Source organism: Pseudomonas nitroreducens TX1, from assembly GCF_000313755.1.
GTDB classification, from domain to species: Bacteria; Pseudomonadota; Gammaproteobacteria; order Pseudomonadales; family Pseudomonadaceae; genus Pseudomonas; species Pseudomonas nitroreducens_A.
Map to the genome: position 1 here is coordinate 57,154 of NZ_AMZB01000135.1, position 114,782 is coordinate 171,935.

Sequence of the window (114,782 nt, forward strand, 5' to 3'; positions counted from 1 at the left end):
CGACTACGCCTGCGAACACGTGGACAACCTGCTGGAATTGGACGTGAACCCACTGCTGGCGGACGCCGAAGGCGCCGTGGCGGTGGATGCGCTGATCCGCATCGCCGAATGACTGTCTGCAGGGCCTGAAGAAAGAACACGAACGCTCCCCTCTCCCGCTTGCGGGAGAGGGGCTGGGGGAGAGGGTGGTGGGCCCGTAACTCGGTGCCACCGACACAGCCCCTCTCCCCCAGCACTCTCCCTGAAGGGAGAGGGAGCAAAAGCGGCGCGCGCCTGAGGCACGGTGCTCGTCCCAACGAGTAGGGCGGATAACCGTTCGCGGTTATCCGCCGAAAAACAAATCGGGAGAACGCGAATGCAGAACAACAAGAACCTCACCGGCGGCCAGGCCCTGGTCCGCCTGCTGGCCAACTACGGCGTCGACACCGTGTTCGGCATTCCCGGTGTACACACCCTGGAGCTTTACCGGGGCCTGCCCGGCAGCGGCATCCGCCACGTGCTGACCCGTCACGAACAGGGCGCCGGCTTCATGGCCGACGGCTACGCGCGCGTCAGCGGCAAGCCGGGCGTGGCCTTCATCATTACCGGCCCCGGCGTGACCAACGCCGCCACCGCCATCGGCCAGGCCTATGCCGATTCCATCCCGATGCTGGTGATTTCCAGCGTCAACCACACCGCCAGCCTGGGCAAGGGCTGGGGCTGCCTGCACGAAACCCAGGACCAGCGCGCCATGACCGCGCCGATCACCGCCTTCTCCGCCGTTGCCCTGACTCCGGAAGACCTGCCCGAGCTGATTGCCCGCGCCTACGCCGTGTTCGACAGCGAGCGCCCGCGCCCGGTGCACATCTCCGTGCCGCTGGACGTGCTCGCCGCGCCCATCGCCCGCGACTGGACCCACGAAGTGGTACGCCGCGCCGGCCGTGGCCAGCCCGCCGCCGATGCGCTGAAGCAGGCTGTGGATAAGCTCAAGGCCGCCCAGCGTCCGATGATCATCGCCGGCGGCGGCGCGCTGCATGCCGCCGACGCCCTGGCCGCGCTGAGCGAGCGCCTGGCCGCGCCGCTGTTCACCAGCGTCGCCGGCAAGGGCCTGCTGGCGCCGGAAGCGCCGCTGTCCGCAGGCGCCACCCTGTGCACCCAGGCCGGTTGGGACATGATCGCCGAGGCCGACGTGGTCCTGGCCATCGGCACCGAAATGGCCGACACCGACTTCTGGCGCGACCGCCTGCCGGTCACTGGCGAGGTGATCCGCGTCGACGTCGACTCGCGCAAGTTCAACGACTTCTACCCGAGCGCCGTGGCGCTGCTGGGCGACTCCAAGGCCACCGCCGAAGCGCTGCTCGCCGCGCTGCCCAGTGCGACCCGCGACGCGGCGAAAGCGCAGTCGCGCATCGCCGAGCTGCGGGCGCAGATCGAAGCCGGCCACGCGCCGCTGCAACTGATCCACAAGTCGATCCTGGAGCGCGTCGCCAAGGCCCTGCCGGACAACGCCTTCATTGCCAGCGACATGACCCAGCTGGCCTACAGCGGCAACTACCTCTACCCGAGCAAGGCCCCGCGTGGCTGGCTGCACCCCACCGGCTACGGCACCCTCGGCTACGGCGTGCCCGCCGGCATCGGCGCCAAGTTCGGCGCGCCGGAGCGTCCGGGCCTGGTGCTGGTGGGCGACGGCGGCTTCCTCTACACCGCCCAGGAACTGGCCACCGCCACCGAGGAGCTGGACAGCCCGCTGGTGGTGCTGCTGTGGAACAACGATGCGCTGGGCCAGATCCGCGACGACATGATCGGCCTGGACATCGAGCCCATTGGCGTGCTGCCGCGCAACCCGGACTTCGCCCTGCTCGGCCGCGCCTACGGCTGCGAGATGCGCCAGCCGCAGAGCCTGGACGAACTGGAGCGCGACCTGCGCGCCGGCTTCGCCCATCCGGGCGTGACCTTGATCGAGCTGAAACACGCCTGCGCCAGCTGAGCCCGTCCAATGCCTGCCTGCGCTTGCTCATGCTGCGTTGAAAGCAGGCTCAAAATGCTCATTTGGCGCGCCAAACTGCGCTTTTTCGCCTGCTTTCGCCTTGCCTGAGCGGCGCTCAGACAGGCCTTGAACAGGCTCAGGAGAATGAGAATGCGATATTCACACTTCACCCAACGCATCGCCGGCGACGGCGCCGCCGCCTGGGACATCCACTACCGCGCCCTGGCGCGCATGGAGCAGGGCGACGACATCCTCCTGCTGTCGGTGGGTGACCCGGACTTCGACACCCCGGTGCCCATCGTGCAGTCGGCCATCGACAGCCTGCTGGCCGGCAACACCCACTACGCCGACGTGCGCGGCAAGCGCTCGCTGCGCGAGGCCATTGCCCGCCGTCACACCCAGCGCAGCGGCCAGGCTGTCACCGCCGACGAGGTCGTGGTGCTGGCCGGTGCCCAGTGCGCGCTCTATGCCGTGGCGCAATGCGTGCTCAATCCGGGCGATGAAGTCATAGTCGCCGAGCCGATGTACGTCACCTACGAAGCGGTGTTCGGCGCCTGCGGCGCCAAGGTCATCCCGGTGTCGGTACGTTCCGAGCACGGCTTCCGCGTGCAGGCCGAGGACGTCGCCGCGCTGATCACCCCGCGCACCCGCGCCCTGGCCATCAACAGCCCGCACAACCCCTCCGGCGCCAGCCTGCCGCGCGCCACCTGGGAGAAGCTGGCCGAGCTGTGCGTGAACAATGACCTGTGGATGATTTCCGACGAGGTCTACAGCGAGCTCCTGTTCGACGGCGAGCACATCAGTCCCGCCAGCCTGCCGGGCATGGCCGAGCGCACCGCGACCCTCAACAGCCTGTCGAAATCCCACGCCATGACCGGCTGGCGCGTGGGCTGGGTGGTGGGCCCGAAGGAACTCTGCGCCCATCTGGAAAACCTCGCCCTGTGCATGCTCTACGGCTCGCCGGACTTCATCCAGGACGCCGCCTGCACCGCGCTGGAAGCGAAGCTGCCGGAACTGGAAGCCATGCGCGAGGCCTACCGCCAGCGCCGCGACCTGGTGATCGACTGCCTGGCGGACTGCGTCGGCGTGCGCGCCCTGCGCCCGGACGGCGGCATGTTCGTGATGGTGGATATTCGCGCCACCGGCCTGTCCGCCCAGGAGTTCTCTGACCTGCTGCTGGACCGCCACGGCGTCTCCGTGCTGGCCGGCGAAGCCTTCGGTCCCAGTGCCGCCGGGCACATTCGCCTGGGCCTGGTGCTCGGCGCCGAGCCGCTGCGCGAAGCCTGCCGCCGCATCGCACTGTGCGCTGCCGAACTGCTCAAGGAAAAACGCTATGCATGACCGTACGCAGCTCTATATCGGCGGCGCCTGGGTGGCGCCGCAGGGGCAGGGCGTGGCCGAGGTGCAGAACCCGGCCACCGAAGAAGCCATCGGCCGCGTGCCGCTGGGTGGCGAAGCCGACGTGAATCGCGCGGTGGATGCTGCGCGCCGTGCCTTCCCGGCCTGGTCGCAAACGCCGTCCCATGTGCGCGCCGGCTACATCCGCGCCCTCGCCGAGCAACTGAAGCACCGCGCCGAAGAAATGGCCGCGCTGATCACCGCCGAGCTGGGCATGCCGGTGCAGTGGTGCCGCATGGTACAGGTGGACGGGCCGATCGAGGGCCTGGAAAGCTACGCCGACATGGCCGCGCACATGGACGAAGTGCGTGAGGTTGGCAACTCGCTGATCGTCAAGGAAGCGGTGGGCGTCTGCGCCTTCATCAACCCCTGGAACTACCCGCTGCACCAGCTGATCGGCAAGCTCGCACCGGCACTTGCCGCGGGTTGCACCGTGGTGGTCAAGCCCAGCCAGGACACCCCGCTGCATGCCTTCCTGCTGGCCGACCTGGTCCACGCCATCGGCCTGCCTGCCGGCGTGTTCAACCTGGTCAGCGGCCCCGGCTCCAAGGTCGGCGAAGCCCTGGCCCGGCATCCGGACGTGGACATGGTGTCCTTCACCGGCTCCACCGGTGCGGGCGTCAAGGTTTCCGAAGCGGCAGCGCCGACGGTCAAGCGTGTGTGCCTGGAGCTGGGCGGCAAGTCGCCGTTCCTGATCACCGCCGATGCCGACCTGGCCGCCGCCGTGCGCCACGGCGTGCAGGACGTGATGATCAACTCCGGGCAGACCTGCACCGCGCTCACCCGCATGCTGCTGCCGGCCCATCGTTATGCCGAAGCCGTCGAGATCGCCCGCGCCGAAACCCTCGCGCTGAAGATGGGCGACCCGCTGGACACCGACAGCTTCCTCGGCCCGATGTGCTCGGCTGGCCAGCGCCGCACCGTGCTCGACTACATCCGCGTTGGCCAGGAAGAGGGCGCACAGCTGGTGTGCGGCGGCGCCGAACGGCCTGCGCATCTGGAGCGCGGCCACTATGTGCAGCCGACCATCTTCGCCAGCGTGAACAACCGCATGCGCATCGCCCGCGAGGAAATCTTCGGCCCGGTGCTGTGCCTGATTCCCTACGCCGACGAAGCCGAGGCCATTTCGATTGCCAACGATTCACCGTTCGGCCTGTCCAGCGCCGTCTGGGCGGGCGACCGCGAAAATGGCCTGCGCCTCGCCCGGCAGATGCGCGCCGGCCAATGTTTCGTCAACGGCGGTGCCTTCAACTACCGGGCGCCGTTCGGCGGCTACAAGCAGTCCGGCAACGGCCGCGAATGGGGCGAGCAGGGCTTGCACGAATTCGTCGAGCTCAAGGCCATTCAGCTCTGAGGCTCTGAGCGGCTGGAAAGCCCCTCTCCCCAGCCCTCTCCCGCAAGCGGGAGAGGGGGCCGTTCGGCGTTTTCGGAGGGCAAAGAGTCAGCCGGCGGGCGCGGAAATCTTCGCCCCGCGGCACAGTTCCCTCTCTCTTCGAGGGCATGCGCGCTTCGGTGCTGCCCGCGGGAGATGGCGCTGAAGGATGAACACGAATACCCCCTCTCCCTTCAGGGAGAGGGCTGGGGAGAGGGTGCCGAGCCAGCACACCGATCCGCCAGGTACCGCCTTTCTGGCCAGGAACTCACATGAACGTACTGATCGTCCACGCCCACAACGAACCGCAATCCTTCAGCACCGCACTGTACCAGCTCGCCGAGGAAACCCTGCGCGGCCAAGGGCACGAAGTGCAGGTCTCCGACCTCTATGCGATGAACTGGAATCCGGTGGCCAGCGCCGCCGACTTCGGCGCGCGCAGCAACCCGGACTATCTCGTCTACGCGCTGGAGCAGCGCGAAGGCGCCAAGAGCCAGACCATTGCCGCCGACATCCAGGCCGAGCTGGACAAGCTGCTCTGGGCAGACCTTGTGATCTTCAACTTCCCGATCTACTGGTTCTCCGCGCCGGCCATCCTCAAGGGCTGGTTCGACCGCGTGCTGGTTTCGGGCATCTGCTACGGCGGCAAGCGCTTCTACGACCAGGGCGGGCTGGCCGGCAAGAAGGCGCTGGTCACCGTGACCCTCGGCGGGCGCGACCACATGTTCGGCGAAGGCGCCATCCACGGCCCGCTGGAAGACATGCTGCGGCCGATCCTGCGCGGCACCCTGGCCTACACCGGCATGAGCGTGCTGCCGCCCTTCGTCGCCTGGCACGTGCCCTACATCAGCAACGACGCGCGCCAGGACTTCCTGCGCCAGTATCAGGAGCGCCTGCAGCACCTGGACGACGACCAGCCGCTGGAATTCGTGCGCCTGGACCAGTTCGACGAGCGCCTCTACCCGCTGCCGCGCTGACGGCTTTTCTGTAGGACCGAGGGGGGCGCCCAGCCCTTGCTCGCGAACAGATTCCCGGCGACTCCGCAGTGAAGCGGATTTGCGAGCCAGCTCGCTCCTGCAAGGGCTGCAAGCGCCGGAGAAACGAAAAAGGGCGGCCATCCGCAGAAGGCCGCCCCAGGAGAAAAAGTCAGTCGCTGCAGCGGATATGCGCGGGGGAGAAGGCCGTCGATGGGTGTATCGGCGGCCGTACGATGAGCCTGGTATGCCCAACGTTGCTGCAGCGACTTGTCCGGCACTATACGTGGTAACAATCGGCAAAAAACGACCCTATACTGCGATTCAGTTTTGCGGCGCGGACAACAATGGTTGTCGTCTCCTACAGGCGCCTACGACAAGATCAACAGGCAGGGGGAAGCATGGACGTACTTCACGCGATGCGGGCATTCGTCCGGGTGGTGGATGCCGGCAGTTTCACCGCTGCCGCCAACGCCCTGGGGCTATCCACAGCCCAGGTCTCGCGCGTGGTCTCCGATCTTGAAGCCCAACTCGAAGCACGTCTGCTGCACCGCACCACAAGACGCCTGGCGCTGACCGAAACCGGCGAGCGCTACCTGCTGCGCTGCCGGGAAATCCTCGCCGATGTCGAAGAAGCCGAAGCCGAGGCCAGCGGGGCGCATCTCAAGCCACGCGGCCGCCTGCGCGTACATTCGCTGACCGGTCTGGGCCAGCAGCACCTGATCCCGCTGATCTCCCGCTACTGCGAGTCCTTCCCCGAGGTCTACATCGAGCTGACCCTGGCCCAGCGCCAGCCGGACATTCTCGAAGAAGGCCAGGACGTGGTGATCACCCGCGACCGCGAGCTGCCCGACTCGGAGTTCGTCGCCCAGACCCTGGGCACCATCTACAGCGTGCTCTGCGCCAGCCCCGAGTACCTCAAGCGGCGCGGCACCCCGACCAGCGTCGCCGACCTGCACCAGCACCAGTGCCTGCGCCTGCAGGACCCGACCTTCCCCGAGGGCTGGGCGTTCGAGGAGGGCAACGAGGAAAGCGTGATCCGCCCGCGCGACACCTTCATGGTCAACGTCGCCGAAGCGCTGACCGGGGCCGCCGCCGCCGGCATGGGCATCTGCCTGTTGCCCAGCTACGTCGCCGCGCCGGCATTGCGCCGCCGTTCGCTGGTACGCGTGCTGCCCGGTCACAGCCTGCATGTGCGGCAGATCTATGCGCTGTACCCGTCGCGGCGCTTCCTCGACGCGAAGATCCGAACCTGGGTCGAGTTCCTCAAGGCGGAGTTGCCCAGGGTCTTCGAGGACGACGAAGCAGCGCTCAACGATCCCGTCAACTGGGCGTAAGGCGAAGGGCTAGCGTGGCGGATCGTCGCAGCTGCTCTATGTCGGCATTCTCGGACGATCGACGTGGATTGTTGCTTTTTAGGCAATGCTTTGTTGGTTAGCTAGCTATTTTTCGATCCACTGTTGCGCCGTAACCTTTCTTCAACCCCGCCCAATCGGGTGTTCAGAAAGGATCACCGTCATGTCCCGTTCGCTTTATGTTGCTGCCCTGCTGTCCGTCTGCTCGCTGTCCTTCACCCAGCTGAGCTTCGCCGAAGAATCGCGCCTGATGACCAACAAGATGGTCAAGGCCAACGAAGCCGTGATTGCCCAGCAGCAGGCCCAGTCCGCCGAGCAGACCGCCAAGGCCGCCGCCGGCAGCAACGCCGATTCCTGATCGGCCGCTTCCCCCGGGAGGCCCGGAGCGTGAGCCGGGCCTCTCAACACCTTGCGCCGCATAAGACATGCGGCGTTTTTTTTTGCCTGCGCTCCTGGCCGCTCGCCGCACTTTTACAAAAGCTGCAACAGTCTTTCCCTGGTAGCTCTGTATCCCTGTCCGTTCGGTCAATATACTTGACCCACCAGTGCCGCTTTCGAGCGGCGCCGTTCCCGGCCTCATTGCCGGCAAGCTTCCCGACGTCGATTCTTGATTGCTCCAGATCGACGTCCGTCTCAAGGCCGCTGCTTTCAGCGGCCTTTTTTTATGTCCGTGGAAAAGCGGTGGTAGGCTGAGGCCATTGCGCGCCGCAGCGCGGATTCGACAAGGATGCCGAGATGACCACTGACAATCCCTTCGCGACACCCCATGCGCCCCTCACTGCTCCCGCTGCCGTTGCGAGTTCGGCTGGCAGGCAGCCCCTGCTGTTCGTCGTCGCCATGACAGTCGCGGCAGCGCTGCTGTTCTTCGGCAGCAATGCCGTGCAGTGGATCGCTGACCTGGGCAGCTATCGCGAGCGTCTGCCGCAGTATCTGCCGACGATGCTGGCGAGCTGGCTGGGCGGGCTGCTCCTGTATGCAGCTGCGGTCCTGCTGCTGGTGCATTACCTGCGCGAGCGCCAGGGCATCCTGCGCTTCCAGCCGCAGGCCGGGTTGCTGGCGGGCTTCGGCGTGGCCTATCTGATCGCCACCCTGGTCGTGAGCACGCTGGTGTCCTACCTGAGCGTGTCGTTCTATCAATGGGCGTTCGAGCAGGACACCCGGACCCTCTGGATGATTCTCTACGGCCAGGCCAACTCGCTGATCAACCTGACACTGGGTTGCCTGCTGCCGTTGTGGCTGGTGCTGCTTGTGGGACGCTCGCGCTCCGAGCGGTTGGCGCCGGGGCAAGGCTTCGCCCTGCCGTCCTGGCAGGTGGCGTTGGGCGTGGCGCTTACCTTCACCGCATTGATCTACAAGCTGCTCGCCGCGCTCAGCTACGGGGCTCTCTACCTTTACAGCGGCGCGGATGGCTGGCAGTCGGTTTTGCTGCTGTCGAGTTGTGCGCTGCCGTTTGCCATCGTCATGGCGGCTGTGCAGACACGCCTTCCGCCGCAGCTGTCGCGCTTTGCCGCCGGCCAGGTGCTGGCGTGCGCGGCGATCCTGCTGGTGATGTGGGCGGTGGCGATCGTGCTGGTTTCGATCCTGGTGGCCTTCGCCGCCTACAGCTCACTGAATTCCAGTAGCCTGCCGCTCTACCTGCTGCCGCCGGCGATCCTGCTGCTGGCGCTGCTCTGGCCGCTGGCGCGCTGGTGCACCGGCTGGTTCTTCGCCGAACAGCTGGTTCAGTCCTCGGCCAGGTAATCCCCGCGGCTCAGCCCATGGCGCTGCATCTTCTCGTTGAGGGTGCGGCGCGGCAGGCCGAGCAGTTCCATCACCGCCTTGATGTCGCCCTTGCACTGCCCCAGCGCCTGGCGGATGCACTGCGCCTCGTAGGCTTCCATGCGTTCGAACAGGCCGTTGCCGGCGGGCTCGATCGGCAGCTCGGCGCGGTCCAGGCCGAGCACGTGGCGCTCGGCGGCGTTGGCCAGTTCGCGCACGTTGCCCGGCCAGTCGTGGGCAAGCAGGCGCGCCAGCTCCGTCGCGGATAGCGGTGCGGCTTCGCGGCCGAACTTCTCGCTGGCCAGCCCGGCGTAGTGCTCGAACAGCAGCGGGATGTCCTCGCGGCGTTCGCGCAGCGGCGGCAGGCGCAGCTCGGCGACGTTCAGGCGGTACACCAGGTCTTCGCGGAAGCGTCCGGCGCGGGCCTCTTCCAGCAGGTCCGGCTTGGTCGCGGCGATCACCCGCAGGTCGACCTTGATGCTCTGGTTCGAACCCAGGCGTTCCAGTTGCTGCTCCTGCAGCACGCGCAGCAGCTTCACTTGCTGGGCCAGCGGCATGCTCTCGATCTCGTCGAGGAACAGGCTGCCGCCGTTGGAATGCTCCAGCTTGCCGATGCGCTTGCCCTGGGCGCCGGTAAAGGCACCGCTTTCATGGCCGAACAGCTCGGTCTCGAACAACTGCTCGGGGATCGCCGCACAGTTCAGCGCGACGAAGGGCTTGCCGGCGCGCGGGCCGAAGTCGTGCAGGCAGCGTGCGACCAGCTCCTTGCCGCTGCCGGTGTCGCCGCGAATCAACACGTTCACCGGTGTGCCGGCCAGCGCCATGATCTGCCGGCGCAAGGTTTCCATCGGCCGCGAGACGCCGAGCAGGCGCGATTCGATCTGGTCCTTGAGCGCCGCCTGTTCGCGCAGCTGGCGATTCTCCTGCACCAGCCGGCGTTTCTCCAGGGCACGGCGCAGGCTGTCGAGCAGGCGTTCGGGGGTGAAGGGTTTCTCGATGAAGTCGTAGGCGCCCTGGCGCATCGCCTGCACCGCCATGGGCACGTCGCCATGGCCGGTGACCATGATCACCGGCAGGTCGCGGTCGATCTGCTGCAGGCGCTCGAGCAGGGCCAGGCCGTCGGTGCCGGGCATGCGCACATCGCTGATGACTACGCCGGGCAGCTCGCGGGAGACGCTTTTCAGGCACTCGTCGGCGCTGCTGCACAGGCGCACCTCGAAGCCGGAGAGTTGCAGCCACTGCTGCACGGCCTCGCGGATGGCGGCTTCGTCGTCGACGAAGAGAATGGTCTCGCTCATGGTCTTCTTTCTTCGCTGGCGGCCGGCAGGCTGAGGCGGAACACCGCGCCGCCGGTGGGCTGGTTGGCGGCGCCGAGGCGCCCGCCGAGTTCGTGGACGATGCCATAGGATACCGCCAGCCCCAGGCCCAGTCCTTCGCCCACGGGCTTGGTGGTGAAGAAGGGGTCGAAGACGCTGGCCAGATGGGCTTCGTCGATGCCCGGGCCGTTGTCGGCCACCTCCAGGCACCAGTGGTCGTCTTCGCGGCGCAGGGTCAGCTCGATGCAGGGCCGGTCGCTGCTGGCCACGGCATCCAGGGCATTGCGGATCAGGTTGACCAGCACCTGTTCCAGGCGGATCGCGTCGCCCAGCACCCAGGCGGGCAGGTCGAGGTGCTGACGGATCTCCACGCCCTCGCTGCGGATGCGCACGGCCAGCAGCTGCAGCGCCTGTTCGATGACGTGCCCCAGTTCGATGCGCTCGCGCAGGCCGCCGGGCGTCTTGCGGGCGAAGGTCTTCAGGTGGCCGGTGAGCGCGGCCATGCGTTCGAGCAGCTCATCCACGCGCACCAGCGCGGCGCGGGCGTCGTCCTGGCGGCCGGCGTCCAGCAGCAGGCGTACGCTGGCCAGCTGCATGCGCTGGGCGGTGAGCGGCTGGTTGATCTCGTGGGCCAGCGCGGCGGACATCTGCCCCAGCGCCGCCAGCTTGGCGGCCTGTACCAGACCGTCCTGGGCGGTGCGCAGGGCGGCGGTGCGCTGCTCGACCAGACGCTCCAGCTCTTGCTGGTTGCGCTGGCGCAGGCGGGCGAGGCGGCGGCGCTGTTGCAGCCAGAGCACGAGGAACACCAGCGCCAGCCAGACGCCGGCGGCGGCCAGCCGCGCGCTGGTGACATCGGACTGCACGCCGTGGGGGTTGCGCAGCAGGTGCAGGGTCCACTCGTCTTCCGGCAGGCCGACCGATTGCCAGAGGTAGTCGCCGCTGATGTCCTGGCCGTCGACGCGGACCATGCGCGCGTGTTCGCCGAGGGTTTCCAGCGTCCGGTGCGGCAGCGCGCTCAGCGGCTGCTTGTGGTACTGGCGGGTGTCGGCCATCTCGGCGCGGGCTACGGCGTCCAGTGGCATCAGTTCACGGTAGCGCCAGCGCGGGTGGTTGGCCAGGAACACCACGCCCTTGCTGTCGCTCACCAGCACTACGTCCGGGGTTTGGCTCCACTGACGCTCCAGGTCGGGGAACTCCAGCTTGACCACGATGGCGCCGAGGAAACGGCCGTCGTCGTCGCGCAGGGCGTTGGACAGGAAGTAGCCGGGAATCCCGCTGGTCACGCCGACCGCGTAGAAGCGTCCGGCGCCCTGGGCAATGGTCTGGCGGAAGTAGGGGCGGAAGCCGTAGTTGTGGCCGACGTAGCTGACCGGCAGGTTCCAGTTGCTGGCGGCCACCGCCAGGCCGGTGTGGTCCAGCAGCTCCAGGGTCGAGGAGCGCGCCGCGCCGTTGATTTCCTGCAGCTTGAGGTTGAGCCGGTGCTGCAGCTCGCCGGTCACCGGGCCACGCATGGCGGCACGCAGCTCCGGGTCCAGTGCCAGCACGGCGGGGAGGCTGCGGAAGCGCTCGATCAGGGTGTGCAGGGAGTTGGCGTAGAGGCCGAGTTGTTCATGGGCCGCTTCCGCTTCCGCGAGCAGGGCACGGTGCCGCGCCTTCTCGCCCGCCCAGAACACCGACAGCACCAGCCCGGCCAGCAGGAGCAGGCAGATCAGCAGCAGGCGCAGGGGGCGGTTAGGCGACATGTTCGACGGGGTTCGACCAATGGTCGGCGACAATAGCACGTCTTCTGGCTGGTCCGGCGCCCCGCCGCCTCGCTAAACTGCCGGCATCCCGATGGAGAGCTCCGATGCAGTTGTCGTCCTGGACCCACGAAGGGTCCGCCGGTTTCACCCTGCGCGGCTGGCGCAGCGAGCCCAGCGGCAAGCCGCTGCTGCACTTCCTGCACGGTAACGGCTTCTGCGGCCGTGCCTACGAGCCGATGCTGAAAATCCTCGCGGAGGATTTCGACCTCTGGCTGTGCGACGTCCAGGGCCATGGTGACAGCGACCACGGTGGGCGCTTCCACGGTTGGAACCGCAACGCGGAGATGGCGGTGGAAGCTTTCCAGGCCGGCAGCAAGATGTTCGGTGACGTGCCGCATTACGCCGGCGGGCACAGTTTTGGTGGCGTGCTCAGCAGCCTGATCCTCGGTCGTCATCCCGCGCTGTTCCGTCGTGCCGTGCTGCTCGATCCGGTGCTCTTCACTCCGGCGATGATCGGCGTGATGGCGCTCTCCGAGGTGCTCGGCCTGCACAAGCGCCGCACCATGGTGCAGAAGGCGCGCTCGCGGCGCAGCCAGTGGCCGGACCGCGAGGCGGCCTACGCCGGCCTGCACGGCCGCGGCATCTTCAAGGGCTGGACCGATGCGGCGCTGTGGGCCTACGTGGAGCACGCGATGAAGCGCACCGAGGCCGGCGTCGAGCTGAAATGCCGGCCCAGCCGCGAGGCAGAAATCTTCAGCTCCTTCCCCAAGCGCCTGTGGCCGTCGCTGAACAAGGTGGTGACGCCGACCCAGGTGCTGTTCGGCGAGCGCACCTATCCCTTCGTGCCCAAGTCCGTGGCGCGCTGGTGTGCTTCGAACATCGTGGTGAGCGGCCAGTGCGTCGACGGCGGCCACTGCTTCATGCAGGAATTCCCCGAGGACAGCGCCGCGCGCGTCTCGCGCTTCCTGCTGGGCCACGAATGAACGATCCGGCCCGCAAGTCCGTCTGGCTGGCGCTGTCGGAGCTGTGGCTGGATACCGAGACGACCGAGACGGACATCAACTACATCGCCCGGACCCTGGCAGTCAGCGACTTTCCCCTGGGCGAACTGGAAGCCATCTATCGCCTGGAGGTGGTCCCGGTGGTCTACCCGAATGCCCTGGCGACAGCGGGAGAGTGGACCGGCTTCGATGCCGACTGGCTGTTCGAGAAATGCCGGCGCAATCAGCAACGCCGTACGTTCTTCCTTTATCGCTGGCGGTGCTGGTTCCTCGGTCGGACTGTCGGCGCACTGATGAATGCGCACCTGCGCCAGGTGCTGGCGCGAGTCGTCGAACTTCGTGAACTGACTGAGGACGAACCGGGCTGATCGCGCTCAGTCGCCGACCTTCTTGCCCTGGTGCGCGCGGCGCCATTCGTCCAGGCGGATCACTTCACCCTTGGGGCGTGGCGGCGTTGGGGTGTCGTCGAATACGGCGTCGACGATCTCTTCCTCCACCGGCGCGGCGGCAGGATGGAAAGTAGCGACCGGCGATACCGGCATGCGCGGCTCGGGCTCCATGCGGAACGGCGCCAGTTCGACGCGGCCCAGGTGCTGGCCGAACATGGCGATGCTGCCGGCGTAGCGTTCCTGCCCGGTGGCGGTGAACTCGAAGGCGTATTCGCGGGCCAGGCGCAGGTTGCCCCGGCCGTCGCGCTGGAAGCGGAAACGCTGCAGGGCCATGGCGTCATCGAGCAGTTCCACGCCCTCGCGCGCGCAGTGCTGCTTGGCCAGGGCCAGGGCGCGCTCGCGGATGCCATGGGCGCGCCACCACCAGGCGGCGCCCGCAATGACCAGCATGAAGATGAAAAGATTGCCCAGGTCCACTTCGGCTTCCTCGGAATCGGCGCACCAGCTTACTCACTCCGCCGTCGGGCGGCGAGAGGCCGGATGTTCACAGCCTGTGAATTGCGCCCCATACTGCCCCATTCTGTAGCAGGACACCGTTATGCGTCGCACTCCCCACGTTCTCGCCATCCAGTCCCACGTCGTCTTCGGCCACGCCGGCAACAGCGCCGCCGAGTTCCCCATGCGACGCGTCGGGGTCAACGTCTGGCCGCTGAACACCGTGCAGTTCTCCAACCATACCCAGTATGGCCACTGGACCGGCCAGGTGCTGCCGCCGGAGCAGATTCCCGCACTGGTGGATGGCATCGCCGCCATCGGCGAGCTGGGCAACTGCGATGCGGTGCTCTCGGGGTACCTGGGCAGTGCCGCGCAGGGCCGTTCGATCCTCGAGGTGGTGCGCCGCATCCGCCAGGTGAACCCGCGTGCCGTGTACCTGTGCGACCCGGTGATGGGCCACCCGGAGAAAGGCTGCATCGTCGCCCCGGAAGTCAGCGAGTTCCTGCTGCATGAGGCCGCCGCCGTGGCCGACTACCTGTGCCCCAACCAGCTGGAGCTGGACAGCTTCTGCGATCGCCAGCCGTCCTCCCTGGAAGACTGCGCCGAGATGGCCCGCGGCCTGTTGGTGCGCGGCCCGAAGGCGGTGCTGGTGAAGCACCTGAACTACCCCGGCAAGCCGGCGGATGCCTTCGAGATGCTGCTGGTGACCCTGGACGAGACCTGGCACCTGCGCCGCCCACTGCTGGCCTTCCCGCGCCAGCCGGTGGGCGTGGGCGACCTGACGTCCGGGGTGTTCCTTGCCCGCCTGCTGCTGGGCGACGACCTGCGCAGTGCCTTCGAATTCTGCGCCGCTGCCGTGCACGAGGTGCTGCTGGAAACCCAGGCCTGCGGCAGCTATGAGCTGGAGCTGGTAAGGGCGCAGGACCGCATTGCCCATCCGCGGGTGAAGTTCGAGGCGGTGAAGCTGGGGTGAGGGGAAGGCCCCGTGTCTGGGGTCAGGCCGACTGCGGCAACTCGTCGTCGCTGCTGGCCCTTTCGGCCCCCTGACGCTCCACCCGCTCGACCATCCCTCGGGCGATTTCCCGCTCGCCCATGATCACCAGGCTGGCGCCGTTCTGCTCCAGGTAATCCACCTCGGCGTCGAAGTGGGCGCGGGCGATGACGTCCAGGTTCGGGTTGATCGCCCGCGCGTGGCTGGAGATCGTCCCGGCCTCGAAGCCGTTGGGGATGGCGATCAGCAGCCAGCGCGCCGAGGTGATGTTGGCCTGGGCCAGGACATCGGGATTGGCGGCATTGCCGACTACCACGCAGAGCCCGTGTTCGCGCAGTTCGGCGGCTTTTTCGCGCTTGTCCTCGATCACCACCAGCGGGACCTTGGCCTTGCGCAGGCGCTCGCTGACCAGCGCGCCGACGCGGCCGTGGCCGATGAGGATCGCGTGATTCTGCTCCAGTACCGGTGGCGGTAGATCCGGAGCTTCCACCTGGACCACGCCCGGATCGGCTTCGGCCTTCTGCTCCTGGCGTGCCTGCAGGCGATCGATGGCGATGAACAGCAGCGGGTTGACCAGGATTGACAGGATCGCGCCAGCCAGCACCAGGTCGCGGCCGGCTTCGGGCAGCAGGTTCAGGGTCACGCCCAGGCCGACCAGGATGAAGGAGAACTCGCCGATCTGCGCCAGGCTCGCGGCGATGGTCAACGCGGTGCTGTTGGGGTGGCCGAACATCCGCACGATGATGTAGGCCGCGACCGACTTGCCGAAGACGATGACCAGGAAGGTCGCCAGCACCGGCAGGGGCTCGTGGATCAGGATGGCCGGGTTGAACAGCATGCCGACGGAGACGAAGAACAGCACGGCGAAGGCGTCGCGCAGCGGCAGCGAGTTTTCCGCCGCCTCGTGGCTGAGCTCGGATTCGTTGAGGATCATCCCGGCGAAGAAGGCACCCAGGGCGAAGGACACGCCGAAGATCACCGCCGAGCCGTAGGCGATGCCCAGCGCGATGGCCAGCACGGCCAGCGTGAAGAGTTCGCGCGAGCCGGTCTTGGCCACGCGCTCCAGCACCCAGGGCACGAAGCGGCGACCGCCCAGGATCATCACCGCGACGAAGGCGGCGACCTTGCCCAGGGTCAGCAGGATCGGCATCAGCAGGCCGCCGTCGCCACCGTCGGAGGTGCCGCCCAGCGAGCCGGCCAGCGCGGGCAGCAGGACCAGGGTGAGGACCATGGCGAGGTCTTCGACGATCAGCCAGCCGATGGCGATGCGCCCGCGCTTGGTGTCGATCAGCTGGCGCTGCTCCAGCGCCCGCAGCAGCACGACGGTACTGGCCACCGACAGCGCGAGGCCGAAGACCAGGCCGCCGCCGAAGTTCCATCCCATCATCCAGGCGAGGCCCAGGCCGAGCAGGGTGGCGACGCCGATCTGCACCACCGCGCCGGGGATGGCGATGGCTTTTACCGACAGCAGGTCTTTCAGCGAGAAGTGCAGGCCGACGCCGAACATCAGCAGGATCACGCCCAGTTCGGCGATTTCCGTGGACAGCGCCTGGTCGGCGACGTAACCGGGGGTGAAGGGGCCGGCCAGTACGCCGGCGAGCAGGTAGCCCACCAGCGGCGAAATACGCAGGCGGTTGGCCAGGGCGCCGAGGACGAAGGCCAGCACAAAGCCGACGGCGAGTGTGGTCAGTAATGGGGTGTGATGCATGGTCTGGGCTCCGGGCACTCAGGGAGCGACCGGACTGCGCATCAGCACCGGGTCGCTCGACGGTGGGTCACGGGGGCAAACCCGCGTATGAAAAGTCTAGGCGTAGTAATGAATTCCTACCTTGCTTTCACGCAAGGGTAACCTGTTGACGCATCGGGAAATTTCCGCGGCACGAAGGATTTCTTTTCAGGAAATGTCGGGAACGTCTGTCATTCGTGGCGAAGCTCGGCGTAGCGCTGTTCCAGCTCCTGACGAATTTGCCGACGCTGCTGGGCCTGGGCAAAACGACGTTTCTCATCCTTGGTCTGTGGGACCAGCTGCGGCACCTCGATCGGTTTACGCTCGTCGTCCAGCGCCACCATGGTGAAGAAGCAGCTGTTGGTGTGGCGCACGGACTTCTCGCGGATGTTCTCGGTGACCACTTTCACGCCGATCTCCATGGAGGTGCGGCCGGTGTAGTTCACCGAGGCGAGGAAGGTGACCAGTTCGCCGACATGGATGGGCTGGCGGAAGATCACCTGGTCCACCGACAGGGTCACCACGTAGTAGCCGGCGTAGCGGCTGGCACAGGCGTAGGCGACCTCGTCGAGGTACTTGAGCAGGGTGCCCCCGTGGACATTGCCGGAGAAGTTGGCCATGTCGGGAGTCATCAGGACGGTCATGCTGAGCTGGTGGTTGCCAGGTTCCATGGAATTCTCTTCGGAATCGTCTGGGGAAAAGGAAAGGGCCTTACTCTGGACAACCTGAGCGCGGCGCGCGACACAGTTTTTTCTATACCGCCGATTGGCGGCCGGCACCAGTAGACCCTTCGCCAGTGGCATTTCCGCCGTTCGATCAACGCCCGTAACGAAAACGGGCGACCCCTGGCCGCCCGCTCGTTAACTGCCGGCTCAGCGGCCGGCGGAAAGACCGAAGTCGATGGCCAGGTCCGCGCCGGTGATGGCTTCGGATTCCGGCTTGCACAGGTACCAGACCAGTTCGGCGACTTCCTCGGGGCGGATGAAGCGCGCCACCTTGCCCTGTGGATAGTCCTTGAGCAGCTCAAGTTTGTAGGCTGCCGGATTGCCCTGGCCATAGCGTTCGGCCTGATAGTCGAGCATCGGTGTGGCGATGTCGGCCGGGGAGATGGCGTTGACCCGCACGCCGGATTCGGCCAGTTCCAGCGCCAGGGTACGGGTGAGCATGGTCAATGCCGCCTTGCTCGCGCAGTAGGCTGCCGAGCCGCGATAGGCCTGGCGCCCGGAATCGCTGGAGATGTTGACGATGCAGCCGTGGTTTTCCTTGAGGTACGGCGTCGCCGCCTGGCACATGTAGAAGGCGGCCTTCAGGTTCACGCCCATGACCAGGTCGAAGTCATCTTCGTTGAAGTCTTCCACCGGGCCTTCGCGCCAGACGCCGGCGGCGTTCACCAGGGCATCGAGGCGGCCGGTGCGGGCGAGGATGTCGGACATCAGGCTGTGGCAGTTGTCGGCGCGTCGCAGGTCGCCGACGGCGGTGGCGTCCAGCGGAACCTGGGCGTTGAGCGCATGCAGGCCGGCTTTGTCCACGTCGGTTGCGGCGATGCGCCAGTGGCTTTGGGCGAAACGTTTGGCGATGGCTTTTCCGAGGCCACCGGCGGCGCCGGTGATCAGTACGACGGGAGTGCTCATTGTCTACGGGTTCTCCCTGCCTGAGAGAGGACGGCGGCCGGCAGGCAGTACCGGCGGCGCCGAAAGGACCACGAGGCGCGTCTGCGCCCCGTGCAATTACAGACCAAGAAAAGACCAGATTCTTCAGTCTGACAGGGTAAATTTTTCGTAAGGCTTTCGCGTGTCGGCGGGTGAGCCGATCGGCGGCCCCGCGGGTTGCTGCCCCTACAAGAGCCGTTTTGCTTCCGCCGATTCGGTCATCCCATCACGCGTGATGCAGGTACCAGCGCCAATCCTGCTCGCCGACCTCGCCCATGAACTGGCGGTATTCCTCCCACTTGATCGCCAGGAACACCTTGAGGAAGTCCTCGCCCAGCGCTTCGCGGGCCCAGGTGGAAGCCTCCAGGGCGCGCAGCGCGGTGAGCCAGTCGGTGGGAAGAAACTCGGTGGCCTGCTCGTAGCCGTTGCCGACGACGGGCGCGCCCGGGTCGATCTGCTCGCGGATACCTTCGTGGATGGCCGCGAGGATCGCCGCCGCCGCGAGATACGGGTTGGCATCGGCGCCGCAGATGCGGTGCTCGATGTGCCGGCTCTTGGCCGGGCCCCCGGGCACGCGGAACGACACGGTGCGGTTGTTCACGCCCCAGCTCTTGGCCAGCGGTGCGTAGCTGTTGGCCTGGAAGCGGCGGAAGGAGTTGGCGTTGGGGCAGAAGATCGCCAGCGAATCCAGCAGGCGCGCCATCATGCCGCCGATGGAGTGGCGCAGCAGCGCCGTGCCATGGATGTCTTCGCTGGCGTAGAGGTTGTTGCCCTGCTCGTCGGCCAGGCTGACGTGCAGGTGCATGCCGGAGCCGGCGCGGTCGCCGAACGGCTTGGCCATGAAGCAGGCCTGCAGCCCGTGCTTGTTCGCCACGCCCTTCACCAGGCGTTTGTAGCGCACGCCTTCGTCGATGGCCTGCATGACGTCGAAGCGGTGTTCCAGGGTCAGTTCGACCTGGCCCGGCGCGTACTCGGAGATCGCCGTGCGCACGGGAAGGCCCTGCACTTCGCAGGCGGCGTAGAGGTCGTCGAGGAACGGCTGCAGTTGTTCCAGCTCGTAGACGCCATAGACCTGCGGCGCTTCCGGGCGGATGCCGTTCATTTGCAGCGCCGGTTGCGGGCGACCGTTGGCGTCGCGTTGCTTGTCCAGCAGGTAGAACTCCAGCTCCACGGCCATCACCGGGTGCAAGCCGTCGGCCTTCAGCCGGTCGACCACACGGGAAAGCGCATGGCGCGGATCGGCTGGCGTGGCGGGCAGGCCCTGGGTCGGGTGCATGCTCACCTGCAGTTGGCCGGTGGGGCTGGTGCGCCAGGGTTGCAGCGTCAGGCTGCCGGGCAGCGGGTAGGTCCAGCAATCGGCGTCGGCCACTTCCCAGACCAACCCGGTGCCTTCGACGTCTTCGCCCTGCACGGTCAGCGCGAGGATCGAGCTGGGCAGCGGACGGCCGTTGTCGTAGATCGCCAGGAGCTCGTCACGGTGCAGCAGCTTGCCGCGGGGGATGCCGTTGGAGTCGATGATGAAGAGTTCGATGCTGCGCACGTCCGGGTGGGCGGCGAGGAAGGCTTCGGCTTCCTTTCGATCGGCGAATTGCATGATGGTCCTCGGTGGCGCGGTGCGCCGGAGTATGTGCTCTTCGTAGGAGCGAGCTTGCTCGCGAACCAGCTCCGCTGCGGACCCGCAGGAGAACGTTCGCGAGCAAGCTCGCTCCTACAGGGTCAGGTGTCGATCAGGCCTCACGCGCGCCAGGAATCGCCAGCAGCTCGCTGATGCCGGCATCCAGCGTCGCGATCAGGCGATCCACGTCGTCGGCGGTGGTGTCCGGGCAGCACAGGGTCATGTTGTGGAACGGCGTGATCAGGATGCCGCGGTTGATCAGGTACAGGTGCAGGGCCATCTGCAGCTCGTCGTGGAAGGCGGCTTCGGCCTCGGCGCCGGTGCGCGGGGAGACGGGGCAGAACTGGAATTCGCTGCGCGCGCCCAGTTCGGTCACCGACCACTTCAGCTCGTGCTTGGCGATCAGCGCGCGGAAGCCGTCGGCCAGGCGCTTGGCCAGCGGCAACATGTGGTCATAGGCTGCCTGGGTCATGACCTGCTCCAGGTTGGCGCGCATGCAGTGCATGGCCAGGGCGTTGGCCGAGAGCGTGGTGCCCATGCCGCTGTGGCCGTGGCCATGGCTGTCTTCCTGGGCATTCTTGCGCGAGGCGGCCATGCGTTCGGCCATCTCCGCACTGCAGCCGAAAATGCCGCACGGCACGCCGCCGGCGATCGGCTTGCCGACCACGAAGAAGTCCGGGTCGAGGTTCCACAGCTGGGTGCAACCGCCGATGTTGGTGGAGATGGTGTGGGTTTCGTCGATGATCAGCAGTGAACCGTACTTGCGTGTCAGTTCGCGGCACTTCTGCATGAAGCCCGGATCGGGCAGGACCATGCCGATGTTGGTCATCGCCGGCTCGCACAGCAGGGCGCAGACGTCGCCCTGGGCCAGCGCGGCTTCCAGCGCCTCGACGTCGTTGAAGGGGATGGAACGGCTGTGCTGGGTCAGGTCGTAGGCCTGGCCGACCAGGCCGGAGCGGTGCACGGTCTCGCCATCGCGGTAGCGCACCATCACGTCGTCGACGGTGCCGTGGTAGCAGCCGTCGAACACCAGCAGGGTCTTGCGCTGGGTCACCGCACGGGCCCAGCGCAGCACATAGCGGTTGGAGTCGGTGGCGGTGGCGGTCACCTGCCAGTAAGGCAGGCCGAAGCGCGCGGCGAGCAGTTCGCCGCAGACCACCGCATCTTCCCCCGGAAGCATGGTGGTCAGGCCCCGCGCACCTTGTTCGGCGAGGGCGCGGGCAATGGGCGCCGGCGAGTGGCCGAACATGCTGCCGGTGTCGCCCAGGCAGAAGTCCACGTAGTCATGGCCGTCCACGTCATGGAAGCGGGCGCCCTGGGCGCGTTCGACGAACAGCGGGCAGGGCGTGGACCAGTCGGCCATCCAGTGCATCGGCACGCCAGCGTACAGCGACTTGCGCGCGCGCTCGGCGAGGGCGACGGACTTGGGATTCTGTTCCAGGAAGCGCTGGCGCTCGCGGGCGGTGAAGAGATCCACGGCCGGTTGGGCGATTCCGCTGGCGGTCATGTTGCACACCTCGTTTGTTATTTCACACATCATCCGTTTGTGATCACAAAAATGTCAATACAGCGGACCAAACGCCTGATAATCTGCCCTGTAACGAATTCTGTGATCACAGATAGGGAGGGTACCGATGACCGATGTCAGGAATGAGTCCATCTGGGCGGGTCAGGTCGCGCTGGTGAGTGGCGCCGGCAGCGAGTCCGGCATCGGCTTCGCCAGCGCCCGCCGGCTGGCGCGCAATGGTGTGAAACTGCTGCTCACCGCCAGCAGCGAGCGCGTCCTGCAGCGGGCGCAGGAGCTGCGTGCCGAAGGCTTCGAAGCCCGCGCACTGGCAGCCGACCTGACCCGCGAGGACGACGTCCGCGCCCTGGCCGAATGGGGGCAGGCGCAATGGGGAAGGGTAGACGTACTGGTGAACAACGCCGGCATGGCCATGCAGGGCAGCCCGGAACCCTTCGCCGATCTGGCGGCAATGGACCTGGCGACCTGGAACCTGTCGCTGGCGCGCAACCTGACCAGCGCCTTCCTGCTCACCCGCGCGTTGCTGCCGGGGATGCTGGAGCGCGGCTATGGGCGCATCGTCAACATCAGTTCCACCACCGGCGTGCGCGGAAGCAATCCGGGCGAATCGGCGTACAGCGCGGCCAAGGCCGGGATGCTCGGCATGAGTATGGGCCTGGCGCTGGAAGTGGCGCGCCGCGGAGTGACGGTGAACAGCGTGGCGCCGGGCTGGATTGCCACCGGTTCCAGCAGCGACGAAGAAATCCAGGCCGGACGGCGCACGCCGCTCGGCCGTTCCGGGCGACCGGAGGAGGTGGCGGCCGCCATCGCCTTCCTGGCCTCGCCCGAAGCCAGCTACATCACCGGCGAAGTGCTGGTGGTGGATGGCGGCAACTGTCTGATCGAGAACAAGGGATAAGCACGATGAAACACGACTGCAGCCTGACCTTCGCCCAACTGCCGGCGCCGCCGGCCGGCCGGGAGTGAATCGCGATGGCCGACAACCTTCAGGAACAGCTGTACCAGAATCTGCGCCAGGCCCTGCTGAGCGGGCGCTTCCAGCCCGGCGAGCGGCTCAAGATCCGCGACCTGGCCGATGAATGGGGCACCAGCCCGATGCCGGTTCGCGCCGCCCTGCAACGGCTGGTGGCAGAGGGGGCGCTCGAAGGCGAGCCACAGCGCTCGCTACGGGTGCCGGTGATGACCCGCGAGCGCTACCTGCAGATCCTGCAGGTGCGGCAATCCCTGGAGGGGCTGGCAGTGGAAGACGCGGCCCGGCATCTGACGCCCGCCGACCTGGCGCTGCTGCGCGATTGCACCGAACGCATGGAAAGCGCGCTGAATGCCCGCGACGTCCACGGCTACCTGGAGGCCAACAGCCTGTTCCACCTGACGCTCTACCGCGCCTGTGGCAATCCCACGCTGCTGCGGATGATCGAGGCGCTGTGGCTGCAGGTCGGGCCCTTCTTCAACCGGCTGTTCACCGAGGCCGACCTGTCGCTGCGCCTGAACGACTTCCACGAAGACACCCTGCAGGCGCTGGAGCGCGGCGATGGCGCGGGCGCGCGCAAAGCCATCGAACAGGACCTGGGCTACTGTGGCCAGTACCTGCTCAACCTGCTGGAGCTGGAAAGCGGGGGAAGGCTCGGGGCGCGCTAGGGCGCCCTTCACGGGGTCTTGATGAAGCGGACGTTGTCCTTCTTGATCAGGATCGTCTCGCCGTTGAGCTGTTCGAATTCGTAGTAGTCATTGTATTTGTCGTAGTCGGAGTGATCCTTCACCAGGATTTCGCTGCCGTCCTGCAGCGTCACCACGGCCTTGTCGGCGCATCCGGCGAGGCCGAGCAGCAACAGGCAGGTGAACAAGGCTTTCAACTTCATAGTTTCTCCACGGGGCATCGTACCCGCCCGGGCAGCAAGGGCTGGAGGTACGCTGGGTTGCCTGTGTGACCATGGAAGTTTCAGGAAATTCCGACACCCCCCTTCAAGTATCGAGCCATACGTCGCGTGCCCAGGTCCATACCGAGTCCCAGGTCTCCTCGGTGAGCTCGCCGTCGGCCCAGAGGATCACCTCGCCGTCCTCTGCGACCGCGTAATAGTCGTCACCGTCGGCGCAGAGCGGAATCAGCTCGCGGGGCAGGCCGCTGGCCCAGGCAACGGCGGCCACTTCCGGCAGGTAGGTGTGGGACTGCGGATCGGCCACGGTGACCGGCTCCAGTCGACCGTAGACGACGTCGCTCACCAGCAGGAGGAACTCGCGGAATTCCGACGGAATGCCGATCAGCAGGGCTTCTTCGATTTCCACCAGCAGTTCTTCGTCTGGTAGTTCCAGCGGTACCGGAACCGGCTCGTTTGCTTCACGCAGTTTCTCGATCACATCTTCCACAGGCGGGGCCTCTCTGAAATTCGACGAATGGCGCGCTTTATACAGTAGTAGCCGGCCATCCGGGCAAGACCACTGCACCGGCGTTGTCCGGACGAGCGGCGGGCCCGCGGGCACGGTTGTGCTGCTGTTCACCGAGGGCTGCAGAAACGAAAAAGCCCGGCAATCGCCGGGCTTTTTCAGTGTTGCGGGCAGGATCAGTTCTGGCGGATGCCCGCCACCAGCCAGGGCTGGTTCTCGCCCTGGGCACGCTCCATGCGCCAGCTTTCACTGAAGGGCTCGCCCTGGTCGAAGCGCGAGGACTTCGACACGCCGCTGAAGGTCAGGGTGGCGATGGTCTTCTCGGCCTGGTCGTCCACGCCCTCGAGCTGCACGTCGAGGTTGTCGATGTAGGTGGACTGGTAGCCGTCGCCCAGGTCAGCACGCTCCTGCTTGAGGAACTGCAGCATCTGCGGGGTGACGAACTCGGCGATCTTGTCCATCTCGTTGGCGTCCCAGTGCTGCTGCAGGGACATGAAATGCTCGCGGGCGGCCGCAACGAAACGGGTCTCGTCGAACCAGCTCGGCGCGTTGATCACCGGGCAGCTGTCCATCACCGGACGGGAAGCACCACCGAAGATCGACGGCGGGGCGGCCGGCATTTCGCGCTGCATCGGCGCGTGTCCACCGGCCATGGCGGGCTGGCCCTGCTGCTGGCGGCGACGGGAGGCGATGAAGCGGAAGGCGATGAAGGCGATCAGCGCGATGATCAGGATGTCGAGGAACTGCATGCCCTGGAAGCCGTCGCCCATGAACATGGAGGCGAGCAGGCCGCCGGCGGCGAGGCCGGCCAGCGGGCCGAGCCAGCGCGAAGCACCGCTCTTGGCGGCGGCGCCGGCAGCGCCTGCGGCGGCGCCCGTCGCGGCTGGGCCAGCAGCGGTCGGGGAGTTCGGGGCGGCGCTGGGTTGCGCCTGGCGGGTCTGGTGGCTCGGCGCAGAGCCCATGCTCTTGCCGCCACCGAAACGCTTGGCGGCATTGACGTCGAGGCTGAGCGTCACGGCGACACAGAAGGCCATTGCAAGGCTGAGAAAGCGCTTCATCGTTGTCATTCTCTTGATGGGGTATACGACGCACATCATGTTGCCGGCCGGAGCCTGGGAGGGCCAGCCGGATTTTGTTTCGTGCTGTTGCCCTGTCCTGGGCACACCCCTGATATGAGGGCGGATGAATCCCTTTCCAAATCAGTCTGTTACTGATTCTTTCAGAGCCGCCTGTCGGAGAACTCGGGTGGTAGGCTTCGCTGAGCGAGGCCGTCAGCCGCGCGATCCCCTGACCCCACGCCGCGAGGACCGCCGACCATGCATGCCATCGACTTCATCCAGGACCTCGCGGTGATCATGCTGATCGCCGGTTTCGTCACCATTCTCTGCCACCGTTTCAAGCAGCCGGTGGTGCTGGGCTACATCATCGCCGGGGTGATCATCGGCCCGCACACCCCGCCCTTCGCCCTGGTGCATGACGAGGAGACCATCAAGACCCTCGCCGAGCTGGGGGTGATCTTCCTGATGTTCTGCCTGGGCCTGGAATTCTCCCTGCGCAAGCTGTTCCAGGTCGGCGCCACGGCGTTCATCGCCGCGTTCCTGGAAATCACCCTGATGATCTGGGCCGGCTTCGAGATCGGCCGCCTGTTCGACTGGAGCACCATGGATTCGCTGTTCCTCGGCGCGATCCTGGCGATGTCCTCCACCACCATCATCATCAAGGTCCTGGGCGACCTGAAGATGAAGAACGAGCGCTTCGCCCAGCTGATCTTCGGCGTGCTGATCATCGAGGACATCCTCGGCATCGGTATCATCGCGCTGTTCTCCGGCATTGCCGTGAGCGGCACGGTGGAGGCCGACCAGGTGTTCTCCACGGTCGGCAAGCTCAGCCTGTTCATGGTTGTCGCACTGGTCGTCGGCATCCTGCTGGTGCCGCGCCTGCTGGCCTACGTGGCGAAGTTCGAAAGCAACGAGATGCTGCTGGTGACGGTGCTCGGGCTGTGCTTCGGCTTCTGCCTGCTGGTGGTGAAGCTGGAATACAGCATGATCCTGGGCGCCTTCCTGATCGGCGCGATCATGGCCGAGTCGCGCCAGTTGGTGCAGATCGAACGGCTGATGGAGCCGGTGCGTGACATGTTCAGCGCGATCTTCTTCGTCGCCATCGGCCTGACCATCGACCCTCGGGTGCTGGTGGACTACGCCGCGCCGATCCTGGTGATCACCCTGGTGGTGGTCGCCGGCAAGCTGGTGTCCTGCGGTGCCGGCGCCTTCATCGCCGGCAACGACGGGCGCACCTCGATGCGCGTGGGCATGGGACTTTCGCAGATCGGCGAGTTCTCCTTCATCATCGCCGCGCTGGGCATGAGCCTGGGCGTGACCAGCGACTTCCTCTACCCGGTGGTGGTGGGGGTGTCGGCCATCACCACGCTGCTGACGCCCTACCTGATCCGCTCGGCCGACCCGCTGGCGCTGTACCTGGGCCGCAGCCTGCCATCGCCCATGGTGCGGGTGTTCAGCCTGTACGGCGAATGGCTGCGCAGCATCAAGCCGCGCGGCGACAAGGCGATCCTAGCCGGGATGATCCGCCGCATCCTGCTGCAGGTCGGGGTCAACCTGACCCTGGTGATCGCGATCTTCTTCGCCCTGGCATTCTTCGCCGGGCAGATCGGCCAGTGGCTGGCGCAGTTCGTCGAACAGGAAGCGCTGCACAAGGCGCTGATCTGGGGCGCCGCGCTGCTGCTGTCGCTGCCGTTCCTGATTGCCGCCTACCGCAAGCTCAAGGCGCTGGCGATGCTGCTGGCGGAAATGGGCGTCAAGGCGGAAAGCGCCGGGCGTCACACCGCCCGCGTGCGCCGGGTGATTTCCGAGCTGATCCCGCTGCTGTCGCTGGGCGGCATGATGCTGCTCTTGGCGGCGCTCAGTTCGAGCATCCTGCCGCCGGGCGAGCTGCTTGTGGTGGTGGCGCTGATCGCCGCGCTGGTGATCGCGGTGTTCTGGCGCTGGTTCATCCGCGTGCATTCGCGGATGCAGGTGGCGCTGATCGAGACCTTCGAGCAGAACGGCGGCGGGCATCACTGAGGTTTCGCCGCTGCTACCTGAGATATCGCGAGGGGGCATGCCCTCTCCCCCGCCCTCTCCCTGAAGGGAGAGGGAGCCTTCTGGTGCCTCCGGCCAACTCAATGCTTCGCTTGATGCCGCTCAGTCCCCTCTCCCTTCAGGGAGAGGGGTAGGGAGTGGGAAATCCGGGCACGCAGTTCCCGAAGAGGACAGCTGCTATTACAGGTGTCGACGCGTCAGATCGCTTCCAGCTTCGCGTAACCCATCATCAGCCACTTGCTACCCTCGCTGTCGAAGTTCACCTGCACCCGCGCCTGGGCGCCGGAACCTTCGAAGTTGAGGATCACGCCGTCGCCGAACAGCGGGTGGCGCACGGACTGGCCGAGGCTGAACGGAGTGTCCGGCACGCTGGCGCCGCTGAACAGGTTGCCGCTGCGCTGGTTGCCCGACAACGGGCGGCTCACCGAGTTGGACAGGCGCACTTCCTGGATCAGGCTCGGCGGGATTTCGCGGACGAAGCGCGACACCTTGTTGTAGGTCTCGCTGCCATACAGCCGTCGGGTTTCGGCATAGGTCATGACCAGGCGGTGCATGGCGCGGGTGATGCCGACATACGCCAGGCGGCGTTCTTCTTCCAGGCGGCCGGGTTCTTCCAGGCTCATCTTGTGCGGGAACAGGCCTTCTTCCACGCCGGCGAGGAACACCAGCGGGAACTCCAGGCCCTTGGCGCTGTGCAGCGTCATCAGCTGCACGCTGTCCTCGAAGGCGTCGGCCTGGGTATCGCCGGACTCCAGCGCGGTGTGGTCGAGGAAGGCCACCAGCGGCGGGGTGTCCTCGTCGTCCGGATTCTCGAAGGCGCGGGCGGCGCTGACCAGTTCTTCCAGGTTTTCCACCCGGGCCTGGCCTTTCTCGCCCTTCTCTTCCTTGTGGTAGGTGATCAGCCCGGACTGCTCGATGACGATCTGGGTCATCTGGTGCAGCGGCATGCCCTCGACCTTCACCGCGAGCAGGTCGACGGTTTCCAGGAAGCCGTTGAGCGCACTCGCGGCGCGGCCGGTCACGGCCTTGGCGGCGATCACGTCGTTGATCGCACGCCACATGGAGGTGCCGTTGTGGCGCGCGGCGTTGCGGATCGCCTCGACGGTCTTCTCGCCGATGCCGCGTGGCGGCACATTGATCACCCGTTCCAGCGCGGCGTCGTCGTCGCGCAGGCGGATCAGGCGCAGGTAGGCGAGGGCGTTCTTGATCTCGGCCCGCTCGAAGAAGCGCTGGCCGCCATAGATGCGGTAGGGAATCTTCTCGCGCAGCAGCCCCTCTTCCAGCACGCGGGACTGGGCGTTGGAGCGGTAGAGGATGGCGATTTCGCTGCGCTTCAAGCCGTCCTTGCGCAGGGCGTCCTCGATGGTTTCGACGATATAGCGCGCCTCGTCGTGCTCGTTGAAGCCGGCGTAGAGGGTGATCGGGTCGCCGTCGACGCCGTCGGTCCACAGTTCCTTGCCCAGGCGCCCGCTGTTATTGGCGATCAGCGCATTGGCGGCCTTGAGGATGGTGCCGGTGGAGCGGTAGTTCTGCTCCAGGCGGATGTCCTCGGTGCCGGCGAAGTCATCGCCGAACTGCTGGATGTTCTCGATCTTCGCGCCGCGCCAGCCGTAGATCGACTGGTCGTCGTCGCCCACCACCATCAGGCTCTCGCCGCCCTTGCCGAGCAAGCGCAGCCAGGCGTACTGCACGGCGTTGGTGTCCTGGAACTCGTCCACCAGGATGTGGCGGAAGCGCCGCTGGTAGTGCTCCAGCAGGCTCGGGCGGTCGCGCCAGAGGTCCAGCGAGCGCAGCAGGAGCTCGGCGAAGTCCACCACGCCGGCACGGGCGCAGGCTTCTTCATAGGCCTGGTAGACGCTGACCATGGTGGACAGGTACAGGTCGCCGCCGGCCTGGATGTTCTGCGGGCGGTTGCCCTCGTCCTTCTGGCCGTTGATGAACCACTGCGCCTGGCGCGGCGGCCAGCGCTGCTCATCGAGGCCCAGCTCGCGCACCACGCGTTTGACCAGGCGCAGCTGGTCGTCGCTGTCGAGGATCTGGAAGTTTTCCGGCAATCCGGCTTCCTGCCAGTGCGCGCGCAGCAGGCGGTGCGCCAGTCCGTGGAAGGTGCCGACCCACATGCCGGCCGGGTTGATGCCCAGCAGCTGCTCGATCCGCGCGCGCATCTCGGCGGCGGCCTTGTTGGTGAAGGTCACGGCCAGGATGCTGTGCGGCGAGGCGTTCTCGACCTGGATCAGCCAGGCGATACGGTGCACCAGCACGCGGGTCTTGCCGGACCCGGCGCCAGCGAGCACGCGCTGGCGCCCCAGCGGCGCGGCCACGGCCTGGCGCTGCGGGTCATTGAGGGAGTTGAGCAGGTAGGAGATGTCATCGTTCATGGGTCGGCATTCTACCGACGGGCGGTTTTCCCCGGCAAACCCGCCCGCCGTCCGGCGTCTTCCCGACGAAAGTTGGGCCGGCGGCCAGCCAATTGCCATCATCCTGCTTGGGTGGGGCAACCTCCTCGGGTATGCTCCGCCGACGCCTAGGCCTGACACCTACAAGAAAAACGCCTATGACCGCTTATGTAGAGCCTTCGGCGATCCCGGTGAGCCATGCCGAGATCCGCCAGCAGTACGCTCACGAAATTGCCGTCGAACGCACGCGTCTCCTCTACCAGGGCTCGCGCGTGCCGACCCTGCTCATGCTGCTCAATGGCCTGGCCTGCGCCGGCCTGCTGTGGGATTACGTGAAGCTGGGGCTGCTCGCCGGATGGCTGATCTGGCTGGTAATGCTGGCCATGCTGCGACTGATCCAGGTCAGCGCCTTCAATGCCGCTTCCGCCGAACGCCAGGCCAGTCCGCACTGGCAGCGCACCTTCCTGTTCGGTGCAGGCGCTTCGGGGCTGACACTGGCCTTCGCCGCCATCGCCCTGGTGCCGCCGGACGCCTTCCTCCAGCAGTCCCTGGTCTTCGGCCTGATTGCCGCGGCCATCCTGTCCGCCAGCGTTGCCTATGCGGTGAGCCTGCCGGCCTTCCTCACGTTTGCCTTGCCCTGTCTGTTCCCCTCCATTGCCTATTTATTGATCAGTGATAACCCACTGCAGCAGGGCTGGGGCGTGCTCGGGGTGATCCTGCTGGCGGCGCTGCTGGTGGTGGCCTGGCAGATCCACCGGGTCGTGCATGTCGGCCTGCTGCGGCGCTTCCAGGCCCAGGCGCTGGTGGCGCACCTGGAGCGCGCCAAGGCACAGACCGAGGCGCTGAACCAGGACCTGGAGCGTGAAGTCGAGCAGCGTCGCCGTGCCGAGCGTGAACTGTGCCGCGCCCGTGACGCCCTGCAGGAGCGGGTCGAGGCCGGCAGCGTGCAACTGACCCATACCGAGGCACGTCTGGCCCTGGCGCTGGAAGCCAGCGAGCTGGGGCTGTGGGACTGGAACCTGCTGACCGACGAAGTGCACCACTCGCACCTGGAGGAAATCTTCGGCATCACCCAGGACGCCGTGAAGAGCGTGCGAAACGACCTGCGCCCGCGCCTGCACCCCGACGACCTTCCGCTGCTGCGCCGCGCGCTGGTCGAGCACCTCAAGGGACGCACCGACGGCTACCGCATCGAGTACCGCGTGCGCCATGCGGCTGGCCACTGGGTCTGGGTGGAAGACCGTGGCCGGGTGATGGAGCGTGACAGCCGCGGGCAGGTCACGCGGATGGTCGGCACCCGTGCCGACATCTCCACGCGCAAGCTGCGCGAAGAGGAGCAGCGCCTGGCGGCCACGGTGTTCGAGGCCGCCAGCGAAGGCATCATCATCCTCGACCCGGATTACCGCCTGATCGCCCTCAACGAGGCCTTCACCCGCCTCACCGGCTATCGCCGCGAAGAGGTGCTGGGGCACAACGTCGCGCGCCTGATGGGCTCCTCGGAAGCCCTGCGCCGGTACCAGTCGATCCGCGCCGACCTGGAGCGCCTGGGCTCCTGGCAGGGCGAACTGATCGAGACGCGCAAGAACGGCGAACTCTACCCGCAATGGCTGCAACTCAACGTGGTGCGCGACAGCCGCGGCCAGGTCGCCCACGTGGTCGGCTTCTTCGCCGACCTCACTGCCCGCCGCGATGCCGAGGAGCGCTTGCGCTACCTGTCGCACTACGACGAACTCACGGGCCTGGCCAACCGCACCTTGTTCAAGGAACGCCTGCACGAGGCCAGCCAGCGCGCCCGCCAGGAAGGCCGCACGGCGGCGCTGCTGCTGATCGACCTGGATCGCTTCAAGCTGCTCAATGACAGCCTCGGCCACGAAGTCGCCGACCAGCTGCTGAGGCAGATGTCGCGGCGCATGACCCAGACCGTGCCCGAGGCCGACACCATCGCCCGGCTGTCCGGCGACGAGTTCGCCGTGCTGATCGACTCCTACGCCAGCCTCGCCGCGCTGGCTCGGCTGTCCAGCCGCCTGCTGGCCAAGCTGCGCACGCCGATGACCGTGGGTGGCCACGAACTGATGATCAGCGCCTCGGTGGGCATCAGCCTGTTGCCGGAGAACGCCTGGGAAATCTCCGCGCTGATGAGCCAGGCGAACATGGCCATGCAGCACGCCAAGCATCTGGGCGGAAATACCTTCCAGTTCTTCACCGACAACCTGCAGGCCTGCACCCTGGAGCGCCTGCAGCTGGAAACCCGCCTGCGCAAGGCCATCGACGAAGGCCAGCTGGACGTGCACTACCAGCCCAAGCTGAACCTCGCCAACGAGCGCCTGGACAGCGCCGAGGCGCTGGTGCGCTGGCGTCATCCGGAAATGGGCATGGTGCCGCCCAGCGACTTCATCGGCCTCGCCGAGGAAACCGGGCTGATCGGCGCCATCGGCGAATTCGTCCTGCGCCGCGCCTGCCAGCAGGCCCGCGCGTGGCAGAAGCTTGGGCGCGAACTGCGGGTGTCGGTGAACCTCTCGGTGCACCAGCTGCGCACCGGCAACCTGGTCGACCTGGTGCGTACCGTGCTGGAGGACACCGGCCTGCCGCCGCATCTGCTGGAGCTGGAGCTCACCGAAAGCCAGCTGCTGGATAACGTCGAGAGCGTCACCGCGACCTTCCGCCAGCTGCGCGAGATGGGCGTGAAGCTGGCCATCGACGATTTCGGCACCGGCTATTCCTCGCTCAGCTACCTCAAGCGTTTCCCGGTGGACTACGTGAAGATCGACCAGACCTTCATCCGCGACCTGTCCGAGCGCGGCGAAGACGCGGCCATCACCCGGGCCATCATCGCCATGGCACACAGCCTGGAACTGAAGGTGGTGGCCGAAGGCGTCGAGCACGCCGAACAGCTGCGCTTCCTGCGCGCCCACGGCTGCGACGAGATACAGGGCTACCTGATCAGCCAGCCGGTACCGGCGGAGGCCTGCCTGGCGCTGCTGGAGAGAAGCGACCGGCTCTGAGCGTGCCGGTCGCGGGGGGGCGTGAAGCCGCGGGGATGGATTACTTGAGGGTGACGATCCACTCGGCGAGGGTCTTGGCCTCGTCCGGGCTGACGGCGTTCGCCGGCATCGGGATCGGCCCCCAGACGCCCTTGCTGCCGGCCTTGATGCTGTTGCTGATGTGCGCAACGCCGTTGGCCCCGTACTTCGTCGCAACTTCCTTGAAGGCCGGGCCGACCACCGTCTTGTTGACGGCGTGACAGGCCACGCAGGCCTTGGCCTTGAACAGCTCCTCGCCGGTGCTGGCCATCGCGGTGGTCTGCACGAGCAAGCCGCCGAACAGCAGGGCAACCAGGGCTTTGTTCATGAACGTCTCTCCTCACAGGCTGGGCGCTTCGAGGCGCCGATCGTTTTCGCCGGCTTCCCGCCCGGCTTCTGGGGGCGATTCTAGGAGCGGCCCGAGCGGCCCTGGCTTGATGGCAATCAAGAACTCCTCTCGGCGCGCTTGAGGGAGGGGGCCTGGCTGATTAGCTTGCCTACCGAAACTTCCTACAGAGATATCCTCGCCATGAACGCTCCCGCCCAGCACATCGAGCCGCTCTTCTACCAGGCGACCGGCAACGAGGTGGCGCTGTTCAGCCACGCCTCCGCGCAGGGCATGCCGGTGCTGATCAAGGGCCCGACCGGCTGCGGCAAGACGCGCTTCGTCCAGCACATGGCGCAGCGCCTGAACCTGCCGCTTTACACCGTGGCCTGCCATGACGACCTGTCGGCGGCGGACCTGGTCGGCCGCCACCTGATCGGCAGCGACGGCACCTGGTGGCAGGACGGCCCGCTGACCCGCGCGGTGCGCGAGGGCGGCATCTGCTACCTGGACGAGGTGGTGGAAGCGCGCCAGGACACCGTCGTGGTGCTGCACCCGCTGGCGGACGATCGCCGCGAGCTGTTCATCGAGCGCACCGGTGAATCCCTGGTGGCGCCGCCGGGCTTCATGCTGGTGGTGTCCTACAACCCCGGCTATCAGAACCTGCTGAAGGGCATGAAGCCCAGTACGCGCCAGCGCTTCGTCGCCCTGCGCTTCGATTACCCGACACCGGACGTGGAAGCCGACATCATCGCCGGCGAGGCCGGCGTTTCCCCTGAGCTGGCGCAGCGCCTGGCGCAACTGGGCGTGGCCCTGCGCCGCCTGGGCCGGCAGGAGCTGGAAGAGGTCTGCTCGACGCGCCTGCTGGTACTCACTGCGCGCCTGCTGCAGGCCGGCGTGGCGCCGCGTGATGCCTGCCGCGTCGGGCTGGCCGAGCCGCTGTCGGACGACGAGGCCACGGTCGCCGCGCTGATGGACCTGGTCGATGTCCACTTCGCCTGAGGCGACGCTCAGCGCCCGGCACCTGCCGGGCGACCTGGCGATGTGGTTCTTCATCCTCGCCGAGCTGACGGTCTTCGCCATCCTCGTCATCGTCTTCGCCGTGACCCAGCACCTGGACGTCGAAGGCTTTCGCGCCGGGCGCGCGCAGCTGGATCTCTCCACCGCCCTGGCGCTGACCCTGACCCTGCTTACCGCTGGCTTCTGCGCGGCGCTGGCGGTGGAGCAGGTGCGCCACGGCCGCCAGCGCCGAGCGGCCGTATTGCTGGGCGTTGCCGTGCTGCTGGGACTGGCCCATGTGGTGCTCAAGTCCGCCGAATACCATCACCTCGCCTCGCGCGGTCTGGACCTGGAATACAGCACCTTCTTCACCCTGTTCTGGCTGATCACCGGCTTCCATTTCCTGCACGTCCTGCTGGGGCTGGTGATCCTCGGCTGGATGACCCTGCGCTGCCTGCGTGGCGCCTACCGCAGCGACGCCCTGGGCGGGCTGGAGTCCGGCGCACTTTACTGGCACATGGTCGACCTGGTCTGGGTGGTGCTGTTCCCGCTGGTCTACGTGCTGGCGCCCGGCTCATGAAGACGCTGTTGTTCGCCTGGCTGGCGATGCTGCCGATGTCGGTGGCGGCGGTGTGGCTGGGCCACCACGCACCCGACGCGCTGCTGCCGGTGGCAGCGATCCTGCTGCTGGGCCTGGGCAAGGCCTGGCTCATCGTGCTGCGCTTCATGGAGCTCAGCCACGGCCCGCGCCTGTGGCAAGGGGTGCTGCTCGGCTGGCCGCTGGTGATCACCAGCGTGATTCTGGCCCTGCATGCAACTCACTGATTTTCCATTGGAAAAATACCTGACTGAAAGCATTGGTCTTTCTTGATTGCCATCAAGCGAGACGTCCTAGGACGGTTCCTACAATGGCGCCGACCGTGACCTAGGAGGGCCCCATGTCAGAGACATTTACCAAAGGGATGGCGAGGAACATCTACCTGGGAGGAGGCGTTTTCTTCTTCCTGGTGTTCCTCGCGCTGACCTATCACACCGAAACCACCTTCCCCAAGCGCACCAACCAGGGTGAGCTCACCGAATCGGTGGTGCGCGGCAAGCTGGTGTGGGAGCAGAACAACTGCGTGGGTTGCCACTCGATCCTCGGTGAAGGCGCCTACTTCGCGCCGGAGCTGGGCAACGTCGCGATCCGCCGTGGCGGTGACGCAGCCTTCGGCAGCTTCCTCGCGGCCTGGATGAAGATGCAGCCGCTGGGCGTGCCCGGTCGCCGGCAGATGCCGCAGTTCCACCTGAGCGACCAGGAGGTCACCGACCTTGCGGCGTTCCTGCTGTGGACCTCGAAGATCGACACCAACAAATGGCCGCCGAACAAGGAGGGTTGATCATGAACCCGGGCAATCCCTATCTGAAATTCGCTTCGCAGTCGGTGGCCAAACCGTACTTCGTGTTCGCCCTGATGCTCTTCGTCGGGCAGATCGTCTTCGGTCTGATCATGGGCATGCAGTACGTGGTCGGTGACTTCCTGTTCCCGGCGATCCCCTTCAACGTCGCACGGATGGTGCATACCAACCTGCTCATCGTCTGGCTGCTGTTCGCCTTCATGGGCGCGGCCTACTACCTGATTCCCGAGGAGGCCGACCGTGAGCTGTACAGCCCGAAACTGGCCATCGTGCTGTTCTGGGTGTTCGCCATCGCCGGCGTGCTGACCATCCTGGGCTACCTGCTGGTGCCCTACGCGGGGCTGGCCAGGCTGACCCACAACGACCTGCTGCCGACCATGGGCCGGGAGTTCCTCGAACAGCCGACGATCACCAAGATGGGCATCGTGGTGGTAGCGCTGGGCTTCCTGTTCAACATCGGCATGACCCTGCTCAAGGGCCGCAAGACCGCCGTCAGCGTGGTGATGATGACCGGCCTGGTGGGCCTGGCGGTGTTCTTCCTGTTCTCCTTCTACAACCCGGAGAACCTGTCGCGCGACAAGTACTACTGGTGGTGGGTCGTGCACCTGTGGGTGGAAGGCGTGTGGGAGCTGATCATGGGCGCGATGCTGGCCTTCGTGCTGATCAAGATCACCGGCGTCGACCGTGAGGTCGTGGAGAAGTGGCTGTACGTGATCATCGCCATGGCCCTGATCACTGGCATCATCGGCACCGGCCACCACTTCTTCTGGATCGGCGCACCGGGCGTGTGGCTGTGGCTGGGCTCGATCTTCTCCGCGCTGGAACCGCTGCCGTTCTTTGCCATGGTGCTGTTCGCCTTCAACATGGTGAACCGTCGTCGCCGCGAGCACCCGAACAAGGCCGCCGCGCTGTGGGCCCTGGGCACCACCGTGACCGCCTTCCTCGGCGCCGGCGTGTGGGGCTTCCTGCACACCCTGGCGCCGGTGAACTACTACACCCACGGCTCGCAGCTCACCGCCGCCCACGGTCACCTGGCCTTCTACGGTGCCTACGCGATGATCGTCATGACCATGATCAGCTACGCCATGCCGCGCCTGCGGGGCATCGGCGAAGCGCCTGACGCCCGTGCGCAGACCCTGGAGATCTGGGGCTTCTGGCTGATGACCCTCTCCATGCTGCTGATCACCCTGATGCTCACCGCCGCCGGCATCGTCCAGGTCTGGCTGCAGCGCATGCCCGCCGATGGCGCCGCCATGCCGTTCATGGCCACGGTCGACCAGCTGAAGATCTTCTTCTGGCTGCGCCTGTACTCCGGTGTCGGTTTCTTCATCGGGCTGATCTGCTACCTGCTGAGCTTCCGCCAGCGCGGCCGCGTGGCCGTTGCCTCGGGCGCGGCTCAGGTGAGCTGATCGATACCGTCCACCCGGGCCCGACCGCTTTGCGGCGGGCCCTTTTTTCGTTCTGCAGGGGGCGCCATGACCATCCACCTCGAAATCGAAGAAGGCTTTGGCCGCGCCTGGCACCGGTTCATCACCCGTCGCGCCAGCCCGGAGTTCGACGAGGCGGCGGTGACCCTGGATGACATGCGCCGCAGCCTGCTGCTGTTGTTCCGCGGCACCGGCGGCGAGGCCGGGGTCGGCGTGGAGGCGGCCAGCGCCCGCGAACTGCTGGTGCGCCGCAGCCTGCTGCAGCAGGTGGCCGGTACCTGCCAGCAATTGCCGGTGGCCTGGTTCGACGCCGATTCCCTGCGCCTGCCCGCGCAACTGGCGGTGTTCCCCAATGCCGAGCTGAACCGCGAGCTCTACCGCTGGCTGGCGCTGCTGGCCGCGCACAGCCAGCCGATGCGCCATTGGGCGCGCGACAACCAGGCCTGGACCTGCGCCGTGCTGGAGCGCTACCCGCTGCTGCGCCCCCGCTACCGTCGATTGGTGGAAGCGTTGCTCAGTCTGCGTCCCGATCCCGCTGATCTGCCACCGGCGGAAGCGGAGCTGGAACTGGCACTGCAATGTGCGCTGCGCGATCCGGGCAGCGTCGAGCGCCTGCCGCGCAGTGAAAAGGCGCCCTGGCCGGTGCCACTGTGGCTCTACCCGCCGCAACGACTGGCCGCGCCGCAGCACACCGACCTGATCGACGGCGACGAGCAGGGCCGTTCCGCCCACAGCGAAGCCAAGGGCCCGACGCGCAAGCGTGCCGAGCGGGTCGGGCAGGATCCCGGCCGGGGCGGCCTGCTGCTGTTCCGCCTGGAGAACCTGTTCAGCTGGTCCGAGCACATCGAATTGGACCGTGCCGGTGACGACAGCGAGGACCTGGACGCGGCCAAGGTTGCCGATGACCTCGATCACCTGAGCCTGTCCCGGCAACGGCAGAAGAAGGGCGGCGGGCTGAAGCTCGACCTCGACCTGCCGGCCGCCGACTTCGACGACGTGCCGCTGGGCGAGGGTATTCGCCTGCCGGAATGGGACTACCGTCGCCAACAGCTGACGGAAGACCACGTCTGCCTGCAGCCGATGCTGCCGCGCGACGCTCTGCCGGCACCGCTGCCGGATGCCCTGGCGCCGATTGCGCGGCGCTTGCGCCGGCAGTTCGAGAGCCTGCGCCAGCAGCCCCAATGGCTGCGCCGGCAACCCCAGGGCGCGGAGCTGGACCTGGAAGCCTGGCTGGACTTCAGCGTCGAGCGGCGCCTCGGCGCCTGCGGCGAGCCCGGGCTGTTCCTCGAGCGCCGGCAGACCCGCCGCGACCTTGCGTGCCTGCTGCTGGCGGACCTGTCGATGTCCACCGACGCGCACATCGACAACGACCACCGGGTGATCGACCTGATCAGCGACAGCCTGCTGCTGTTCGGCGAGGCGCTGCAGGCGGTGGGCGATCGTTTCGCGCTGTACGGTTTCTCCTCGCTGCGTCGGCGGCAGGTGCGCCTGACCCAGTTGAAGACCTTCGATGAGCGCCACAACGATGTGGTGCGCGGGCGCATCCGCGCGCTGCGGCCGGGCTACTACACGCGCATGGGCGCGGCGATCCGCCGGGCCACGCAGTTGCTGCTGGAGCGCAAGGAGCGCCAGCGGGTGCTGCTGATCCTCACCGACGGCAAGCCCAATGACCTCGACCTGTATGAGGGGCGCTACGGTGTCGAGGACACCCGCCAGGCCGTGCTGGAAGCCCGTCGCGCGGGGCTGGTGCCGTTCTGCATCACCATCGACCGCGAGGCGGCGGACTACCTGCCGCATCTGTTTGGCAGTCAGGGCTATCTGTTGATCAACGATCCGGCACAGCTGCCGGTGCAGTTGCCGCAGCTCTACCGGCAGCTCACCCGCCGCCAAGGCTGACCATTGTGGGGGCGCGCCCTGCACGCGAGCGCGGGCATGGCCCGCTCCTACAGGGTGTTCCACAGGTAGCGGCGAAAAGCGGGAATCAGCGCGGCAACCACACCATCATTACCCCGCAGAACACCGCGAGGATGGCGCAGTACCAGGCGAAGCGCCGCAGCCGGCGCTGCTTCGCCAGCGCCTGGTCCACTGGCAGGGGCATCCCGCACTGCGCGCAATCTGCGGCATCCTCGGGGCTCTCGTGCTGGCAGTACAGGCACTGGCGCATGGCCTACTCGAACTGCTCCAGCCGCGCGACGTCGAGCACCTGCACGGTGCGGCCGTTGAGGTCGATGATGTCTTCGTCGATCAGTCGCCGTAGTACGCGAGAGAAGGTCTCCGGCTGGATCGACAGGTGCCCGGCCACCAGTTGCTTGGCCATTGGCAGCTCAAAGCGGTGGTCCTCGCTGCCCTGGCGGTTCAGCTGCGTGATCAGGTAGCGCACCACGCGGTGGGTGGAGTTCTTCAGCGACAGCGTCTCGATCTCGTTGATCCGCCGATGCAGGCGCACGCAGAGCGTGGCGAGCAGCGAGAAGGGCAGCTGCGGGTTGCTGTGCAGCAGCTCCATGTAGGTGCGGTTGGCGAAGCGATAGACCTGCGTGGGCTCCAGCGCCTGGGCCGAGGCCACGTAGTCGGAGGTGTCCATCAGCATCATGGCTTCGGCGAAGGTCTGCCGGCTGCCGACGACCTCCAGCACCTTTTCCTGCCCCTCCGGTGTCAGACGGTAGATCTTCACCGCACCGGAAATCACGAAGTAGAAGGCGTGGGCCGGCTCACCCTGGAGGAACAGCTTGTCGCCCTTCTCCAGGTTGAGCAGCGTGCTGGTGGCGAGCAGTTGCTCCAGCTGTTCTTCGTTGAGCACGTTGAACAGATGGTGGCCGCACAGAATCTGGTGGTGGACGCGATGCGCGAGCATGGCGGAGCGCTCCTGGGCGGGGACAATCCCGCCAGTATGCGCGATGCCGCTGGGCAGCGTGGTGAGACAAGCTGTCACTGGTCGCCCTCCTGGCTCCAGGGCCGGCGCTCAGGCCGGGTGGTTGGCGCCCAGGAACAGCAGGTTGTTCTCCAGGTGGATGTGCTGCATCAGGTCGCGGCGCAGCTCTTCCAGGCCACTGTAGAGCCGGCGCCAGCTGTTGCAGCCGTCCGCCGGCACGGTGAGGTCGTCGGTCAGGTCGGCCAGCGCGGCGAGGGATTGTGAGTGTTCGTCGTGCTCATGGCGCATCACGCCGATCGGGCCCTGCACGTGGGTCAGCGGGATGCCCTGGCGCAGCCAGGGGAACAACACGCTTTCCTCCTTGCACATGTGCCATTCCAGTTCTTCCTGCATCTTCTTCAGGTGCGCGGTCAGCCCGGTGGGGCATTGCGGATGCGCGGCGTGGGTCTTCTCGACGCGTTCGGCCAGCGGAATCAGCGCCGGCAGCTGCTCGCGATGGACCTTGTGGTAGCGCTCGAGGATGTGGTCGATCAACTGGTCGTTGCTGGTCAGGCGCCAGTCGGTCTGATCATTGGCCGGCGGTAGCGCTTGCAGTTCGTCGGCAATGCGCTGGACGTCGATTCCCTGCTCGCTGGCCGCATCGGCCAGGCTGCGCTGACCAGCGCAGCAGAAGTCGAGTTTGTAGTCGTGGAACAGCGCGCTGCTGCCCGGCAGGCTGAAGGCCAGGTCGCTCAGGGTGCGTTCGGTAAGGTTGTCGGTCATGGCGGGCCTCGGGTGGAGTGGGGCACGGCGGCCGCTGTCGTCGCCGTCAATCTGGGGAAGGTGGCGATCAGTCTAGGGATGCGCGTGCGCCCCGCTCCTTGATTGCAGTCAAGCGCCCAGGGAGGTCGCTTCCCGTTCGTCGCCGCCGGCCACCCGCATCAGTTGCTGCGGGTCGCGCACCAGCAGCTTCTGCCGGCCGCCGACCACCAGGCCGCGCTCTTCCCAGGCGCTGAGGATGCGCGAGACGGTGTGCAGGGTGGTGCCGGTCATCTCGGCGATGTCCTGGCGGGTGACCGGGAAATCGATGCGGATGCCATCGGCCTCCGGCCGGCCGGACTGCTGCACCAGGCGCAGCACGGTGTGGGCGACGCGCCGTTCGACCTCTTCGGTAGCCAGTTCGCAGAAGCGCACGTGGGCTTCCTGCAGGCGTTCGCCGATGGCCTGTACGGTGTTCAGGGCGAAGCCGGGGTGGCAGGCGAGCAACGGTTCCCACTGGCTGGTGGGCCAGGCCAGCGCCAGGCTGTCCTGGCTGGCCGTGGCGGTGGCGGGATAGTCGCGCCGGCCGAGCGCGCGGACGAAGCCGAACAGGTCGCCCGGGTTGACCACGCGCACCAGCACGCGCTGGCCATCGCCAGTGAGCTGGGTGGCCTTGAGTCGGCCGTGCACCAGCAGGTAGAAGCGGGTCGCCGGCGCACCTTGCTCGAACACGGCCACGCCGCTGTTCAGGCGCAGGATGCTGGCCTGGCGGAGGATATCGTCCTGTTCCTCGCGGCTGCTGTTGGCGAAGGGCGGCAGACTGCCCAGCCAGGCGCGGTTGAGGGAGAGATCGGCGGTCACGTCAATGATTTCCCTGGGTCCCGCCGCAGCATAAGGGTTATGGGCCGCGGTGGAACTTGAGGGGAATCAAGGGATGTCCCTGACCAGGCGGAAACCCAGGTTATCCGGCGGCTGCCCCGCGCTGCAGCCACCGCCGCGGGCATCGCGGACAAAATCGTTGATCGCCGCGCGGTGGCGCCCTTCGGCGATGCGGATCGAACAGTACTCGGCGCGGTGGGTCGGGGTGCCCTGGGCGTCGAGGTTGACCCGCTGATGGCAGCTCTGTGTCCACTCCCAGACGTTGCCGCCCAGATCGGCCACGCCGTACTCGTTCAGCCCGTGGTTGCCGCGCGCCTGGGGCAGCGCCGAGGTGCTGGTGCGGGACTCCGCTTCCAGGCGGTAGCGCGCGAGCCAGCGCCGGGCAGGGTTGCTGCCATCGTCGTCTTCGATGCGCAGGGCGTCGTCGGCCCAGCGCGTGCCGGCGAAGAAGGCCCACTCGCGGTCGGTCGGCAGCCGCCATTTCTGGCCGGTGCGCTTGGACAGCCAATCGGCATAGAGCTGCGCATCCAGCAGGCTGGCGCCGGTCAGCGGCATGTCGTCGCGAGGGGCGCTGGCGTCCAGGGCCAGGCAAGCGCCCTCGGCTACGCAGCGGGCGTATTCGCCCTGGCTGACCTGGTACTTCATGACTTCGAAGCGCGGGGCGAGATGCTCACGTTGCGACGGTGCATCCACGGCCTGCTTTTCCAGCCAGTAGTCGCCCGCCGGGCGGAAGTCGAAGTCGCGGGGTTCGAGTCGCACGGTTTGTGGCGCGAGCTCGGGTGCGTACTGTGGCCGCAGCAGGAGGAGGGCTCCGCCCAGCAGCAGTACGGCAGGTACGCCGATCAGGATGGTCTTGCGCATGGTCTGCCTGGTCGCCGGTATCGATTAGGGGGAAAGGGCCGGCCCGGATGGGCCGGCCTCGGCGCTCACTTGATCGCAGTCGGTGGCTGGATCTGGCTCATCAGGTCGTTGTTCCATTGGCCTTCGACCTGGATGTGCGCTGCAGCGCCCAGCAGCACAGCCTCGATGAGGTTGTGGTTGAGGTAGGTGTACAGGCCCGGCTGCAGGAAGGTGTACAGCGCAGCGCCGGCCGCGCCGCCCGGGATGAACCAGGTTTCCAGGTCTTCCTCCGGCGGGTTGTGGAACTTGCCGGTGGCCCAGACGTGGTCGCCGTGGCCGCCGATGAGGTGCGGGCGGGTGTCGCGGTTGGCCTGGGAGTGGACGATCAGCACGGTCTCGCCGACGTTGGCCTTGAGCGCGTTCTTGCCGGTGAGGGCGCCGACCTTGCCGTTGAACACGATGTGGCTGGGGATCAGCCCCTTCATGACTTCCTGCATGTCGTTGTAGCTTTCCATCGGCGTTGCGTAGCGCTTGAACTTGCCGTCCTTGTCACGCGGGACGTAGTAGTCCTGCTCGCCGATGTAGACCACCTTGTCGTACTTCAGGGACTTGCCTTCGCGGTCCTTCAGGCCGTCGCGCGGCAGCACCATGATCGCGCCGTTCATGCCCGAGACCACGTGCCATGGGATCATCGCGCCGCCCGGTGCGCAGTGGTAGACGAACACGCCGGGGCGGGTGGCCTTGAAGCGCAGCTTCACTTCCTCGCCGGGCTGGATGATGGTCAGCGCGCCGCCGCCCAGGGCGCCAGTGGAGGCATGGAAGTCGATGTTGTGGGTCAGGGTGTTGGTCGCCGGGTTAACCAGGGTGAGTTCCAGGTAGTCGTCCTGGTGCACCACCATCATCGGGCCGGGCACCGAGCCGTTGAAGGTCATGGCGTGGATCTCGGTGCCATCGTCGTCGATGACCAGCTTCTTCTCCTCGATCACCATGCGGAACTGCACGACCTTGGGCTTGCCCTTGGCGCGCTGCTCATGGGCATGGACGAAGGGCGGAGCGACCAGCTCGACCTGGACGTGCTCCAGCTTCGAGAGGTCCAGGGCCGGACCCATATTCTTCGGCGCTGCCTCCCCGTCGGCCATGGCCTTGCCGCTGCCGAGCATGCTGCCGGTAACGCCCAGCACCACGGCGCCGGCCAGCAGGGTGCGGCGGGAAAGCGAAATCTCTTCCTGATCAAACATGGGCAACTCTCCGTAATCGACGAACTGTCGTTGGCTACAGAAATACCCGGTCGGCAGATTCCTTCTTTGAGCCGGAACAAAGAAGGAATCTGCTGGACAACGTGTCGCAGGCTCTGTTGTGCGGCAGATCGCGTTTACAGTCTTGTACCCATGCAGGCGGGCAAGACCGGGCGCGGCGAGGTAAGATTCTCCCTGCTCTGAATTCCGGCCCGGCGTGCGGGCTGCAACGGACAAGGATCCTTCATGCGTCTGTACGGACTGACCCTGCTGGCCCTGATCACCGGCTGCCTTGGCGTGCAGGAAGCGCGCGCGAGCAGCGACGACTCCTGCTATCCGAGCTGGAACCTCAAGCGCGACTCGCTGGACGTGTGCAACAGCTTGCCGTTCCTCAGCCCGGGCAACGACAGCCGGGTCAACCTGCAGCTGCTGCTGGCGGATGCGGGGCAGGCCAGCATTCCCAATCGCGCGCTGACCGACGATGAGCAGCAACTGGGCTACGGTCAGGTGCCGTTCCCGCTGGCGCGCTGGCTGGAAGGTGCCGCGCCTGGGGATTCGACCGACAGCGCCAGCGCTGCCAGCACCGCACCGCTGGCCGACCTCGCCGCGCGCATCGGCCTGCCGGCGGATGCCGTGCAGTCCTCCGCCGACAGCTTCGCCAGCGGCGAAGGCAGCCGCTGTCGCAGCAACAACGCAGGCACCGCGCAGGACTTCCTCTCCCAGCTGTTGCTGGTCGACAGCCTTTCCGCTGACGAACGCCAGGGCCTGGCCCGTGCGCGCCTGACCCTGCTGGGCGCCTGCCAATGGGACGAAACACAGCTCAGCGTGCTGTTGCCCAATGACCTGCAGAGCGCCCCGGCCAAGGCCTACCGCAGCTACCTCAAGGGCGCCGCGGACTTCTACAGCGGGCGCTTCGCCGACGCGCTGAAATCCTTCCGCGCCCTGCAGGACAGCGACCAGGCCTGGCTGAAGGAAACCTCGCGCTACATGGTCGCCCGTGCGCTGCTCAACCAGGCGCAGCAGAACGCCTTCGACGAGATGGGCTACCCGGACCTGCGCAAGGTCGACAAGAAGATCCTCGCCCAGGCCGAATCCGCGCTGGGCGACTACCTCAAGGCTTATCCACAGGGCCGCTTCAGCGCCTCGGCCAGGGGGCTGACGCGCCGCGTCTACTGGCTGATGAGCGATGAGAGCCGGCTGGCCGGCGAGTACGCCGAACTGTTCGCCCGCGAGGATGCCGACGATCTCGCCCAACTGGTGCAGGAAGTCGACAACAAGCTGCTGGTCACCGCACACCCGGCCGACGTGCGCGACGCGCGCCTGCTGGCGGTGCTCGACCTGATGCAGATGCGCCACCACGAACCCAACGAACCCCGTGCCCTCGACGCCGCCGGCCTGGCCGCGCAGAAGGACCTGTTCGCCAGGAATCCCGGCCTGCACGACTACCTGACGGCGGCCTACCGGCTGTACGTCGAGGAAAAGCCCACCGAAGCGCTGAAATCCCTGCCCGAGGACCTGCCGGCCAGGCTCGACTACCTCGCCTTCAGCCAGCAGACCCTGCGCGGCTTTGCTCTGGAAGCCGGTAACGACTGGATCGCCGCCGAGAAACTCTGGCTGCGCCTGCTGCCGCTGGCCGAGCAGCCGCTGCAGCGCGAGCAGCTGGAGCTGGCGCTGGCTTTCAACTACGAGCGCAGCGACCGCCTGGTCAAGGTCTTCGCCGAAGGCTCGCCGGTGCATACGCCGATCATCCGCGAGATTCTCCTGCGCCACGTCGCCGGCCCCGACCTGCTGCGCCAGCAGGCGAAGTCCACCAGCGTCTCGGTGGAAGAGCGCGATACCGCGCTGTTCGCGCTGCTCTACAAGGACCTGCTGCACGGCCAGTACCAGGCCTATATCGACGACCTCGCGCTGTTGCCCACCGACGGCAGCGGCAAGCCGCTGGGCGCCAGCATCGGCTATCTCTACGGCAGCATGCCGCTGTCGCTGTTCCAGTGGCCGGGCGGCAAGAACGACAGCGGCTACGAATGCCCGGCGATCGTCGACGTCGCGCGCGACCTGCTGCAGAGTCCGCAGCCGCCCAAGGCGCTGAACTGCCTGGGCGAGTTCATCCTGCGCAACGGCCTGGATGGCTTCCCGCTGGACACCCAACCCAGCGAGCGCGAACTGGGCGGCGGTGAATCGCTGTTCCCCGGTTCGGCCTATTCGCGCATGGACGGCTATCTCAAGGTCATCGCCGACAAGCAGGCTGTGGAAGAGGACCGCGCCTACGCGCTGTTCCGCGCCATCAACTGCTTCGCGCCCAGCGGCTACAACGGCTGCGGCAGCCAGGACATCGCCCCGTCGCAGCGCAAGCAGTGGTTCCGCACCCTCAAGGGGCAGTATTCCGGCACGCCCTGGGCGAAGTCCCTGAAGTACTACTGGTAAGCCCCGTGCGGCGTTTACTGGCGCTGGCGCTGGTGTTGCTCGCGGGCAACGCTTCGGCGGCCGGCGTGGACGCCGCGGACCACGACGCCTTCTGGCTCTGGAGCGGCGTCTCGCCCCAGCCGGCGCTGGCCCGGGCGCGCACCCTCTATGTGCTGCAAGGGCAGATCAGTGCGCCGCGCTATGGCCACGGCTACCCCCGGCTGATCGCCCAGGGCATCGCCATCCCCCGCTTGAGGCAGGGCGAGGTATGGATGGTCTACCGCGCGCATACCCTGCGCTGGAACGAGGACATCTACCGCACCGTGCTTTCGCAACTGCGCCGCTGGCGTGCCGCCGGCAATCCGGTGGTCGGCGTGCAGATCGACTTCGATGCGCGCACGCGCTACCTGCACGAGTACGTCGACTTTCTCCAGGACCTTCGCACGCGCCTGCCTGCGGGCAGTAAGCTGAGCATTACCGGGCTGATGGACTGGGGCAGCAATGCCGCGCCGGAAACCATCAATCGACTGGCCGGCGTGGTGGACGAGGTGGTGGTGCAGACCTACCAGGGGCGCCAGACCATTCCCAACTACCAGGCGTACCTGCCGCGCGTGGCCCGTTTGCAGTTGCCCTTCCGCATCGGGTTGGCCCAGTACGGGGAGTGGCAGGCGCCGGATTATCTGGCCCGGAGCCCGTGGTTCAGGGGGTATGTGGTGTTCTTGCAGAATCCCTGAATGGCCGGCGTGGATTGGAACATTGATCGCGGACGGAGTCCGCTCCTAGGCAGGTTGGAGGTTCCGTAGGAGCGGACCCCGTCCGCGATGCTTTTGGTAGGGCGGATAACCCGTTCCGGGTTATGCGCCCTACGCATCTACGGTTGAGATCGGGTCAGGCTCCGCCACACCCGCATTTGCCGCAGTCGTTCCCGCAACCCCCGGCTGACGCGGGCTCTCGCGCATCGCGGGACGTACCGCCTTTCAGATTGCGCATCAGCAGGGCGTATTGCAGGTCAAGCGCGTCGGGCACCGGGATATGGACGACGTGGCCGTCGCCCGGCGCAACGCCGATAGACTCGCCACGGGCGTTCTCCATGGCGTGCAGGCGGAAGGTGCGGTTACCTGCCGGGGTCATCAGCTCGACGCTGTCGCCCACTTCGAAGCGGTTCTTCACCCGCACCTCGGCCAGGCCGTGGCGGCGCTCGCCGGTGAACTCGCCGACGAACTGCTGGCGCTCGGACAGCGAATGGCCGTACTGGTAATTCTGGTATTCGTCATGCACGTGGCGGCGCAGGAACCCCTCTGTGTAGCCGCGATGGGCCAGGGACTCCAGGGTGTCCATCAGGCCGAGGTCGAAGGCGCGCCCCGCGACGGCGTCGTCGATGGCCTTGCGGTAGGCCTGGGCGGTACGCGCGACGTAGTAGTGGGACTTGGTTCGGCCTTCGATCTTCAGGGAATGCACGCCCATCTGCGTCAAACGTTGCACATGCTGGATGGCGCGCAGGTCCTTGGAGTTCATGATGTAGGTGCCGTGCTCGTCCTCGTACGCCTCCATCAGCTCGCCGGGGCGGTTGGCTTCTTCGAGCAGGACGATTTCCCTGCTCGGCGCGCCGATGCCCAGGGTCGGCTCGACGTTGCGCACCGCGTGGCCCAGCTCGTCTTCGTGGGCGGCGTGGGTCTGGTATTCCCAGCGGCAGGCGTTGGTGCAAGTGCCCTGGTTGGGGTCGCGGCGGTTGATGTAGCCCGACAGCAGGCAGCGGCCGGAGTAGGCCATGCACAGCGCGCCGTGGACGAAGACCTCCAGTTCCATGCCCGGCACGCGTTCGCGAATCTCGCCGATCTCCTCCAGCGACAGTTCGCGGGACAGGATCACCCGCTTGAGTCCCTGCTGGCGCCAGAACTCCACGCTGGCCCAGTTCACCGCGTTGGCCTGCACCGAGAGGTGGATATCAATCTCCGGGAAATGCTGGCGAACCAGCATGATCAGGCCCGGATCGGACATGATCAGCGCGTCCGGTCCGAGGGCGATCACCGATGCCACGTCCTGCAGGAAGGTCTTCAGCTTGGCGTTGTGCGGGGCGATGTTCACCACCACGTAGAGGCGCTTGCCCTGGGCGTGGGCCTCGTTGATGCCGGTGGCGAGGTTGGCGTGGTCGAATTCGTTGTTGCGCACCCGCAGGCTGTAGCGCGGCTGGCCGGCGTAGACGGCATCGGCGCCATAGGCGAAGGCGTGGCGCAGGCTTTTCAGCGAGCCGGCGGGGCAGAGCAGTTCCGGGGAAAACGAAGTGTGGGACATGATGGCGCAGCGGGAAGTGGGAAAAAGGCCGCCACTCTAGGAAATCCGCCGGCTGCGCGTGCTGAGCGAGGTCAACGCCAGGGCGCTTTTCGTAGGAGCGAGGGGGACGCCTAGTTCTTGCTCGCGAACAGAGCCTACCGGCAGCTCTGGCGTCGGGTGGTTCGCGAGCAAGCTCGCTCCTGCAACTCAGTCATGAAGCCGCAACGCATCACTCCAGCCAGCGTCGTCCCTGTAGTTCCAGCAGCGTCTGCGCCTGCTCCGGCCCATTGCTGCCGGCCGCGTAGGGGCGCGGGCTCAGGTAGTGCTCGTGCCAGCCCTTGATGATCGGGTCGACCCAGCTCCAGGCCGCTTCCACCTCGTCGCGGCGCATGAACAGTGTCGAGTCGCCCTCGATCACGTCCAGCAGCAGGCGCTCGTAGGCATCCCAGCGGCGCTTGTTGCGGCTGAAGGCCTCGGCCAGGTTGAGGTCCAGTTCCACCGGCTCCAGCTGCATGCCCTTGCCCGGCGCCTTGGCCATCAGTTGCACGCTGATGCGTTCTTCCGGCTGCAACCTTATCCACAGGCGGTTGGCCGGGTTGCCAGCACCGCCGATCAGGCCGTTGGGCGCCGGCTTGAACTGGATGACGATCTCCGAACATTTCTTCGCCATGCGCTTGCCGGTGCGCAGGTAGAACGGCACGCCGGACCAGCGCCAGTTGTCGATCTCGGCCTGTACGGCGACAAAGGTCTCCGTATCGCTGTCGTTGTCGACATTTTTCTCGAACCAGTAGGCGGGCACTTCCTGCCCGCCGATATGCCCGGCGGTGTACTGGCCGCGCACGGTCTTGTCCTGCACGTCCTGCCCGGAAATCGGCTTGAGCGCCTGAAGAATCTTCACCTTCTCGTTGCGCACGGCCTCGGCGTCGAAGCGCACCGGCGCTTCCATGGTCACCAGGCAGAGCAGCTGCAGCAGGTGGTTCTGCACCATGTCGCGCATGGCGCCGGCGTGGTCGTAGTAGGCACCGCGGTTTTCCACGCCCAGGGTCTCGTTGACGGTGATCTGCACGTGGTCGATGTGCCCGTTGCGCCATACCGGCTCGAACAGGGTGTTGGCGAAGCGCAGGGCCATCAGGTTCTGCACGGTTTCCTTGCCCAGGTAGTGGTCGATGCGGAACACCCGCGATTCGTCGAACACTTCGCCGATGGCCTGGTTGATCGCCAGCGCCGAGTCCAGCGAGTGGCCCAGCGGCTTCTCCAGCACGATGCGCGCCAGCGGGCCGGCGAGCCCGGAGACCTTGAGGTTCTGCGCGATGGGGGCGAACAGGCTCGGCGCGGTGGCCAGGTAATGCACCAGCACGCGGCCTTCCGTGCGCTTGAGAGCCTTGGCCAGGCGGCCGAAGTCGGCGCTCTGCGAGGCATCCATCGCCACGTATTCCAGGCGCTGCGAGAAGCTGCGCCAGGCCTCGGCGGAGAAGTCACTGCGCGCTACCTGGGCACGGCAGTTGCGTTCGGCCAGGGCGAGGTAGGAGGCGTTATCGCGCTGGCTGCGGGCGAGGGCGAAGATTCGCGTGTCGGCCGGCAGGCGGTTCTCCCGGTGCAGGTGGTAGAGCGCCGGCAGCAGTTTATGTAGCGCCAGATCACCGCTGCCGCCAAATACCAGAATGTCGCAAGAGCTTGGCAAACCGTGGCTCGCAGACGTATTCACAGACTTATTCCCTGGGCGCGAAGGCAAGTTTTGTAGTATAACTACAACAAGACTACATAAATTTCAGACAACTATCACCGAGCCTATCCCTGTGAACCTTTTGCAGCACATTGCCCAGTCGCGTCATCTGCTCCGCAAGTCGGAGCTCAAGGTTGCCGATCACGTGATGCAGGACCCTGCATCGGTCATGCACAGCTCCATGGCGGACCTCGCTCACAGCGTGGGCGTCAGTGAGCCGACCATCGTTCGCTTCTGCCGCGCCATCGGCTGCAGCGGCTTCCAGGACCTCAAGCTCAAGCTGGCGCAGAGCCTGGCCGCCGGCGCCAGTTTCGGCCAGTTTTCGATCAACGAGAGCGATTCGGTGGCGGACTTCAGCCTGAAGATCTTCGACACCACCCTGCATTCGCTGATGGAAGTGCGCGAACACCTCGACACCCACGCCCTGGAGCGCGCCATCGCGGCCATTGCCCATGCCCAGCGTGTCGAGTTCTACGGCTTCGGCGCATCCGGCGCGGTGGCGGCGGATGCCCAGCACAAGTTCTTCCGCCTGCTGCTCTCGGCGGCGGCCTATTCCGACCCGCACATGCAGGCCATGTCGGCGGTGACCCTGAAGCCGTCGGACGTGGCCATCTGCATCTCTCAGTCGGGCCGCTCCAAGGACCTGCTGGTGACCGCCAACCTGGTGCGCGAGGCCGGCGCCACGCTGATCACCCTGTGCCCCAGTCAGACCCCGCTGGCAGACCTGGCCACGGTGAACCTGGCGGTGGATGTACACGAAGACACCGACATCTACACGCCGCTGACCTCGCGGATCGCCCACCTGGTGGTGATCGACGTGCTGGCGATGGGCGTGGCCATGGCCCGCGGCCCGGACCTGGTGAATCACCTCAAGAGCGTTAAACGCAGCCTGCGCAGCCTGCGCCTGTCGCCGAAAGTGGTGAAGAACCACGAGGAGCGCCCGGAAGAGGCGTCCTAAGCGCTTTGGTGTAGGAGCGAGCTTGCTCGCGAACCGCCCAGCCGCCGAGTCGCCGGTTGAATCCGTTCGCGAGCAAGCTCGCTCCTACGAAGAGCAAAGGCGCCTCGGGTTATCCGAGGCGCGACGCCAACCGCTCGTCGCGGTCATCGGTGCTTCACCCCGGCGTCGTCAAACGGTCATCCGTCGTCAGCATGCTGGCGTCTCCAGCCCTTCGGCCTTGGGAGATGCGAGATGCCCCGCCATATCGACGACACCCAGCTCCAACTGGACGCCAAGACCCGCCGCAAGCTTGAAGATCAGCGGCGCATGCAGTTCCGTCGCGCCATCGAAGACCGCATGGAGGCGCAACGCCTCGCCGTGGAAACCTCCGATTACCCCGATCTGATTGCCGCTGCCTATCTCACTTCTGCACGGGTGGGCCGGCGAAACGTTCAGCCAGCTGGCTGATCAGCGCCCGCTCTTCACGGATGAAGGCGACGAACGCCTGGGCGACAGGGCTCAGGCGTTTGCCGCGGGCGTGCACCAGACACCAGCTACGGTAGAGCGGCAGCTCTTCCACCGGCAGCTCATGCAGCAGCCCGGACTGCAGTTCGCGACTCACCGCATGGCGCGGTAGCAGCGCCAATCCCAGCCCAGCCAATACGCCTTCCCGCGATCCCTCCAGCGAGGCGAATTCCAGCGTCTGCGGGAAGTGCGCGCGCTTCTGCTGGAAGTGTTCCTCGCAGGCCTTGCGCGTGCCCGAGCCGGGCTCGCGGATCAGCAGCGGGTAAGGCTCCAGGTCCTTCAGCGACAGCTTGGCGGCATTGCACAGCGGGTGATCCGGCGGCGCCACCGCGATGATCGGGTTGTTCAGGAAGGGCAGGAACTCCAGGGCCATGTCCTGGGGCACCAGGGACATGATCACCAGATCGTCACGGTTGTCCGACAGGCGCTTGATCGCCTGGGCGCGGTTGACCACGGTGAGGTTCAGGCTGACGTCCGGGTGCTGCGCGTGGAAGGCGGCGAACAGGTGCGGGGTGATGTACTTGGCGCTGGATTCCACTGCCAGGCGCAACTGGCCCTGCAGCGAGCCCTTGAGGTCGGAGAGGTTCATGTCCAGCACTTCCAGGCGCTGGAAAATGTCGTTGGTGGCGCGCAGCAGGGCGTCGGCGGCATCGGTCTGGTAAAGCTTCTTACCGATGTACTCGAACAGCGGCTGGCCAACCAATTCTTCAAGCTGGCGAATCTGCAGGCTGACCGCAGGCTGGGTCAGCGCCATTTCCTCCGCTGCCCGGCTGTAGGAACGGCTTTCGCACACAGCGCGAAAAACCTGCAGCTGGCGAAGTGTCATACGCATCAATGACTTACGCATAGAAGCCTGCCTGATGAGGACATTTTTCAAGAACTATAAAGCATTCTTTATGGCTACCCCAATAATTATTGATTTTGGTTAATCCTCCCTCCCGCGCTAGGGTAAATCCCACGCCGGAACCCGCTCCGGCCAACATATCCAGCTGCCGTTTGCAGAGCTGCCGATTGGTTTTACGCCGGGGCCCTCGAGGTCCGGGCCGAGGGAAAGCCGCAGTGATCAAGAAAATCCTGATCGCCAACCGTGGGGAGATCGCTGTCCGGATCGTGCGCGCCTGCGCCGAGATGGGCATCCGTTCGGTGGCCGTCTATTCCGACGCCGACCGCCACGCCCTGCATGTGAAGCGTGCCGACGAAGCACACAGCCTGGGCGCCGATCCTCTGGCGGGTTATCTGAACCCCCGCGCCCTGGTGAACCTGGCGGTGGAAACCGGCTGCGACGCCCTGCACCCGGGCTACGGCTTCCTCTCCGAGAACGCCGAGCTGGCCGATATCTGCGCCGAACGCGGGATCAAGTTCATCGGCCCGTCGGCGGAAGTGATCCGCCGCATGGGCGACAAGACCGAAGCGCGCCGCAGCATGATCGCCGCCGGCGTGCCCTGCACCCCGGGCACCGAAGGCAACGTCGCCGACCTGGCCGAAGCCATTTCCGAAGCCGAGCGCATCGGTTACCCGGTGATGCTCAAGGCCACCTCCGGCGGTGGCGGCCGCGGCATCCGTCGCTGCAACAGTCGCGAAGAGCTGGAGCAGAACTTCCCCCGCGTCATCTCCGAAGCCACCAAGGCCTTCGGCAGCGCGGAAGTCTTCCTCGAGAAGTGCATCGTCAACCCGAAGCACATCGAAGCCCAGGTGCTGGCCGACTCCTTCGGCAACACCGTGCACCTGTTCGAGCGCGATTGCTCGATCCAGCGCCGTAACCAGAAGCTCATCGAGATCGCCCCCAGCCCGCAGCTGACCCCCGAGCAGCGCGCCTACATCGGCGACCTGTCGGTGCGCGCGGCCAAGGCCGTGGGCTATGAGAACGCCGGCACCGTGGAGTTCCTGCTCGCCGATGGCGAGGTGTACTTCATGGAGATGAACACCCGCGTGCAGGTGGAGCACACCATCACCGAGGAAATCACCGGCATCGACATCGTCCGCGAGCAGATCCGCATCGCCTCCGGCCTGCCACTCTCGGTCAAGCAGGAAGACATCATTCACCGTGGCTTCGCGTTGCAGTTCCGGATCAACGCCGAAGACCCGAAGAACAATTTCCTGCCGTCCTTCGGCAAGATCACGCGCTACTACGCACCCGGTGGCCCCGGCGTGCGCACCGACACCGCGATCTACACCGGCTACACCATCCCGCCGTACTACGACTCGATGTGCCTGAAGCTGGTGGTCTGGGCGCTGACCTGGGAAGAGGCGCTGGACCGTGGTCTGCGTGCGCTGGACGACATGCGCGTGCAGGGCGTGAAGACTACCGCGGCCTATTACCAGGAAATCCTCAAGAACCCGGAATTCCGTAACGGCCAGTTCAACACCAGCTTCGTCGAAAGCCACCCGGAACTGACCCAGTACTCGATCAAGCGCACCCCGTCGCACCTGGCCATCGCCATCGCTACCGCCATTGCCGCCCACGCTGGCCTGTGAGGAATTCGTCCATGACCGTTTCCAAGAAAGTCACCGTCACCGATACCATCCTGCGCGACGCCCACCAGTCGCTGCTGGCGACCCGGATGCGCACCGAAGACATGCTGCCGATCTGCGACAAGCTCGACCAGGTCGGCTACTGGTCGCTGGAAGTCTGGGGCGGCGCCACCTTCGACGCCTGCGTGCGCTTCCTCAAGGAAGACCCCTGGGAGCGCCTGCGCAAGCTCAAGGCCGCGCTGCCCAACACCCGCCTGCAGATGCTTCTGCGCGGGCAGAACCTGCTGGGCTACCGCCACTACAGCGACGACGTGGTGCGCGCCTTCGTCGCCAAGGCGGCGGTCAACGGCATCGATGTGTTCCGCATCTTCGACGCGATGAACGACGTGCGTAACCTGCGCGTCTCCATCGAGGCTGTGAAGGCCGCCGGCAAGCACGCCCAGGGCACCATCGCCTACACCACCAGCCCGGTGCATACCATCGACGCCTTCGTGGCCCAGGGCAAAGCGATGGCCGACATGGGCGTGGATTCCATCGCCATCAAGGACATGGCCGGTCTGCTGACCCCCTACGCCACCGGCGAACTGGTCAAGGCGCTGAAGGACGCGCTGCCGCTGGACGTGGTGGTGCACTCCCACGACACTGCCGGTGTTGCCAGCATGTGCCAGCTGAAAGCTGTCGAGAATGGCGCCGACCGCATCGACACCGCCATCTCCAGCATGGCCTGGGGCACCAGCCACCCGGGTACCGAATCCATGGTCGCCGCCCTGCGCGACACCCCGTTCGACACCGGCCTGGACTTGGAACTGATCCAGGAAATCGGCATGTACTTCCACGCCGTGCGCAAGAAGTACCACCAGTTCGAGAGCGAGTTCACCGGCGTGGATACCCGCGTGCAGGTCAACCAGGTGCCGGGCGGGATGATTTCCAACCTGGCCAACCAGCTCAAGGAACAGGGCGCGCTGAACCGCATGCCGGAAGTGCTGGCGGAGATCCCGCGGGTTCGCGAAGACCTCGGCTTCCCGCCCCTGGTCACCCCGACCTCGCAGATCGTCGGCACCCAGGCGTTCTTCAACGTGCTGGCCGGCGAGCGCTACAAGACCATCACCAACGAGGTGAAGCTCTACCTGCAGGGCCGCTATGGCAAGGCGCCGGGCACCATCAACGAAGCGCTGCGCCGCCAGGCCATCGGTAACGAGGAAGTCATCGACGTGCGCCCGGCCGACCTGCTCAAGCCGGAGCTGAACAAGCTGCGCGAAGAGATCGGCAGCCTGGCCAAGTCCGAAGAGGTCGAGCCGCTCAGCAGGTTCAGGTTGCCGGTCACGTGGGCGGCGCCGGTTGCCGGCGAGGCGATCAGGGTACCGGCGACATTCAGGCCGCCGACGCTGCCGCTGCCCGAGTAGGTGGCGCCCTGGTCGATCTGCAGGGTGCCCAGCAGGCTGCCGGTGTTGCTCAGGCTGGCGCCGCTGAAGACTTCGCCGCCTTCGCTGAAATCGTCGGTGCTGGAGAGCGTCCAGCTGCCCTGTTTCACGTCCAGCCATTCGAAGTTGGCGCTGTTGCCGAAGCGGCCGCCAGCGGCATCGTCGAGGGTCACGCTATCGCGGCCGCTACCGCCGTCCACCAGGCCTTCGAAGCGGCTGCCGGAGAGCAGGACCAGCGAGTCGTTGCCGCCGCCCATTTCCAGGGCCACGCCGTTGCCGCCGTGGATCAGACCGTCGTTGATCACGCTGTCGTCGAGGTCACCGGAGAAGGTCACGCCCGAGGAGGATTCGCCGCTGATGCTGCCGTGGTTTTCCAGGTAGGTGGCGCTGAAGCCGCTGTTGCCGTTGCCGTCGTCGACCAGGATGCCGCGGTCCACGCTGCGGATGACCGCGCCGGCGTAATTGATGAGGGTGCCGCCGCCCATGGCGATACCTTCGCTGCCGTTGGGCGAGCCGTCCTTCGAGCCGGCGGCGCCGGTGCCTTCGATGATGCCGTGGTTTTCGATGTGGCCGGTGTAGTCGATGTCGACGCCATCGCCGTCGCCGTTTGGCACCAGGCCGTTGTAGGCGCCACTGATGCGCCCGTAGTTGATCACCGTGCCATCGCCGTCGGAGCCGAAGCCTGAGCCATTGCGGCCGATGATCACGCCGTCCGCGTAGTTGATCAGGGTGGCGCCGACGTCGGTGGTAATGCCATGGCGGCCGCCACTGATGAGACCGTGGTTTTCCACTTGGCCGCCCGAGGCGCCCTGGAAGTCGATGCCGTCGTTCTTGGTGTCGGCGGTGATCATGTCCGAGCTGCTGATCTCGCCGTAGTTGCTGATCGTCGCATTGCCGCCGGGACGGATAGCGTCGTTGCCGTCACTGTGGATCACGCCGCTGGCGCGGTTGATGATCGTGACCGTCGCCGCGCTTTGCAGCTTGTCCAGGTCCAGCGCCTGGCCGGTGGCAGAGGTGATGCTGCCGGCGTTGTCGATCAGCACGTTGCCGGCGCTGAACGGGTTGTTCATGCGGATGGCGTCGTCGTAGCCGACGATCCGCCCGTCTTCGCGGTTGATGATCTGGTAGAAGCGCGTGGTGCTGTCACTCCCGGAGGTGTCGACCACGCGGCCGGTGGTGGACTGCATCAGGCCGCTGTTGTCGATGACCACGCCCGTGCCGGTGGCCGCGCCCTTGAGGTCGATGCTCTTGCCGCGGGTGACCAGGCTGCCTGTGCGGGTGACGGTCAGGGTGTCCTGGTTGGCCAGGGTGCGGCTGGCGGTCTGTGCGTCGGTGATGATCGGCGAGACCGACACGGCCTGGGCAGATTCGGTGGCCAGGGTCGCCAGGACCACGGCGATGCTCAGGGCGAGCGGGGTGGGCGTGTGCAGCATGGTACGGGCGTCCTTTCTTATCGAATTGGCCGCCTGTTATAGCGATGGATTCTTACGCTTTTGTAACGCTGCCGGCCTTGTGCCTTGCCTTCGCGCCCAGCGGGAAAGCGAGAAACCTTATATACTCTGCGGTCTTTTTACCGTTTCCACTGTGAGAACCGCCGTGAGCCAGCTGCCGCCCTGCCCCAAATGCAACTCCGAATACACCTACGAAGACGGCGCTCAGCTGGTCTGCCCCGAGTGCGCCCACGAGTGGTCCGCTGACGGCTCGGGCGAGTCCGACGGCGATGCTCGCGTGATCAAGGACTCGGTCGGCAACCTGCTGCAGGACGGCGATACCGTCACCGTGATCAAGGACCTCAAGGTCAAGGGCTCGTCCCTGGTGGTGAAGGTCGGTACCAAGGTGAAGAACATCCGCCTGGTGGACGGCGACCACGACATCGACTGCAAGATCGACGGCATCGGCGCGATGAAGCTGAAGTCGGAGTTCGTGAAGAAGGTCTGAGCCTTCTCGCCTCCATGAAAAAGCCCGGCTATGTGCCGGGCTTTTTTGTGCTCTTTGCAGGAGCGAGCTTGCTCGCGAACCGCCCAGCTTCAGTACATGCCCGGGGCCCTGTTCGCGAGCTAGGACTGGGCGTCCCCCTCGCTCCTGCAGGTGACCCATGCCCCTCCGAGAACGGGTCAGAGGCACTTATTCCTTGTAGTAAACGATCTGGTTGCTGGTCGCCAGCAGCGCGCCGGATTCGCTCCACAGCTGCGCGCTCTGGTCGAAGAAGCCGTTGCGGAACTCCTGTGCGCGGGCATCGCCGAGCAGGTAGCCCGCGCCGACTTCGGCCATCTGCGCGGCGTCGCTGTGGAAGTAGGTGGTGATCGACACGGTGCCGGCCGGCACTGGAGTGGCGCGGCGCAGCCAGACGCGCGGATAGAAGATGTCGCTCATCGCCGCCAGGGACAGGAAATCCAGCGGGCGGTCCTGGGCGTCACGCAGCCAGAGCTGGCTGCGGCTGGTCTCGCCAGTGCCGTCCCACTTGGTCGGAAAGGCGCCGGAAACCGGGCGCATCTCGTACTGCTTTGGCCAGGCCACGCCCTTGGCGGCCGGGCTCATCGGTTCGAAGTCGCTGGGCGGGGCGAAAGCCGGCGTGGGGATGTCGGTCAGGCTCCAGGTTTCGCGGCGCAGCGCGGTGACCAGGGTGGCGGTGGTGGTGACCTGCTGTTCACCGGTTCCATCGGCCTGGGTCAGTTGCAGCAGCCAGTGTTGGGTGGAGCGGTTGGTGCGCACCGGCACGGCTTCGACCTGGAAGGCGCCGGCGACGACTGCCGCGGCGTAGTTCACCGTCAGCGACAGCGGGCTGCCGAGCAGCTGCGGATGGCGCAGCGCACCCTGCAGCAGGACCGCGGCCGTGACGCCACCGAAGGGGCCGACCATGTTCCAGTAGTCCTGGCTGGTGTGGCCTTCATAGAGGTTGGGCTGGCCGGCCACGGGTTGCAGGGCCACGGCGCGGTCGAACGGGTGCAAGGCAGTATCGGTCATGACTCTCTCGGCGCTTTTTGTTCTCGGGAGAGGCTCTATGTAGAGGAAAGCGCCGAGCCGGGTCAAGGATACCGGGCGGTCAGGGCGTGACCTCGAATCTCAATGTGCCGATGACTTGTCCGGCCTCCGTCAGCACCTGAACCTGCCACTTGCCGCTGGGATCGGTAGGGAAGTTCTGCTTGTGCGTCCAGGCGCGGTAGCCGGCTTCGCGGCCGCCCTTGATGTCCAGGGCGATGCGGTCGACTTCCTGGCCGTCCTGGCGCCACGCGTGGTAGATGCGCTCGTTCAGCCCGCGCGGGGCGCTGATCGCGGTGTAGGCATAGAGCCCCTGGGCTTTGATTTGCGCGACGCTGACCGTCTCCAGGCTGTCGCCGGGGGTGCGCTGGGCGTTGTCGAAACTCTCGGTCACTGCCATCTCGGTCATCCACAGGGTCGACGGCGGCACCCAGGCTCGGGCGAACCAGCCCACCGCGCCGATGGACAGGGTCAGGCCGACGAGGGCAAACCAGCGCCACCATTTGTGGATCTTCACCGTCACCGCAAGGCTCGGGAAGGACAGCAGCACGGCGATGCCCAGCGCCGCCTGGTAGCTCTGCGGGGTGCTCAGGTGGAGGATGATCGGCAGCGCGGTGAGCAGCACCGCGAACAGCGTCAGGGTGTGATAGCCCAGGAAGGTCCAGCGCCGCACCGACAGCCACTTGTAGTAGATGGGGTCGGTGATCGCCGCCAGCCCCGCGAGTGTCAGCACGCCGGTGAACAGGGCCTGGCCGCTGTTCCAGGTGGTGGTGACGAAGAAGAACGGCAGGCAGAAGAACAGGCTTTCCTGGTGGATCAGCTGGGTCCCGTAGCGCAGCAGGCCCGGCGGCACTTCCCAGCCGAAGCGGCTCTTGAAGCGCTTGGTCAGCAGGTTCTCCAGCATCAGCCAGATCCAGCTGATCAGCATGACGATGGCCATGGCGCGGGCGAAGCCGGCGCGGTGACGGTCCACCATGATGAAGCTGAACACCCCGGAGCAGAAGCCGAACAGGGCGATGACGCGCGGGTAGCGCTGCAGCAGGCCGACGACGAGGGTGATGAGGCGCTGCACGCGCTCTTTCCAGATCAGCATGGGGCGGGAAGGCATTACGGGTTGGGGGCGAGATTGTAACGCCGGATGTCGCTGAGGGGCATGGGGAGTGACGGGAGGGGCTCGGAACTTGGGCGTGGACCCTCTCCCTAACCCTGGCTGCGCGCCCCGCTCCGAAGGGACAGGGAACTGACCGGAATTGCCTGGAAATACGGAGCTCGCCGGGCGATCCGAACGGCTCCCTCTCCCTTCAGGGAGAGGGCGGGGGAGAGGGCAAGTCCCTGCGCCGAAGTCGGTTCGCGAGCAAGCTCGCTCCTACAAAAGCAGCGGAGATCAGTGCTTCCCGCTCAACTCCTCCCGCGCAAAGTCGACGAACAGCTGCGCCGGCTTGGTCAACTGGGCGCGCTTGAGCCAGGCGGCGACCAGGCCTGATGTGCTGACTTCTTCGGCAATGTCCACCGTCACCACCTTCTTGCCGTCGTAGGTGCATTCCGAATGCGGGCGGGTGACCAGCAGGGAGAAGCCGAAACCCTGGCCGACCATGCCGCGCACCATCTCGATCGACGGCGAGCTGAAGGCGATGTGCGGGCTCAGCCCCAGTTCCTCGAAGATGCGCACGAAGTAGGTACGGCTAGGCTGCACATCCAGCAGGATCATCGGCTCCAGCACCAGGTCGCGCAGGGACACCTTGTCCTGCTTGGCGAAGCGGTGGTTCTCCGGCAGCAGCGCATAGGGGCGCTGGGCCGGCATCAGCGGGTCGGTGGCGATGGTGGCGTCGAGGTCGTGTTCGTAGAGCAGCGCCAGGTCGAAGCGGCCGGCGGTCAGGCCCTGCACCAGCTCCTGCTGCTCGCCGTCGCTGATGCGGATTTCCACGCCAGGGTAGCGTTCGCGGAACCCCGAGATCAGGCGCGGCAGGTAGAGCGGGGCGACGGTCTCGAAGCAGCCGATGTCGATCTGCCCTGCCACCACGTCGTTGTCGGCCAGGGCGTTCTGCTCGAATTCGTGGGCCATGCGCAGCAGTTCCTGCGCCTTGCGGTAGAAGCGCGCGCCGCTGGGAGTGAGTGACACGCCCTGGGCGTGGTGGCGGATGAACAGCTGCACGCCGAAGCTCTCTTCCAGCCCCTTGATTGCCGTGGAAATGGACGGCTGCGCGATGTACAGCTTGCGCGAGGCCTCGGCCACGCTGCCGCATTCCACGGTGGTCACGAAATACTTCAATTGCCGCAAGGTATAGGAAGCCACTGCACGCCTCGTTGTTGCTTTTTTATACAAGATACCGCGTTGGGCCGGCCGGCGGGGGCGGCCCGTGGCGAAGATTTTCCTCGCCGGGGACCACATTTTTCATGGCCTTGGCCACCTGCTGCATCCCTCCGGGCGCGGGCATACTCCAGCGCAGTCGATGAAAACGCCCTGCAAATCCCGTACACGCAGCCTGGAGTACAACTCATGCGCCTGGCCCTTTGGCAGACCTGCGGCCTCCCCGGCGATGTCGCCGGCAACCTCGACCAACTGGAGCGCCAGGCCGGCGCCGCCGCCGCTGTCGGCGCGCAACTGCTGCTCTGCCCGGAGCTGTGGCTGGGCGGCTACCACGTGCCGCAGCGCATGAACGAGCTGGCCGAAGCGGCGGACGGGCCGTCGGCCGCACGCATTGGCGAGCTGGCGCAACGCTTCGGGCTGGCCATCGCCTACGGCTACGCGGAAAGCCATCCGCAGGGCGGCAGGCCGTACAACTCGGTGCAGGTCATCGGCCCGTCCGGCGGTGCACTGGGCCACTACCGCAAGGCGCACCTGTTCGGTGCCATGGAGCGGGAAGTGTTCAGTGCCGGCGATGTGCTGGAAGCGCCGTTCGACTACGCCGGCTGGCGTATCGGCCTGCTGATCTGCTTCGACGTGGAGTACCCCGAGGCGGTGCGCACCCACGCGCTGAACGGTGCCGGGCTGGTCCTCATCCCTACCGCGCTGACGCCCGAATACGGCGCGGTGCCACGCGTGATAGTGCCGGCGCGCGCGGTGGAGAACCAGCTGTTCATCGCCTACTGCAACCACTGCGGCGTGGAGGACGGGCTGGCCTTCCTCGGCGGCTCCTGCATCGTCGCGCCGGACGGCGAGCGCCTGGCTGCCGCCGGGCCCGCGGAGAGCCTGCTGATCGTCGACCTGGACCCCGAGCAGCGTGCCCGCCAGGCCGCGACTTTCCCTTACCTGCCATGCCGCCGCCCCGAGCTGTACGGTGTCCTGACCCGCTGAGTACGGGCCCTGCAGCGGTGCGCAGGCGTGCACCGCCATGGCGCGACATGCGCCGGGCCGGTGCGTGGCTGCCCAGCTTTTTCATATATCCCGAAGACAAATTTAATAATTTTCCTTGGCAGGGCCTTGGGCGACCATCCAATCCACATTCGAACAACAACGTCCCTCGAGGGCGAGCGAAGCAGGAGTGCCCTGGTGTACGAGCTCAACGATTGGCGGCAGCGTGCTGCCCGGCAGACCTTCATCGACAGCGCGCTGATCGGCGGCCGCCGCGTGGCCGCGCAGGATGGCGCGACCTTCGCGTCCATCGACCCGGCGACCAATCGCCTGCTGGCCAATGTCGCCGCCTGTGGCGCGGCCGAGATCGACGCTGCCGTGCGCATCGCTCGCCAGGCCTTCGAGTCCGGCCCCTGGGCGCGCATGGCGCCGCGTGAGCGCAAGGCAGTGCTGCAGAAGCTGGCCGAGCTGATGATGACCCACCGCGACGAGCTGGCTCTGCTCGACACCCTGAACATGGGCAAGCCGGTAATGGACGCCTGGAATATCGACGTGCCCGGCGCCGCCGGCGTGTTCTCCTGGTACGCCGAAAGCCTCGACAAGCTCTATGACCAGGTCGCCCCGACCGCGCAGAACGCCCTCGCCACCATCACCCGCACGCCGCTGGGCGTGATCGGCGCCGTGGTGCCGTGGAACTTCCCCCTCGACATGGCCGCCTGGAAGCTGGCGCCCGCGTTGGCCGCCGGCAATTCCGTGGTGCTCAAGCCCGCCGAACAGTCGCCGTTCTCCGCCTTGCGCCTGGCCGAGCTGGCGCTGGAAGCCGGCATTCCCGAAGGCGTGCTGAACGTCGTACCGGGCCTGGGCGAAGCCGCCGGCAAGGCGCTGGGCCTGCACCCGGACGTGGACGCGCTGGTGTTCACCGGCTCGACCCAGGTCGGCAAGTACTTCATGCAGTATTCCGCGCAATCCAACCTCAAGCAGGTCTGGCTGGAATGCGGCGGCAAGAGCCCGAACCTGGTGTTCGCCGACTGCCGCGACCTCGACCTGGCCGCTGAAAAAGCTGCCTTCGGCATCTTCTTCAACCAGGGCGAAGTCTGCTCGGCCAACTCGCGCCTGCTGGTGGAGCGTTCGATCCACGACGAGTTCGTCGAACGCCTGATCGCCAAGGCCCGCGACTGGACGCCGGGCGACCCGCTGGACCCGGCCAGCCGCGCCGGCGCCATCGTCGACAACAAGCAGACCGCCGGCATCATGGCCTGCATCGACCGCGCCCAGGGCGATGGCGCGCAGCTCGCCTGCGGTGGCCGCCAGCTGAGCTTCAACGGTTCGGACAACTTCATCGAACCGACCATCTTCACCGGCGTGCGCCCGCAGCAGTCCCTGGCCCGCGACGAAGTGTTCGGCCCGGTGCTTGCAGTCATCCCCTTCGACAGCGAAGAAGAAGCCGTGCGCCTGGCCAACGACAGCATCTATGGCCTCGCCGCTTCGCTGTGGAGCGATGACCTGCACCGCGCCCACCGCGTGGCCCGCAAGCTCAATGCCGGCACCGTGTCGGTGAACACCGTGGACGCGCTGGACCCGGCGATTCCGTTCGGCGGCGGCAAGCAGTCGGGCTTCGGCCGCGATCTCTCGCTGCATTCCTTCGATAAATACACGCAGCTCAAGACCACCTGGTTCCAGCTGCGCGACTAAATGCAAGACAGGCCGCCGGGTCGAGCCCGGCGCCTGAGCAACACGCGAATCCCAAGAGCCTGTTTTTAACGCTGCCATGCCGACGCGCAGCAGATCGTAAGCAGGTTCTAACCGAACCGCTCGAGACGGCCGATGAGACTGCCCAGGTAAGTCCGTCGCCCTCGATCCCCTGAAGACCCCTCAGGCCGGCTGCCGGAGCACCGCCGAGGGATAGAGGAGAAAAGTCGATGACCGACAAGACCCGCGCGCCACGTGATACCCGCGACTACCAGAAAGCGGACGCCGCGCACCACATCCATGCCTTCCTCGACCAGAAGGCGCTGAACGCCGAAGGCCCCCGCGTGATGGTGCGCGGCGAAGGCCTGCACCTCTGGGACAACGACGGCAACCAGTACATCGACGGCATGTCCGGCCTGTGGTGCACCAACCTGGGTTACGGCCGCAAGGACCTGACCGCCGCTGCCACCGCCCAGCTCGACGAGCTGCCGTACTACAACATGTTCTTCCACACCACCCACCCGGCGGTGATCGAGCTCTCCGAAACCCTCTTCAGCCTGCTGCCCGACCACTACAGCCACGCGATCTACACCAACTCCGGCTCCGAGGCCAACGAGGTGCTGATCCGTACCGTGCGCCGCTTCTGGCAGATCGAAGGCAAGCCGCAGAAGAAGATCATGATCGGCCGCTGGAACGGCTACCACGGCTCCACCCTGGCGGCCACCGCCCTGGGCGGCATGAAGTTCATGCACGAGATGGGCGGCCTGATCCCGGACATCGCGCACATCGACGAACCCTACTTCTTCGCCGCCGGCGGTGACCTGACCCCGGCCGAATTCGGCCGTCGCTGCGCCCTGCAGCTGGAAGAGAAGATCCTCGAGCTGGGCGCCGACAACGTTGCCGGCTTCATCGCCGAGCCGTTCCAGGGCGCTGGCGGCATGATCTTCCCGCCGGAAAGCTACTGGCCGGAAATCCAGCGCATCTGCCGTCAGTACGACGTGCTGCTGTGCGCCGACGAAGTGATCGGCGGCTTCGGCCGCACCGGCGAGTGGTTCGCCCACCAGCACTTCGGCTTCCAGCCCGACACCCTGTCCATCGCCAAGGGCCTGACCAGCGGCTACATCCCCATGGGCGGCCTGGTGCTGAGCAAGCGCATCGCCCAGGCGCTGGTGGAAGAAGGCGGTGTGTTCGCCCACGGCCTGACCTACTCCGGCCACCCGGTGGCGGCAGCGGTGGCGGTGGCCAACCTGCGCGCGCTGCGCGACGAGGGCTGGGTGAATGCGGTGAAGAACGACACCGGCCCGTACCTGCAGCAGTGCCTGCGTGAAGTCTTCGGCAGCCACCCGCTGGTGGGCGACATCCAGGGCGCCGGCTTCGTCGCCGCGCTGCAGTTCGTCCAGGACAAGGCCAGCCGCAAGCGCTTCGACAACGAGAACGACATCGCCTGGCGCTGCCGCACCATCGGCTTCGAGGAGGGCGTGATCATCCGTTCCACCCTCGGCCGCATGATCATGGCCCCGGCGCTGGTCGCCGGCCGTGCCGAGATCGACGAGCTGGTCGACAAGACCCGCCGTGCGGTAGATCGCACGGCCCAGGAAATCGGTGTGCTGTAACGGCACGCGCTTCCGCTTTTTTGTAGGAGCGAGGGGGACGCCTAGTTCTTGCTCGCGAATGGTGACGCGGAGCTCGGCAAGAGCCCCTCTCCCTAACCCTGGCTGCGCGCCCCGCTCCGAAGGGAGAGGGGACTGGTTCGGTGCAGGTCGATGCCAAGGTGTCAGCCGGCACGAATAGCTCCCTCTCCCTTCAGGGAGAGGGCGGGGGAGAGGGAACCCGCTGGCGCCGATGTTTCGCGAGCAAGCTCGCTCCTACGAAGAGCTGAAATACCCAACAACAACGCCGCGAGCGCGAAGACGCCCGCGCGATGGAACCCTTTTGCCCGGCTTCTGGCCGGGGGTACTGCCCAGCAACACAACAACGCCAATCCGGCTGTGGGAGTCGTTCCATGAAAGTGTCCTTGCTCACGCGCATCTCCATCACCTGTGCTCTTGCTGCCGCTGGCGGTAGTGCTCACGCGCAGTCCCAAAGCATCACCGTCATCTCCTTCGGCGGCGCCACCAAGGCGGCCCAGGAGCAGGCCTACTTCAAGCCCTTCGAAGCCAGCGGCGCCGGCAAGATCGTCGCCGGCGAATACAACGGCGAGATGGCCAAGGTGAAAGCCATGGTCGACGTCGGCAAGGTCACCTGGGACGTCGTCGAAGTGGAAAGCCCCGAGCTGCTGCGCGGCTGCGAGGAAGGCCTGTTCGAGCGTATCGACCCGGCAGCCATCGGCGAAGAGAAGAACTTCGTCCCTGGCACCCTCAGCGAATGCGGCGTGGCCACCTACGTCTGGTCCATGGTCATGGCCTACAACGGCGCCAAGGTCGCCAAGGCTCCACAGTCTTGGGCGGATTTCTGGAACACCAGCGAATACCCGGGCAAGCGCGGCCTGCGCAAAGGCGCCAAGTACACCCTGGAAATCGCCCTGCTGGCTGACGGCGTGAAACCCGAAGATCTCTACAAGGTGCTCGGCACGAAAGAGGGCGTCGATCGCGCCTTCGCCAAGCTCGACCAGCTCAAGGGCAACATCCAGTGGTGGGAAGCCGGCGCGCAACCGCCGCAGTGGCTGGCCGCCGGCGACGTGGTAATGAGCGCGGCCTACAACGGCCGCATCGCCGCCGCGCAGAAGGAAGGCGTAAAGCTGGGCATCGTCTGGCCGGGCAGCCTGTACGACCCGGAATACTGGGCCGTGGTGAAAGGTACCCCGAACAAGGCGTTGGCCGAGAAGTTCATCGCCTTCGCCAGCCAGCCGCAAACCCAGAAGACCTTCTCCGAGAACATCCCCTACGGCCCAGTGCACAAGGGCACCCTGGACCTGCTGCCGGCGGACGTGCGCGATGCGCTGCCCACCGCGCCGGCCAACCTCGAAGGCGCCCGCTCGGTGGACGCAGCCTTCTGGGTCGACCACGGCGAAGAGCTCGAGCAGCGCTTCAACGCCTGGGCCGCCCGCTGATCCTTTCCTGATCCACGCCCGGCGTCCGCGCCGGGCCTGCCTTGCCAACGACGCGTGAGAAACACAATGACAACGACGCAAAACCAGGCGACGACGCTGGAGCTGAGCACCATCCAGCCCATCGCTGCACATGAACGACACGGCCGCGCCCGCGACCTCTTCACCATCTGGTTCGGCAGCAACATCATGCTGCTGACCGTGGTTACCGGCGCCCTGGCGGTCACCGTGTTCAAGCTGCCGTTCTTCGCCGCCGTGCTGGCGCTGGTGCTCGGCAACCTGGTGGGTGGCGTGTTCATGGCGCTGCACTCGGCCCAGGGCCCGCAGCTGGGCGTGCCGCAGATGGTGCAGACCCGCGGCCAGTTCGGCTCCTTCGGATCCTTGCTGGTAGTCGCCCTGGTGGTGATCATGTACCTGGGCTTCTTCGCCTCGAACCTGGTGCTCGGCGGCCAGGCGCTGCACGCACGCTTCGAGGTGATCGGCACCAACACCGGCATCCTGCTGGTCGGCGCGATCAGCGTGATCGCCACGGTGTTCGGCTACCGCCTGATCCACGGCTACACCCGCGTGATGTCCTGGCTGTCCGGCGCGGTGCTGCTGGTCAGCTTCGTCTGGCTGGTGTTCGTCCACGGCCTGCCGGCGGACCTGCTTGAGCGCAACGAGAACAACATCCCCGGCTTCCTCGGCGCGCTGTCCATCGCCGCGCTGTGGCAACTGGCCTACGCGCCCTACGTCTCCGACTACTCGCGCTACATGCCGCAGGGCACCGGCGCGCGCACCGCGTTCTGGTCCAGCTACTGGGGCTGCTGCCTGGGCTCGATCCTGCCGATGCTGCTGGGTGTGCTGGTCGGCCTGTCGGTGGGCGAGGGCGACGTCATCGCCGGCCTGATCGAAATGACCGGCGGCTTCAGCGCCATCATGGTCGCGGTGTTCTCCATCGGCATCGCCGCCACCAACTCGATGAACCTGTACTGCGGCACGCTCTCGGCCATCACCGTCGGCCAGACGCTGATCCCGGCCTGGTCGGCCAAGGCCGGCTGGCGCGCGGTGATCGCCTTGGCGCTGTTCGGCGGCTCGCTGGCCATCGCCCTGCTCGGCCAGGACAACTTCATGGCCAACTACACCAACTTCATCCTGCTGCTGCTCTACGTGCTGGTGCCCTGGAGCGCGATCAACCTGGTCGACTACTACCTGGTGGCCCACGGCGAATACGACGTGCTGTCGTTCTTCCGTCGTGACGGCGGCATCTACGGCACCTTCAACTGGACTGCGGTGAACTGCTACATCCTCGGCATCCTGGTGCAGGTGCCGTTCATGTCCACCGCGCTCTACACCGGCGCCGCCGCGCAGGCCATGAACGGCGCGGACATCTCCTGGGTGGTCGGCCTGGGCGTGGTCTCGCCGGTCTACTGGCTGTTCAGCCGCAAGCGCCAGCGCGCCCTGAAGGCGGCCCGCGCATGAGCCGTCGTACCGGGTTCTTCTTCGACGAACGCTGCTTCTGGCACGCAACGGGGCTGCATGCGCTGATCCTTCCTGTCGGGGGCTGGCTGCAGCCGCCGGTAGGCGGCGGCCATGCCGAATCGCCGGAGAGCAAGCGCCGGTTGAAAAGCCTGATGGATGTTTCCGGCCTGAGCAGCCAGCTGCACCTGTCCAGCGCGCCCCTGGCCAGCGAGGAAGACCTGCTGCGGGTGCATCCGGCGAGCTACCTGGAGCGCTTCAAGGCCTACAGCGAAGTCGGCCATGGCGACATGGGCGAGGAAACCATGGTCAGCCATGGCACCTACGACATCGCCCGGCAGTCCGCCGGCCTGACCATTGCCGCCGTGGACGCGGTGCTGCGCGGCGAGCTGGACAATGCCTACGCGCTGTCGCGTCCGCCGGGCCACCACTGCCTGCCGGATCGCGGCATGGGCTTCTGCTACCTGGCCAACATCGCCGTGGCGGTGGAGACGGCCAAGGCGCGCCACGGCATCAAGCGCGTGGCGGTGCTGGACTGGGACGTGCACCACGGCAACGGCACCGAGGCGATCTTCTACGGTCGCGACGACGTGCTGACCCTGTCGATCCACCAGGCCGACTGCTATCCCACCGGCACCGGCGCGGTGGACGACATCGGCGAGGGCGCGGGCAAGGGTTACAACCTCAACGTGCCGCTCTATCCCGGCAGTGGCGACGACGCTTATCGCGTGGCCATGGAAACCATCATCGTGCCGGCGCTGGAGCGCTTCCAGCCGGAGCTGATCGTGGTCGCCAGCGGCTTCGACGCCAACGGCGTGGACCCGCTGGCGCGTATGCTCGCCCACAGCGAGACCTTCCGCTTCATGACCGCCGCCGTGCGCGACGCCGCCGAGCGCCTGTGCGCTGGGAAGCTGGTGGTGGTGCATGAGGGCGGTTACGCGGAAGCCTACGTGCCGTTCTGCGGTCATGCGGTGATCGAGGAAATGGCCGGCGTGCGTACCGAGGTGGTCGATCCCTTCCTGCCGATGCTCGAAGGCCAGCAGCCAGATGCGGACTTCCGCGCCTTCCAGCGCCAGGCGCTGCAGCGGATGGCGGCGAAGCTGCTGGGCTGAGGCCACCGCCCGCGGCGGCAGCGGGCGGATCGAACCTGATGGTCGATCCGTCCGTGACTCCTCTGCTTTTCCCCTCTCGCAGCTGCCTCTTGCAGTGCCGGTCGATGACTGCGTGGACAGCCAGGTCCGGGGCGAAGCCAGCACCCCTCTCGATGCAGTACTGATGCCCTCCCTGGTGGTGGAGCCCTACCCGCTCAGTACGAATAGTTCGTTCGAACGACGCTGGCATGGTTGGCGCGGCACAGAATGTCCGGGCCGCCGTTGCGCTGGTAGTTCAATCATTCCATGACACCGAACCAAGGCGGCATCAGGCGAGAGGCGACGCAACCTCGTCGTACAGCGCTGAGGGGCCTTTCAACGCCCCTCAACAGCGTTACCCATCCTCTACAACAATCAGAACAGGGGACCAGGTTCATGGACACGGAATACCTCGCGACGCTGCCCAGCGCGATTCGCCACTTCGCCCGGGAACGGGCGGGGGCCATTGCCTATGCCTTCGAAGGCCGCGAAACCACCTTTGCCGATCTGGACCGCCATACCGACCGCGTGGCCCAGGCCCTGCTGGCCGACGGGGTGAAGGCTGGCGACCGCATCGCCTACATCGGCAAGAACAGCGATCACTATTTCGAGCTGTTCTTTGGCGCGGCCAAGATGGGCGCCGTCATCACGCCGGTGAGCTGGCGGATGGCGAGGCCCGAGATCCAGTACATCGTTTCGCATTGAGAGGCGACGCTGGTCTTCGTCGGCGCCGAGTCCTCGGCGTCGGTACGCAACCTGCTGCCCGCGCTGCCGCTGGTGCGTCGTGCAGTGGCGATGGAGGGCGGGGAGCCCGACTGGATGGCCTACACCCACTGGCGCGACGCCTGCCCGAGTACCCCGCCGGCACACGAGGCGAAGCCTGCCGACGTGGTGCTGCAGCTCTACACGTCGGGTACGACAGGTCGTCCCAAGGGCGTGATGCTGATGCATCGGAACCTGACCATAGGTACCCGGATTTCCTTGAGCGGGGACGCGGACTGGTCGCTCTGGAGCGACGACGACGTCTCGCTGGTGGCCATGCCGGTCGCACATATCGGCGGTTCGGGTTGGGGGGTGCGTGGCATTCTGTCCGGCTGCAAGGGGGTCGTGGCACGTGAGTTCGATCCGAGCAAGGTGCTCGACTACATCGAACACGACCGGGTCAGCAAACTGTTCATGGTGCCAGCGGCATTACAGATCGTGCTGCGCGATCCGCGCGTGCGCCAGGTGGACTATTCGCGTCTCAAGTACATGCTGTACGGCTCCTCGCCAATCCCTGCGGCGCTGCTGCGCGAGGGCATGGAAGTCTTTGGCTGCGGGTTCGTCCAGCAATACGGCATGACCGAGACCACGGGCACGATCGTGGCGCTGCCGCCGGAAGACCATACGCTTGCCGATGTCCCGCGCATGCGCGCTGCCGGCAAGGCCATGCCCGGCTGCGAAGTGGCGGTGGTCGGGCCGGACGGCCGGAGGCTGCCGCCCGGAGAAGTCGGCGAGGTGGTGATCCGCTCGCCGCAGAACATGGCGGGTTACTGGAAGCAGGAGGAAGACACTGCTCGCGTCATCGATGCCGAAGGCTGGCTACGCAGTGGCGACGCCGGCTACATGGACACGGAGGGCTATCTGTACATCCACGACCGGGTCAAGGACATGATCATCAGCGGCGGGGAGAACATCTACCCGGCCGAGGTGGAGAGCGCCATCTACGGTCACCCGGCCGTTGCCGATGTCGCCGTGATCGGAGTGCCCGACGAGCGCTGGGGCGAGGCGGTCAAGGCGATGATTGTGCTGCGCGCCGGCGCTGCGGCCGATGTCGACGGTATCCTGGCCTGGGCGCGTGAGCGTATCGCAGGCTTCAAGGTGCCCAAGAGCATCGACTTCATCGACGCCATGCCACGCAATCCGGCCGGCAAGTTGCTGCGTCGGGCGTTGCGCGAGCCGTACTGGGTGGGGCGGACCCGTCAGGTCAACTAGGCGACCGGGATCGAGACGGCGTACGCAGTGATCCGGCAGGCGCGGGCCACTGGGTCAGGTCAAGTTGCTAGAGTAGGGGCTTCATCCAGAACAACGGACAACGTCGCCATGAAGTTCCTGCTGCTTCCCCTTGCCCTGCTGGCCCTCTGCGCCTCCGCCCAGGCCGCTTCCGACTGCGCCGACGCGCAGACCCAGGGTGAGATCAACGCTTGCAGCGGTGCGGCCTACAAGGCCAGCGACAAACGCCTCAATGACCTCTACGGGCAGTACCGCCAACGGCTGGATGCCGGGCAGAAGAAGGCCCTGACCGCCGCGCAGAAAGCCTGGCTGAACTACCGTGACCTCAGCTGTAAATTCGAGACCTCCAGCGTCGAGGGCGGCTCCGGCTACCCGATGGCCTACGGCAACTGCCTGAAAGCCATGACCGATCAGCGCATCAAGGAGCTGCAGACGCTCTCCAACTGCCAGGAAGGCGACTTCAACTGTCCTGCGCCCAAGCCCTGACCGCTCTCCTACAAGTGCATGCCGGGCGGGCAAAAAAAGAGGGAGCCTTGCGGCTCCCCTGGAGAGACGGCCGCGGTAGTGGGACCGCGGCCGGGGGTGGCTGCGCCGTCAGGCGGCGCGGAACAGGTTGTGCGGGTCGATGACGAATTTCTTCGGCACGCCGGCATCGAACTCGCCATAGCCCTTGGGCGCGTCGTCCAGGGTGATGACTTCCACCCCGACGACATCGGCGATCTTGATGCGGTCCCACATGATCGCCTGCATCAGCTGGCGGTTGTACTTCATCACCGGGGTCTGGCCGGTGTGGAAGCTGTGCGACTTGGCCCAGCCCAGGCCGAAGCGGATGCTCAGCGAGCCCTGCTTGGCGGCCGCGTCAACGGCGCCCGGGTCTTCGGTGACGTAGAGGCCCGGAATGCCGATCTTGCCGGCCACCCGCACCACGCCCATCAGCGAGTTCAGCACGGTGGCCGGAGCCTCGTGCTGCGAGCCCGAATGACCGTGGCCACGGGCCTCGAAGCCCACCGCGTCGACCGCGCAGTCCACTTCCGGTTCGCCCAGCAGATCGGCGATCTGCTCGTGCAGCGGGGTGTCCTTGGACAGGTCGGCGATCTCGAAGCCCTGCGCCTTGGCGTGCGCCAGGCGGGTCGGGTTGACGTCGCCGACGATCACCACGGCGGCGCCCAGCAGGCGGGCCGAAGCGGCGGCGGCAAGGCCGACCGGACCGGCACCGGCGATATAGACGGTGCTGCCCGGACCGACGCCGGCCGTCACCGCACCGTGGTAGCCGGTGGGGAGGATGTCGGAGAGGCAGGTCAGGTCGCGGATCTTCTCCATCGCCGCGTCGCGGTTAGGCAGGCGCAGCAGGTTGAAGTCGGCGTAGGGGACCATCACGTACTCGGCCTGGCCACCGACCCAGCCGCCCATGTCGACGTAGCCGTAGGCGCCGCCGGCACGGGCCGGGTTGACCGTCAGGCAGACGCCGGTGTGCTGTTCCTTGCAGGTGCGGCAGTGGCCGCAGGCGACGTTGAACGGCACCGAGACCAGGTCGCCGATCTTCATGGTTTCCACGCCACGGCCGATCTCCACCACCTCGCCGGTGATCTCGTGGCCCAGCACCAGGCCTTCCGGCGCGGTGGTACGGCCACGGACCATGTGCTGGTCGGAGCCGCAGATGTTGGTGGAAACCACGCGCAGGATCACCCCGTGGTCGATCTGCTTGCCCTGTGGGTCCTGCATCTTCGGATAGGGGATGTTCTGTACTTCGACCTTGCCCGGGCCGAGATAAACCACACCACGATTGCCAGACATACGCATTCCTCATTGTGTTTGTGGGTACAAAGGCGGGCCCTGCGGCTCGCGGTTCTGCACTGGGATGTCGTGTGTTGCGCGACAGGGCCGGTACGTACTGCTGGCAGCCGGCGGGTCTGTCGGTGTTGCTCGTGCAGGGGAGCCAGGCTTCAAGAGCCCCTCTCCCTAACCCTCTCCCGCAAGCGGGAGAGGGGATATCCGTGTGTGGGGCGGACACCGTGCTAGCCGGTGGCGCCGCACTGCTCCCTCTCCCTTCAGGGAGAGGGTTGGGGGAGAGGGCGCTTTACCGCGAACGCCACAGTCCAGGTCGGAACGTCGGGCGGATGAGCTCCACCCATCCGCCGTTCGGGTGTCAGGGCGGCGTTATTACAGAACGACTGTCCGGTTGGCATTCAGGAACACGCGTTTCTCGATGTGATAGCCCACGGCTTTCGCGAGGGTCAGGCACTCCACGTCGCGGCCCTTGGCGATCAGGTCCTCGGGGTAGTGGGCGTGGTCCACGGGCTCGACGCCCTGGGCGATGATCGGGCCCTCGTCGAGGTCGTTGTTGATGTAGTGAGCCGTGGCGCCGACCAGCTTCACGCCCTTCTGGTAGGCCTGGTGATAAGGCTTGGCGCCCTTGAAGCCGGGCAGCAGCGAGTGGTGGATGTTGATCGCCCAGCCGTCCAGGCGGCGGCACAGTTCGGGGGACAGCACCTGCATGTAGCGGGCGAGGATCACCAGCTCGGCACCGGTTTCCTCGATCACCTGCCAGACCTTCGCCTCCTGCGCGCCCTTGTCGTTCGGGTCGAGGGCGAAGTGGTGATAAGGGATGCCATGCCAGCGCGCCAGCGGCTCCAGGTCCGGGTGGTTGGAGACCACCGCCACCACGTCCATCGGCAGCTGGCCGATGCGCTGGCGGTAGAGCAGGTCGTTCAGGCAGTGGTCGGCCTTGGAGACCATGATCACCACCTTGCTGCGGTAGCCCGGCGGAGTCAGTTCGACGTTCATCTGGAAGGGCGATACGCGATCGGCGAGGCCGGCGCGGAAGGCCGCTTCGTCGAAGCCGTCGCCGGCGCGGAATTCGATGCGGATGAAGAAGCGCTGCGCCAGGCGGTCATCGAACGAATGGTGCTCGGTGACGTAGCAGCGCTGCTCGAACAGGTAGCGCGTGACCACGTCCACCGTGCCCAGCAGGCTCGGGCTGTCGGCGGTGAGGATCCAGGTATCGGGGGTGCGGCTCATGGTCTGGCTCCGAACAATCACCCCTCTCCCGTTGGGAGAGGGGCTGGGGGTGAGGGTGGCTCTGGCGCCAGTCCCTCACCGGTCCTCACGTATCACGCCGCCACCTGCAGGCCGTACTCGGCGCAGGCATCCTGCAGCCACAGCCAGAAGTAGTCGGAGAAGCTGCGGCGCACCACCAGCTCCCAGGTGTGCTCGCCGGTGTGGCGGATCACCAGCTGGGACTTGGCGAAGTGGGTGCCGACCGCCTTGCCCACCGGGAAATTGCTCGGGTGCACGTCGTAGCCGGTGGACTTCATCAGCACTTCGCGGACCTTGGCGCCTTCGAGTTCCAGCAGGGTCTGGCCGCCGCTGACGTTGACCACGGCATAGTGCAGGTCCTCGCCCAGCGCCTCGCGCAGACGTTGCTCGACGGCGAACTCCTCGCCGCCGGGGACGATCAGCAGCCACTCGTCCGGGCCGAGCCACTGCAGCGAAGTGTCGCCCTTGGCCACCAGGGTCAGCGCCACCGGCAGCTCCAGGCCCAGGGCCTTGTGCACGCCGCCGGCGAAGGCCGGGTCGTGGGCGTCGCCACGCAGGGTCAGGTGGCCGAGTAATTTCTTTTCGCGCAGGGTCACGCCGGCGTTGGCCACCTTGCGGGCGGCGAGCTTGTCCAGCTCGGCGTGGTGCAGGGGGGATTCGGCCTGGATGCCATCTGCGGGGCGTTGCTGGTAGAGGTTGGCTTTGCTCATTCGTTTTCACCTAGGGGCGTCGTGCGCCCTGGAAGCCTGTCTGCCCTCTCCCTGACCCTCTCCCTGAAGGGAGAGGGGATGTCCGTGCGTACTGATACACGGTGCCATCCGGGAGCTTCAGTCACTCCCTCTCCCTTCAGGGAGAGGGCGGGGGAGAGGGGCGAACCCCACTCCGATCAATCCACGTTCTGCCGTTCCCCTTTCGGGTCGTAGAACACCGAGCTGCAGATTTCCGCCTCGATCACCCGGCCATCCGGCAGCGGGGCGTAGACCTTCTCGCCCAGGCGCTTGATGCCGCCCTTCACCACCGCCAGGGCGAAGCTGTAGCCCAGGGTGCTGCTCATGTAGCTGGAGGTGACGTGGCCGACCATGGTCGCGGGAATCGTGTGCTGCGGGGTGAACAGCAGTTGCGCGCCCTCGGGCAGCAGGTCCATCGGGTTGGTCGGCTTGAGGCCTACCAACTGCTTGCGATCTTCGCGCTGGCAGTCGGCGCGGTTCATGCCACGCCAGCCGATCCAGGAGAACGGCTTGGTGCGACCCACCGCCCAACCCATGTTCAGGTCGTCCGGGGTCACCGAGGCGTCGGTGTCCTGGCCGACGATGATGAAGCCCTTTTCGGCGCGCAGGACGTGCATGGTCTCGGTGCCATACGGGGTCAGGTTGTACTTGGCGCCGGCGGCGACTATGGCCTCCAGCACACCCATGGCGTAGTTGGCCTGGATGTTCACCTCGTAGGACAGCTCGCCCGTGAAGGAGATGCGGAACACCCGCGCCGGTACGCCGGCGACCTTGCCTTCCTTCCAGGTCATGAAGGGGAAGGCGTCCTTGTCCAGGTCGATGTCGGTGACCTCGCTCAGCAGCTTGCGGCTGTTGGGGCCGGACAGGGTGAGGGTGGCCCAGTGGTCGGTGACCGAGGTGAAGTACACCTTCAGCTCCGGCCATTCGGTCTGGTGGTACAGCTCCAGCCACTCCATGACGCGGGCCGCGCCGCCGGTGGTGGTGGTCATGACGAAGTGGTTGTCCGCCAGGCACGCGGTGACGCCATCGTCGAAGACCATGCCGTCTTCCTTGCACATCAGGCCATAGCGGGCCTTGCCCACGTCCAGCTTGGTCCAGGCGTTGGTGTAGACGCGGTTGAGGAACTCGCGGGCGTCCGGGCCCTGGATGTCGATCTTGCCCAGGGTGGAGGCGTCCAGCAGGCCGACCGACTCACGCACGGCGCGGCATTCGCGGGCCACGGCGGCATGCATGTCTTCGCCACGCTTGGGGAAGTACCACGGACGTTTCCACTGGCCGACGTCCTCGAACTCGGCGCCGTTCTTCACGTGCCAGGCGTGCAGGGCGGTGAAGCGCACCGGTTCGAACAGGTGACCGCAGTGGCGTCCGGCGACAGCGCCGAAGGTCACCGGGGTGTAGTTCGGGCGGAACATGGTGGTGCCGGTGTCGGCGATGCTCTTGCCCTGGGCGCGGGCGGCGATGGCCAGGCCGTTGATATTGCCCAGCTTGCCCTGGTCGGTGCCGAAGCCCAGTGCGGTGTAGCGCTTGACGTGCTCGATGGACTCGAAACCCTCGCGGCAGGCCAGCTCGATGGCGGCGGCGGTGACGTCGTTCTGGGTGTCGACGAACTGCTTGGGCGCGCGGGCGGTGGTTTTCTCGTGGGGCACCTGGAACAGCGCCAGGGTGGCGTCCTCGGTGCGCTCGGCAACCGCCGGCAGCTCGCCGGCGACGGACTTGAAGCCGCCGTCGACAGCGGCCTGGCTGCCGGCCTGGTAGCCGTCGGCCAGGGCATCGGCGAGGCGGAACACGCCGTTCACCGCACCGGCGCAGATGCGCTTCTGGAAGGCCAGGCCGGGCACGAAGGCGAGGATGTCCTCGCGCCATTCCGGCTTGCCTCCCAGGTGCGAAGCCAGGTGCACCACCGGGCTGTAGCCGCCGGAGCTGGCGACCAGGTCGCAGTCCAGCCACTCGCCGGGCGCTGTCACCTTCAGGCGGAAGGTGTCGATGGGGGCGATTTTCGCGCCGCTCACGCGCTTGCTGCCGCGGGCCTCGATCACCGCGCTGCCGGTGATGACGCGCATACCGCGCTTGCGCGCTTCCTCGACCCATTCGCCGCGCGGATTGGGGCGGGCGTCGGCGATGGCGACCACCTGCAGACCGGCTTCCTGCCAGTCCAGGGCGACGCGGTAGGCGTAGTCGTTGTTGGTGGACAGCACCAGTCTCTTGCCCGGTGCCACGCCGTAGCGGCGCACGTAGGTGGAGACGGCGCCGGCGAGCATGTTGCCCGGCACATCGTTGTTCGCGTAGACCAGCGGACGCTCGTGGGCGCCAGCGGCGAGCACCACACGGTTGGCACGGACGCGGTGCACACGCATGCGCACCTGGCCCAGCGGGGCGGTTTCGCCGAGATGGTCGGTGCGGCGCTCGTGGATGGTGAGGAAGTTGTGGTCGTGGTAGCCGTTGACCGTGGAGCGCGGCAGCAGGATCACGTCCGGGTTGCCTTCCAGCTCGGCGATGACCTTGGCCACCCACTCCTCGGCCGGCTTGCCGTCGAGGGTCTCGCGGGTGTCGAGCAGGCTGCCGCCGAACTCTTCCTGTTCATCGGCGAGGATCACCCGCGCGCCGCTGCGCGAGGCAGCCAGGGCGGCGGCCAGGCCGGCGGGGCCGGCGCCGACGATCAGCACGTCGGCGTGGTGGTTCATCCAGTCGTAGCTGTCCGGGTCCACTTCGGTGGGCGCGCGGCCTAGGCCTGCGGCCTTGCGGATGTACTTCTCGTAGGTCAGCCACATGGACTGCGGGTACATGAAGGTCTTGTAGTAGAAGCCGGGCGGCATCAGCTTGCCACCGACCTTGCCGAAGATCCCCATGAGGTCGTTCTGCACGTTCGGCCAGCCGTTGGTGGCGGTCGCCACCAGGCCGTTGTACAGGGCCTGCTGGGTGGCGCGCACGTTGGGCACCTGGGTAGATTCGCGCGAGCCGATCTGCAGGATGGCGTTGGGTTCCTCGGCGCCGGCGGCGACGATGCCCCGCGGGCGCGAGTACTTGAAGCTGCGGCCGAGGATGTCGACGCCGTTGGCCAGCAGCGCGGCGGCCAGGGTGTCACCGGCGAAGCCCTGGTAGCTCTGGCCGTTGAAGCTGAAGGTCAGCGGCTTGTTGCGGTCGATGCGACCGCCACGGGACAGGCGATTGATCTGGCTCATTAGGCCTTCTCCACGGCGGGCTGGACGGCGGATTTCTTCTCGGATTCGGCGGTGATGCTTGGTTTTTCGCCGATCTTGTAGGTTTCCAGGATTTCGTAGGTCACGGTGTGGCGGGTGACGTTGAAGTACTGGCGGCAGCCGGCAGCGTGCACCCACAGTTCGTGGTGGATGCCGCGCGGGTTGTCGCGGAAGAACATGTACTCGCCCCATTCCGCGTCGGAGCAGGCAGCCGGGTCGAGCGGGCGCGGGATGTGCGCCTGGCCCTTGGCGTGGAATTCCTCTTCGGAACGCAGCTCGCCGCAATGGGGGCAGAAGATGTTCAACATGGTTAATGCCCTCTTTAGTGAGCTACGGCCGCAGCGCCGTGCTCGTCGATCAGTGCGCCGGTGTGGAAACGTTCGATGGAGAAGGGCGCGGCCAGCGGATGCGGCTCGCCCTTGGCCAGGGTCGCGGCGAAGACGTTGCCCGAGCCGGGAGTGGCCTTGAAGCCACCGGTGCCCCAGCCGCAGTTGAAGAACAGGTTCTTCACCGGGGTCTTGCCGATGATCGGGCAGGCGTCCGGGGTGGTGTCGACGATGCCGCCCCACTGGCGGTTCATGCGCACCCGCGAGAGCACCGGGAACATCTCGACGATGGCCTGCAGGGTGTGCTCGATGACCGGGTAGGAGCCGCGCTGGCCGTAGCCGTTGTAGCCGTCGATGCCGGCGCCGATGACCAGGTCGCCCTTGTCCGACTGGCTGATGTAGCCATGCACGGCGTTGGACATGATCACGCTGTCGATGATGGGTTTCAGCGGCTCGGAAACCAGGGCCTGCAGCGGGTGCGATTCGATCGGCAGGCGGAAGCCGGCGAGCTTGGCCATGTGCCCCGAATTGCCGGCGGTGACCACGCCGACGCGCTTGGCGCCGATGAAGCCGCGGTTGGTCTCGACGCCGATGACCACGCCGTCCTGCTTGCGGAAGCCGATCACCTCGGTCTGCTGGATCAGGTCCACGCCCAGGGCGTCGGCCGCGCGGGCGAAGCCCCAGGCCACGGCATCGTGGCGGGCCACGCCGCCGCGACGTTGCACGGTGGAGCCCATGACCGGGTAGCGCGCACTCTTGGTGCAGTTCAGGTAGGGAATCTCTTCGGCCACCTGCTGCGCATTGAGCAGTTCGCCATCCACGCCGTTCAGGCGGTTGGCGCTCACGCGGCGTTCGCCGTCGCGCATGTCCTGCAGGGTGTGGCAGAGGTTGTAGACCCCGCGCTGAGAGAACATGACGTTGTAGTTCAGGTCCTGGGACAGGCCTTCCCACAGCTTCATGGCGTGTTCGTAGAGCAGCGCGGATTCGTCCCACAGGTAGTTGGAACGCACGATGGTGGTGTTGCGCGCGGTGTTGCCGCCGCCCAGCCAGCCCTTCTCGACCACTGCGACGTTGGTGATGCCGTGCTCCTTGGCCAGGTAGTAGGCCGTGGCCAAGCCGTGCCCGCCGCCGCCGACGATGACCACGTCGTAGACCGGCTTGGGCGTGGGCGTGCGCCACATGCGTTGCCAGTTCTCGTGGTGGCTCAGGGAATGCTTGAACAGGCCGAAGCCGGAATAGCGTTGCATGTCGATGCTCCTGATCTTTTGCTCCCCTTCCCGTGGGAAGGGGGTGGGGTGAGGGTTGCGGCGCTGGGGTCGGGACCGATGTTTCCCTCACCTGCCCTTGGGGCGCCGTCTCCGCGAGGAGACGGGAAAATTCAACGGTAGACCGGGAAGTCCGCGCAGAGACCGGCGACCTGGGTGGCCACCTTGGCCTCGACGTCGGCGTCCCCCAGGTGGTCCAGTACGTCGCAGATCCAGCCGGCCAGTTCGCGGCACTGGGCTTCCTTCAGTCCGCGGGTGGTCACCGCCGGGGTGCCGATGCGGATGCCGGAGGTGACGAACGGGCTCTGCGGGTCGTTCGGCACGGCGTTCTTGTTCACGGTGATGCCGACGCGGCCCAGGGCGGCGTCCGCTTCCTTGCCGGTCAGGCCCTGTTTCACCAGGCTGATCAGCATCAGGTGGTTGTCGGTGCCGCCGGAGACCACGTCGTAGCCACGGTCGATGAACACCGAGGCCATGGCCTTGGCGTTCTTGATCACCTGGGCCTGGTAGTCCTTGAAGCCGGGCTCCAGCGCTTCCTTGAAGCACACCGCCTTGGCGGCGATCACGTGCATCAGCGGGCCACCCTGGGCGCCGGGGAAGACGGCGGAATTGAGCTTCTTCTCGATCTCTTCGTTGCTGCGCGCCAGGATCAGGCCGCCGCGCGGGCCGCGCAGGGTCTTGTGGGTGGTGGTGGTGACCACGTCGGCGTAGGGCAGCGGGTTCGGGTACAGGCCGGCGGCGACCAGGCCGGCGACGTGGGCCATGTCGACGAACAGCAGCGCCCCGACCTTGTCGGCGATGGCGCGGAAGCGCGGGAAGTCGAGGGTCTTCGAATAAGCAGAGAAGCCGGCGACGATCATTTTCGGCTTGTGCTCCACGGCCAGGCGCTCGACTTCGTCGTAGTCGATCAGGCCGGTGGCGGTGTCCAGGCCGTACTGGATGGCGTTGTACAGCTTGCCGGAGGAGGAGACCTTGGCGCCGTGGGTCAGGTGGCCGCCGTGGGCCAGGCTCATGCCCAGGAGGGTGTCGCCGGCGTTGAGCAGGGCGAGATAAACAGCGGCGTTGGCCGAGGAGCCCGAGTGCGGCTGGACGTTGGCGTAGTCGGCGCCGAACAGTTGTTTGGCGCGATCGATGGCCAGTTGCTCGACCTTGTCCACATGCTCGCAGCCGCCGTAGTAACGCTTGCCCGGATAGCCTTCGGCGTACTTGTTGGTCAGCCCGCTGCCCTGGGCCTGCATGACGCGCTTGCTGGTGTAGTTCTCCGAAGCGATCAGCTCGAGGTGGTCCTCCTGGCGCGCTTCCTCGGCATCCATCGCCGCGAGCAGTTCGTCGTCATAGCCTTGGATCTGGTCTTGCTTGCTGAACATCGCTGTCTCCCTGCGGCGCGGTGGGGCGCCATGGCTGGTGCGGGACGAACCCGTCCCCTTGGAAGCGATGGTATGACCGGCCCCGTCCGGCCAGATGCCTGCGCACGCCGCGGGTAGGTGCGTTTGCGACATGCCGTGAACGGCGTAAAAGCGACCGGGTGCGTGGAATTGCACGTGGCGGCTGGTCAGAATGCGACATGCTCGCGCCAGGACGGCGCGACCCTTGGAGCCCTGTCGATGAAGCGTGTCTTCTTGTCTGGTTCGTTGTGCATTGCCCTGCTGTCGCCGACGTTGTCGGCCTGGGGCATGTCGCGCCTGTTCGACGGCGACGCGAGGGTCTGGGTGCAAGGCCGGACGCTGTGCTTTGGCGGCGCGGCATTCCAGTCGCCCGGCCTGTTTTTCAACCGCACGTTGCAGGTGGACGAGCGGCAGGTGGCGGTGTACTCCATCGAGGTCGCGCGCGAGCCCTACGAGCCGTTCTGGTCGTCGGCCAGCATCGAGCCCACGCAAGGCGTGCCACTGCGCAGCGATACCTGCTTCGCCTACGGCCAGCCGATTCGCGGTTTCCGCGAGAAAACCCCGGCGCTGCCGCTGCAGCCTGGCCTGTACAACGTCACGCTCGGCGGGCGCGACAGCGCCGGCAATGGCCAGCGGGCAACCTTCATGAAAACCTTCTGCCTGCAAGCGCGCAGCAGCGGGGTGGCAGTGAGCGACGCCGGCTACGACAACAGGCTGGGGCGCTGGGTCTGCAATCCTCCGCAATGAAGCTGGCGATAGGAAGCAGTGGGCCAAGGGACTAAACTGCGGCCCTCACGAAATGCGAGGACGCCATGAACCGTTCCCTGACTCTGCTTTCCGCCCTGCTGCTCACCGCGACGCTGCAGGGCTGTGGTGACGACAGCAAACCCGCCAAGGCCGAGGCTCCCGAAGCCGCCAGTGCCGCCGCAGCCACCCCGGCCGGCGACAGCTGCACCGGCCATGTGCTGGAAAAGGCGCTGCCGCCGACCAAGGCCGTCTACGGCTATCCCTACCTGTCCCGCGAGTGCGGCTACGACGACGCCACCATCGTCTATGGCAAGGCCGATGGCAGCCAGCGCCTGGTCGTGACCCTGACCGACACCGGCCTGCCGGCGCCGGGCGCCGACCAGCAGGGCGAGGCCGCCAAGCAGTACCTGGCCGCCCAGGCCAAGCTGCGCGACACCACCGCGAAGAACGTCTCGCTGCTCAACCAGGCGCGCCAGGCGGCGCTGCAGAACGGCACCGCCGCGCAGTTCGGCGGCGAGCAGTACCTGCCGGTGATCGACAGCACCCGCATGGGCGATCCGCTGGCCATCAGCGTCCCGGGCCCGGATGACAAAGCCGGTGAGTCCAGCCTGACCGGCCTGATCAAGGGCCGCTACGTGCTCAACATGGTTTCGCCGGACAAGCCCAACGGCGGTACCTCCCAGTCCCTGCGCGAGCTGTTCGTGCCCATCTCCGAGCAGATGGCGCTGACCAAGCTGCCCTGATTGATCCAGAGAGTTCTGACAGCGAACGCTCCCAATCTCTGATCCTCCACCTCGCCTCGTTCTGAGGAAAATTCCCGGCGTCGAAATTTCTCAATCGCCAGGAAGAGGTGGAGGACCATGACATTCAAGACCAGAGGCCTGCCGCTGTTCCTGGCGGCCGTGCTGTCGCTTGGCGCGCAGGCGACGCAGATGCCCGCGCAGCCGATCCACGAAGTCAAAGCCTACAGCGGCGCCGATGGCGTCAAGGTATGGGTGGAGCAGATCGGACCACGCCGGGCCAACATGTTTCTGGTGCGCATCGGCGGCGTTGATCATGCCTGGAACATGCGCATCCACCGGATGGATGGGCTGAGCCTGCTGGATGAGTCGCTGTTCAAGCTGCATTCCCGGCGGGAGGAGCCCGTGGTCCTGGTACTGCGCGGCGAGTGTGGCGAGGTGATGCTTCCCGGCGAGCGCAGCGCCCGCAAGGTCTGCTACGACCAGGGGTTGTCCTCGACTCAGGATGCCCAGCAGTTCGTGACGGCCTACGTGAACCAGCGCCTGTAAGACTGGCAGGTGCACGAGGAGCGGGGATTTCGCTACGCTGCTGACTGACTTTCCGTGCAGTGCCGAGGCAGCGCCATGACCGACAACACCCAACAGTTCGCCAGCGACAACTATTCCGGCATTTGCCCCGAAGCCTGGGCGGCCATGGCCGAGGCCAACCGCGGCCACGAGCGCGCCTATGGCGACGACCAGTGGACCGCCCGCGCCTCCGACTATTTCCGCGAGCTGTTCGAGACCGACTGCGAAGTCTTCTTCGCCTTCAACGGCACCGCGGCCAACTCCCTGGCCCTGGCGGCGCTGTGCCAGAGCTACCACAGTGTGATCTGTGCCGAGACCGCCCACGTCGAGACCGACGAGTGCGGCGCGCCGGAGTTCTTCTCCAACGGCTCCAAGCTGCTGTTGGCGCGCACCGACGCCCAGGGCAAGCTGACCCCCGAAGCGATCCGCGAGATCGCCCTCAAGCGCCAGGACATCCACTATCCCAAGCCGCGCGTGGTCACCATCACCCAGGCCACCGAGGTCGGCACCGTCTACCGCCCGGACGAGCTGCAGGCGCTCAGCGCCACCTGCCGCGAGCTGGGCCTGCACCTGCACATGGACGGCGCGCGCTTCTCCAATGCCTGCGCCTTCCTCGGCGCGACCCCGGCCGAGCTGACCTGGAAGGCCGGCGTCGAGGTGTTGTGCTTCGGCGGCACCAAGAACGGCATGGCGGTGGGCGAGGCCATCCTGTTCTTCAACCGCGAGCTGGCCGAAGGCTTCGATTACCGCTGCAAGCAGGCCGGCCAGCTGGCCTCGAAGATGCGCTTCCTCGCTGCGCCCTGGGTGGGCGTGCTGCAGGACGACGCCTGGATGCACTACGCCAGCCATGCCAACCGCTGTGCACAACTGTTGGCCGAGCGGATCGCGGACATCCCCGGCGTGCACCTGATGTTCCCGGTGGAGGCCAACGGCGTGTTCCTGCAGATGTCCGAACCCGCCCTTGAGGCCCTGCGCCAGCTGGGCTGGCGCTTCTACACCTTCATCGGCGCCGGCGGCGCGCGCTTCATGTGCTCCTGGGACACCGAGATCGCCCGCGTCGAGGCGCTGGCCGCCGACATTCGCCGGGTCATGGGCGCCTGAGTTGTCCCCAGGCGCTGGGGACGGTTGCTCGCGCAACCTGTCGCCAACCTGTGGATGAAAGCTTGCAGGCCACGGGCGGCGTGGCTTGTAGGTTGCTGGTCAAAACTTGATCGCGGTGGCCCTGGTGTAGGAGCGAGCTTGCTCGCGAACATCCGTCCCTTCGCTTCACACCTCAGGCGGAATGCGGTTCGCGAGCAAGCTCGTTGCTACAGGCTCAGCATCGCTAGATGCGCACCGCCGTCCCGCTCACGCTGACCATCAGCATGCTGCCGTTCTGCCCCACCACCTCGTAGTCCAGGTCGATGCCGACCACGGCGTTGGCGCCCAGCTCCTGGGCGCGTTCCTGCAATTCCTCGAAGGCGATCTCCCGCGCCCGGCCCAGCTCCTTCTCGTACGCGCCGGAGCGGCCGCCGATGATGTCGCGCAGGCCGGCGAACAGGTCGCGGAACACGTTCGCGCCGAGGATCGCCTCGCCAACCACGATGCCGCGGTATTCCTGGATGGTCTTGCCCTCGATGGTGGGCGTGGTGGTCAGGATCATGGGACTGGCTCCTCTGCTGGGGGAAGCCCAGCATAGCCCTCACCTCGCTGAAGGCGGCGCCGGCTGTGTTTCAGCATTTGGCGAAAATCCAGGGAAAACCTTGTGATAAAGCTGTGGACAACCTGGTGGAAAAAAGCGCCGGCGTGACGTGTTCATGAATCGCGCCATGTTACCGGTCATTTCCATAAGAGCCCCGCTATTCGTGGCTTTCATGGGTAGTGGAGGGGGTTGTGCAGATCTCCACAGCCGCTGTGGAGGCAAGCGTGTCCAACCTGTGGAAAAACTGTTGGGAGGTGCCTGCGAGGCTGATGGTGTGCGGCTTGCGGAAAGCTGGTTATTTCCTGATCAGCCCCACCTTTTCAGTCACTTGCGAACCTGTGTATCGATTGTGGCGATTTATCTGTGCACAGTCCTTTCACCGCTATCCCCGGTTTATGTTGAGCCTCCTGTGCGCCTCCTGTGGAAAACATCTCCCACCTCATGTCCTGCGGGCCTTCCCCAGGGTTGTTCAAGGAATGATCAGCTGGGTAGGCAAGGGACTGATCCAACACTACTTTTCCCCAGGCGCAGGGGCTGCGTGAAACTTTCCACAATGCCTGTGGGGCGAATCTCGCAGAAGGTGTGGACAACCTGTACCCACATCGCTGCAGCCCACGCGGGCCGCGCCACGGATTGTTCAGTACGTTTTTTGATCAAATGGCGCAAGTCGCGCCGTCACTGGCCTGCAGCGGATTTTCCGCTGGGTTTTCCACATTGGCTGTGCAACGTTGTGCCAGGAACTTGTGGGCCGGTTGTGGATGAATCGCTGCAAGCCGCGCTGTCGCGGGCTTGCGTCGGGGTGGTCAATATTTGTCCAGGCGTCCGGGGCGCGCTGCCTATACTTCAAACACCCTGGGGGCGGGAGATTCAGCATGTCCAGTTACTCGGTGGAACAGATCCGCACCGTGGCCCTGGTCGGCCACGGTGACAGCGGCAAGACCCTGCTTGCCGAAGCGCTGTTGCAGCACAGCGGGGCCATTCCCAGCATGGGCTCGCTGGAGCGCGGCGACACCCTGTGCGACTCCGACCCGCTGGAGCGCGAATACCACCATTCCCTGTCTGCCGCCCTGGTGCACTTCGAGCATGAGGGCGCGCACGTCCGCCTGATCGACACGCCCGGTTATCCCGATTTCATCGGCCATGCGCTGCCGGCATTGGCGGCTGTGGAAACCGCGCTGGTGGTGGTGAATGCGCAGAACGGCATCGAGCTGAGCACTCGCCGCATGATGCACTGGGCCGCCGATCGCGGGCTGTGCCGGATGCTGGTGGTGAACAAGATCGACGCCGAGCGCATCGACCTGCCGGGCCTGCTGGCGGGGTTGCGCGAGTCGTTCGGCAAGGAAGTACTGCCGATCAACCTGCCCGCCGAGGGTGGCGCGCGGGTGGTGGACTGTTTCTTCAATCCCGACGGCGAGGCGGATTTCTCCTCGGTTGCCGAGGCGCACCAGGCGCTGGTGGACCAGGTGGTGGAGGTCGACGAGGCGCTGATGGCGCACTACCTGGAGGAGGGTGAGGTGGCACCCGAGGCGCTGCACGAACCCTTCGAGCGCGCCCTGCGCGAAGGGCACCTGATTCCGCTGTGCTTTGTTTCCGCCCGCACCGGCGCTGGCGTGCCGGAGCTTGCCAGCATCCTCGCACGCCTTGCGCCGAACCCTGCCGAGGGCAACCCGCCGCTGTTCCTGCGCACCGACGACAAGGGTGTCGAGCACCCGCTGAAGTCCAGCCCCGACCCGGCCGCCCAGGTGCTGGCCCATGTGTTCAAGGTGGTGATCGACCCTTTCGTTGGCCGCCTCGCGGTGTTCCGCGTACACCAGGGCACGATCCGCCGGGAGATGCAGCTGTTCGCCGGCGACGGGCGCAAACCGTTCAAGGTCGGCCATCTGTTGCGCCTGCAGGGAAAGAAGCACGAAGAGGCGCCGTGGTTGATCCCTGGGGACTTCGGCGCGCTGAGCAAGGTCGACGAACTGGAGTACGGCGTGGTGCTGCACGATTCCCACGACGAGGACCACATTCACCTCAAACCGCTGGATTTCCCCGAGCCCATGCAGGGCCTGGCCATCGAAGCGAGCCGGCGCGGCGACGAGCAGCGCCTGGCGGAAATCCTCCAGCGCCTGCAGGCCGAAGACCCCTGCGTGCGCCTGGACTACAACGCCTCCACCCAGCAGACCGTGTTGCGTGCCATGGGTGAAATGCACCTGCGCTACCTGCTGGAGCGCATGGCCGGGCAGTACAAGCTGGAGGTGCAGACCCGCGCCCCCGCCGTGCCCTACCGCGAGACGGCGACCCGCAATGCCGAAGGCCATAGCCGGCACAAGAAGCAGACCGGCGGGGCAGGGCAGTTCGGTGAGGTATTCCTGCGTATCGAGCCGCTGCCGCGCGGAGAGGGCTTCGCCTTCGTCGACGCGATCAAGGGCGGGGTGATTCCTGGCAACTTCATACCCTCGGTGGAAAAGGGCGTGCGCTCGGCGCTGGCGGCCGGGCCGCTGGCCGGCTTCCCGGTGGAGGACGTGAAGGTCACGGTGTTCGACGGCAAGAGCCACTCGGTGGATTCCAAGGACATCGCCTTCCAGGCCGCCGGGCGCAAGGCCATGATCGATGCGCTGCGTAAAGCCGGCGGCATCGTGCTGGAGCCGGTGATGCAGATCGAGGTGACGGCGCCGGAGACCCATCTGGGCGATATCACCGCCGACCTGACCGGGCGCCGCGGCCAGGTGCTGGGCACCGAGTCGCTGTCGTCCAGCCTCGCACTGGTGCGCGGTCAGGTGCCGCTGGCGGAACTGGAGGGCTACGCCAACCGGCTGAAATCCATCACTGCCGGCCAGGGCCTCTATAGCCTTTCTTCCAGCCATTACAGTGCCGTCCCACAGGACGTCCAGCAACGCCTGTCCAACGGCTACAAGGCTGTTCCGGAAGAAGACTGAGCGAATGTGGATATTTGTCGCAGCTGGCCTGCGCCAAGGCCCGTAGCCGGGTCTTGGCGCGCGGCTGCCCGAAGTGTTCTCGCGAGAGGCGAGAGCCACGTGGCATGCGGGTTGCAGACGGGATCGAGGCGGCCAGGCGGTTCGGCCGGAGGTGTCTCCGAGCTGGCCTCGGGACACCGTCAGCCTGTGGATAACTCAGTGGGTAAGGTGTGGGACAGGTGGGGGCAGGCTGTGATCAGTACTCGATCACCACGTCGCCCTTGGGCACGCTGCAGCAGGACAGGATGTAGCCCTCGGCGACGTCTTCGTCGGTGATCCCGCCGTTGTGCTCCATTTCCACCTCGCCCGAGCGCTTCATCACCTTGCAGGTGCCGCAGATGCCCATGCCGCAGGCCTTGGGAATGTGCAGGCCAAGCTGCGCGGCGGCGGCATGGACGGTCTCGCCCGGCGCCACGCGGATGCTCTTGCCGGTCTCGCAGAACTCCACCAGGTTCTGCTCGGCCAGGGGCACGGCCGGCGCCTCGGCGGCTTCGGCGGCCAGTTCCTTCACGTCGGCGCGCACTTCCGGCGGGGTCGGGCCGAAGGCCTCCTCGTGGTAGCGCGACATGTCGTAGCCTTCGGCTTCCAGCAGGCGCCGGATGGCGTGCATGTACGGCGTCGGGCCGCAGCAGAAGACCTCGCGCTCGAGGAAGTCAGGCGCCATCAGCTGCAGCATCGCCTTGTTCAGGAAGCCCCGGTAGCCCGCCCAGGTCTCGCCCATCTCGTACTTCTCGCAGATCAGGTGCAGCTTGAAGTTGGCGATGCGCGAGGCCATGTGGTCCAGCTCGCGGTGGTAGATGATGTCCTTGGGCGTGCGCGCGCTGTGCACGAAGACCATGTCGACGTTGCCGTTGGTGTCGAAGAACCAGCGCGACATGGACATCACCGGGGTGATGCCGACGCCGCCGGAGAGGAACAGCACTTTTTCGGCGGGGAAGTCGATGGCGTTGAAATTGCCCACCGGCCCGTGCACCGGGATCTGGTCGCCTTCCTTGAGGTTGTCGTGCAGCCAGTTCGAGACCTTGCCGCCGGGCACCCGCTTGATGGTGATGGAGAAGCTGTAGGGCACCGAGGGCGAGCTGGAAATGGTGTAGGAGCGCATGATCGGCTGGCCGTCGATCTCCAGCTCCAGGGTGACGAACTGCCCCGGCTTGAAGAAGAACATGATCGGCGCGTCGGCCATGAAGCAGAAGGTGCGCACATCCCAGGTTTCCTGGATGGCCTTCACGCAGCGCACCAGGTGGCGCCCGTTGGCCCAGGTCTGGGTGTTCACCGGATTGAGGAAATTGTTCGTCGACATGCTGTCTCTCCGCGCACGCGGGCCGTGCTGGGCCTGATGGGGCAGCGCCGGGGCCCGCTTGCCTACGTCGTTCGAGCGTAGAAAGCACGCGGCCTTTCGGCATGCCTGATGGGGCGGATTGTGTGCACGAGGATGGCCGCTGCATTTACCTGCCAGCGACATTTGCATGCTTATCGCGACCTGCCGCCTGGGACGTGCCGTTGCGCGTCGGGAAATGATCTGGCCGTGTCGCCCATGGATAAGGGTAATCCGGGGCTGCGGCCCCACACTCAGCTCCATGCCGAGCAACCCCCAAGGTTGAGCGAGACGGCGGGAAACGGCGCACTCGGCGCGCCTGGCACCCACCGCACACGCCCTGCGTGGCAAACCGTATCAGCCACTTATTTCCGCCGGCAGCCCGACCCGGCTGCGGCATGAGGACTAGCAATGGACGTCACCACTACCCTGAGTCTGGGCGATCCGCTGGAACCGGCCCGCAAGGCCACCGCCGAGATGCTGCGCAGCCGCGATCACAGCTTCTCGCTGCCGCAGCCCTTCTACAACGACGAGCGCCTGTTCCAGTTGGACATGCAGGAGATCTTCCACAAGGAGTGGCTGATCGCCGGCATGACCTGCGAGATCCCCGCCAAGGGCAACTTCCTCACCCTGCAGATCGGCGACAACCCGGTGATCGTCCTGCGCGGCGCGGAAGGGCAGATCCATGCCTTCCACAACGTCTGCCGCCATCGCGGCTCGCGCCTGTGCGTCAGCGACAAGGGCAAGGTCGCCAAGCTGGTCTGCCCCTACCACCAGTGGACCTACGAGCTGGACGGCCGCCTGCTGTTCGCCGGCACCGAGATGGGCGCCGACTTCGACATGAAGAACTACAGCCTGAAACCGGTGAACGTGAAGACCGCCGGCGGCTACATCTTCATCTCGCTGTCGGAGAACCCACCGGCCATCGATGACTTCCTGCGTACGCTCGAGCACTACATGGAGCCGTACGACATGGAGAACACCAAGGTCGCGGTGCAGACCACGCTGATGGAAAAGGCCAACTGGAAGCTGGTGCTGGAGAACAACCGCGAGTGCTACCACTGCAACGGTTCGCACCCGGAGCTGCTGAACACCCTGCTGGAGTGGGACGACGTCACCGACCCGCGTGCCAGCCAGGCGTTCAAGGACCAGGTCGCAGCCTGTACCACGGCCTGGGAAGCGGAGAAGATTCCTTACGCCCACGCCAGCTTCGGCCTGCGCAACCGCATCGTGCGCATGCCGCTGCTGCAGGGCACCGTGTCCATGACCATGGACGGCAAGCAGGGCAGCAAGAAGCTCATGGGCCGCATCCAGAACCCGGACCTGGGCTCGATGCGCATCCTGCACCTGCCGCACTCGTGGAACCATTGCATGGGCGACCACCTGATCGTCTTCACCGTCTGGCCGATCAGTGCGCAGCAGACCATGGTCACCACCAAGTGGCTGGTGCACAAGGATGCGGTGGAAGGCGTCGACTACGACGTGGCGCGCCTGCGTGAAGTCTGGGACGCCACCAACGACCAGGACCGTCGCCTGGCCGAAGAGAACCAGCGCGGCATCAACTCCACCGCCTACCAGCCGGGGCCGTACTCCAAGACCTACGAGTTCGGCGTGATCAACTTCCTCGACTGGTACAGCGAGCGCATGCTGAACAACCTGGGCGAGGAATCCGCCCACGCCCGCCTGGTCGCCGAGAAGTAAGCCCCAGCCTGCCAGCGCCCCCGTTTCCGGGGGCGTTGTCGTTACCTGCTGTCGTTAGTGAGGAAGCCACGTGGACGCGATGCTCTTCTACAGCAGCTCCGCCTTCGTCACCGGCCTGGTGGCGTGGAACCTCTTTGCCTGCTGGCGCAAGCGCTGACGCCAGTTGCTCTTCGTAGGAGCGAGGGGGACGCCCAGTTCTTGCTCGCGAACCTCTCCCCGGCGGGCTCGGTGCCGCCGCCGTAACACCCTCTCCCTAACCCTCTCCCTGAAGGGCGAGGGGACTGTAAAGCGTCAGGCGAAACTCCGAGCGAACCGGCTACTCCGAGCAGCTCCCTCTCCCTTCAGGGAGAGGGCTGGGGAGAGGGGAGGGCGCTTCCTGTCTGCGCCGTGCCCCGCCAGCAAGAGCGTTCGCGAGCAAGAACTGGGTGTCCCCCTCGCTCCTGCAAATCCGCGCCAAGCGCGCCCTCCAGCCCCCACATTGCCCCACGCGACGCAAACGCTGTCGCCCATGTCGTCGGTTTGACGCTTTCGGTTCGACCCTGGTCGTTTTCGAACCGGGTCGCCTGCGGGGGCAGGGATATCCTGCCTGCAAAGCGTCGGCACAAGTCCCGCCGCACCAGCCTTGCCTGAATAGAGAGACGCCAAGATGAGCCCAGCCGAACTTCACGCCGACAGCATCGTCATCGATGGCCTGATCATCGCCAAGTGGAACCGCGAGCTGTTCGAGGACATGCGCAAGGGCGGCCTGACCGCCGCCAACTGCACCGTGTCGGTGTGGGAAGGTTTCCAGGCGACGGTGAACAACATCGTCTCCAGCAGCAAGCTGATCCGCGATAACAGCGACCTGGTGCTGCAGGTGCGCACCACCGCCGACATCCGCAAGGCCAAGGAGCAGGGCAAGACCGGCATCCTCTTCGGCTTCCAGAACGCCCATGCGTTCGAGGACCAGCTGGGCTACGTCGAGGTCTTCAAGCAGCTGGGCGTGGGCATCGTGCAGATGTGCTACAACACCCAGAACCTGGTCGGCACCGGCTGCTACGAGCGCGACGGCGGCCTCTCCGGCTTCGGCCGCGAGATCGTCGCGGAGATGAACCGCGTCGGCATCATGTGCGACCTGTCCCACGTCGGCTCGAAGACGTCCGAGGAAGTCATCCTCGAGTCGAAGAAGCCCGTCACCTATTCCCACTGCCTGCCGTCGGGCCTGAAGGAGCACCCGCGCAACAAGTCCGATGCCGAGCTGAAGTTCATCGCCGACCACGGCGGCTTCGTCGGCGTGACCATGTTCGCGCCGTTCCTGGCCAAGGGCATCGACTCGACCATCGACGACTACGCCGAAGCCATCGAGTACGTGATGAATATCGTCGGCGAGGACGCCATCGGCATCGGCACCGACTTCACCCAGGGCCACGGCCAGGACTTCTTCGAGTGGCTGACCCACGACAAGGGTTACGCCCGCCGCCTCACCAACTTCGGGAAGATCGTCAACCCGCTGGGCATTCGCACCGTGGGCGAGTTCCCCAACCTCACCGAGACCCTGCTCAAGCGCGGCATGCCCGAGCGCGTGGTGCGCAAGGTCATGGGCGAGAACTGGGTGCGCGTCCTGAAAGACGTCTGGGGCGAATAACACCGACTTTCCATCGAACAGCGCCCTCTCCCAGCCCCTCACCCGCCAGCGGGAGAGGGGAGCAGAGCCGCCGGCATGCACCTGACCCTCCGCATGCACGGCCAGCTCCCTCTCCCTTCAGGGAGAGGGTTGGGGAGAGGGCAACCGCTCACACGAATTCCGGAGTCTGCACACATGGCTAAACACGCCCCCGAACTGCCCATTGAAGTCGACAGCGAAACCGGCGTCTGGACCACCGACGCCCTGCCGATGCTCTACGTACCGCGGCACTTCTTCGTCAACAACCACATGGGCATCGAGGAAGAGCTGGGCGCCGAGCGCTACGCCGAAATCCTCTACAAGGCCGGCTACAAATCCGCCTGGCACTGGTGCGAAAAGGAAGCCGAGTGCCATGGCCTGGTCGGCGTGGAAGTCTTCGAGCACTACATGAAGCGCCTGTCGCAACGTGGCTGGGGCCTGTTCCAGATCGAGCAGATCGACCTCGACGCGGGCACCGCCCAGGTACGCCTGAAGCACTCGGCCTTCGTCTACGTCTACGGCAAGGTCAACCGCAAGGTGGACTACATGTTCACCGGCTGGTTCGCCGGCGCCATGGACCAGATTCTCCAAGCGCGCGGCAGCGACATCCGCACCGTCGCCGAGCAGGTCTACAGCGGTGCCGAGGAAGGCCACGACGACGGCTTGTTCGTCGTCAAACCGCTCTGATCATCCCAATCAATCGAGATCGAAAACGTAGCGAGCGAAGGGTAGGCGAGGCGGAGGTTGAAGCGAAAAGCGGAGTTTACGAGCAGTAAATGAGCATTTTCGATTCAGCCTCCAACGCTGCATAACCGAGCGCAGTAGTTTTCAGAGGATGCCGCAATGGCTTTCGAGTCCATGTTCCAGCCGATCCAGATCGGCAAACTGACCATCCGCAACCGCGTACTCTCCACCGCTCACGCCGAGGTGTATGCCACCGATGGCGGCATGACCACCGAGCGCTACGTGAAGTACTACGAGGAGAAGGCCAAGGGCGGTATCGGCCTCGCCATCTGCGGCGGTTCCTCCGTGGTCGCCATCGACAGCCCGCAGGAGTGGTGGAGTTCGGTGAACCTCTCCACCGACCGCATCATCCCGCACTTCCAGAACCTGGCCGACGCCATGCACAAGCATGGGGCCAAGATCATGATCCAGATTACCCACATGGGCCGCCGCTCGCGCTGGGACGGCTTCAACTGGCCGACCCTGATGTCGCCGTCCGGCATTCGTGAGCCCGTGCACCGCGCCACCTGCAAGACCATCGAGCCGGAAGAGATCTGGCGCGTGATCGGCAACTACGCCCAGGCGGCACGCCGGGCGAAGGAAGGCGGCCTGGACGGCGTCGAGCTGTCCGCCGTGCACCAGCACATGATCGACCAGTTCTGGAGTCCGCGCGTCAACAAGCGTACCGACGAGTGGGGCGGCACCTTCGAAGGCCGCATGAAGTTCGGCCTGGAAGTACTCAAGGCGGTGCGCAAGGAGGTCGGCGACGACTTCTGCGTCGGCATGCGCATCTGCGGCGACGAGTTCCATCCGGACGGTCTGACCCATGACGACATGAAGCAGATCGCCAAGTACTACAGCGACACCGGCATGATCGACTTCATCGGCGTGGTCGGCTCCGGCTGCGACACCCACAACACCCTGGCCAACGTCATCCCGAACATGACCTACCCGCCGGAGCCCTTCCTGCACCTGGCCGCCGGCATCAAGGAAGTGGTCAACGTGCCGGTGCTGCACGCGCAGAACATCAAGGACCCGAACCAGGCCACCCGCATCCTCGAAGGCGGCTACGTGGACATGGTCGGCATGACCCGCGCGCACATCGCCGACCCGCACCTGATCGCCAAGATCAAGATGGGCCAGGTCGACCAGATCAAGCAGTGCGTCGGCGCCAACTACTGCATCGACCGCCAGTACCAGGGCCTGGACGTGCTGTGCATCCAGAATGCCGCCACTTCCCGTGAATACATGGGTGTGCCGCACATCATCGAGAAGACCACCGGCGTGAAGCGCAAGGTGGTGGTGGTCGGCGGCGGCCCGGCCGGCATGGAAGCGGCGCGCGTCGCCGCCGAGCGTGGCCACGACGTGACCCTGTTCGAGAAGAAGGACCAGCTGGGCGGGCAGATCACCACCGCCTCCAAGGCCCCGCAGCGCGACCAGATCGCCGGCATCACCCGCTGGTACCAGCTGGAGCTGGCACGCCTGAACGTCGACCTGCGCCTGGGTACCGGTGCAGATGCCGACACCATCCTGGACCTGCGCCCCGACGTGGTGGTGCTGGCCAACGGCGGCCATCCGTTCCTGGAGCAGAATGAACACTGGGGCGCCGCCGAAGGGCTGGTGGTCAGCAGCTGGGACATCCTCGATGGCAAGGTCGCGCCGGGCAAGAACGTGCTGGTCTACGACACCATCTGCGAGTTCAGCGGCATGTCGGTCGCCGACTTCCTGGCCGACAAGGGCGCCCAGGTCGAGATCGTCACCGACGACATCAAGCCGGGCGTGGCCATCGGCGGCACCACCTTCCCGACCTACTACCGCAGCATGTACCCCAAGGAAGTGATCATGACCGGCGACCTGATGCTGGAGAAGGTCTACCGCGAGGGCGACAAGCTGGTGGCGGTGCTGGAGAACGAATACACCGGCGCGAAGGAAGAGCGGGTGGTCGACCAGATCGTCGTGGAGAACGGCGTGCGTCCGGACGAGAGCCTGTACTACGCGCTCAAGCAGGGCTCGCGCAACAAGGGCCAGATCGACGTCGAGGCGCTGTTCGCGATCAAGCCGCAGCCGTGCCTCAGCGAGCCGGGCGACGGCTACCTGCTGTTCCGCATCGGCGACTGCGTGGCCCAGCGCAACACCCACGCCGCGATCTATGACGCACTGCGTCTGTGCAAGGACTTCTAAGACACGCCTCGTGATGTCCGGTAGGCACGGACAGCCCCCTCTCCCTTCAGGGAGAGGGTCGGGGAGAGGGCGGTGGGCCGAGTGACCGGGCCGACCGGGAAGACCCTCTCCCCCCGCCCTCTCCCGCCAGCGGGAGAGGGAGCTTGCCCAGTGCCCCCTGAGGTCCCGTAGGGAGACCAGAAATGCTCAACATCATCCTCCCCATCCTGCTCTTCGCCGCCCTCGGCCTTGCCGTGCTGGGCGCCGTGAAGCGCTTCGCGATGTGGCGTCGTGGCCGGCCCGCCCAGGTCGACTGGATCGGCGGCCTGCTGAAGATGCCGCGCCGCTATTTGGTGGACCTGCACCACGTGGTCGAGCGCGACAAGTACATGTCCAAGACCCACGTGGCCACCGCCGGCGGCTTCGTCGCCGCCGCGCTGCTGGCCATCCTGGTGCACGGCTTCGGCCTGCACAGCCGCATCCTCGGCTTCGCCCTGCTGGCCGCCACCGCCCTGATGTTCTGTGGTGCGCTGTTCGTCGCCAAGCGCCGCCTCGACCCGCCGTCGCGCCTGTCGAAAGGCCCGTGGATGCGCCTGCCGAAGAGCCTGCTGATGTTCTCGGCGAGCTTCTTCATCGCCACCCTGCCGGTGGCGGGCATTCTGCCGGAAGGTTTCGGCGGCTGGTTCCTGGCTGCAATCCTCGCCATTGGCGTGGCCTGGGGCGTGTCCGAGCTGTTCTTCGGCATGACCTGGGGCGGCCCGATGAAGCACGCCTTCGCCGGTGCCCTGCACCTGGCCTGGCACCGTCGTGCCGAGCGCTTCGGCGGCGGTCGTTCCACCGGCCTCAAGCCGCTGGACCTGGACGACCCCATGGCGCCGCTGGGCGTGGAGAAACCCACCGACTTCACCTGGAACCAACTGCTGGGCTTCGACGCCTGCGTGCAGTGCGGCAAGTGCGAGGCCATGTGCCCGGCCTTCGCCGCCGGCCAGCCGCTGAACCCGAAGAAACTCATCCAGGACATGGTCATCGGCCTGGCCGGTGGCAATGACGCCAACTTCGCGGGCTCCCCGTACCCCGGCAAACCGCTGGGCGAGCACAGCGGCGGCCCGCACCAGCCGATCGTCGCGCTGGACGGCAAGGCCCTGGTGGATGCCGAGACCCTCTGGTCCTGCACCACCTGCCGCGCGTGCGTCGAGGAATGCCCGATGATGATCGAACACGTCGACGCCATCGTCGACATGCGCCGCCACCTCACCCTGGAAAAGGGCGCGACCCCGAACAAGGGCGCCGAGGTGCTGGAAAACCTGATCGCCACCGACAACCCCGGCGGCTTCAACCCCGGCGGTCGCCTGAACTGGGCAGCGGACCTGAACCTGCCGCTGATGAGCGACAAGCAGCAGGCCGACGTGCTGTTCTGGGTCGGCGACGGCGCCTTCGACATGCGCAACCAGCGCACCCTGCGGTCCTTCGTGAAGATCCTGAAAGCCGCCAACGTCGACTTCGCCGTGCTCGGCCTGGAAGAGCGCGACAGCGGCGACGTGGCCCGTCGCCTGGGTGACGAGGCGACCTTCCAGACCTTGGCCAGGCGCAACATCGCCACCCTGGCCAAGTACCGCTTCAAGCGCATCGTCAGCTGCGACCCGCACAGCTTCCACGTGCTGAAGAACGAGTACGCTGCGCTGGGCGGCAACTACCAGGTATTGCACCACACCACCTTCATCGACGAGCTGGTGCGCAAGGGCGCGTTGAACCTCGGCCAGAGCAAGGCCGACAGCGTGACCTACCACGACCCCTGCTACCTCGGCCGCTACAACGGCGAGTACGAAGCGCCGCGCAATGTGCTCAAGGCCATCGGCATCGAGGTGAAGGAAATGGAACGCTCCGGCTTCCGCTCGCGCTGCTGCGGCGGTGGCGGCGGTGCGCCGATCACCGACATTCCCGGCAAGCAGCGGATTCCCGACATGCGTATGGCCGACATCAAGGAGACCGGCGCCGAGCTGGTGGCCGTGGGCTGCCCGCAGTGCACCGCGATGCTCGAAGGCGTGGTCGCCCCGCGTCCGGAGATCAAGGACATCGCCGAACTGGTCGCCGAGGTCCTCATCGAGGCCACCGAGGTGCCGGCAAAAAAGCCCTCGCTGGCGCGCCGTGAAGAAGCGGTGGAGGTGCATTGATGAATGCCTTTCTGATGGCGCAAGGTCCTTGCTCCCTCTCCCTAACCCTCTCCCTGAAGGGAGAGGGGACCGTCCGTGCAGTGACGAACCGCAGTTTTGGCCGGATATCCCGCTGCACCGAATTGCCTACAGGCCCCATCCCCCACGGAGCAGCACGGATAGCTCCCTCTCCCTTTGGAGCGGGGCGCGTAGCCAGGGCGGGGGGAGAGGGTAGCCACAGCCAAAGGAAGTATTTCGCATGAGCGACATCATCCGCCGCGACCCGCGCGCCGAGTGGATCGCCCGCAACCGCCTGCACCCGCTGCACGCGGCCATGCAGTCCGCCCAGGGTGGCGAGAGCCGCTGGATGGGCCCCAATGGCGTGATCCGCAAGAACCTCCACGCGGTCGGCTTCATCGGCCCCAACGGCATCAAGCGCATCGACCGCTCCGGTGGCCAGCAGGGCACCGGCGGCAAGCGCAGCAGCGCGCCGGAGGTGGTGCAGCTGCCGCTGGTGACGATCGAGCAACCGGCCTTCCTGATTGCCGTGGTGCCGGACATGGTCGGCGGCCGCCTCTCCAGTCATGACCGCGACCTGTTGGGCCTGGCCCGCAAGCTCGCAGGAGATGACGGCGCGGTGCTGGCCGTGATCTTCGGCGAACACAAGGAATCCGCCTTCGATACCGCTGGCGTCGACCGCCTGCTGCAGATCGCAGGCAACGAATACGACGGCTACGCCCCGGAGCAACGGGTACTGGCGCTGCGTTCGGCGAACAGCCAGTTCGCCCCGCGCCACTGGCTGCTGCCCGACAGCCGCGCCGGTGGCGGCGAACTCGGCCGGCGCCTGGCGGCGAGCCTCGGCGAGCGCCCGGCGACCCGTGTCTGGCAGGCTGAGGGCCAACGCTGCGTCGGCCGTGCCGGCGCCGGCCAGCAAGACCTGCACCGTGAGCTGCCGCGCCTGATCCTGGCCGCCGCCGAGTGCGCCGAGCCGGTCAGCGAAACCCGCCACGAAGCCCGCGTCGTTGAACTGGAAACCAGCGTCGCGCGCAACCTCCCGCGCATCGAAGACCTTGGCCCGGTGGCGGTGGACCCGGCGCAGATCCCCATGGCCGAAGCGGAGTTCATTCTCTCCGGCGGTAATGGCGTAAAGGACTGGGACCTGTTCCACCGCGCCGCCGTGGCGCTGGGCGCCACCGAAGGTGCCTCCCGCGTGGCGGTGGACGACGGCCACATGCCGCGCGCTCGCCAGGTCGGTGCTACCGGTACCTGGGTCACCGCGCGGGTCTATCTCGCCGTCGGCATTTCCGGGGCAATTCAACACCTGCAGGGCATCGGCTCCTGCGACAAAGTGGTGGCGATCAACATGGACCCGGGTTGCGACATGATCAAACGCGCCGATCTCTCGGTGATCGGCGATTCCACGGCGATCCTCAAGGCACTGATGGCCCTGGCCGAAGCCCATCGCAACGGAGCGGCGCGCGATGCGGCCTGAGGGGTTCTCTCCGACTGTAGGGCGGATAAAGCCACAGGCTTTATCCGCCGCCATCGCCACATCGGCGGATAACGCTGAGCGTTATGCGCCCTACGCCAGCTTGCGAGCCCGAGGTGGCTTATGAATGACCTGAACATCGTCGCCCTGGTTTCCATCGGCGCCCACCCGGCCTCCGGTCGCGCGCGCCGCGCCGACCAGGATGCGCGCGCGGTGGAGCTGGGCATGAGCCTGGCCGGCAAGCGCCTGCGCGTGGTGCATGCCGGCGACGCCGGGGAAGAAGCGCTGCGCGGCTACCTCGGCATGGGCCTGGACGAACTGGCCGTGCTGGAGCAACCGGCAGGCGCCGACGCCTTGCCGGCGCTGGCGGCCTATCTCGGCGACAGCGACGCGCAACTGGTACTTACCGGCACCCAGGCGGAAACCGGCGAAGGCTCGGGCATGCTGCCCTTCCTGCTGGCCGAGCGCCTGGGCTGGCCGCTGGTGGTCGGCCTGGCGGAAGTGGAGAAAGTGGACGGCGGCAGCGCCCAGGTGCTGCAAGCCCTGCCCCGTGGCCAGCGGCGCCGGTTGAAGGTACGTCTGCCCTTTGTCGCCAGCGTCGACAATGCCGCGCCTGTGGCTCGCCAGAGCGCGTTCGGTCCGGCCCGCCGCGGCTATCTGGAAGCCCATGAGGTGGAAGTGGTCGATGACCCGCTGCTCGCCGAGGGCAACCTGCAACCGGCGCGCCCACGGCCCAAGCGGCTGAAGGTGATCAAGGCGAAGACCGGCGCCGAGCGCATGAAGGCCGCCACCGCCAAGGCTTCCGGCGGCACCGGGCAGGTGCTCAAGGACGTTACCCCCGAAGCGGGCGCCGAGGCGATCTTCAAGCTGCTGCGGGAAGAGGGCGTGATTCGAATCTGACGTTACAGCTTTGGTAGGAGCGAGCTTGCTCGCGAACAATCCCCCCAGCGGGGCAATTCGCGAGCAAGCTCGCTCCTACAAAATCTCTCCTTTGCTTCCGTGCGAGCGGACCTTGTCCGCGAATTACCTGTCCAAATCGCTCTGGCAGCCGGAAATCGTTGAAATAGCACGAGAATTATCTCGTAAGCTATTGAATTGACAGCATACGGCTTGTCAGAAGTTCACCGTTTCCACTGGCCCCGCCGCGCCCCATTCTTTATCCTCCGCACCCTTTGAAAGGCTTTGCGGAGGCTCCCATGCTTGATTCCACCCTCGAACAACTTGAACAACTGGTCGCCGAACTGCTGCAGCAGAACGACGTGCTGGTGCAGGACAACGCCGCCGTGCGTGAAGAGCTGCTCAAGGCCCGCGAGGAAAACGACAGCCTGCAGCTGTCCCTGATGGAGCAGGAAGAGAAGCACAATGCGACCGCTACCCGTCTGCAGGCGCTGGTCCGCCGCGTCAGCGACAGCCGCGCCCACGCATGAGTGGCGACGGCGTCCGCGTCCTGCGCATCCTCGGACGCGAGTACAGCGTCCGGGCGCCGGCCGGTGAAGAGCGCCGGCTGCAGAATGCGGCCGCGCTGTTGCAGGCGGAAATCACCGCCAGCAAGAAGAAATTCCCCTACGTCACCAGCAATGAGCTGATGGTGCTTTCCGCGCTCAACCTCTGTGCCCGTCAGCTGGGCGCATCGGATGCCGAGTGCGACGAGGCGGACGCCGTGGAGCGTATCGCCGCCCTCAACCGCCGGATTCTCGATCACCTGCAACGGCAGGATTGATCCTCGCGCGTTTCCTGGTGCGATTCATGCCAATCGGGGACGGAGTCCGCTCCTACGAAACCTGAAACTGCGTAGGAGCAGGCTCCGTCCGCGATGTTTTCCGCCATGCCCAAATCGCAGGCAAAAAAAAGGGGACACCGGGGTAAGCGGTGTCCCTTCTAAAGGAGAGTGGGCCCAAGGGCCCCTCAACCGGTGAGACGTGGCGCTTCGGACGAGTCCGCCGCGCCGGGCATAAAAGAAGGGACCGGGGGTAACCAATCCCTGAAAGGTGAGGGAGGAATACTCCCCCTCAACCGGTGAGACGTGCCCGGCTCGCGCCGGGCGGGTGATCAGGCGCGCAGCGGAATCAGGCGCGGGGCGATCATGTTTTCCGGCAGCAGGATGTCGGCCAGGGTGGCTTCGTCCAGCAGCTTTTCTTCGCGAACCAGTTCCAGAACGCCGCGGCCGGTTTCCAGCGCGATCTTGGCGATGCGGGTGGAGTTCTCGTAGCCGATGTACGGGTTCAGCGCGGTGACCAGGCCGATGCTGTGCTCCACCAGCTGGTGGCAGCGCTCGACGTTGGCGGTGATGCCGGTGATGCAATGCTCGCGCAGCATGTCCATGGCGCGCTGGAGCAGGCGGATCGAGTCGAAGATCTTGTAGGCGATCAGCGGCTCCATCACGTTCAGTTGCAGCTGGCCGCCTTCGGCGGCGATGGTCAGCGCCAGGTCGTTGCCCATGATTTCGAAGGCGCACATGTTCACGGCCTCCGGGATCACCGGGTTGACCTTGCCCGGCATGATCGAGCTGCCCGGCTGGCGCGGCGGCAGGTTGATCTCGTTGATGCCGGTGCGCGGGCCGCTGGACAGCAGGCGCAGGTCGTTGCAGATCTTCGACAGCTTGACCGCGGTGCGCTTGAGCATGCCGGAGAACAGCACGAAGGCGCCCATGTCGGAGGTGGCTTCGATCAGGTCGGCGGCCGGGACGACCGGCTGCCCGCTGATTTCAGCCAGGCGCTCGACGGCCAGCTTCTGGTAGCCGGGGTCGGCGTTGATGCCGGTGCCGATCGCGGTGCCGCCGAGGTTCACTTCGGTCAGCAGTTCCGGCGCCAGGCGACGCAGGCGGTCGAGGTCTTCGCCCAGGGTAGTGGCGAAGGCGTGGAACTCCTGGCCCAGGGTCATCGGCACCGCGTCTTGCAGCTGGGTACGACCCATCTTCAGTACGCCGGCGAACTCGACGCCCTTGGCGGCGAAGGCCTGGATCAGGCTGTCGAGGCTGGCCAGCAGGGTGTCGTGGCCGAGCAGCAGGCCCAGGCGGATGGCGGTCGGGTAGGCGTCGTTGGTCGACTGCGCCATGTTCACATCGTTGTTCGGGTGCAGGTACTTGTACTCACCCTTGGCGTGGCCCATGGCTTCGAGCGCGATGTTCGCGATGACTTCGTTCGCGTTCATGTTGGTCGAGGTGCCGGCGCCACCCTGGATCATGTCCACCACGAACTGGTCGTGGAAGTCGCCACGGATCAGACGGGCACAGGCTTCGCTGATGGCGGCGTGCTTGTCTGCCGGCAGGTGGCCGAGCTTGTGGTTGGCATCGGCTGCCGCCTGCTTGACCATCGCCAGGGCGACGACCAGTTTCGGGTAGTGCGACAGCGGCACGCCCGAGAGGCGGAAGTTGTTCACAGCGCGCAGGGTCTGGATGCCGTAGTAGGCGTCAGAAGGTACTTCGAGGGTGCCGAGGAGGTCTTTCTCGATGCGGAACGATGCAACAGGGGACATGACAGAGATTGTCTCAAAGGAACACGGCCAGTGCCGCGATGCCCGGTAGACTAAGGATTTCGCCTTTCGTCGGCCAATGCTGTTAAAGGCTGTCTCATGCACGAACGGCATAATGTACCCTGTGACGAATTGATGACGGCGAGCGTATGCCTGTGCTACGCGCGCCCGGCTCCTGACCCCGTGTGACAGCGTTGGAGTTGACGTGAACCTCGAAACCAAATGGCTGGAAGATTTCAGCACCCTGGCCACCACCCGCAGTTTTTCCCAGGCCGCTGAAAAGCGCTTCGTCACCCAGCCCGCGTTCAGCCGGCGCATCCGCAGCCTGGAGGACGCCCTCGGCCTGACCCTGGTGAACCGTCAGCGCACGCCCATCGAACTGACCGAGGCAGGCCAACTGTTCCTGGTCACCGCCCGCGCGGTGGTCGAGCAACTCGGCCAGGTGGTGCGCCACCTGCACCATCTGGAGGGCGGGCAGGGCGAAGTGCTGCAGTTCGCCGCCGCACACTCCCTGGCGCTGGGTTTCTTCCCGGCATGGATCTCGCGCCTGCGCTCCGAGGGCCTGAACATCGCCAGCCGCCTGGTGGCGACCAACGTCGGCGAAGCGGTGCACCTGCTGCGCGAAGGCGGCTGCGACCTGATGATGGCCTTCTACGACCCGGACGCCGCGCTGCAGATGGACCCGGACGTCTTCCCCTCGCTGCACCTGGGGCGCACCGAGATGCTGCCGGTGTGTGCGGTGAACTCCGCCGGCGTGCCGCTCTACGACCTCGACAGCGGCCAGAGCGTGCCGCTGCTGGCCTACAGCGCCGGCGCCTTCCTCGGACGCGGGGTGAACCTGCTGCTGCGCCAGCGCAACCTGCGCTACACCACCGTCTATGAAACGGCGATGGCCGACAGCCTGAAGAGCATGGCGCTGCAGGGCATGGGCGTGGCCTGGGTGCCGCGCCTGAGCATGGAGTCCGAGCTGGCGCGCGGCGAGCTGGCGCTGTGCGGCGGCCCGCACTGGATCGTCCCGCAGGAAATCCGCCTGTACCGCTGCGCCCTGGTGCGCAAGGCGCAGATCCGCCTGTTGTGGCGCAAGCTCGAAGGCGGCCTGGGGCTGGACGAGACGCCCTGATCCGCCTTGCGAGGCGGACGACCGGGGCTGTTCCGTTTATTTGATAAGCATTATCATTTGCGCCTTTCCAGGGTCTTTCCCTCGCGCCGTCTTCGGTGCGGACCGCTGGCGAGCCCGCATCTGAAGATGTCCCATCCTGACCGCCCGGCCGACTCCCGCGCCGCGGACGCCCCGGCGCCCGCCGAGGCGCTGCCGCGCGAGGACTTCCTGCAGGTGTTCCTATCCCAGCGCCCGCGCATGGAGGCCCTGGTGCAGCGCCGCGTCGGCTGCCGCGCCACCGCGGCGGACCTGGTGCAGGATCTGTTCCTGCGCTTCTGGCAGCGTCCGCAGGCGCCGGTGGAGGAGTTGGGCAGCTACCTGCTGCGCAGCGCGCGCAACCTCGCCATCGATCACCTGCGCGGCGAGGACTCGCGCGGCCGCACGCTGAGCGCGCTGCTACCCGATGACGACGATGCGCAGCCATCGCCCGAACAGGCGATGCAGGCCGGCGCCACACTGGAGCTGATAGAAGACGCTCTGCGCCAGTTGCCTGAGCGCACCCGCCACATCTTCCTGCTCAGCCGCGTGCACGGCCGCACCTATGGCGAGATCGCCACGGCCATGGGGCTTTCCCAGAGCGCTGTGGAAAAACATATGATGCGCGCCCTCGATGCCTGCAAGGCGAGCCTGGAGCCCGCCGAGCCGGCTGTTCGCCGTGGAGCCGCCGACCGATGAAGCCCGTTATCGCCACCTCGCCCGAGGACGCCCAGCGTCAGGCGCGCCAGTGGCTGCTGCGCTTGCAGGATCGCGGCGGCGAAGCCTGGCTGGAGGCTTTCCAGGCCTGGCTGGCGGCTGATCCACGGCATGCCAGGGCTTATGCCGAAGTCGATGCACTATGGCTGGCCAGCGCCGCACCGGCGCAACGGCTGGCAGCGGAGGAGGGTGATGCCCTGAGCGCCTATCTGGCGCAGATGGACCGCCCCGCGACCCACCGCGCCCAAGGCAATCACCGACGCTGGAGCTATCCGCTGGCCAGCGCCGCCTGCCTGTTGCTGATGCTCTGGGTCGGCGGCTGGTGGTCGCCGGGCAACTGGGTCACCGACCTCTCGGCCGATTACGTCAGCGCGCCGGGCGAAGTGCGCGAGGTCACCCTGGGTGACGGCTCGCGCCTGACCCTGGATGCCGACAGCGCCGTCGCCGTGTCCCTTGAGGGCGAGCAACGCCGCGTCGACCTGTTGCGCGGCGCCGCGTCCTTCGCGGTGAAGCACCTGCCCAAGCCCTTCGTGGTGCGGGCGGGCGAAGGCGAAGCGCGGGTGCTGGGCACCGAGTTCGAAGTCCGTCGCCTGGGCGAGCAGACCCACGTGACCGTCGCTGAAGGCCGCGTCTCGGTGCGTGGCAGTCATGCGGTCGGGGGGCCGGAAGTGGTACTCGGTGCGGGCGAACGCGTCGGCATCGATGGCACGAAGCTGGGCAACGCTCAGCCCGCCGACGCCCAGGCCGCGCTGGCATGGCGCGAGGGCTGGCTGACCTTCTACCGTGCGCCGCTGGGCGAGGTGCTGGCACGTCTGGGCACCTACTATCCGGGCCGCATCCTGCTGCTCGACCAGGAACTGGCACAGCGCCGGGTCAGCGGCAGTTTCCGCAGCAGCGACCCGCAGGCCGCGCTGGACTCGCTGCAAGCGGTGGTGGGCTTCCGCCAACAGCCGCTGCTGGGGCGTTTCGTGCTGATTCGTTGAGCGCGAAAATATTTTCGAAAAAGGGTGAGGTACCGAGGCGGCTGCTCCGTGTAGTGGTCATGAATGCGAGTTATTCGCATGTGGAATCGACCTTTCGAGCAAGTGAGCCCCGATGACCCCGCTGCGCCGCGCTATCCCCGAACTGTCCCTGAAACCGCTCGCCGCCTGGGTGCTCGGTACTGCCCTGGCCACCGCGGCGGCACCGGCCGCATGGGCGGAAGGAGCCGCCGCCAGCTCCGCGCTGCAAGTGAAATTCCCTTTCGCCATCGCCGCCCAGCCGCTGCCCCAGGCACTCAACGAGTTCAGCCGGGTGACCGGCCTGAGCGTGGTCTACACCGATGAGGCGCCGTATGACCTGAAGGCCCCGGCGGTCTCCGGACAGCTGAGCGCCGGTGACGCGCTGGACCGTCTGCTGGCCGGTTCCGGCTACCGCTTCCGCGCCCTCGACGACCGCACCCTGACCCTGGAGCGCCTGCCCACCGACACCCTCAGCCTCACCGACACCACGGTCACCGGCCAGGCGGCTGCCACCCGCTATCAGCCGGCGCCGGTCGCCTCCATCGGTCGTACCGACACGCCGGTACTGGAAACCCCGCAGAGCATCGTCACCGTCCCGGCCCAGGCGCTGCGTGACCAGAAGCCGCGCAACCTCGATGACGCGCTGGGCAATATCAGTGGCGTGACCCAGGCCAATACCCTCGGCGGCACCCAGGACGCGGTGATGAAACGCGGCTTCGGTGACAACCGCGACGGCTCGATCATGCGCGATGGCCTGCCCTCGGTACTGGGTCGCAACCTCACCGCCAGCGCCGACCACGTTGAAGTGCTCAAGGGCCCGGCCTCGCTGCTCTATGGCATCCAGGACCCGGGCGGCGTGGTCAACGTGGTGAGCAAGAAGCCGCAGCTGCAGCAGTACAGCGCCGTGACCCTGCGTGGCTCGACTTTCGCCCACGGCAAGCAGGGCAGCGGCGCGCAGGTCGACACCACCGGCGCGCTGGGTGAAAGCAACCTGGCCTACCGGCTGATCGTCGATCACCAGGACGAGAACTACTGGCGCAACTTCGGCCAACAGCGCGAGACCCTGGTCGCCCCGTCCCTGGCCTGGTTCGGCGAGGACACCACGGTGAACCTCAGCTACGAGCACCGCGAGTTCAAGACGCCGTTCGACCGCGGCACCGCCATTGATCCGCGCACCAACAAGCCACTGGATATCCCGCGCACGCGCCGCCTGGACGAACCGTTCAACATCACCGAAGGCCGCTCCGACCTCACCCGGCTGGATGTCGAGCATCGCCTCGACGATGCCTGGAAAGCGCACTTCGCCTACGGCTGGACCCGCGAAACCTACGACGACAACCAGGCGCGGGTGACCAAGGTGGACAGCGCCAAGGGCACCGTGACGCGCCGTGTCGACGGCACCCACGGCGCGGTGAGCAGCGACAGCTTCGCCACCGTGGGGCTCAACGGCGACCTGCAATTGGGCGGCTTCCGCCATGAAGTGACCTTCGGCATCGACAGCGAGAAGCGCAAGATCTACCGCGCCGACCTGATCCGTGACACCAAGAACACCACCCTGAACTACCTCGATCCGGTCTATGGGCAGGTCTCTCCCGCCACCCGCGTCAGCCCGGCGGACAGCGACCAGACCGACAAGCTGCGCAGCGACTCGCTGTTCCTGCAGGACTCCTGGCACCTCGACGAGCACTGGATCCTGGTGGCAGGCGGGCGCTACCAGATGTACGACCAGTACGCCGGGCGCGGCCGGCCGTTCAAGGCCAATACCGACATCAGCGGGCAGAAGTGGGTGCCGCGCGCCGGGGTGATCTACAAGATCAACGACGAGATGTCGCTGTATGGCAGCTATACCCAGTCGTTCAAGCCCAATTCCACCATTGCGCCGCTGTCCACGGGCGAGGTGATCGACTCGGCGATCCAGCCTGAGCAGGCTTCGTCCTGGGAAGTCGGCGGCAAACTCGACATTCCCGGCCGCGTCACTGCCAACCTGGCTTTCTTCGACATCCGCAAGCGCAACGTGATGGTCACCCAGCTCGACGCCAATGGCGACAGCCGCGTCAGCACCGCCGGCAAGGTGCGCTCCTATGGCGCGGAACTGGACGTGACCGGGCAATTGACCGAGAGCTGGAGCCTGCTTGGCAGCTACGCCTGGCTGGACGCGGAAGTGACCGAGGACCCTGAACTGGAAGGCAACCGCCTGCAGAACGTGGCGAAGCAGACCGCCTCGCTGACGGCGGTGTACGACGCCGGCTCGCTGCTCGGCGGCGACGACCTGCGCCTGGGCGGTGGCGCCCGCTACGTGGGCAAGCGCGCGGGCGACCCGGCCAACTCCTTCGAGCTGCCGTCCTATACCGTGGCCGACGCCTTCGCCAGCTATGACACCCAGCTGGGCGGGCACAAGGTCGGCTTCCAGTTCAACGTGAAGAACCTGTTCGACCGCACCTACTATCCGTCGGCGGCGAACAACCTCTACGTGGCCGTGGGCGAGCCGCGGCAGTTCGAGTTGTCGACCACTGTGGAGTTCTGACGGTTAGGAGCGATTGTCTTCATCTGAGATTCCGCGCCTGGGTTTCCCTCTCCCCCGCCCTCTCCCTGAAGGGAGAGGGAGCACATCGTGCAGGCTGACGCTACCGTTTCAGCCTGCACCGAACGGTCCCCTCTCCCTTCAGGGAGAGGGTTAGGGAGAGGGGGCCCTCGTGCAGTTTTTCAGATAGAAGCGGAGGATTTTTAATAGCGCCGGAGCGGAAACCCTCCCCGCGTGGAACCTTACATCTCCACCACGATCCGCCCTTCGATCTGCCCGGCGCGCATGCGGTCGAGGATGGCGTTGATGTCGTCCAGCTTGCCGGAGGACACGGTGGCCTTCACCAGGCCCTCGCCGGCGAAGTCCAGGGCTTCCTGCAGATCGGCGCGGGTGCCGACGATGGAGCCGGTGATGTGCAGGCCCTTGAGCACCACATCGAAGATCGGCGTGGGGAAGTCGCCCGGCGGCAGGCCGACCAGCGACACGGTGCCGCCGCGACGGGCCATACCGATGCCCTGGCCGAAGGCGCTGTTGGAAACGGCCGTGACCAGCACGCCGTGGGCGCCGCCGATATCGCGCTGCACCACCAGGGCCGGGTCTTCCTCCTTCGCGTTGATGGTCAGACTGGCGCCGAGCTTGCGCGCCAGCTCCAGCTTGGCGTCATCCACGTCCACCGCTACCACATGCAGGCCCATGGCCTTGGCGTACTGCACGGCCACGTGGCCCAGGCCGCCAATGCCGGAGATCGCCACCCACTGGCCGGGGCGCGCGCCGGTTTCCTTCAGGCCCTTGTAGACGGTGACGCCCGCGCAGAGGATCGGGGCGATTTCCAGGAAGCCGACCTGCTTGGGCAGGATGCCGACGTAGTTCGGGTCCGCCAGCACGTATTCGGCGTAGCCGCCGTTCACCGAGTAGCCGGTGTTCTGCTGGCTCTCGCAGAGCGTCTCCCAGCCGGTCAGGCAGTGTTCGCAGCAGCCGCAGGCGGTGTACAGCCAGGGCACGCCGACGCGGTCGCCTTCCTTCACGCGGGTGACGCCGGCGCCGACCGCGGCGACGAAGCCGACGCCTTCATGACCGGGGATGAAGGGCAGGCTCGGCTTCACCGGCCAGTCGCCCTCTGCGGCGTGCAGGTCGGTGTGGCAGACGCCGGAGGCCTCGATCTTCACCAGGATCTGCCCGGGACCGGGCAGCGGGACTTTGACTTCCTCGATTCGCAGCGGTTCGCCAAAGGCATGGACGACAGCCGCTTTCATGGTCGTGGGCAGGGTCGTGGACATTGCGCTCGCTCCTTGAAGGGGGAGGGACCTGCCCCATCCGGGCAGGGTCGTCAGACGAGTCTGAGCCTCTGAGCCTAGGCCATCTTGAGCTGCGGCAAGCTTTTCCGAAGTTGTCGCGGCCTCCTTCGGCTTCTGAATGACGAAATCGGGACCAACGGTCACGCACAGTGCACTCCGCTGCGCCCTTTGCGGTATACTGCGCCGCCTTCAAGCCGGCACTGCCCGCCGGTTTGGCCACGTACAAGCCACGCCCCGACGAGCGTGGCTTGTTGGTTTCTGACGCGCACAAGAGCGCACTTGAGAGAGGCACGACGATGAGCGCACTGGTTGGCGTGATCATGGGCTCCAAATCCGACTGGAGCACCCTGAGCCACACCGCAGACATGCTGGACAAGCTCGGCATTCCGTACGAAGTGAAGGTGGTGTCCGCCCACCGCACGCCGGATTTGCTCTTCCAGTACGCCGAAGAGGCCGATGGCCGTGGCATCGAAGTGATCATCGCTGGCGCCGGCGGTGCCGCCCACCTGCCGGGCATGTGCGCCGCCAAGACCCACCTGCCGGTCCTCGGCGTGCCGGTGCAGTCCTCCATGCTCTCGGGCGTCGATTCGCTGCTGTCCATCGTGCAGATGCCCGCGGGCGTCCCGGTCGCCACCCTGGCCATCGGCAAGGCCGGTGCGACCAACGCGGCGCTGCTGTCCGCCAGCATCCTGGGTGCCAAGTACCCCCAATACCACGAGGCGCTGAAGCAGTTCCGCGCCACCCAGACCGAGACGGTGCTGGACAATCCCGATCCGCGCGAGGCCTGAGTACGACCATGAAGATCGGTGTCATCGGTGGCGGCCAGCTGGGCCGCATGCTGTCCCTGGCGGGCACCCCGCTGGGCATGAACTTCGCCTTCCTCGACCCGGCGCCGGACGCCTGCGCGCAAGCCCTGGGCGAGCACATCCGTGCCGACTACGGCGACCAGGAACACCTGCGCCAGCTGGCCGATGAAGTCGACGTGGTGACCTTCGAGTTCGAGAGCGTGCCGGCCGAGACCGTGGCCTTCCTCTCGCAGTTCGTGCCGGTCTATCCGAACGCCGAGTCGCTGCGTATCGCCCGCGACCGCTGGTTCGAGAAATCCATGTTCAAGGACCTGGGCATTCCGACCCCGGCCTTCGCCGACGTGCAGTCCCAGGCGGACCTCGACGCCGCGGTGGCCAGCATCGGCCTGCCGGCGGTGATGAAGACCCGCACCCTGGGCTACGACGGCAAGGGACAGAAGGTCCTGCGCAAGGCCGAGGACGTCAGCGGCGCCTTCGCCGAACTGGGCAGCGTGCCGTGCATCCTCGAAGGCTTCGTGCCCTTCACCGGCGAAGTCTCGCTGGTGGCGGTACGCGCCCGCGATGGCGAGACCCGCTTCTACCCGCTGGTGCACAACACCCACGAGAACGGCATCCTGCGCCTTTCCGTGGCAAGCACCGACCACCCGCTGCAGAAGCTGGCCGAAGACTATGTCGGCCGCGTGCTGGACAAGCTGCAGTACGTCGGTGTGCTGGCCTTCGAGTTCTTCGAGGTCGACGGGGGCCTGAAGGCCAACGAAATCGCCCCGCGCGTGCACAACTCCGGTCACTGGACCATCGAAGGTTCCGAGTGCAGCCAGTTCGAGAACCACGTGCGCGCCATCGCCGGCCTGCCGCTGGGCTCGACCGCGAAAGTGGGCGAGAGCGCCATGCTCAACTTCATCGGCGAAGTGCCGCCGGTGGCCGAGGTGCTGAACATCGCCGACTGCCACCTGCACCATTACGGCAAGGCCTTCAAGGCCGGGCGCAAGGTCGGCCATGCCACCTTGCGCAGCGCCGACCTGCCGACCCTGAAGGCGCGCATTGCCGAAGTCGAGGCGCTGATCGCCAAGGCCTGACGGTCAGCTGTACGAAAAAGCCGCGTCAATCACTGACGCGGCTTTTTTCATGGGCGATCGGCGGATTGCTGTAAGGCTCGCGAAACACGCTCGGTCGCTCTGGCACGCGGCGAAACACGGAACGCCGGTGTTTCCTACACTGTCCCATGACAGGCGCGCACCCACCGCGCTCAACCCACAAGGAGGGACTGTCATGGGATTAATCGGAACCATCGTCATCGGCCTGATCGTCGGACTCATCGCTCGCTTTCTGAAGCCTGGCGATGACAGCATGGGCTGGATCATGACCATCCTGATCGGCATCGGCGGCTCGTTGTTGGCCACCTACGGCGGCCAGGCACTGGGCATCTACGCGGCCGGCCAGGCGGCGGGCTTCATTGGCGCAGTGATCGGTGCCATCGTGCTGCTGGTCATTTACGGCCTGATCAAGAAGAATTGACGGTGATTTCCGCCCCTCTCCCGCCATGGGGGAGGGCGCAGGAAGCCCTTACCGCCTGTGCCCGACCGGGCCCTTCGAGTCCACGATGCGCCGACCATTGCTCGCCTGCTGCCTGATAGTGCTGACTTCCCTGGCGTCCGCCGCCGAACTCCCCGAAACCGACTGGCTGTCCCTGATGCCGCCGAGCGACCGCAAGGCGCTGGAAGACATGCCGGAAATCACCCACAACGGCCCCGAGGCCAACGGCACCTTCACCAACAAGGGCGGGCTGAAACAGTCCGACAAGAAGCTGCCGCAGGTGATGTATTCGACTAGGACCGTCGCCGCGCTGAACGGCAAGGCGCTGCGCCTGGGCGGCTACCCGGTGCCGCTGGAGAACGACGCCAAGGGCCGCGTGACCGAGTTCTTCCTGGTGCCGTACCCGGGCGCCTGCATCCACGTGCCGCCGCCGCCGCCGAACCAGATCGTGCTGGTGCGCTACCCCAAGGGGATCCAGATCGACGATATCTACAACCCGATCTGGGTCAGCGGCACGCTGAAGGTGGAGAAGGTCAGCAATGACCTGGCCGACGCCGCCTATGCCATCGACGACGCCAAGGTGCGACCGGTGGAAGAGAGCGATCTGTAAGAGCTCTTCGTAGGAGCGAGCTTGCTCGCGATGGGGCCTCGCAGCGGGGGAACGTGTTCGCGAGCAAGCTCGCTCCTACAAGCGCAAAAAAGCCCGGCGGATGCCGGGCTTTTTCATTGAAGGGCACAGGCGGATCAGCCCTCCAGCGGCTCACTCCAGATTTCCACGCTCATCGTCTCGCTGCGCCTCGGCGCCACGCTCATGGCGTCGTCCATTACCCGCGCGGTTTCGATGCAGAGCATTTCCGTCCAGGCATCGTCGGGCATCTGCGACAGGCGCGCGGCCTTGTCGATCCACGGATTCCACACCACCGCCGAGCGCGAGCCGCCGGCCTTGACGTGGATGCCGCGCTCCCACAGCGGGTCCTGGATCACCAGGGTCTTCTCCACGTCCAGGTAGACGCGATCGGTCTCGCCGGTGACGCGGATCACGCCATGTTGCTGGCGCTCCCCCCAGTTCTCCATGGCATCCAGGTAGCGGTTGCCCTGCAGGCCTTCGATGCTGATCTGGCGGCAGTCGCTGACGGCAAAGTAGGTGTGCAGCGCCTGGGTCAGCGGCAGCGGCTTGTCGCCGAGGTTGTGGGTGGTCATCTCCAGGATCAGGCGTTCGCCGAAGCGCATCACCAGCTCCAGCCGCGCCGAGTGCGCCCAGCCCGGCAGGCCCTGGCTCGCGTCGAAGCTGAAGTGCACCGACAGCCGGCCCTGCTCGTCGGCGATGTCGTCCAGCTGCCAGTCGAGCGCGCGCACCAGGCCGTGGGCTGGCGGCTTGTCGCCCTGGTAGGCGGTGCGGATATCCACAGGGTTGCGGTCCAGGTTGCCGAACCATGGCCAGCACACCGGTACGCCGCCGCGAACGGACTGGCCATGACGGTATTCGGCAGTTTCGCTCAGCCAGACCAGCGGCGGCTGTTCGTGGGGCTGGTAGCTCAGCAGTTGCGCACCCTGCTGAGCGATCAGGGCTTCACCATGGGCGGTGTGGATACGCCAGCAGGACAGTTGATCGATCTGTACCTGCTCGACGCGGGGGTGCTGGATGTCGCTGCTCATGGTGGTCTCCGGGACTGCGGTGCGAAAGTTTCAGTATCACCGATCCTTCGCGCCTCAGTCAGTTCCCGGAGAATGAAAAGATCAGCCCTGGCGCAGGACTTCGAGGCGTTCGCGCTGCTGGCCGTTGGCATCGAAGTTGGCGGCGTCCAGCCAGCGCTCGAACGCCCGCTGGCAGGGCGGCCATTCGCTGTCGATGATGGAAAACCACGCGGTGTCGCGGTTGCGGTCCTTCACCACCGTGGCCTGGCGGAAGGTGCCCTCGAAAACGAAGCCCAGGCGCACGGCGGCGCGCATGGAGCGGGCGTTGAGCGCGTTGCACTTCCATTCCAGGCGCCGGTAGCGCATCTCGAAGGCCCAGCGTGCCAGCAGGTAGACCGCCTCGGTGGAGGCCGGCGAGCGCTGCATCACGCGGCCATAGGCGATGTGACCGATCTCGATGCTGCCGTCCTTGGGGAAGACTCGCAGGTAGCTGAGCAGGCCGACCGCCCGGCCGCTCGCGCGGTCGATCACCGCGAAGAACAGCGGATCGTTGCTCGCTGCGTTGCCTGCGAGCCACGCATCGAAAGGCGCGCGCTCGGGGAAGGGGCCGTAGGGCAGGTAGTCCCACAGCGCCGGATCGGAGTCCGGGCCCTGCAGCGCTAGCCACAGGTCGTCGCCGTGGAGAGCCTGATCCAGCGGCGCCAGATTGATGTGGCGACCGGCCAGGGTGCGACGTTCGGGGCTGGCGGCGGGGCGCCAGTTCAGCAGGGGTTGTTCGTTCATGGGCGCTCCGGCTCAGAGAATCTGGCGGTACTGGACGAACCCGGAGCGGTCGGCGATCCGGTCGTAGAGGAACATGGCGTCGGTATTGCTCTCGTGGGTCAGCCAGTGCACGCGCGAGGCGCCGTTGGCGCGGGCGTCGGCGTAGACGTGCTCGATCAGCTGCGCGCCGATACCGCCGCCGCGCTGGCCCTCGGCAACGTACAGGTCCTGCAGGTAGACGTAGTCGCCCTGGGTCCAGCAGGAACGGTGGTAGATGAAATGCACCATGCCGATGGCCATGCCGTCGCGCCAGGCGAGGGCGGCATGCATCGGCTCGGCCGCGTCGAGGAAGCGCTGCCAGGTGACGGCCGTGGTGGCGTCGTCGATGGTGGTCTTGTAGAAGCGCTGATAACCCTGCCAGAGCGGCAACCAGGCGGCGTGCTCATCGGCAGTGATCGGACGGATCTCGACGGCGGAAGACATGCTGACAACCTTGTGTGCGTTGGAATGCTCCCAGACTAGGTCCGGAATTGGTTCTGCTAAAGAGCCATTCATGGTGAAATCAAGAGAGCCATTGCCGCCGTCCTGGAAGCCTTCTCCATGAGTGTCCCGTTACCCTTCAACCCCTCCGGCATCCGCCTCGATCCTGCCCGCCCCCTGGGTGTTCAGCTGTTCCAGGCACTGCGCGAGTGCATCCTCGATGGTCGCCTGGCCGCCCGCTCACGTCTGCCAGCCAGCCGGGACCTGGCGTCATCGCTGGGTGTTTCGCGCAATACCGTGGTGCGCGCCTACGAGCAGCTCTACGCCGAGGGTTACATCGAGGGCCGCACGGGCGATGGCACCTACGTCGCGGAACGGGTTCAACCCTCGGTCGATGTGATTCGTAGCGAAGCTGGCAGCCCGGATGCGCCCTCCCTGGAGCGCCTCGCGCGGCACCATCTGCCACTGCCGCCGACCGGCGCGCCGCGGGCGTTCCGGGTCGGCGTGCCGGCCTTCGACCTCTTCCCGTTCGACACCTGGGCACGGTTGCAGGCGCGGTTCTGGCGCGATCCGCCGCTGGATTGCCTGGGTTACGGCGACCCCGCCGGCGAGCAGCGCCTGCGCGAATTGGTTGCTGCCTACCTGCGGACTACCCGCGGCCTGCATTGCGACGCGGGCCAGGTCATCATCACCAGCGGCGCCCAGCAGGGCATTGCGCTGTGCGCCCAGGTGCTGCTCGCCGAGGGTGACGGCGCGGCCATCGAGAATCCGGGCTACCGCGCCGCTGGTCATGCTTTCGCCACGGCCGGGGCTCGGTTGCACGGCGTACCGGTGGATGCCGATGGCCTGTGCACGGCGCAGCTGGAGCAGTTGCCGGGTTGCCGGCTGGTCTATGTCACGCCGTCGCACCAGTACCCCACCGGCGTGACCCTCTCGCTGGCGCGGCGCCTGGAGTTGCTGGAGTGGGCCGAGCGCAGCAATGGCTGGATCGTCGAGGACGATTACGACGGTGAGTACCGCTACAGCGGCACGCCGCTGATGCCGCTGGCCGCGTTGGATCGCCATGATCGCGTGCTCTACGTCGGCACCTTCTGCAAGATCGCCTTCCCGGCGCTGCGCCTGGGTTACCTCGTTGTACCGCCGGCGCTGGCGCAGGCCTTCGCCCGGCGGCGTGCGCTGGATGTGCGCCATTCCGAGGTTGGCACCCAGCGGGTCATGGCGGACTTCATTGCCGAAGGACACTTCCAGCGCCATGTCCGCCGTATGCGTCGGGCCGCTCGCAGCCGTCGCGACGCGTTGCTGCGTGGCTGGCCGGAGGTAGCAGGCTGCGCGCCGATGCCGACTGTGGAGGCGGGCTTGCACTTGTGCGTGCGGGTCGACAGCCGCGAGCGGGAACTGGAGT

The 114,782-nt window shown here is 66.4% G+C and carries 96 protein-coding genes and 2 pseudogenes (2 of these 98 only partly in view); 59 read left to right on the top strand and 39 right to left on the bottom strand.

All coding sequences use genetic code 11. The features are described 5' to 3' along the window. The 8 genes from C167_RS0127175 to C167_RS0127210 form a co-directional block, all read left to right on the top strand. Window positions 1–112 carry the end of an acetate--CoA ligase family protein gene (locus C167_RS0127175; RefSeq protein ID WP_017521477.1) on the top strand. 1,976 nt of this gene lie to the left of the window's left edge, so the window shows 112 of its 2,088 coding nt (coding positions 1,977–2,088); the start codon falls outside the window, past its left edge; the stop codon is at window positions 110–112. A 243-nt stretch (window positions 113–355) separates the two neighbouring features. Further along, complete coding sequence (locus C167_RS0127180; protein WP_017521478.1) at window positions 356–1,966, top strand: 5-guanidino-2-oxopentanoate decarboxylase; 1,611 nt, start codon at window positions 356–358, stop codon at window positions 1,964–1,966. Window positions 1,967–2,116: 150 nt separating this feature from the next. Then, entirely contained in the window at window positions 2,117–3,307 is a 1,191-nt protein-coding gene (locus C167_RS0127185; protein ID WP_017521479.1) for a pyridoxal phosphate-dependent aminotransferase, read from the top strand. Then, the gene (locus C167_RS0127190) at window positions 3,300–4,718 is read left to right on the top strand and encodes an aldehyde dehydrogenase family protein (protein WP_017521480.1); all 1,419 of its coding nucleotides are present in this window, start codon (window positions 3,300–3,302) and stop codon (window positions 4,716–4,718) included. The genes C167_RS0127185 and C167_RS0127190 overlap by 8 nt, the downstream gene beginning before the upstream one ends. Window positions 4,719–5,008: 290 nt before the next feature. Then, complete coding sequence (locus tag C167_RS0127195; protein WP_017521481.1) at window positions 5,009–5,713, top strand: NAD(P)H-dependent oxidoreductase; 705 nt, start codon at window positions 5,009–5,011, stop codon at window positions 5,711–5,713. A 398-nt stretch (window positions 5,714–6,111) separates the two neighbouring features. Beyond that, window positions 6,112–7,047: a LysR family transcriptional regulator gene (locus C167_RS0127200; RefSeq protein WP_037006364.1), complete on the top strand. Its 936-nt coding sequence runs from the start codon at window positions 6,112–6,114 to the stop codon at window positions 7,045–7,047. Window positions 7,048–7,228: 181 nt separating this feature from the next. Next, on the top strand, window positions 7,229–7,423 hold the full coding sequence (locus tag C167_RS0127205; protein WP_017521483.1) for a hypothetical protein: 195 nt from the start codon (window positions 7,229–7,231) through the stop codon (window positions 7,421–7,423). Between the two features lie 377 nt (window positions 7,424–7,800). Next, window positions 7,801–8,805: a hypothetical protein gene (locus C167_RS0127210; RefSeq protein WP_017521484.1), complete on the top strand. Its 1,005-nt coding sequence runs from the start codon at window positions 7,801–7,803 to the stop codon at window positions 8,803–8,805. Here C167_RS0127210 and C167_RS0127215 read toward each other — a convergent pair. Together C167_RS0127215 and C167_RS0127220 are read right to left on the bottom strand one after the other, a co-directional pair. Further along, window positions 8,787–10,121 (bottom strand): sigma-54-dependent transcriptional regulator, encoded by a 1,335-nt coding sequence (locus tag C167_RS0127215; RefSeq protein WP_017521485.1) that lies wholly within the window; start codon window positions 10,119–10,121, stop codon window positions 8,787–8,789. The genes C167_RS0127210 and C167_RS0127215 overlap by 19 nt on opposite strands. Then, the gene (locus C167_RS0127220) at window positions 10,118–11,881 is read right to left on the bottom strand and encodes an ATP-binding protein (RefSeq protein ID WP_017521486.1); all 1,764 of its coding nucleotides are present in this window, start codon (window positions 11,879–11,881) and stop codon (window positions 10,118–10,120) included. Before C167_RS0127220 ends, C167_RS0127215 begins: the two co-directional genes overlap by 4 nt. A gap of 104 nt (window positions 11,882–11,985) precedes the next feature. On the opposite strand from C167_RS0127220, the gene C167_RS0127225 reads away from it, so the two are divergent. Together C167_RS0127225 and C167_RS32995 are read left to right on the top strand one after the other, a co-directional pair. Next, a complete protein-coding gene (locus C167_RS0127225) occupies window positions 11,986–12,864 on the top strand; it encodes an alpha/beta fold hydrolase (RefSeq protein ID WP_017521487.1) in 879 nt (292 codons plus the stop codon). Further along, window positions 12,861–13,250, top strand: coding sequence for a DUF7079 family protein (locus tag C167_RS32995; protein WP_017521488.1), 390 nt, complete (start codon window positions 12,861–12,863; stop codon window positions 13,248–13,250). The genes C167_RS0127225 and C167_RS32995 overlap by 4 nt, the downstream gene beginning before the upstream one ends. Before the next feature lie 6 nt (window positions 13,251–13,256). Here C167_RS32995 and C167_RS0127235 read toward each other — a convergent pair whose 3' ends face one another. Next, the gene (locus tag C167_RS0127235) at window positions 13,257–13,721 is read right to left on the bottom strand and encodes a DUF3301 domain-containing protein (RefSeq protein WP_037006370.1); all 465 of its coding nucleotides are present in this window, start codon (window positions 13,719–13,721) and stop codon (window positions 13,257–13,259) included. Window positions 13,722–13,869: 148 nt separating this feature from the next. Here C167_RS0127235 and pdxY point away from each other — a divergent pair, with 148 nt between their 5' ends. After that, complete coding sequence (gene pdxY, locus C167_RS0127240; protein WP_017521490.1) at window positions 13,870–14,739, top strand: pyridoxal kinase PdxY; 870 nt, start codon at window positions 13,870–13,872, stop codon at window positions 14,737–14,739. A 22-nt stretch (window positions 14,740–14,761) separates the two neighbouring features. Here pdxY and ybaL read toward each other — a convergent pair whose 3' ends face one another. The 5 genes from ybaL to C167_RS0127265 all read right to left on the bottom strand — a co-directional run bounded on the left by ybaL (window position 14,762) and on the right by C167_RS0127265 (window position 21,254). After that, window positions 14,762–16,465: a YbaL family putative K(+) efflux transporter gene (ybaL, locus tag C167_RS0127245; RefSeq protein ID WP_017521491.1), complete on the bottom strand. Its 1,704-nt coding sequence runs from the start codon at window positions 16,463–16,465 to the stop codon at window positions 14,762–14,764. 209 nt (window positions 16,466–16,674) lie between these two features. Next, window positions 16,675–17,154 (bottom strand): acyl-CoA thioesterase, encoded by a 480-nt coding sequence (locus C167_RS0127250; protein ID WP_017521492.1) that lies wholly within the window; start codon window positions 17,152–17,154, stop codon window positions 16,675–16,677. Window positions 17,155–17,355: 201 nt separating this feature from the next. Beyond that, window positions 17,356–18,114, bottom strand: coding sequence for an SDR family NAD(P)-dependent oxidoreductase (locus C167_RS0127255; RefSeq protein ID WP_017521493.1), 759 nt, complete (start codon window positions 18,112–18,114; stop codon window positions 17,356–17,358). 244 nt (window positions 18,115–18,358) lie between these two features. Further along, window positions 18,359–19,726: a glutamine synthetase family protein gene (locus tag C167_RS0127260; RefSeq protein ID WP_017521494.1), complete on the bottom strand. Its 1,368-nt coding sequence runs from the start codon at window positions 19,724–19,726 to the stop codon at window positions 18,359–18,361. A 133-nt stretch (window positions 19,727–19,859) separates the two neighbouring features. Continuing rightward, a complete protein-coding gene (locus C167_RS0127265; protein WP_017521495.1) occupies window positions 19,860–21,254 on the bottom strand; it encodes an aspartate aminotransferase family protein in 1,395 nt (464 codons plus the stop codon). A gap of 127 nt (window positions 21,255–21,381) precedes the next feature. Here C167_RS0127265 and C167_RS0127270 point away from each other — a divergent pair, with 127 nt between their 5' ends. Both C167_RS0127270 and C167_RS0127275 read left to right on the top strand, forming a co-directional pair. After that, window positions 21,382–22,170 carry an SDR family NAD(P)-dependent oxidoreductase gene (locus tag C167_RS0127270; protein ID WP_017521496.1) on the top strand — a complete coding sequence of 263 codons (789 nt, stop codon included), beginning with the start codon at window positions 21,382–21,384 and terminating at the stop codon, window positions 22,168–22,170. Window positions 22,171–22,244: 74 nt separating this feature from the next. Continuing rightward, window positions 22,245–22,910 (top strand): GntR family transcriptional regulator, encoded by a 666-nt coding sequence (locus C167_RS0127275; protein WP_017521497.1) that lies wholly within the window; start codon window positions 22,245–22,247, stop codon window positions 22,908–22,910. An 8-nt stretch (window positions 22,911–22,918) separates the two neighbouring features. Here the strand turns inward: C167_RS0127275 and C167_RS0127280 are convergent, their stop codons facing one another. The 3 genes from C167_RS0127280 to C167_RS0127290 form a co-directional block, all read right to left on the bottom strand. Continuing rightward, window positions 22,919–23,131, bottom strand: a complete 213-nt coding sequence (locus tag C167_RS0127280; RefSeq protein ID WP_017521498.1) for a YgdI/YgdR family lipoprotein — start codon at window positions 23,129–23,131, stop codon at window positions 22,919–22,921. A gap of 103 nt (window positions 23,132–23,234) precedes the next feature. Continuing rightward, entirely contained in the window at window positions 23,235–23,636 is a 402-nt protein-coding gene (locus C167_RS0127285; RefSeq protein WP_017521499.1) for an SMI1/KNR4 family protein, read from the bottom strand. Between the two features lie 194 nt (window positions 23,637–23,830). Next, complete coding sequence (locus C167_RS0127290) at window positions 23,831–24,712, bottom strand: Tim44 domain-containing protein (RefSeq protein ID WP_017521500.1); 882 nt, start codon at window positions 24,710–24,712, stop codon at window positions 23,831–23,833. Between the two features lie 258 nt (window positions 24,713–24,970). Here C167_RS0127290 and C167_RS0127295 point away from each other — a divergent pair, with 258 nt between their 5' ends. Then, window positions 24,971–26,731 carry a cation:proton antiporter gene (locus C167_RS0127295; protein ID WP_017521501.1) on the top strand — a complete coding sequence of 587 codons (1,761 nt, stop codon included), beginning with the start codon at window positions 24,971–24,973 and terminating at the stop codon, window positions 26,729–26,731. A gap of 215 nt (window positions 26,732–26,946) precedes the next feature. Here C167_RS0127295 and uvrD read toward each other — a convergent pair whose 3' ends face one another. Then, the gene (gene uvrD, locus C167_RS0127300) at window positions 26,947–29,127 is read right to left on the bottom strand and encodes a DNA helicase II (RefSeq protein WP_017521502.1); all 2,181 of its coding nucleotides are present in this window, start codon (window positions 29,125–29,127) and stop codon (window positions 26,947–26,949) included. Window positions 29,128–29,303: 176 nt separating this feature from the next. Here uvrD and C167_RS0127305 point away from each other — a divergent pair, with 176 nt between their 5' ends. Continuing rightward, on the top strand, window positions 29,304–32,147 hold the full coding sequence (locus C167_RS0127305) for a putative bifunctional diguanylate cyclase/phosphodiesterase (RefSeq protein WP_017521503.1): 2,844 nt from the start codon (window positions 29,304–29,306) through the stop codon (window positions 32,145–32,147). 40 nt (window positions 32,148–32,187) lie between these two features. Here C167_RS0127305 and C167_RS0127310 read toward each other — a convergent pair whose 3' ends face one another. After that, window positions 32,188–32,493 carry a c-type cytochrome gene (locus C167_RS0127310; RefSeq protein WP_017521504.1) on the bottom strand — a complete coding sequence of 102 codons (306 nt, stop codon included), beginning with the start codon at window positions 32,491–32,493 and terminating at the stop codon, window positions 32,188–32,190. A gap of 201 nt (window positions 32,494–32,694) precedes the next feature. On the opposite strand from C167_RS0127310, the gene C167_RS0127315 reads away from it, so the two are divergent. From C167_RS0127315 to C167_RS0127340, 6 genes are all read left to right on the top strand, one after another. Then, a complete protein-coding gene (locus C167_RS0127315; RefSeq protein WP_017521505.1) occupies window positions 32,695–33,492 on the top strand; it encodes a CbbQ/NirQ/NorQ/GpvN family protein in 798 nt (265 codons plus the stop codon). Then, entirely contained in the window at window positions 33,476–34,069 is a 594-nt protein-coding gene (locus tag C167_RS0127320) for a cytochrome c oxidase subunit 3 (protein ID WP_017521506.1), read from the top strand. The genes C167_RS0127315 and C167_RS0127320 overlap by 17 nt, the downstream gene beginning before the upstream one ends. After that, complete coding sequence (locus tag C167_RS0127325) at window positions 34,066–34,314, top strand: cytochrome C oxidase subunit IV family protein (protein WP_017521507.1); 249 nt, start codon at window positions 34,066–34,068, stop codon at window positions 34,312–34,314. The genes C167_RS0127320 and C167_RS0127325 overlap by 4 nt, the downstream gene beginning before the upstream one ends. Window positions 34,315–34,427: 113 nt before the next feature. Further along, window positions 34,428–34,868 carry a c-type cytochrome gene (locus tag C167_RS0127330; protein ID WP_026079316.1) on the top strand — a complete coding sequence of 147 codons (441 nt, stop codon included), beginning with the start codon at window positions 34,428–34,430 and terminating at the stop codon, window positions 34,866–34,868. Then, window positions 34,868–36,295, top strand: a complete 1,428-nt coding sequence (locus tag C167_RS0127335; RefSeq protein WP_200860182.1) for a cbb3-type cytochrome c oxidase subunit I — start codon at window positions 34,868–34,870, stop codon at window positions 36,293–36,295. Before C167_RS0127330 ends, C167_RS0127335 begins: the two co-directional genes overlap by 1 nt. Window positions 36,296–36,361: 66 nt before the next feature. Beyond that, window positions 36,362–38,209 carry a nitric oxide reductase activation protein NorD gene (locus tag C167_RS0127340; protein ID WP_017521510.1) on the top strand — a complete coding sequence of 616 codons (1,848 nt, stop codon included), beginning with the start codon at window positions 36,362–36,364 and terminating at the stop codon, window positions 38,207–38,209. An 85-nt stretch (window positions 38,210–38,294) separates the two neighbouring features. Here the strand turns inward: C167_RS0127340 and C167_RS0127345 are convergent, their stop codons facing one another. The 6 genes from C167_RS0127345 to nirK form a co-directional block, all read right to left on the bottom strand. Then, window positions 38,295–38,477 (bottom strand): hypothetical protein, encoded by a 183-nt coding sequence (locus C167_RS0127345; protein ID WP_017521511.1) that lies wholly within the window; start codon window positions 38,475–38,477, stop codon window positions 38,295–38,297. Window positions 38,478–38,480: 3 nt separating this feature from the next. Continuing rightward, window positions 38,481–39,164: a Crp/Fnr family transcriptional regulator gene (locus tag C167_RS0127350; protein ID WP_017521512.1), complete on the bottom strand. Its 684-nt coding sequence runs from the start codon at window positions 39,162–39,164 to the stop codon at window positions 38,481–38,483. 108 nt (window positions 39,165–39,272) lie between these two features. After that, on the bottom strand, window positions 39,273–39,944 hold the full coding sequence (ytfE, locus tag C167_RS0127355; protein ID WP_017521513.1) for an iron-sulfur cluster repair protein YtfE: 672 nt from the start codon (window positions 39,942–39,944) through the stop codon (window positions 39,273–39,275). 108 nt (window positions 39,945–40,052) lie between these two features. Further along, window positions 40,053–40,781 carry a Crp/Fnr family transcriptional regulator gene (locus C167_RS0127360; RefSeq protein ID WP_017521514.1) on the bottom strand — a complete coding sequence of 243 codons (729 nt, stop codon included), beginning with the start codon at window positions 40,779–40,781 and terminating at the stop codon, window positions 40,053–40,055. 66 nt (window positions 40,782–40,847) lie between these two features. Beyond that, window positions 40,848–41,660 carry an SUMF1/EgtB/PvdO family nonheme iron enzyme gene (locus C167_RS0127365; protein WP_017521515.1) on the bottom strand — a complete coding sequence of 271 codons (813 nt, stop codon included), beginning with the start codon at window positions 41,658–41,660 and terminating at the stop codon, window positions 40,848–40,850. 65 nt (window positions 41,661–41,725) lie between these two features. Next, window positions 41,726–42,877 (bottom strand): copper-containing nitrite reductase, encoded by a 1,152-nt coding sequence (gene nirK / locus C167_RS0127370; protein ID WP_017521516.1) that lies wholly within the window; start codon window positions 42,875–42,877, stop codon window positions 41,726–41,728. A gap of 243 nt (window positions 42,878–43,120) precedes the next feature. Here nirK and C167_RS0127375 point away from each other — a divergent pair, with 243 nt between their 5' ends. Next, complete coding sequence (locus C167_RS0127375) at window positions 43,121–45,298, top strand: hypothetical protein (RefSeq protein WP_017521517.1); 2,178 nt, start codon at window positions 43,121–43,123, stop codon at window positions 45,296–45,298. A gap of 5 nt (window positions 45,299–45,303) precedes the next feature. Next, the gene (locus tag C167_RS0127380) at window positions 45,304–46,011 is read left to right on the top strand and encodes a DUF3142 domain-containing protein (protein WP_017521518.1); all 708 of its coding nucleotides are present in this window, start codon (window positions 45,304–45,306) and stop codon (window positions 46,009–46,011) included. 154 nt (window positions 46,012–46,165) lie between these two features. Here the strand turns inward: C167_RS0127380 and yegQ are convergent, their stop codons facing one another. Both yegQ and zwf read right to left on the bottom strand, forming a co-directional pair. Beyond that, window positions 46,166–47,569 (bottom strand): tRNA 5-hydroxyuridine modification protein YegQ, encoded by a 1,404-nt coding sequence (gene yegQ, locus C167_RS0127385; RefSeq protein ID WP_017521519.1) that lies wholly within the window; start codon window positions 47,567–47,569, stop codon window positions 46,166–46,168. Between the two features lie 208 nt (window positions 47,570–47,777). Further along, window positions 47,778–49,229, bottom strand: a complete 1,452-nt coding sequence (zwf, locus tag C167_RS0127390) for a glucose-6-phosphate dehydrogenase (protein WP_017521520.1) — start codon at window positions 49,227–49,229, stop codon at window positions 47,778–47,780. 115 nt (window positions 49,230–49,344) lie between these two features. Here zwf and hexR point away from each other — a divergent pair, with 115 nt between their 5' ends. After that, on the top strand, window positions 49,345–50,229 hold the full coding sequence (hexR, locus tag C167_RS0127395) for a transcriptional regulator HexR (RefSeq protein ID WP_017521521.1): 885 nt from the start codon (window positions 49,345–49,347) through the stop codon (window positions 50,227–50,229). Window positions 50,230–50,460: 231 nt separating this feature from the next. Then, window positions 50,461–50,676 carry a PA3496 family putative envelope integrity protein gene (locus tag C167_RS0127400; protein WP_026079319.1) on the top strand — a complete coding sequence of 72 codons (216 nt, stop codon included), beginning with the start codon at window positions 50,461–50,463 and terminating at the stop codon, window positions 50,674–50,676. On the opposite strand, the gene C167_RS0127405 is transcribed toward C167_RS0127400, so the two are convergent. Further along, window positions 50,630–51,565 carry a LysR family transcriptional regulator gene (locus C167_RS0127405; RefSeq protein WP_026079320.1) on the bottom strand — a complete coding sequence of 312 codons (936 nt, stop codon included), beginning with the start codon at window positions 51,563–51,565 and terminating at the stop codon, window positions 50,630–50,632. The two genes, C167_RS0127400 and C167_RS0127405, sit on opposite strands and share 47 nt — an antisense overlap. 227 nt (window positions 51,566–51,792) lie before the next feature. Here C167_RS0127405 and C167_RS0127410 point away from each other — a divergent pair, with 227 nt between their 5' ends. From C167_RS0127410 to C167_RS0127425, 3 genes and pseudogenes are all read left to right on the top strand, one after another. Next, window positions 51,793–53,208 carry an acetyl-CoA carboxylase biotin carboxylase subunit gene (locus C167_RS0127410; RefSeq protein ID WP_017521524.1) on the top strand — a complete coding sequence of 472 codons (1,416 nt, stop codon included), beginning with the start codon at window positions 51,793–51,795 and terminating at the stop codon, window positions 53,206–53,208. A gap of 11 nt (window positions 53,209–53,219) precedes the next feature. Beyond that, window positions 53,220–54,494: pseudogene (locus tag C167_RS33970) on the top strand (pyruvate/oxaloacetate carboxyltransferase); the annotation flags it as partial. A 1,728-nt stretch (window positions 54,495–56,222) separates the two neighbouring features. After that, the gene (locus C167_RS0127425) at window positions 56,223–56,564 is read left to right on the top strand and encodes a zinc ribbon domain-containing protein YjdM (protein ID WP_017521529.1); all 342 of its coding nucleotides are present in this window, start codon (window positions 56,223–56,225) and stop codon (window positions 56,562–56,564) included. A gap of 186 nt (window positions 56,565–56,750) precedes the next feature. Here the strand turns inward: C167_RS0127425 and C167_RS0127430 are convergent, their stop codons facing one another. The 3 genes from C167_RS0127430 to C167_RS0127440 all read right to left on the bottom strand — a co-directional run bounded on the left by C167_RS0127430 (window position 56,751) and on the right by C167_RS0127440 (window position 59,898). Then, complete coding sequence (locus tag C167_RS0127430; RefSeq protein WP_017521530.1) at window positions 56,751–57,590, bottom strand: acyl-CoA thioesterase; 840 nt, start codon at window positions 57,588–57,590, stop codon at window positions 56,751–56,753. 79 nt (window positions 57,591–57,669) lie between these two features. Then, window positions 57,670–58,698 carry a DUF5924 family protein gene (locus C167_RS0127435; protein WP_017521531.1) on the bottom strand — a complete coding sequence of 343 codons (1,029 nt, stop codon included), beginning with the start codon at window positions 58,696–58,698 and terminating at the stop codon, window positions 57,670–57,672. A 291-nt stretch (window positions 58,699–58,989) separates the two neighbouring features. Beyond that, window positions 58,990–59,898, bottom strand: a complete 909-nt coding sequence (locus C167_RS0127440) for a LysR substrate-binding domain-containing protein (protein ID WP_017521532.1) — start codon at window positions 59,896–59,898, stop codon at window positions 58,990–58,992. 204 nt (window positions 59,899–60,102) lie between these two features. Between C167_RS0127440 and C167_RS0127445 the strand changes: the two genes are divergently transcribed. The 8 genes and pseudogenes from C167_RS0127445 to C167_RS0127480 all read left to right on the top strand — a co-directional run bounded on the left by C167_RS0127445 (window position 60,103) and on the right by C167_RS0127480 (window position 70,698). After that, complete coding sequence (locus C167_RS0127445) at window positions 60,103–60,900, top strand: carbon-nitrogen hydrolase family protein (RefSeq protein ID WP_017521533.1); 798 nt, start codon at window positions 60,103–60,105, stop codon at window positions 60,898–60,900. 195 nt (window positions 60,901–61,095) lie between these two features. Then, the gene (locus tag C167_RS0127450; protein ID WP_017521534.1) at window positions 61,096–62,589 is read left to right on the top strand and encodes an aldehyde dehydrogenase; all 1,494 of its coding nucleotides are present in this window, start codon (window positions 61,096–61,098) and stop codon (window positions 62,587–62,589) included. A 227-nt stretch (window positions 62,590–62,816) separates the two neighbouring features. After that, window positions 62,817–64,199, top strand: coding sequence for an aspartate aminotransferase family protein (locus C167_RS0127455; RefSeq protein ID WP_017521535.1), 1,383 nt, complete (start codon window positions 62,817–62,819; stop codon window positions 64,197–64,199). Window positions 64,200–64,594: 395 nt separating this feature from the next. After that, complete coding sequence (locus C167_RS0127460; RefSeq protein ID WP_416774348.1) at window positions 64,595–65,635, top strand: ABC transporter substrate-binding protein; 1,041 nt, start codon at window positions 64,595–64,597, stop codon at window positions 65,633–65,635. A gap of 66 nt (window positions 65,636–65,701) precedes the next feature. Then, window positions 65,702–67,093, top strand: a complete 1,392-nt coding sequence (locus tag C167_RS0127465; RefSeq protein ID WP_017521537.1) for a purine-cytosine permease family protein — start codon at window positions 65,702–65,704, stop codon at window positions 67,091–67,093. Continuing rightward, window positions 67,090–68,202 (top strand): class II histone deacetylase, encoded by a 1,113-nt coding sequence (locus C167_RS0127470; RefSeq protein WP_017521538.1) that lies wholly within the window; start codon window positions 67,090–67,092, stop codon window positions 68,200–68,202. Before C167_RS0127465 ends, C167_RS0127470 begins: the two co-directional genes overlap by 4 nt. A gap of 414 nt (window positions 68,203–68,616) precedes the next feature. Beyond that, window positions 68,617–70,194 (top strand): annotated as a pseudogene (locus C167_RS33005) (fatty acid--CoA ligase). 108 nt (window positions 70,195–70,302) lie between these two features. Then, window positions 70,303–70,698, top strand: coding sequence for a lysozyme inhibitor LprI family protein (locus tag C167_RS0127480; protein WP_017521541.1), 396 nt, complete (start codon window positions 70,303–70,305; stop codon window positions 70,696–70,698). 108 nt (window positions 70,699–70,806) lie between these two features. Here C167_RS0127480 and fdhA read toward each other — a convergent pair whose 3' ends face one another. The 7 genes from fdhA to glyA all read right to left on the bottom strand — a co-directional run bounded on the left by fdhA (window position 70,807) and on the right by glyA (window position 80,131). Continuing rightward, a complete protein-coding gene (gene fdhA / locus C167_RS0127485) occupies window positions 70,807–72,006 on the bottom strand; it encodes a formaldehyde dehydrogenase, glutathione-independent (protein WP_017521542.1) in 1,200 nt (399 codons plus the stop codon). 366 nt (window positions 72,007–72,372) lie between these two features. Then, window positions 72,373–73,230, bottom strand: coding sequence for a formyltetrahydrofolate deformylase (locus C167_RS0127490; protein WP_015479628.1), 858 nt, complete (start codon window positions 73,228–73,230; stop codon window positions 72,373–72,375). Window positions 73,231–73,322: 92 nt separating this feature from the next. Next, entirely contained in the window at window positions 73,323–73,958 is a 636-nt protein-coding gene (locus C167_RS0127495; protein WP_017521543.1) for a sarcosine oxidase subunit gamma, read from the bottom strand. Window positions 73,959–74,134: 176 nt separating this feature from the next. Further along, window positions 74,135–77,155 carry a sarcosine oxidase subunit alpha gene (locus C167_RS0127500; protein ID WP_017521544.1) on the bottom strand — a complete coding sequence of 1,007 codons (3,021 nt, stop codon included), beginning with the start codon at window positions 77,153–77,155 and terminating at the stop codon, window positions 74,135–74,137. Then, on the bottom strand, window positions 77,155–77,481 hold the full coding sequence (locus tag C167_RS0127505; protein WP_017521545.1) for a sarcosine oxidase subunit delta: 327 nt from the start codon (window positions 77,479–77,481) through the stop codon (window positions 77,155–77,157). Before C167_RS0127505 ends, C167_RS0127500 begins: the two co-directional genes overlap by 1 nt. Before the next feature lie 14 nt (window positions 77,482–77,495). Further along, window positions 77,496–78,746, bottom strand: a complete 1,251-nt coding sequence (locus C167_RS0127510; RefSeq protein WP_017521546.1) for a sarcosine oxidase subunit beta — start codon at window positions 78,744–78,746, stop codon at window positions 77,496–77,498. Window positions 78,747–78,877: 131 nt separating this feature from the next. Further along, complete coding sequence (gene glyA, locus C167_RS0127515) at window positions 78,878–80,131, bottom strand: serine hydroxymethyltransferase (protein ID WP_017521547.1); 1,254 nt, start codon at window positions 80,129–80,131, stop codon at window positions 78,878–78,880. Window positions 80,132–80,368: 237 nt separating this feature from the next. Between glyA and C167_RS0127520 the strand changes: the two genes are divergently transcribed. The 4 genes from C167_RS0127520 (at window position 80,369) to C167_RS0127535 (ending at window position 83,304) form a co-directional block, all read left to right on the top strand. Next, the gene (locus tag C167_RS0127520; protein WP_017521548.1) at window positions 80,369–80,896 is read left to right on the top strand and encodes a hypothetical protein; all 528 of its coding nucleotides are present in this window, start codon (window positions 80,369–80,371) and stop codon (window positions 80,894–80,896) included. A 65-nt stretch (window positions 80,897–80,961) separates the two neighbouring features. Beyond that, window positions 80,962–81,639, top strand: coding sequence for a hypothetical protein (locus tag C167_RS0127525; protein ID WP_017521549.1), 678 nt, complete (start codon window positions 80,962–80,964; stop codon window positions 81,637–81,639). 117 nt (window positions 81,640–81,756) lie between these two features. Further along, a complete protein-coding gene (locus C167_RS0127530) occupies window positions 81,757–82,185 on the top strand; it encodes a hypothetical protein (RefSeq protein ID WP_017521550.1) in 429 nt (142 codons plus the stop codon). 75 nt (window positions 82,186–82,260) lie between these two features. Beyond that, the gene (locus tag C167_RS0127535) at window positions 82,261–83,304 is read left to right on the top strand and encodes a low specificity L-threonine aldolase (RefSeq protein WP_017521551.1); all 1,044 of its coding nucleotides are present in this window, start codon (window positions 82,261–82,263) and stop codon (window positions 83,302–83,304) included. A gap of 223 nt (window positions 83,305–83,527) precedes the next feature. On the opposite strand, the gene C167_RS0127540 is transcribed toward C167_RS0127535, so the two are convergent. Next, complete coding sequence (locus C167_RS0127540) at window positions 83,528–83,845, bottom strand: heavy metal-binding domain-containing protein (protein ID WP_017521552.1); 318 nt, start codon at window positions 83,843–83,845, stop codon at window positions 83,528–83,530. 911 nt (window positions 83,846–84,756) lie between these two features. On the opposite strand from C167_RS0127540, the gene fusA reads away from it, so the two are divergent. Then, window positions 84,757–86,805, top strand: coding sequence for an elongation factor G (fusA, locus tag C167_RS0127545; protein ID WP_017521553.1), 2,049 nt, complete (start codon window positions 84,757–84,759; stop codon window positions 86,803–86,805). Between the two features lie 235 nt (window positions 86,806–87,040). Here fusA and gbcB read toward each other — a convergent pair whose 3' ends face one another. Then, complete coding sequence (gene gbcB / locus C167_RS0127550) at window positions 87,041–88,144, bottom strand: glycine-betaine demethylase subunit GbcB (RefSeq protein WP_017521554.1); 1,104 nt, start codon at window positions 88,142–88,144, stop codon at window positions 87,041–87,043. A 426-nt stretch (window positions 88,145–88,570) separates the two neighbouring features. Between gbcB and gbcA the strand changes: the two genes are divergently transcribed. From gbcA to C167_RS0127600, 9 genes are all read left to right on the top strand, one after another. After that, window positions 88,571–89,860, top strand: a complete 1,290-nt coding sequence (gene gbcA, locus C167_RS0127555; protein WP_017521555.1) for a glycine-betaine demethylase subunit GbcA — start codon at window positions 88,571–88,573, stop codon at window positions 89,858–89,860. A gap of 646 nt (window positions 89,861–90,506) precedes the next feature. Then, window positions 90,507–91,484 (top strand): dipeptidase, encoded by a 978-nt coding sequence (locus C167_RS0127565; RefSeq protein ID WP_017521556.1) that lies wholly within the window; start codon window positions 90,507–90,509, stop codon window positions 91,482–91,484. A 174-nt stretch (window positions 91,485–91,658) separates the two neighbouring features. Then, window positions 91,659–92,189 carry a 4-vinyl reductase gene (locus C167_RS0127570; RefSeq protein WP_017521557.1) on the top strand — a complete coding sequence of 177 codons (531 nt, stop codon included), beginning with the start codon at window positions 91,659–91,661 and terminating at the stop codon, window positions 92,187–92,189. A gap of 156 nt (window positions 92,190–92,345) precedes the next feature. Further along, window positions 92,346–94,406 carry a dimethylglycine demethylation protein DgcA gene (gene dgcA, locus C167_RS0127575; protein WP_017521558.1) on the top strand — a complete coding sequence of 687 codons (2,061 nt, stop codon included), beginning with the start codon at window positions 92,346–92,348 and terminating at the stop codon, window positions 94,404–94,406. A 182-nt stretch (window positions 94,407–94,588) separates the two neighbouring features. Further along, window positions 94,589–96,556 carry a dimethylglycine demethylation protein DgcB gene (gene dgcB / locus C167_RS0127580; protein ID WP_017521559.1) on the top strand — a complete coding sequence of 656 codons (1,968 nt, stop codon included), beginning with the start codon at window positions 94,589–94,591 and terminating at the stop codon, window positions 96,554–96,556. Between the two features lie 238 nt (window positions 96,557–96,794). Then, on the top strand, window positions 96,795–98,027 hold the full coding sequence (locus tag C167_RS0127585) for an electron transfer flavoprotein subunit alpha/FixB family protein (RefSeq protein ID WP_017521560.1): 1,233 nt from the start codon (window positions 96,795–96,797) through the stop codon (window positions 98,025–98,027). A gap of 120 nt (window positions 98,028–98,147) precedes the next feature. Beyond that, window positions 98,148–98,924: an electron transfer flavoprotein subunit beta gene (locus C167_RS0127590; protein ID WP_017521561.1), complete on the top strand. Its 777-nt coding sequence runs from the start codon at window positions 98,148–98,150 to the stop codon at window positions 98,922–98,924. A 296-nt stretch (window positions 98,925–99,220) separates the two neighbouring features. Further along, window positions 99,221–99,451: a hypothetical protein gene (locus tag C167_RS0127595; RefSeq protein WP_017521562.1), complete on the top strand. Its 231-nt coding sequence runs from the start codon at window positions 99,221–99,223 to the stop codon at window positions 99,449–99,451. Next, a complete protein-coding gene (locus C167_RS0127600) occupies window positions 99,448–99,744 on the top strand; it encodes a cell division protein ZapA (RefSeq protein ID WP_017521563.1) in 297 nt (98 codons plus the stop codon). The genes C167_RS0127595 and C167_RS0127600 overlap by 4 nt, the downstream gene beginning before the upstream one ends. A gap of 329 nt (window positions 99,745–100,073) precedes the next feature. On the opposite strand, the gene aspA is transcribed toward C167_RS0127600, so the two are convergent. Continuing rightward, complete coding sequence (gene aspA, locus C167_RS0127605; RefSeq protein WP_017521564.1) at window positions 100,074–101,498, bottom strand: aspartate ammonia-lyase; 1,425 nt, start codon at window positions 101,496–101,498, stop codon at window positions 100,074–100,076. A gap of 202 nt (window positions 101,499–101,700) precedes the next feature. On the opposite strand from aspA, the gene C167_RS0127610 reads away from it, so the two are divergent. From C167_RS0127610 to C167_RS0127625, 4 genes are all read left to right on the top strand, one after another. Next, window positions 101,701–102,615: a LysR substrate-binding domain-containing protein gene (locus C167_RS0127610; RefSeq protein WP_017521565.1), complete on the top strand. Its 915-nt coding sequence runs from the start codon at window positions 101,701–101,703 to the stop codon at window positions 102,613–102,615. 126 nt (window positions 102,616–102,741) lie between these two features. After that, on the top strand, window positions 102,742–103,329 hold the full coding sequence (locus tag C167_RS0127615; protein WP_017521566.1) for an RNA polymerase sigma factor: 588 nt from the start codon (window positions 102,742–102,744) through the stop codon (window positions 103,327–103,329). After that, window positions 103,326–104,330 carry a FecR family protein gene (locus tag C167_RS0127620; RefSeq protein ID WP_017521567.1) on the top strand — a complete coding sequence of 335 codons (1,005 nt, stop codon included), beginning with the start codon at window positions 103,326–103,328 and terminating at the stop codon, window positions 104,328–104,330. Before C167_RS0127615 ends, C167_RS0127620 begins: the two co-directional genes overlap by 4 nt. Before the next feature lie 112 nt (window positions 104,331–104,442). Next, window positions 104,443–106,872: a TonB-dependent siderophore receptor gene (locus tag C167_RS0127625; RefSeq protein ID WP_017521568.1), complete on the top strand. Its 2,430-nt coding sequence runs from the start codon at window positions 104,443–104,445 to the stop codon at window positions 106,870–106,872. Between the two features lie 239 nt (window positions 106,873–107,111). Here the strand turns inward: C167_RS0127625 and adhP are convergent, their stop codons facing one another. Further along, entirely contained in the window at window positions 107,112–108,146 is a 1,035-nt protein-coding gene (gene adhP, locus C167_RS0127630) for an alcohol dehydrogenase AdhP (protein WP_017521569.1), read from the bottom strand. 314 nt (window positions 108,147–108,460) lie between these two features. Here adhP and purE point away from each other — a divergent pair, with 314 nt between their 5' ends. The 4 genes from purE to C167_RS0127650 all read left to right on the top strand — a co-directional run bounded on the left by purE (window position 108,461) and on the right by C167_RS0127650 (window position 111,113). Beyond that, complete coding sequence (gene purE, locus C167_RS0127635) at window positions 108,461–108,952, top strand: 5-(carboxyamino)imidazole ribonucleotide mutase (RefSeq protein WP_017521570.1); 492 nt, start codon at window positions 108,461–108,463, stop codon at window positions 108,950–108,952. Window positions 108,953–108,960: 8 nt separating this feature from the next. Then, entirely contained in the window at window positions 108,961–110,046 is a 1,086-nt protein-coding gene (locus C167_RS0127640; protein WP_017521571.1) for a 5-(carboxyamino)imidazole ribonucleotide synthase, read from the top strand. Window positions 110,047–110,239: 193 nt separating this feature from the next. After that, complete coding sequence (locus C167_RS0127645) at window positions 110,240–110,485, top strand: GlsB/YeaQ/YmgE family stress response membrane protein (RefSeq protein WP_017521572.1); 246 nt, start codon at window positions 110,240–110,242, stop codon at window positions 110,483–110,485. 85 nt (window positions 110,486–110,570) lie between these two features. Next, on the top strand, window positions 110,571–111,113 hold the full coding sequence (locus C167_RS0127650) for a DUF3299 domain-containing protein (RefSeq protein ID WP_026079325.1): 543 nt from the start codon (window positions 110,571–110,573) through the stop codon (window positions 111,111–111,113). Between the two features lie 134 nt (window positions 111,114–111,247). Here C167_RS0127650 and C167_RS0127655 read toward each other — a convergent pair whose 3' ends face one another. The 3 genes from C167_RS0127655 to C167_RS0127665 form a co-directional block, all read right to left on the bottom strand. Next, window positions 111,248–112,159: a D-hexose-6-phosphate mutarotase gene (locus tag C167_RS0127655; RefSeq protein WP_017521574.1), complete on the bottom strand. Its 912-nt coding sequence runs from the start codon at window positions 112,157–112,159 to the stop codon at window positions 111,248–111,250. A gap of 81 nt (window positions 112,160–112,240) precedes the next feature. Next, window positions 112,241–112,921 carry a GNAT family N-acetyltransferase gene (locus C167_RS0127660; protein ID WP_017521575.1) on the bottom strand — a complete coding sequence of 227 codons (681 nt, stop codon included), beginning with the start codon at window positions 112,919–112,921 and terminating at the stop codon, window positions 112,241–112,243. 12 nt (window positions 112,922–112,933) lie between these two features. Further along, window positions 112,934–113,383 (bottom strand): GNAT family N-acetyltransferase, encoded by a 450-nt coding sequence (locus tag C167_RS0127665; protein ID WP_017521576.1) that lies wholly within the window; start codon window positions 113,381–113,383, stop codon window positions 112,934–112,936. Window positions 113,384–113,500: 117 nt separating this feature from the next. Between C167_RS0127665 and C167_RS0127670 the strand changes: the two genes are divergently transcribed. After that, on the top strand, window positions 113,501–114,782 hold the 5' portion of the coding sequence (locus C167_RS0127670) for a PLP-dependent aminotransferase family protein (RefSeq protein ID WP_017521577.1). The gene runs 203 nt beyond the window's last position; the window shows 1,282 of its 1,485 coding nt (coding positions 1–1,282); its start codon is at window positions 113,501–113,503; the stop codon falls past the right edge of the window.

Coding starts and splice junctions, on each gene's coding strand:
- C167_RS0127645 (WP_017521572.1), top strand. CDS start 110,240: ATGGGATTAATCGGAACCATCGTCATCGGCCTGATCGTCGGACTCATC.
- C167_RS0127275 (WP_017521497.1), top strand. CDS start 22,245: ATGGCCGACAACCTTCAGGAACAGCTGTACCAGAATCTGCGCCAGGCC.
- gbcB (WP_017521554.1), bottom strand. CDS start 88,144: ATGTCGACGAACAATTTCCTCAATCCGGTGAACACCCAGACCTGGGCC.
- C167_RS0127490 (WP_015479628.1), bottom strand. CDS start 73,230: ATGAGCCGCACCCCCGATACCTGGATCCTCACCGCCGACAGCCCGAGC.
- C167_RS0127350 (WP_017521512.1), bottom strand. CDS start 39,164: ATGCTCGCGCATCGCGTCCACCACCAGATTCTGTGCGGCCACCATCTG.
- dgcB (WP_017521559.1), top strand. CDS start 94,589: ATGCTCAACATCATCCTCCCCATCCTGCTCTTCGCCGCCCTCGGCCTT.
- nirK (WP_017521516.1), bottom strand. CDS start 42,877: ATGTTTGATCAGGAAGAGATTTCGCTTTCCCGCCGCACCCTGCTGGCC.
- C167_RS0127210 (WP_017521484.1), top strand. CDS start 7,801: ATGACCACTGACAATCCCTTCGCGACACCCCATGCGCCCCTCACTGCT.
- C167_RS0127375 (WP_017521517.1), top strand. CDS start 43,121: ATGCGTCTGTACGGACTGACCCTGCTGGCCCTGATCACCGGCTGCCTT.
- C167_RS0127585 (WP_017521560.1), top strand. CDS start 96,795: ATGAGCGACATCATCCGCCGCGACCCGCGCGCCGAGTGGATCGCCCGC.
- C167_RS0127455 (WP_017521535.1), top strand. CDS start 62,817: ATGACCGACAAGACCCGCGCGCCACGTGATACCCGCGACTACCAGAAA.
- uvrD (WP_017521502.1), bottom strand. CDS start 29,127: ATGAACGATGACATCTCCTACCTGCTCAACTCCCTCAATGACCCGCAG.
- C167_RS0127590 (WP_017521561.1), top strand. CDS start 98,148: ATGAATGACCTGAACATCGTCGCCCTGGTTTCCATCGGCGCCCACCCG.
- C167_RS0127320 (WP_017521506.1), top strand. CDS start 33,476: ATGTCCACTTCGCCTGAGGCGACGCTCAGCGCCCGGCACCTGCCGGGC.
- C167_RS0127570 (WP_017521557.1), top strand. CDS start 91,659: ATGGCTAAACACGCCCCCGAACTGCCCATTGAAGTCGACAGCGAAACC.
- C167_RS0127295 (WP_017521501.1), top strand. CDS start 24,971: ATGCATGCCATCGACTTCATCCAGGACCTCGCGGTGATCATGCTGATC.
- C167_RS0127225 (WP_017521487.1), top strand. CDS start 11,986: ATGCAGTTGTCGTCCTGGACCCACGAAGGGTCCGCCGGTTTCACCCTG.
- C167_RS0127255 (WP_017521493.1), bottom strand. CDS start 18,114: ATGAGCACTCCCGTCGTACTGATCACCGGCGCCGCCGGTGGCCTCGGA.
- C167_RS0127260 (WP_017521494.1), bottom strand. CDS start 19,726: ATGCAATTCGCCGATCGAAAGGAAGCCGAAGCCTTCCTCGCCGCCCAC.
- C167_RS0127265 (WP_017521495.1), bottom strand. CDS start 21,254: ATGACCGCCAGCGGAATCGCCCAACCGGCCGTGGATCTCTTCACCGCC.
- purE (WP_017521570.1), top strand. CDS start 108,461: ATGAGCGCACTGGTTGGCGTGATCATGGGCTCCAAATCCGACTGGAGC.
- C167_RS0127500 (WP_017521544.1), bottom strand. CDS start 77,155: ATGAGCCAGATCAATCGCCTGTCCCGTGGCGGTCGCATCGACCGCAAC.
- C167_RS32995 (WP_017521488.1), top strand. CDS start 12,861: ATGAACGATCCGGCCCGCAAGTCCGTCTGGCTGGCGCTGTCGGAGCTG.
- C167_RS0127325 (WP_017521507.1), top strand. CDS start 34,066: ATGAAGACGCTGTTGTTCGCCTGGCTGGCGATGCTGCCGATGTCGGTG.
- C167_RS0127540 (WP_017521552.1), bottom strand. CDS start 83,845: ATGATCCTGACCACCACGCCCACCATCGAGGGCAAGACCATCCAGGAA.
- C167_RS0127280 (WP_017521498.1), bottom strand. CDS start 23,131: ATGAAGTTGAAAGCCTTGTTCACCTGCCTGTTGCTGCTCGGCCTCGCC.
- C167_RS0127600 (WP_017521563.1), top strand. CDS start 99,448: ATGAGTGGCGACGGCGTCCGCGTCCTGCGCATCCTCGGACGCGAGTAC.
- C167_RS0127215 (WP_017521485.1), bottom strand. CDS start 10,121: ATGAGCGAGACCATTCTCTTCGTCGACGACGAAGCCGCCATCCGCGAG.
- C167_RS0127270 (WP_017521496.1), top strand. CDS start 21,382: ATGACCGATGTCAGGAATGAGTCCATCTGGGCGGGTCAGGTCGCGCTG.
- C167_RS0127640 (WP_017521571.1), top strand. CDS start 108,961: ATGAAGATCGGTGTCATCGGTGGCGGCCAGCTGGGCCGCATGCTGTCC.
- C167_RS0127650 (WP_026079325.1), top strand. CDS start 110,571: ATGCGCCGACCATTGCTCGCCTGCTGCCTGATAGTGCTGACTTCCCTG.
- C167_RS0127530 (WP_017521550.1), top strand. CDS start 81,757: ATGACATTCAAGACCAGAGGCCTGCCGCTGTTCCTGGCGGCCGTGCTG.
- yegQ (WP_017521519.1), bottom strand. CDS start 47,569: ATGTCCCACACTTCGTTTTCCCCGGAACTGCTCTGCCCCGCCGGCTCG.
- C167_RS0127435 (WP_017521531.1), bottom strand. CDS start 58,698: ATGCTGATCTGGAAAGAGCGCGTGCAGCGCCTCATCACCCTCGTCGTC.
- C167_RS0127520 (WP_017521548.1), top strand. CDS start 80,369: ATGAAGCGTGTCTTCTTGTCTGGTTCGTTGTGCATTGCCCTGCTGTCG.
- dgcA (WP_017521558.1), top strand. CDS start 92,346: ATGGCTTTCGAGTCCATGTTCCAGCCGATCCAGATCGGCAAACTGACC.
- C167_RS0127430 (WP_017521530.1), bottom strand. CDS start 57,590: ATGACCGATACTGCCTTGCACCCGTTCGACCGCGCCGTGGCCCTGCAA.
- C167_RS0127340 (WP_017521510.1), top strand. CDS start 36,362: ATGACCATCCACCTCGAAATCGAAGAAGGCTTTGGCCGCGCCTGGCAC.
- C167_RS0127470 (WP_017521538.1), top strand. CDS start 67,090: ATGAGCCGTCGTACCGGGTTCTTCTTCGACGAACGCTGCTTCTGGCAC.
- C167_RS0127660 (WP_017521575.1), bottom strand. CDS start 112,921: ATGAACGAACAACCCCTGCTGAACTGGCGCCCCGCCGCCAGCCCCGAA.
- C167_RS0127250 (WP_017521492.1), bottom strand. CDS start 17,154: ATGGAACCTGGCAACCACCAGCTCAGCATGACCGTCCTGATGACTCCC.
- C167_RS0127235 (WP_037006370.1), bottom strand. CDS start 13,721: ATGCTGGTCATTGCGGGCGCCGCCTGGTGGTGGCGCGCCCATGGCATC.
- C167_RS0127330 (WP_026079316.1), top strand. CDS start 34,428: ATGTCAGAGACATTTACCAAAGGGATGGCGAGGAACATCTACCTGGGA.
- C167_RS0127315 (WP_017521505.1), top strand. CDS start 32,695: ATGAACGCTCCCGCCCAGCACATCGAGCCGCTCTTCTACCAGGCGACC.
- C167_RS0127400 (WP_026079319.1), top strand. CDS start 50,461: ATGCCCCGCCATATCGACGACACCCAGCTCCAACTGGACGCCAAGACC.
- C167_RS0127505 (WP_017521545.1), bottom strand. CDS start 77,481: ATGTTGAACATCTTCTGCCCCCATTGCGGCGAGCTGCGTTCCGAAGAG.
- C167_RS0127465 (WP_017521537.1), top strand. CDS start 65,702: ATGACAACGACGCAAAACCAGGCGACGACGCTGGAGCTGAGCACCATC.
- aspA (WP_017521564.1), bottom strand. CDS start 101,498: ATGTCCCCTGTTGCATCGTTCCGCATCGAGAAAGACCTCCTCGGCACC.
- C167_RS0127185 (WP_017521479.1), top strand. CDS start 2,117: ATGCGATATTCACACTTCACCCAACGCATCGCCGGCGACGGCGCCGCC.
- C167_RS0127655 (WP_017521574.1), bottom strand. CDS start 112,159: ATGAGCAGCGACATCCAGCACCCCCGCGTCGAGCAGGTACAGATCGAT.
- C167_RS0127595 (WP_017521562.1), top strand. CDS start 99,221: ATGCTTGATTCCACCCTCGAACAACTTGAACAACTGGTCGCCGAACTG.
- C167_RS0127405 (WP_026079320.1), bottom strand. CDS start 51,565: ATGCGTATGACACTTCGCCAGCTGCAGGTTTTTCGCGCTGTGTGCGAA.
- C167_RS0127290 (WP_017521500.1), bottom strand. CDS start 24,712: ATGAAGCGCTTTCTCAGCCTTGCAATGGCCTTCTGTGTCGCCGTGACG.
- C167_RS0127625 (WP_017521568.1), top strand. CDS start 104,443: ATGACCCCGCTGCGCCGCGCTATCCCCGAACTGTCCCTGAAACCGCTC.
- C167_RS0127205 (WP_017521483.1), top strand. CDS start 7,229: ATGTCCCGTTCGCTTTATGTTGCTGCCCTGCTGTCCGTCTGCTCGCTG.
- C167_RS0127190 (WP_017521480.1), top strand. CDS start 3,300: ATGCATGACCGTACGCAGCTCTATATCGGCGGCGCCTGGGTGGCGCCG.
- C167_RS0127480 (WP_017521541.1), top strand. CDS start 70,303: ATGAAGTTCCTGCTGCTTCCCCTTGCCCTGCTGGCCCTCTGCGCCTCC.
- C167_RS0127200 (WP_037006364.1), top strand. CDS start 6,112: ATGGACGTACTTCACGCGATGCGGGCATTCGTCCGGGTGGTGGATGCC.
- C167_RS0127195 (WP_017521481.1), top strand. CDS start 5,009: ATGAACGTACTGATCGTCCACGCCCACAACGAACCGCAATCCTTCAGC.
- C167_RS0127510 (WP_017521546.1), bottom strand. CDS start 78,746: ATGCAACGCTATTCCGGCTTCGGCCTGTTCAAGCATTCCCTGAGCCAC.
- C167_RS0127310 (WP_017521504.1), bottom strand. CDS start 32,493: ATGAACAAAGCCCTGGTTGCCCTGCTGTTCGGCGGCTTGCTCGTGCAG.
- C167_RS0127565 (WP_017521556.1), top strand. CDS start 90,507: ATGAGCCCAGCCGAACTTCACGCCGACAGCATCGTCATCGATGGCCTG.
- C167_RS0127620 (WP_017521567.1), top strand. CDS start 103,326: ATGAAGCCCGTTATCGCCACCTCGCCCGAGGACGCCCAGCGTCAGGCG.
- fusA (WP_017521553.1), top strand. CDS start 84,757: ATGTCCAGTTACTCGGTGGAACAGATCCGCACCGTGGCCCTGGTCGGC.
- C167_RS0127615 (WP_017521566.1), top strand. CDS start 102,742: ATGTCCCATCCTGACCGCCCGGCCGACTCCCGCGCCGCGGACGCCCCG.
- C167_RS0127220 (WP_017521486.1), bottom strand. CDS start 11,881: ATGTCGCCTAACCGCCCCCTGCGCCTGCTGCTGATCTGCCTGCTCCTG.
- ybaL (WP_017521491.1), bottom strand. CDS start 16,465: ATGCATCACACCCCATTACTGACCACACTCGCCGTCGGCTTTGTGCTG.
- gbcA (WP_017521555.1), top strand. CDS start 88,571: ATGGACGTCACCACTACCCTGAGTCTGGGCGATCCGCTGGAACCGGCC.
- C167_RS0127345 (WP_017521511.1), bottom strand. CDS start 38,477: ATGCGCCAGTGCCTGTACTGCCAGCACGAGAGCCCCGAGGATGCCGCA.
- glyA (WP_017521547.1), bottom strand. CDS start 80,131: ATGTTCAGCAAGCAAGACCAGATCCAAGGCTATGACGACGAACTGCTC.
- C167_RS0127495 (WP_017521543.1), bottom strand. CDS start 73,958: ATGAGCAAAGCCAACCTCTACCAGCAACGCCCCGCAGATGGCATCCAG.
- C167_RS0127525 (WP_017521549.1), top strand. CDS start 80,962: ATGAACCGTTCCCTGACTCTGCTTTCCGCCCTGCTGCTCACCGCGACG.
- C167_RS0127180 (WP_017521478.1), top strand. CDS start 356: ATGCAGAACAACAAGAACCTCACCGGCGGCCAGGCCCTGGTCCGCCTG.
- adhP (WP_017521569.1), bottom strand. CDS start 108,146: ATGTCCACGACCCTGCCCACGACCATGAAAGCGGCTGTCGTCCATGCC.
- fdhA (WP_017521542.1), bottom strand. CDS start 72,006: ATGTCTGGCAATCGTGGTGTGGTTTATCTCGGCCCGGGCAAGGTCGAA.
- C167_RS0127305 (WP_017521503.1), top strand. CDS start 29,304: ATGACCGCTTATGTAGAGCCTTCGGCGATCCCGGTGAGCCATGCCGAG.
- ytfE (WP_017521513.1), bottom strand. CDS start 39,944: ATGACCGACAACCTTACCGAACGCACCCTGAGCGACCTGGCCTTCAGC.
- C167_RS0127365 (WP_017521515.1), bottom strand. CDS start 41,660: ATGCGCAAGACCATCCTGATCGGCGTACCTGCCGTACTGCTGCTGGGC.
- C167_RS0127535 (WP_017521551.1), top strand. CDS start 82,261: ATGACCGACAACACCCAACAGTTCGCCAGCGACAACTATTCCGGCATT.
- pdxY (WP_017521490.1), top strand. CDS start 13,870: ATGCGTCGCACTCCCCACGTTCTCGCCATCCAGTCCCACGTCGTCTTC.
- C167_RS0127665 (WP_017521576.1), bottom strand. CDS start 113,383: ATGTCTTCCGCCGTCGAGATCCGTCCGATCACTGCCGATGAGCACGCC.
- C167_RS0127445 (WP_017521533.1), top strand. CDS start 60,103: ATGCGCCTGGCCCTTTGGCAGACCTGCGGCCTCCCCGGCGATGTCGCC.